Below are 115,343 nucleotides of genomic sequence, written 5' to 3' on the forward strand. Positions count from 1 at the left end.
GTGGATAATAGAGATCGAGCTGTAAGATGCGGTTTCCCACCTGTTTGTAGGTGAGCGTCCGCGGTGCAAGTTGTTTTTCAGTGAGTGGCAAGGCGGGTTCGGTCCATCGAAGCAATGCACCATAATTGTTCCAGATACTCGCTCCCGCTGCTGCCGTCGTCAATAACGCAGCTCCCCCCATTAGCCATGCAGTTTCACGTTTCACTTGATCACCTCCAAAAGACGTGCCAGTTTCTTCACTTTATTATCCTTCTACCCCGTTTTAAAAGAAGTCGAACGTCTCGGTATTCGTACTTGACGCTTCACCAGCGTTCCGCTATAGTGAGAAAGTCCAAATCGGAATAGTTACGTTTTAATAATGGAGGTATCATATAATGAAAAAAATCATTCCCGCTTTAACAGTCGCTTTCGCAAGTGCAAGTGTTCTCGCTGCTTGCGGTTCGAATACCGATTCATCGACTTCAGATAAAACCCAGACAGAAGTCTATGCATCAACGTTCGCGACGGCTGCTATTGCCCGCGAAATCGGAGGGGATCAAGTCAACGTCAAGATGATCGTCCCACCTGGAGCAGACCCCCACTCTTACGAGCCGACGTCAAAACAACTCACCGAGATTGCTAAGGGCGACTTGTTCCTCTTAACCGGTACGACGCTCGAGCCGTATTCGAAAAAAATCCAGGAGAGTCTAAAAGGCACGGATGTCCGCTTCGTCGAGACGAGTAAGGACGTCAACTTACTAGAATCGGATGCTACACTTCATGCACATGAAGAAGAGGAGCATAGTGAAGACGAACATGCCCACGAAGAAGAAGGGCACGATGATCATGCAACGGATGAACATGCGCATGAAGAAGAGGGTCATGACCATGGAAAATACGATCCACACGTCTGGCTCGATCCTGTCAACGCAAAAGCAATGGCACGCTCGATTACAACTGCTTTATCAAAAGAAGTACCAAAAGACAAAGCAACATTCGAGAAAAACTTAAAAGCGTTCGATCAGCAAGCTGATGAATTGGACGAACAATTTAAACAAGCCGTCGCTGATGGATCGAAAAAAGAACTTCTCGTTACGCATGCCGCTTATGGTTACCTCGCAGAACGATATGGTTTCACACAACTACCGATCGCGGGAATTTCTCCTTCCGATGAACCGTCACAAAAGCAACTGGCCGCTTTAGTGAAAGAAGCACGGATGCATGATTTGAAATACGTCGCGTTCGAAGAGACGGTCTCACCAAAGGTCGCACGTGTCATCCAAAAAGAAATCGGAGCTGAATCCGTGACGATTCATAATCTAGAGTCGGTCACGAAAGCGCAACAAAATAGCTCGTATTTCAAGTTGATGGAAGAAAACGTCCAGACGTTAAAACAAGCACTTCAGTAAAGTACAGTTGACACGCGTTACTCAATGCGGTACGGTAAGAAACGTGTTTTACAACAATTGAATGACTTCTTTTTATCGCGAGAAACGGAGGGACTGGCCCAATGATGTTTCGGCAGCGGACGATTTGATTCGTACTGTGCCAAATCCAGCAAGCGAAAGCTTGAGAGATAAGAAGAGCGTCTTTATTTCATAAAGACCTCCTTCTTTCTTGCGAAGGGGTCTTTTTTTGTATCTTTGAGAAACGAGGTGTCAACAATGAATGAAACAATCACGCCTAACAAATGGGCACTGCTTCCTCTGGTCGTATTCCTAGTCCTCTTCATCGGAGCCGGGATCTTCTATGACGACTTTTACAAATTTCCGATCCTTATCGCCGCATTGATCGCTTTGATTTTTGCTGCAATCACGACGAAAGGATCCATCAATCAAACGGTCGAACGAATTGCAACGGGTGCCGGAAATCCCGATATCATGATCATGGTCTTCATCTTCTTATTAGCCGGTACGTTTTCTGGAACGGCAGAAGCAATCGGTGCCATCGATGCAACCGTCAATGCTGCTTTGACGTTCCTACCTCCGTCATTACTGATGAGTGGTCTGTTCATCATCGCCGCCTTCATCTCGATGGCAATGGGAACATCGACTGGAACGATTGCTGCACTCGCGCCGATCGCCTTCGGTATTCATGAAGCGACAGGCATCAACGTTGCGATCGCAGCAGCGTCAGTCGTTGGTGGATCGATGTTCGGCGATAACCTGTCGTTCATCTCGGATACGACGATTGCTGCCGTCCGTACCCAAAAAACGAACATGCGCGATAAGTTCCGGACGAACTTCATGATCGTTCTCCCAGCTGCTATCTTGACGATCATCTTACTTGCGTTCGTTTCTGGCTCTGGCGATACGGTAACAGCCAAAGCATTCGAGTTCTACAAGCTGATTCCATATCTCGCTGTCATCGTCCTTGCGCTATTTGGTGTCAACGTCATCCTTGTCCTCGTCGGTGGTACATTGCTCACTGGTATCATCGGTATGATTGACGGTAGCTTCGGCTTAAGCGGTTTCGTCCTCTCGATGTCAAAAGGAATGATGGGCATGGCGGAGATTTCCATCTTGACACTCCTCATGGGTGGTCTCGTCAGCTTGATCACGTTCAACGGTGGAATTGTCTACTTGAAAGAGACGTTGACGCGCAAGATTTCTCAGCGTCGCGGTGCCGAATTCAGTATGGCAGCACTCGTCAGTGCAACGAATCTCGCAACGGCGAACAATACGATCTCGATTCTCGTCGCTGGACCACTGGCGGCTGAAATCGCTGATACGTACGAGATTGATCGTAAGAAATCAGCGAGTATTCTCGATATCTTCTCTTGTGGTATCCAAGGCATCATTCCGTATGGCGCGCAACTCTTGATTGCAGCAGAATTGACGAAAACGGCTTCACCGGAACTGATTCCGTATCTGTTCTATCCGTTCCTGCTCTTCGTCTGTGGATCGATTGCCATCTTCTTTGGATTGCCACGCATGAAGAAGACAGCGACGAAGCAAGAAAGAATTTCTTCGTAACCATAAAACAGGTCCAATCGCGTCGACGATTGGACCTGTTTTATTATTTTTTCTGCTTCGCTTGTCGTTCTAAGATTAAGTAAGCGATTGCCGGAAGCGGGAATTGAACGAGTCCAGCACCTCCCCAAACCCATGGATTACGTCCTGACTTTCGCGCACTAAGAAACAGACCCACTGCCTGCGTTACTAACAAGGCGCCAATGCTAAGCCAAGTACATTTGGATAGCTGTTTATTCTTTTGAGCCATCTTTTCTCCCCCTCTTTTAACACACGATTAAATCTCATGATTCTTTTCTATTTTACCTTATTTCATTCCTCCATGAGCATGGAAACGGACGTCTTCGTTCGTTCATGCTAAACTAAACGAGCAAATCTAAACTACGTTTTATGAGGAGGAGTAACACATGCAATACGCAAAACTTTCAAACGGTATTACGATTCCCCAAATCGGATTCGGCGTCTGGCAAGTAGACGAAGAAACAGAAGCACCAGCTGCTGTCGCTGAAGCATTACGTGTCGGTTATCGTCATATCGATACGGCTGCTGTCTACAAAAACGAGCGCGGGGTCGCAAAAGGAATCAAGGAAAGCGGCGTGAAACGTGAGGATCTCTTCTTAACGTCAAAAGTCTGGAACGATGATATTCGTGCCGGTCGGACGAAGGAAGCATTCGCAGAATCGCTCGAACGTCTCGAAACAGATTATCTTGACCTCTATCTCATCCACTGGCCGGTCGAAGGCTATATCGAAGCGTGGAAAGCAATGGTTGAACTGTATGAAGCAGGCAAGATCAAAGCGATCGGTGTCTCGAACTTCAAAGAACATCACCTCGATACATTGGCAGAAGAGGGCTTGATGGCACCAATGATCAACCAAGTCGAATTGCATCCACAATTACCACAACATGAACTGCATGAATACTTGCAAGATCACAACATCCAAGTCGAAGCATGGAGCCCACTCATGCAAGGGAAATTCCTCGAAATCAACGATTTCAAGGAAATCGCAGAGAAGCACGGCAAGACACCTTCACAAGTCGTCTTACGTTGGCATCTCGACAACGGCATCGTCGCTCTTCCAAAATCCGTTACACCAGAACGCATTGCGGAAAACTTCGACGTCTTTGATTTCCAACTCGATGCCGATGATCTTGAGAAAATTGACCGTCTGGCAACGGATGTCCGCCTCGGACCGGATCCGGACGAAATCGATTTTTAATCTGACGATTCACGTAAAAGATGAGGCTGACTCAAAAGTCCGTTTCCACAAAGAGAAGGGTGGCAGAACGATGATCTGCCGCCCTATCTCGTAACAAAAAGAATGACGCGTTTCTCGCAAATCCTATAGGAAAAAGCGCATCTTTGCGCTGTCAGAGACAAGCAAGACCCGTTTTCCTGCTTGAATCAAGCAGGAAAATTGGCTTGTGTCTCGCCTGAGGAAAGGGCGTGAAAAGACGCGTCATTCTTTTTTTGAGTCAGCCTCTTGATTCATCTGAACGACGAGAGACCCGTTTCCAGTCTACGACTTGGAAGCGGGTCTCTTTTTTTATGCTTGAAGCTGTTCAGACATAATAAATTAAAATCGTATCTTCCGCTTCTTCTGCTTTTTGAAAATAGGCACGTAAATCAGCAAACTGTTCCCAGATATCCTCGAATTCGCCCGGTGTTCCAGCTTCATCATGAATCGAAGCGAGTGCCCGTTGATCAAAATTCCGCATCACCTCAGCCGATATGATGAGGAGTGGCAAGGGAAGAATACCGACAATCGCCGCTTTTTCTTCGTTGACGATCAACTCTTCGCCAACGATCGCTCGTCCCAGGTTGTAATGTGTGTCTTGATCAATGTAGATATCGATTTGATTCATCAAATGATAGATGGCGTTCGTCTGTTCGAGAGCGAATAATTGTTCATGATCGGGTTGTGTCTCATGAATGAATAAAATCCAGTCCATGATGATGTGGGGATCGTTTCCGAACGACTCCCAGACCGCATCCGTGACGCGGACGAAATGTACGTTTTCCATTCTCCCCCTCCCTTCTGTACTCTGTATTCCCTTTTTAAATTCGTTCTATACAAAAAAAGAGCCAGATTTCTCTGACTCCCTTTCCTTAGATCGCTTTTTCATCTTCTTTTGATTCCTGCCATGCTTCAAGCGTATCTTTCCCCGGCAAGTTTGGAATCGAGTCCGCATAGAATCGCGGCTCTTTCCCTGCTTTTCGTTGTGTCATGTAATCATCTAGGGCAAGCTTCGCAATCTTTGCAAGACGGAAAATCGCATACAGATTGACAATCGCCATGAGTCCCATGAAGATGTCCGCTAACGCCCACACGAGACTAGCCGACTCGACAAGTGAACCGAAGACGATCATGACGAGGACGAGCACGCGGTATGCCATCATGACTTGTTTATTTTCACGGATGAAGTTGATGTTCGATTCACCGTAGTAGTAGTTTCCGACGACGGAACTAAACGCAAATAGGAAGATGGCGAGTGCCATGAATCCTGTCGCAAATGATCCAACTTGTGATGCAAGTGCGCCCTGTGCTAAATCAATACCAGCTAAGGCATCTCCATTCGCATCTTTTGTCGGAACCCCACTGACGAGAACGATCATCGCTGTCGCCGAACAGACCATCAATGTATCGACGAAGACCGCGAATGATTGAATCAAGCCTTGTTTGACCGGGTGAGAGACTTCCGCTGTTGCCGCTGCGTTAGGTGCTGAACCCATACCGGCTTCGTTCGAGAACAAACCGCGACGAATACCATTCAGAACGGCCGCCCCGATTGCTCCCCCTGCTAACGTCTTAAACTCGAATAATCCTTCTTGGAAAATCAATTTAAAGACACTTGGTAATACTTCAAGATTCGTCACCATGATATAGAGGGCGATTAAGATATAACCACCTGCCATGATCGGAACCATGAACGAAGCGACTGTCGCAATACTGCGGACACCGCCAAAAATGATCAGTGCCGTCAAGACGACCAATCCGACCGTAATCCACATCTTATCCACGCCATATTGACTTTGTAGAGAAAGCGAGATCGTATTCGATTGGACAGAGTTGAAGACAAAACCAAATGAGATCGTGATCAGAACACTAAAGACGATTCCTAACCAACGTTGTCCAAGCGCTTTTTCCATGTAATAGGCTGGACCACCACGCCATTCTTTTCCGTCACGTACCTTGTAAATCTGAGCAAGCGTACTTTCGACGAATGCTGACGCCGATCCAATCAAGGCAATTAACCACATCCAGAAGACTGCTCCCGGACCGCCGAGTGCGATTGCAGCCGCTACACCCGCGATGTTTCCGGTACCGACACGTGCTGCCGTACTGATCGCGAATGCTTGAAACGGGGAGACACCGTCTTTTCCATCATCTGTCCCTTGGAACAATAAGCGAATCATCTCCGGAATCATCCGGAATTGAACGAATCGCATCCGAAATGTAAAATAAATGCCTAACACGACGAGTAACGTGATCAATACATTTGTCCATAACAAATCACTGACTCTATTCACTAACGTCATTAATTCCTTTTCCATCAAATCTCCTCACTTCCATCCATCTTTTCTCTCTATTCGTATGTAAGTTTTTTTCACATGTGATTTATCATACGCAATTTTTTTTGAAAAATCAAACTCATCTATACCTCAGATCATAAAAAACGTGTCAAACCTCACATCAGATGTCAGGTTTGACACGTTCACATAAACAGTTTTTAGATTAGATGAACAGATTCAGATTGGCACCGTCCGTTGCACCAAGATAACTCGCGACACCACCGTAATCAATGCCGTCGAGGAGTTCTTCCTTCTTGATGCCCATGATATCCATCGACATCGTGCAGGCGATCATCCGAACACCGGCTGCTTGCGCTTTTGCCATCATCGTCTCGAGTGCATCGACTTGTTTATCCTTCATGACTTTTTTCATCATTTTTTGACCGGCGCCTGCCATGTTCATGTTCGAGAGCGGTAACTCCCCGGCATGCTTCGGCATCATCATGCCCATCATCCGTTCAATGCCGGCTTTCTCGACTGCCGGTGCGTCTGGTTTTCGAATGATATTCAAGCCCCAGAACGTAAAGAACATCGTCACTTGTTTCCCCATCGCTTGTGCACCTTGTGCGATGACGAAAGAAGCGAGTGCTTTATCGAGATCACCACTGAAGACAACCATCGTCGCATCATCTGCTGGATTGACTTGAACTGGTGCTGGAGCTGGTGTCTCTCCTTGCCCTTTTTCAAGCATAACCTCGACGACACCTTGATTCATCTCCGCTGAATGAACTGTGTGACCTAGTTTTTTCGCCCATGCTTGAACGTCTGGTAAGAATCCTGGGTCCGACGCCTTGACGAAAATTTGCTCGCCGTCCGTCATCTGATCAATTTTTGTTTTCAGCTCTAAGATTGGACCTGGGCACTGTAAGCCGCACGTATCGAGCAGCGTCACTTGTTCTGGTGCAGTCTTCGTTGTTGGCTCACGTTTCGTTACCGTCACAGCAGTCTCCTCCTTCGCTTGGCTTCGTGCTTCTTGATCACGACGCACGACCGACCATGTTTTGTAGCCGCCGCTTAAGTTTTTCACATCATAACCGTGTTGTTGCAACAATTGACTCGCAACATATCCACGTAATCCGACTTGGCATGTCACATAGATCGTTTGATCCTTCGGCAGATCAGTCAACTTCTCACGTAACGTCGGTAACGAGATATTAACCGATCCCGGAATCGCGCCTAACTCGTTTTCCGATGGTTCACGGACATCGATTAATAAGCCACCGTTGGCGACGATCGCATCGATTTCGTGCCAATGAACGTTCGCACTGTCACCAAGCACGATGTTCGACGCAATATATCCTGCCATGTTGACCGGATCTTTTGCTGAACTATATGGCGGTGCATATGATAGTTCAAGATCTGGTAGATCAAGCACTGTCAATCCACCTTTAATCGCTGTCGCGAGGACATCGATTCGTTTCTCGACACCTGTCATGCCGATTGCCTGCGCTCCGTAGATCGTTCCTTCGATTGGATCAAACAGTAGCTTCATCGAAATCGGACTCGCCCCTGGGTAATATCCCGCATGCGATCCCGGGTGGAGATGCACGGCTTCATAACGAAGACCGAGCTGACGCAACCGTTTTTCATTGTTACCGGTCGAAGCGACCGTCAAATCAAAGACTTTTGCTACCGCTGTTCCGAGTGTGCCGCTGTACCGAACGTCGCGTCCAGCGATGATGTCAGCAACGAGACGTCCTTGACGGTTTGCCGGCCACGCGAGTGGAACGTGTGTCGCTTCCTTCGTGATATAATCTTTAACTTCAATCGCGTCACCAATCGCAAAGATCGATGGATCGGATGTCCGCAGTTGATCGTCGACTTGAATCGTCTGTTTGATGCCAAGTGTTAAACCAGCATCTGCTGCGAGCGTACTCTCCGGTGCAACACCAATTGATAAGATATTCATCTCGGTTTCGATCACGCGTCCGCTTGTCAGGACGACGCGGCGACCTGCTTCTTCAAAACGAGCGACGCCATCTTCTAGAATCAACTCGACGCCTTTCGCACGCAGATGTTCATGAACGATTGCTGCCATTTCCGGGTCGACCGGAGCCATGACTTGATCCGCCATCTCAACGAGGGTGACGTGCGCCCCACGTTCGACGAGGTTTTCTGCCATTTCGAGACCGATGAATCCTCCACCGATGACGACCGCCCGCTCTGGACGAGTCGTATCGACGTATTCCCGCATCCGGTCCGTATCTGGGATGTTCCGTAACGTAAAGACGTTTGTTGCGTCATCGAGTCCTGGAATGTTTGGACGAATCGGTTTTGCACCTGGAGAAAGAATCAGATGATCGTACGATTCATCGTATTCTTCACCCGTTTCAACATTGCGGATCGTGACCGTCTTCGCTTCACGGTTAATCCGAATCGCTTCCGACAAATTGCGGACATCTAAATTAAACCGTGCATGCATGCCTTCTGGCGTTTGGACGAGTAATTTATTGCGATCTTTGATGACATCTCCGATATAGTAAGGCAGTCCACAGTTCGCGAACGAAATCTCTTTTCCCCGTTCAAGCAAAATGATTTCTGCCGTTTCGTCAATCCGACGCAGTCGCGCTGCTGCCGTGGCGCCGCCTGCGACGCCGCCTACGATGATCGTTTTCATCTGATGATTCCTCCTTGAATTTCTATCTGTCACCTAATATACCCTGTTAGGTATGTCATTTCAAGTCAATTGCTCGTAGATTCACAAACAAGACATATCTCTGCTCTTTTGTATTTTCTTCCTATCTTAACGGACATTAGTTGCAATTCCTTCTGAAATGCTTGAAACTGAATTTATAGTATATAAAGGGGGATTTTGCAATGGACCAGGAACGTAACTCGAACGAATCAAACGAGAACAATAAAGTGACACCGATTCACCAAGATCGTCAACCCGAAACAAACGAACAAGGAATCGCGCCACAACAGCAACAACACTTGGAAGCTTTCCAAGCTTTCCTCGTGGAAAAAGGCATTCCAATGGAAGCACGTGAGAATGAGACACACGTCTTCTTCATGACACAAGAAAAAACACCTGCAGGAGCAGAACCGATGATGATGATCGTCTTCAGTAAGACGACGACAGATGTCGAATTGTTCGCTCGTACGGTGACACACGTACCAGACGGTGTCGAGGATCTACCGATTCTGAACGCCATCAATGACTTCAACCAAGAATTCAAATACTTCCGCGTCGTTCTCGACAGCGACCGTGATGTCACGATCGCATCAACGATCGATCTTGATCACGGCTTCAATCCGGCTGCGATCTTCGGACATTCTGTCATGATGTTCCAAGCATCAGACGAAGTCTACACGTATTTGACAAAACTGTACGAACAGTTCTAATTTCTCATTTTAAAACGGCTTTGGAGCCCTGCTCCAAAGCCGTTTTTTTCTTTAAAGTTCAATTGACAATGAGAATTATTCTCGCTATAGTTAGATTTGTGAAAACGACTACATGACGGAAAACGTCTTATTAATTCTTCTGGGGGAATCACGATTATGAAAAAACGTTTAAAAGTAGCTTCTATCTTCATGGTAGCCGGTATATTGGCTGCCTGCGGTTCGAATGAAACGGATACGACTGCACCGAAAAAAGAGAAAACGGAACAGTCGACAGAAACAAAATCAGCAGATGCGGGGATCGCTGCAACGACACTGACAGATGAATTGACGATCTTCAGCTCAATCAAAACAGAACTCGACAAAGCAAAAGAAGGACAAGCGATCGATTGGAAGATGGTCAAGACAAGTTATGAATCGAAACTAAAAGGTGGTGTCGAGACGACAGCACCAGAGATCGAACAAGTCATCCAGTCTTCTTTAGCAGGTGTGGAAGCGAAGGATCTCGATGAGAACATCGCTCGTCAACTCGTGGATAAAGGTCTACAATCGTATTTCTATAAATTACAAAAAGCAACGCAAGCAAAAGCTGAAGAAGCACTCGTCGCTGGTAAACCGGAAGCTGCAACGGAAGCACTCAAGGATGTTGAAGCGATGGCGAAGACCGTCTTCATTCCGACAGCTGAAAAACGGGACGCGAGCTACGGCTTTAAAAACGAAGACGCCATCGCTCAAGCGATCACATCAGGTCTTGCAGCTCAGCAAGAAGCCATCGACGCGAAAGAACTCGGTGACTTCAATGTTGCGAAACAAGTGACGGATAAATCGATTTATCGTTCCTTCTATTTAGCTGCACTCGGTTATGCACAAAAAATCGAGGATGGCGTCAAAGCTGGTACGGACGAAAAAGAATTACAAATGGAACAAGCAGAAGGATATGGCTTCCTCCTCGCGATCGAAGAATCGTTAGCAGGTGGAGACGAAGAGGCTGTCAAAACACTGAAAGAGCGCTATGATTTCTCAAAAACAAAGCCAGCTGATGTCTCTTACAAAGAAATCGAAGGATTGTTCGCAAAAGCGTTGACGGAAAAAGTCGACGGGTATCATGAAGAGGCACAAGAAGCAATTGAGAAGAAAGACGTCGATACAGCACGTGCAGAAGCAATGGAAGCGAATATGTTCGTCGTTGCGATGAAACCGACGCTTGAGAATCGTCTCGGCAAGGACAAAGCAGCACAAGTCGCAAAAGACGCAAACGAATGGTTCGCCCTCGTCGAAAAAGGTGACGTCAAGGCTGAAACGACAGGTGAACGGATTACAGACGCACTCGAACCACTTAACTAAGAATGAAATGGAAACGGAGGGATAAGATGAATATCGGAATCACAGGAGGTGCCGGCTTCATTGGCGCCGCCCTCGCCCTCCGGCTTCAACAGCACCATACCGTTCATGTACTCGATGCCTTTACGGACTATTACGATGTTCGGTTGAAAGAGGAACGCGCAAAGGCATTAAGAAGTGCTGGTGTCACTGTCACGACGGGTGATGTTCATCACGATCTCGACGCCTGGATGGAGACATCGTTCGACGCTGTCTTCCATCTCGCGGCCCTACCTGGTGTTCCCCGTTCGCTCGAAGAACCGCATCACTATATTCGTGAGGACATCGATATGACGGTGACCTTGTTAGAAGCCGCAAAAAGACATGGCATGCCGCATGTCTTTTTCGCGTCTTCGTCTTCCGTTTACGGGGAGCAGACTGGTCCGCTGAAAGAAAATCAGGCAACGGGACACGTCGCCAGTCCTTATGCGGCAGCCAAGTATAGTGCCGAAAGCTTTTGTCATGCTTATGCTCATTTATATGATGTAAACGTGACGCTGTTTCGCTTCTTTACGGTCTATGGTCCTTCGGGTCGTCCTGATATGGCGCTGTTTCGATTCATCGAACAGGCATTACGCGGAGAGGCACTCACCGTCTTCGGTGATCCGATCCGTGACTTCACGTATATCGATGACATCACTCGCGGAATGGAACAGGCGTTGCTGGCTCGTGCAGTCGGGACGTATAACCTCGGCGCGAATCAGCCGGTCTCCGTCCGCACGCTAGCTGAACGGATCGGTCAACGGTTTGATGTGCCCGTGCAGACTCAAACTGCACGACGTGGGGACGTGACGATGACATGGAGTGATACGACGGCTGCAAAAGAAGCATTCGGTTACCAACCGTCAATCGAGATCGATGTTGGACTGGAGCAGGTGATCGCGTGGCATCAAAACCGCTGATTCGAACGTTTCTGTATCTGACGCTTACCGGGCTTGTCATCTTTTTACTGCTCCGTTTTTTCTTGGAGTTACCGGTCTCGTATCGGTACATTGAAGCTTTATTCAAGAGTCCCTGGACGATCCTTGCGACCTTGACGTATGCGATCGCCTTTTATTTACGCGCGGTCGCCTGGCGCCGCGCCGACTCAAAACGTGCACCGACTGCTGTATACCTGTCGAGCCTGTATCTCGGACTGACGATCAATCATCTCTCACCGGTCAAACTGGGAGAGATGATCCGACTCGTGACGGCGAGAGCCGTCGGAAGTCCATGGAAACAGACGAGCGCGATCTTCGTCTTACAACGAAGTATTGACTTGATCGTTCTGTGTACCTTCATTCTGATCGGTTGGTTGTTTCACCCAATCGTCTTGCTCGTCGCGCTCCTTGCGACCGCGTTATTGCTCGTGTTACGCCGACATGTCCCGCATCTCCCATCGCTCGTTCTGTTCGGAACGCTCGCTTGGGCAGTCGAGGCACTCGCCGTCTTCCTCCTCTTGCACGGAGCAGGTATCGATGTGTCCTTCCCGACGACATTGATCGCGATGAGTGCCGGTGTCCTGTCCGGTGTGATTCAATTCACGCCGGGCGGACTCGGTACGTACGAACTCGCGATGGGTACAGTGTTACGGCAAGCCGGTGTTGCTCATGCGTACGACGTTGCCTTGATGACGCACTTCTTTAAATATGCCTTTGCTTTTCTTATCCCGCTGTACGTTCTCATTCGGCATCCAGCTACGCTTCGGTTGTTGGTTCGTCAGCTAAAATACACTGATTGGAAAGGAGGAAGACGATGAAAAGTGCTTCTCGCTTTGAAAAAGTCGCAGCACGCGCCTGGAACTTACTCAATGAAGGAAAACCCTTCACACCCATTTTTACGATCGGCGTCTTCTTGACGTACGCCTTATGGACGCAGATGCCACTCGCAGAAGCTGGTCTTGGTTTCATCGTGACGCTTCCTTTATTCATCTTGCTTTGGCGTTATGATTTTCCGTTATTTTTACGAAATTACCTTTGGATCCCGGTCATCGTTTGGCTGTTCCTTCACGGGACGAATGCAGATTATTTACCTTTGTTCGCCTATGGCGCAGGTCTCTATTTCTTCTTTACGATTTTTTTCTGGGGGACGATCTATTATCATCTCCGGATTGGAACGCGCTGGACGAACTTCACGCGCTTTTGGAAACTCGTTCTGAAGAATAGTGATTCGACAAGTGGTAACGCGCAGGAGCAACTGCCTAAGGTTGCCTTGTTGCTCATGTACTGGTGGACGGCAAGTGACGCGTCGCCACTCGACATGACGTTCATCTGGTTCCCAATTGGTCTCTTCGTCTTTGCATGGATCCTGCATCACTACCTGTTCGACTGGAAACCGAAGTTGCCTGAGGCAATGACGGTAGATGCCGATCTTCCGACTTCAGAAAAAGTCTATGTCCTGATTGTCGACGGGATGCGTAAAGATCGCTACATGGCAGCAAACACGCCGTTCCTCGAACGATTGCGTCAGGAAGGAACGGAATATACGAATATGGAGACGGTTTACCCTGCCCGGACCGTCGTCTGCTTCAGTTCGATGTTCACCGGTGCTCGTCCGGAAGATCATGGCATTCATTCGAACATGGTCTGGAATACGACCGGCGTTAAAACGGATACCGTCTTCGATCGCCTCCGTGCCGTCGATAAATCCGGTAAGATTCTTGGTATCGCCCACCTCGTCGATGCGTTCGGTTCAACCGACGTGCGGACCGTCACAGCAGTCATGCATAACGATGTCGCGGATCGAAATATCGTAGAACGTGCCAAACAAATCGTCCATGAAGAGGATCCGGATCTGCTCGCGATTCAGTTGATCGGAACGGATCAAACGGGACACAGTCGAGGCACTCTCTATTCCGAGTATGTCGAAAAAATCGAGGAAGCGGATGCGCTCCTTTCCGAGTTTTGTGAGGAGCTCGATCGCCTTGGTAAACTCGAGGATGCGACACTCATCGTCATGGCGGATCACGGTCAAGCGGACGGAATCGGTGGACACGGTCACCTGGATGAAGGCGAACGGTTCGTTCCGTTCTGGATGTATGGTAAGAACGTTCATGCTGGTCTGAAAGTGGATACGCACCGCCATATCTTGTCACTCGGACCAACGATCACCAAAGTCCTAGGGGCAGACATTCCGCACGATAGCCGTGGTGTGCTATTGACAGAAGCCTTCAAGGAGGCGAAGTCTAAATGAAGATCATCGTCTTTTTACCAGCCCACAATGAGGAAGTGTCGCTCCCGCTCGTCTTAAAACGAATTCCGGACATGATTGACGGCATTCCAGTCGAGACCCTCGTCATCGACGACGGCTCAGTGGATGCGACGAGTACGATTGCGCGTCAACACGGCGCACATGTCTATCGGTTCGAGCAGAATCAAGGACTCGGCGCTGCAGTCCGGGAAGGACTCCGCCAGTCCTACGAGCTCGGCGCTGATGTTGCTGTCATGATTGATGCGGATAACGAATATCCGGCCGATCAAATTCCGGATATCGTCCGACCGATCTTACACGATCAGGCCGACTACGTATTCGGTTCCCGCTTCCTCGGTACCGTCGACGGGATGCGGCTCTATCGCTATATCGGCAATCATCTCTTCACGTGGTTGCAATGCCTTTTATTGAAACGTAAAATCCATGATGGTCAAAGCGGGATGCGTGCTTTTTCACGCGCAACGTGTCACCATGCTGAGATCATTCACGATTATAACTATGCCCAAGTATTGACCCTCAATCTCGTCCGAAAAGGCTTCCGCCTTCACGAAGTTCCGATTCGTTATCGGGTCCGGGAAGCAGGAAAGTCCTTTATCCGTCTGAATTATGTCCAACGTGTCCTCCCAGCGATTTACCGGGAGTGGCGACGACCGATCACACAGCTTAGCGTTGAAGAACGCATGGAACGAAAGGAGCACCTCGGATGAAACGCCTTCTTTTGCTACCGCTCCTCCTGCTCTCACTGTTCGTGAGCACTTCCACGGTTTCCGCTTATAGTTACGGAGACCCAGGAAAGGAAGCTTTTGCGGAAGCGTATAAACAATTTGAAGAACAACTTAATGCCAAGGATTACGCGCTTGCGAAAGAGACGCTTGCCGCCTATGATAAAGAATTCAAACTGTATTTCCCTGAAGCGAAAGCGAAGATCGATACGGCGCTTGAACAAGAAGATGCCGAGGCTGCTAAACAAGCGTACCGCGTCGCTCTCCGTCAAAATATCGAACGTCGCCTGCACTTTGCTGAAGAGCAGTTCGAGGACTTCGGTCAAGCGAAACTCTTACTCGCGAAAGCCCGCGGGACATACGATGTGCTTGCACCTTACGTCAAGGAAAGCAAGGATGCACAAACATCCGATGACGTGTATACTGCATTTGATGAATCCTTAAAGGCACTCGGAAACCCTGGTCTGTTTGGGGTCGGGAAAAAAGCGAGTGATGAAGAATCCTTCAAAGAAAACATTACGATGATCGAAGATACGTTGACTCCCCTTTTCGTCCTGCCGGGTGAAGAAAAAACAGGAGTCTTCACGGAAGAAGACTCCTTCCTCGGTCAGACGTTCGGAACGGACGCGATTTGGAAATTGATTGCGCTCGGACTCGTCATCGTCCTCATCGTCATCGTCGTCATTGGTCAATGGAAGAAGAAACGCCGCTCATAAGGAGGAAGACAGATGGATTTTCAAGCGTTTTTGATTACGCTTCGGGAGTGTCTCGAGGCTGTTCTCATCGTTGGGTTGATCTTAGGTTATCTCGATCGATTGAACGCTCCACAATATAAAAAGTGGGTCTACGCAGGTGTCGGGTTGGCACTTCTCGCTAGCCTTGGTGTCGCGTTCCTGTTCCAAGTCGTCTTTACGAGTTTTGCGAGCTTCGGAAGCGATACGTATCTCCGTCTCGGCATCATGATGGTCTCCGTCTTGCTCTTGACACACATGGTCCTCTGGATGGGAAAGGAAGCGAAAGAGAATCAAAAAGCCTCGCAAGCGAAGGTCGCCGCTGCCGTCTCGACGGGTAGTGCCATCACGATGATCATCCACTCCTTCCTCGTCATCGTTCGAGAAGGAATTGAGACCGTCTTCTTCTTCGCTGCCATCTCAGGTGGGGAAATCGAAAAAGTACTGACGAGTTACGGTGCGGTTTCCGGTCTGTTACTCGCCTTGATTTTCGGATACTTATTCGTTTCCGGCTCTATGAAGATTCCCGTCAAACGCTTCTTCCAAGTGACGGGTGTACTCATTCTATTCATCGCAGCCGGCATGCTCGTCCAAACGATTGGACGCTTCCAAGATCTTGGTTTGCTCGGTAGTCTCTTGATGAATGCTGACGGCACACCAGCTGCTGTATATAACATCGTTGGCTTCATGCCGGAGCACTACATCGATCAGGTGCAATACTTGCGTGATACAGGAAATTCGACATTGATCAGTGGACAGATCGGAACGTTCATGGCCGCGATGTTCGGATACAGTCATAACCCATCGCTCGAACAAGTCGTCGCTTGGTGGGGCTACTTCGCCTTTGCCGGTTGGATGTTGCTCCGTCAAAACAAACCATCGAAGTCATCAAAGTCCTTACAGGAGGTTTCTTGACCGTCCGAAGCGATCGTTCACGTCCGCGTGGACGATCGCTTTTTTGGATCACGCTTCTATTCATCGGTGGCTGGATTGGTTTACGGATCATTTACGTCAGTCCCTTCATCGCGAGCTACGATATTGCGAACTTCACGCTCGCTGTGACCGATTATGATTTGGCTGATTTACGTCCGCACTTTCCGGGTTATCCCTTTTTCATCTTATTTGCCAACCTGTTTCTGCCACTGATGATACCTGTCAAAGCGCTTGGACTCGTCTCCACACTAGGACTGGCAAGTGCGCTCTTGCCACTTTACTCGCTCTTTCGCCGTCATGCCTATGATACGACTCGGCTGATCGCTGCCTTTACCGTTCTCTCCACTGCCTCACTCGTGACGTTCGCTGCGACAGGGATGTCGGATGGGCTCGCCCTCGGACTACTCGTCTGGTATGGCTGGAGCATCGAACGCGCACGGCATCAGATTCGTCGCTGGCTCCCATATCTTCTGTTTGGTTTACTGATGGCGACTCGACTGTCCTATGCGCCGTTTGGTTTCATGTTGCTTGTCCTGCTGTGGCAGGTACGAAAGGATTACTGGCAACTCTTATCCGAGTGCGCCCTTCTTGTTCTGGCACAGCTTGCTTGGTTGCTCCCGGTCGCTTTTTCTGTCGGTGGACCCTATTCGTTTCTTCAATTATCACTCCGCTTCGTCAGCGGTCATTTTTCCGATTGGGGTGGTTCTGCTCAGACCGATGATGCTTCCATCGTTCAACGATTTGTTCAGACGCTTCAGCAACTCTTCTGGCATGGGATCGGTTATGGCACGTGGATCGGATTAGTGTCTGGACTGCTACTATTCTTACGCAGACGTTGGACGGTCGATGTCGCTTGGGGAGCGACGGCTGGACTCTATTTCGTCTGGATCTGGCTCGGACAAAATATCGATAAACCCCGTCATGTCTTACCGCTTGTCCTATTGCTACTCATCTGGTTGATCCGTCAACTTCCGTTGCGGATGTATCTGCCGTTTTTAGTCATTCAGTTGACGATCGGTAGCCTCGCGTTGAACGAGCAAGCAACGCGTCCTCCGGCAACGATTGAACTAGCGCGTTACGTAGCGACTCTTCCAATCGGCGCGACAGTCTTTACCGACGAGGAAGCTCGCCAATTCCAGTCCGAACGACCGAATGCCGCGATCGTTCCGATCGGATCGATCAGTAAATGGAACGCAGAACCAAAATCCGACCAGAGTTACGTGACCGGTCGATTGCTCGAGCGTCTTCACGCTCAAGGCGTACGACCAAACGTCAAACAAGTCGTCCGCTTCACGAGTGATGCCCGCTACGAACCAGAAGACGCGCAAGCGATGCTGTATCAATTAACGCCTTGATGGCACAACTGCATGCATACGAAAAACCATGCGATTCCCGAATGACACCGTGGAAATCGACATGGTTTTTTTCATTGCTGCGTATCGTAACGACGTTCCATATAATCAAAGGTACCGCCGCTGATTTCAATCGTCCGAATCGGTTCGAAGCCGAGACGACGATACAGGCGCTGTGCCCCGGCATTCGTTTGATCAGCGTTTAAGGTGAACGCTTGTAGTCCTCGTTTCTCGCCCTCTTCCGCTGCTGCCTGAAGCAGTTCCGTACCAATCCCTTTTCCGCCATGACGCGCGTTAACCGATAAAGTATCCAGGTAATAGACCGGACCTTCCGTCTCGACGTCGATCCGGACGTCTTGACCCGTCCAGCGCTTCAGTTGGTCTTTGATCGGTTCGTCGAGTTGTTCCGCATCCGTCCCAGCATATGCAATGACGATACCTGCTACTTCACCCTCGATGATTTTCACGAGGATGTTTTCATGACTCAATCGGTTTCCTGTTTCAGCGACAAAGTACGCGAGTCTCTCTAGAACTTCCTCCCGCTTTGTCGTTCCCGTCAGTGTCTCAGCAATCTCATGAATCGCTTGCTCAATCAAGGGGGCAATCTGTTGCGCTTCAGAAGCATGTGCTTGTCGAATCATCTCATCCTTCTCCTTTCGTTTTTTCTAATCCATGAACCTGAAAAATCGGACTCGACGATGTCGAATCCGATACATGATTTTTTTAGACATTCATCTGTCTCACTGCGTGACTTTTTGTACGACAGGTGCCGGTACGATGACAGGCTCCCGTGTCATGACAGCCACGACACGTCCAGCGATCGCTACAGCCAGTAACGTATATAACGTTAAGCTGAGCGGCAGATAGACGAGTGAGATGATTAACACGATGGCATCGAGTCCGAACAAGATCGTTCCGATCGATAGACCTGTCAGTTTACTGAGTCCCATCGATAGCAAATCGTCTCCACCTGTTGCCGCTCCACTTTTCAAAACAAGTCCGAGACCATATCCGGTCACGATTCCGCTAGCGATCGCTGCGATGAGCGTCGCTGGCCAAGCCTGTTCTGGAAAGTGGAACAAATCGAGTCGGTGCCACATCTCATAAAAGACTGATAATGCACCTGCTGAGAGTAACGCTTCGCTGACGAAACGTTTCCCTTTGAAGTACAAGGCACCGATGAAAAATGGAATATCGAGCGCGATCATTGAGATCGAAGGATTGATATCAAAAAAGTATCGACCGAGCAACGATAATCCGATGAAGCCGCCTTCTGCTAATCCGAACTGTTCATTCAATGTGTAGTAACCGAACGCCATGATCAGCGTACCGGTTAAGATGGTTGCGATTCGTTTCATGTTTTATTGTCCTCTCCCGTTTACATCGTGGGAGAGGTTTTATACGTCCCGTTTGGGTATTCATCTATTTTCGCTCTCCCTGATTTTTATAAGCCATTACCGTCTTGTTCGTTTTGACCGGTACTGCTAAAAATCAGGTAAGCTGAATAGATGATTGGTCCTCTCGGTATCCATCGGTTTCCACCCCTTCATTAAAAATCTACTTTCATTATAACCCGAATTTCAGTAACTAAAACAGTTTTACGCATTCTTCACATAATCCAAACACTTTTGCTCACTCATTCACAATTTAGACAAGAATATGCTCAACATTGAACAAACTACTTGAAAACGATCTTGTGAAGGATTACACTAAGTATATCAAATGAATGTGATATTTATCACAAACAAAACACAAAGGAGACTTTACCCATGAAAGTAGCAGTCATCGGATGTACACACGCAGGAACAGCAGCAGTCAAAGAACTCGCTTCACAACAAGACGTCGAGATCACCGTTTATGAGCGGAATGACAATGTATCGTTTCTCTCTTGTGGAATCGCGCTTCACGTCGGTGGTGTCGTTAAACATGCGGAATCACTTTTCTACTCATCACCAAGTGAACTCGCTGAACTCGGCGCTGAGATGCGTCTGAAACATGATGTGCTTGAAATCGATAGTGAACGCCAAACGATCGTTGCGAAAAACCTCATGACTGGTGAAGTCGTTCACGATACGTACGATAAACTCATCATGACGACAGGATCATGGCCAATCATTCCGATGCTTCCTGGCATTGAGTTGAATCAAATCGAGCTCTGTAAAAACTATCACCATGCTCAAACAATCATTGAAAAAGCGACAGAAGCACAACGGATCACAGTCGTTGGTGCAGGGTATATCGGTGCTGAACTCGTCGAAGCGTTTGAAGCATACGGAAAAGACGTCACGTTCATTGATAGTGCGGATCGCATTCTCAACAAATACCTCGACCGCTCATTCACTGACGTCATCGAACGTGAATTGACAGACCGTGGCATTCGTCTCGAACTCGGGCAAACCGTCCAAAGCTTCAAAGGGGAAAACGGTGCTGTGACACACGTCGTCACAGACAAAGGAACGTTCGAAACGGATCTCGTCATTCTCTGTGTCGGCTTCCGCCCAAGTACGGAACTCTTAAAAGGACAGGTCGACATGCTACCGAACGGTGCCATCATCGTTGACGATTATATGCGAACAAGCAACCCGAACATCTTTGCTGCTGGTGACAGCTGTGCCGTCTATTACAATCCAGCTCGGACACATGCCTATATTCCACTCGCAACGAATGCTGTTCGGATGGGAACATTGATCGGTAAAAACTTACGCGCACCAAAGATTCGTTACCAAGGAACACAAGGCACATCTGGTCTTCGCCTATATGATTTGAACATCGCGTCGACTGGTTTGACAGAAGAAGCGGCACCCTTGTTCGGACTTGAAGTGAGTAGCACGACAGTCACAGATGCGTATCGCCCAGAGTTCATGCCAACAGCAGAAGACGTCCAATTGAAGCTCGTCTTCGAGACAGCAACCCATCGTGTCGTCGGTGCACAAATCATCTCAAAAGTGGATTTGACACAGGCGATGAACACACTGTCAGTCGCGATTCAAAATGATATGACACTTGAAGAGCTCGCTTTCGTCGACTTCTTCTTCCAACCGCACTACAACAAACCGTGGAGCTTGCTGAATCAAGTAGCTCTGCAAGCGATGAATGAGCGTCAATCCGCTCGTGTCTAAGCGCATTACACGATCAATCAAACGAGGCTGACTCAAAAAAATGACGCTTCTTTTCACGCCCTTTCCTCAGGCGAGACACAAGCCAGTTTTCCTGCTTCATTTAAGCAGGAAAGCGGGTCTTGTTTGTCTCTGACAGCGCAAATGCGCTTTTTCCTGTAGGAGTTGCGTGAAACGCATCATTCTTTTTGTTACGAGATCAGGGTGGCAGATCATTATTCTGCCACCCTGATCTTTGTGGAAACTGATTTTTGAGTCAGTCCCTTTTTAGACTGAAGACACAGTGCAATTTTTCTCTAACGAGAAAGGTTGTGTTTTTTGTTCGTCTCGGATCGTTTTCTACAAAAGAATACATCATGCATGTTCACCATTTGAATGCATAATCAATAACTGAACGTTACAATCACCTCTTCATTTTTCCGTTTCAGCCTGATAAAGACGCTGCCAATCCTGATACGGCATCGTGCCATTCACTGTTTCCATGTCAAAGCGTAACGGTGCAATCAATTCGAGTGAATTTCCATCTGGATCCTCGAAGTAGATCGCCGCGTGCGCATGTGGATGGTTATCGAGAACAAGCGGTTGATCGGCTGCCGCTACACTAAAGGCGGATCGGACTTCAATCCCTCTCTCCTTTAACCAGTCCTGTGCTTTATCGATATTTTCTTGCTCCATCCGAAACGCCACATGTCGAATCGATGGATGATACGGTAACTCGGCTTGACCGGCTTTCCATAGTCCTAACCAACTCTTACCGTGCTCGATCCAAAAGAAAGCGACGCGTTCATTTTGGAACGCACATGCAAGTCCTAATTTTTCGTAAAAGACAATCGATCGTTCAAGTTCTTTGACCGGTAAATGAGCTTCATACAATCCAGTAATCATCTTCTTCACACTCCTCTTTTTCTAGTGTAAACCATCAATTTCCAAATTTACTATCATCAGAAACGTTTAATCCGACCTGTTGAGGGAACATACACCCTATACCAAAACCAACTTTCAGGAGGAATGTTTACATGGCTGCATCGAAAAATCCTTTAACCCAATACTTCAATGACGATTTCCCAAAACAATATCAGGACGCACCAGCGGTTCAAGCAAAAATGGAACCTGTTCCCGATTGTGGCGAAGAGAGTTATAAAGGCTCTGGCAAATTGATCGGCAAAAAAGCACTGATTACGGGTGGCGACTCCGGCATCGGCCGAGCAGCAGCTATCGCTTACGCTCGTGAAGGAGCTGACATCGTGCTCAACTACTTACCGGAAGAACAACAGGATGCGGAAGAGGTTAAAGCACTCGTTGAAGCAGCGGGACAAAAAGCATATCTTTTACCTGGTGATTTAAGTGATGAAGCGTTCTGTGGACAACTCATCAAAGAAGCACACGAATCGCTCGGTGGACTCGACATTTTGGCACTTGTCGCAGGTAAACAACAAGCTGTCGAAGATATTCTCGACCTGTCAACGGAGCAATTACGTAAGACATACGAAATCAATGTCTTCTCCCTCTTCTGGGTCGTCAAAGCAGCCTTGCCACTCTTAAAAGAAGGGGCTTCGATCATCACGACGACATCCGTTCAAGGATACAACCCAAGCGCGAACCTCTTGGATTATGCATCGACGAAGTTTGCCATCAACGGGTTCACGCGTGGACTCGCTAAACAAGTCGCGCCAAAAGGAATCCGTGTCAACTCCGTCGCACCTGGTCCGATTTGGACACCGCTTCAGATTTCAGGTGGTCAGCCAAGCGAGAACATTCCAGAGTTCGGGCAGGAAACACCGCTGAAACGCAGTGGTCAACCGGTCGAACTATCAGATGTCTATGTCTTCCTCGCTTCAGACGCTGCAAGCTATGTCACGGCGCAAATCTATGGTGTCACAGGCGGAATCGAATTAGCATAAGGATTGAATCTCGACAGGATAGTTTCGGCTATCCTGTTTTCGCGTGTCTTAACGGGATATCAGTTGCATCACGAGGCACCATTTAGTCTAATGAAAGTATTAACGATGAAGGAGTGAATCAGATGACTGAAAAAGAAAAGATGATTCAAGGGGAACTCTACTTAGCACAAGATCCGGAACTCGTAGCTGACCGTATCCGGGCACAATCGCTCTGTTATGAGTTCAATCAATTGAGTGTTCATGATGGGACTAAACGGAAGGCACTTCTTCAACAATTATTCCAGACGGAGAAAGCCGACTTTTACATTGAACCGACCTTTAAATGTGACTATGGCTACAACATTACGTTAGGGGCTCGCTTTTATGCCAACTACGACTGTGTCTTGCTCGATATTTGTCCGATCACGATTGGTGACAACTGCATGCTTGCTCCAGGAGTACATATCTATACTGCGACCCATCCACTCGATCCTGTCGAGCGCAACAGCGGTTATGAATTCGGGAAACCGGTCGTCGTCGGGAATAACGTCTGGATCGGTGGACGCGCGGTCATCAATCCCGGTGTGACGATCGGAGATAATGCTGTCATCGCCTCAGGTAGTGTCGTCGTTAAGGATGTACCGGCAAACAGCGTCGTCGGTGGAAATCCGGCTCGAGTCATCAAGACGATCTAATTCTCATCAAATTCTAATCTGTTCCTCAGCTTCCTTTCACATGGTCTGGTTATTCTATGTATAAGAACAACAGCCACTACTAAAGGAGGACATCATCATGACTGAAAAACGAACAGATAAAGGGAATAAACGTTTCAAAAAAGGAATCGCTACACTTGCCGTAACAGGTACAGTCTTAACAGGAGCCGGAGCGTTTCTCCTCTTCACAGGTCCAGGACACTCTCTCGTCAACTCGACGGTCACCACTTCACAGCAGGCAGAGCAAAAAGTCGAAGCTGCTTCGCGCCAAGTCGAACAAAAGCTTCCTGCTTCGATGCGTGACGATCAAGAAATCGAAGGCACATTACAAAAACTATCGGATCGTTCAATGACAATCGACGTCAACGGTGACACTCAGACGTATGACTTTGCTTCGTCAGTCGAACGCGAAGCCGTGCAAGAAGGCGATTGGGTAAAAATCGATCTGAATGCGAATCAGCAAATCACGGAACTGGAGCGAGAAGATCAAGATGATCGGAATGACCGAGAGGACGATGGCAATCGCTCAGATGATTCATCGGATGATGCGAATGAACGATACGGCATCCTTCGTGCCCTATCACAAAGTGAATTGACACTCGAACAAGATGGACAAGAGACGGTCTACGCGATTGCGGATCGTGCGGAACGTGATGCTGCGAAATCTGGAGATATCGTAAAAATCGAATTGAATGCAGACGGTCAAGTCCGTGAGCTTGATCGGGAAGACGACGACGAGGACCGTAATGCTACACGTGACGAAGACCGTGACGATGCACGGGAGCAAGAAGTCCGCGGTACGCTCGCTAAAATAACGAATCAAGAGATCATCATCGAACAGAATGGTACGCAAAAATCGTACTCTCGTGCATCAAACATGGAACAAGATGATGACGTCCGCGTCGGTGGTTCCGTCAAACTTGAGTTGAACGCGTCAGACGAAGTAACAGAAATCGATGAATGATCATTAAAGGAGGATGTTTATGCCAACCACCATCTTAATCGTTGAGGACGATGCGAAAATCGCACGCCTCCTTGAACTCGAACTCCAATATGCCGGGTACGCGACACGTGTCGCCTCTAACGGAAAAGATGGTCTCGCTGCCGCTGAGCATTCGGTTGATCTCGTCTTACTCGACGTGATGATGCCGGAGCTGAGCGGCTTCGAGGTGTTGCGCAGGCTCCGTGGAAAAGGCATTCATGTCCCTGTCATTATGCTAACAGCACGTGGGGAAGTTTACGATAAGGTCGCAGGACTTGATCTTGGTGCGAATGATTATGTGACGAAACCGTTCGAGATGGAGGAACTCCTTGCCCGGATCCGGGCGTTACTCCGCACTCCCGCTTCAACGAATAACGCATCGCGCACGTTACAGTTCGCTGATCTTGTACTCGACCTTGATCGACACGAAGCATTTCGCGATGAATTGCGACTCGATTTGACACCACGTGAGTTCGAACTCCTGACGTATTTACTCGAAAACAAGGAACATGTCCTGACACGCGAACAAATCCTAAATCGCGTCTGGGGGTACGATTACTTCGGCGAGACGAATATCGTCGACGTCTACATCCGTTATCTTCGGAAAAAAGTCGATGCCCACCCTCCTGCTTTGATCCAGACCGTTCGTGGGGTGGGGTATGTGCTACGGGAGGCGACGCCATGAAGCTTCGAACGAAACTCGCTTTATCCGTCACCGCCTTTACGACACTTTTATTGCTGCTTTCGTTCATCGTCGTGACCTTCTTCGTCCGCAATCATTTGATTGAATCCCGTTATACGCAGCTTGAACAGGCAGAGGAATTGATGGAGGATGATTCATCTGTCCGGGCATTGTTGACGCTTCATGAGGATTCCGTCGTCTTATCGAACGAAGATGGACGATGGGTCATTTCAAATGATGAAGATGACGACTCGTCTACCGTTAACGGAGACGTACAAGCAAGTGACCTACCCGGTATCCCGCGTTCGAACGAACCTTTCAAATCTGGTGATTGGTTCGGTATCGTCTATCAGGATCAAGCCTATTTGTTCGAAGATGAAAGCGTCGATGATACGGTCTCGACACTCGTCTTGACCTTCACCATCGTGTTGGTCGTTGGAATAGTCATCGCGTTCATCAGTAGCTTCTGGATTGCGTATCAGACGCTCCGCCCGCTCAGGCAACTGAATGATACGATGCAACGGATCTCGTCTTCTGGAACGCTTGAGACCGTGCAGACCGAACGTGATGATGAGATCGGTCGCCTCGGTCGCGTCTTCAATCAGATGATTGGGCGTGTCGATCAGACAATGGAACAACAACGGCAGTTCGTTGCCGATGTCTCGCATGAGATGAAGACACCGCTGACCGTCATCGAAGGGTATGCGCAATTATTGAAGCGATGGGGCAAAACGAAGCCGGACGTCCTCGATGAATCGATTGAAAATATCTTACAGGAGACGTATGCGATGCGGACGACCTTGATCGAGCCCATGCTCGAACTGTCTCGTCTCGGTTATGAAGAAACGTCTGTCGAAGAGATCGATTTAGCCGAGCTTGGGAGCGAACTCGCTGATCGGATGTATCACGCGACAGGGACGATCATCCCTGTTGATGCCTCTGGAACGATCCGGGTGAATCGCGAAGCGGTGCTACGCATCTTGACGATTTATATCGATAATGCCCTGAAATATGCCACTTCTCCTGAATTGCATCTGCGCAAGGAGCGACTCGCTGTTCTTGATCGAGGAACATCTCTAACGGACGAAGAACGTGCTCGGTTATTTGACCGGTTTTACCGACTTGATGCAGCACGCGATCGTTCAGGAAGTGGACTCGGATTATCGATTGCTGCAGCTCTAGCGACGACGCACCATTTTCAGGTCGGTAGTGAAGCCCGTCAACCAGATGGCAGTTGTTTCTATCTGATTCCCGAGCAGTCTAAATGAAACTTTTTCTACATTTGTGTCGTACACTTAAGGAAGAACGTCACATGATGAAAGAAGGAATTTCACGATGGCTAAAAAACGTTGGGGTGGACTTGCTGTTGCCGGCGCCTTTCTCTTAACGAAAGGAAAGGTCATCCTTGCCTTATTGAAATTTTCGAAGTTTGGAGGCACTCTGATTTCGTTCGGAGTTTCGCTTCTCTTTTACGCTCAAGTATTCGGTGTCTGGTTCGGGGTCGGATTACTTTATCTCCTATTCATTCATGAGATGGGACATCTACTCGCTGCGAAACGACTCGGTTTTAAAACGGGTCCCGCGATTTTCGTACCGTTCATGGGAGCCGTCATCGGGATCAAAGATACGTTCCGGACTCCAAAACAAGAAGCGATTCTTGCGTACGGTGGACCACTTGCGGGTCTCGTGTCCCTGATTCCGCTTGCAATTGGATATGCTGTGACCGGAAATGACTTCTGGCTCGTCATCTTCCATCTCGGAGCCTTGTTGAATCTCTTCAATCTACTCCCTGTCAGTCCGCTTGACGGTGGACGGATTCTTGCGGGACTTCCGATCATCGTTTGGGTCGCTGGTCTTGCTGCCTTGATTGCTTACGGCATCACGAATTTCAGCTTGATTCTGCTCTTGATTGCTTTCTTCGGCGGCAGTGCTGTCTGGAAACGGTATAAATTCGCGAAACAGTATGAGGCGAACCGATCGACCTTGATGTTATACCGTGCTGCACGCGAACGCGTCTTACGCGCAAAGGCGGAGCAGGAACGCGTAAACGCTGAAGTCGCTCTTGCACCGGAAGTGGAGGAAGAACAAACGGTCGAAAGTACGTACGATCCGATTGCTTGGTCGCTTCGTCTCGATTTACAAGATTTGCGACAAGCGAGTCCGGAAGAGGCACGTCAGGAAGCGGACGATCTGTTACGGTATCAATATGATGCTGCGAACGACTACGATGCGTTGTTGCGACGAATCGATCAGCGGATCGAACCGCTCCGACTCGCTGAAGAGTCGGTCCAGTATCACCAGATGCCGAAAAAACAACAAACGATCACGCTCCTTGCTTACTTGGCGCTCGGTGCCATTTTATTCATTGCTTTCGAGTACTCGAAAGGTTATCTCCCTACACCATCTTGAATCTAGTTCCATCGGATGCGCTTCATAGCGCATCCTTTTTTCATGGAGCAAACACATTGACTAGAGTGATTTCTTGCATCTCATCAAAGAAGCGACTACTCTGAGTAAAACCCTACTTACCACTTGTCTAAAAAAGGAGGCTCTCCTTCCATGAATAAAAACACTGCCCGTTTGGGTGAAGCACCTGTCAACCAGCTCTTACTTAGTCTCTCTTTACCGGCAATGGTCGGGATGCTCGTCACGGCACTCTATAATATCGTCGATACGATTTTCGTCGCTCAAGGCATCGGTACGGCTGCCGTTGCCGCTGTCGGAATCGCTTTCCCCGTCCAGCTCGTGTTGATGGCAATCGCCAACTCGATTGGGATCGGGGGGGCTGCGATTGCGTCACAACGGCTTGGTCAAAAACAGACGGATGGTGCCAGTCGTGCTTATGCGAACGTCTTGATAGCAGTTTTCTTCATCAGTATGCTCGCCATCATCAGTGCTTTCATCTTCGTCGAACCGTTACTTCGTCTCTTTGGAGCGACAGATGAAATCATGCCGTATAGCATCGATTTCTTACGCGTCCTCTTGATCGGATCTCCTTTCTTCATGTTGACGATGGCGTCGAGTGCCATGTTACGCGCAGAAGGACGCGCGAACTATCAGATGCGCGTCATGCTGACGACGGTTGCGATCAACATCGTCTTGACCCCGCTGTTCATCTTTGGTCTTGATTGGGGCATCCAAGGTGCTGCACTCGGGACAGTCGTTGCGCAAATCGTCGGTGCTGCACTTGTTTTCCGATTCTTCTTTACGAAACGTCGGCAAACGGGGTTAACACTCGATCGACATGCTTTCAAACCCGATTTCCGTTTAACGTTTCGGATGATGCAAATCGGATCATCGTCTTTCATCATGCAAGTCTCCCAATCGATTTTGTTCATCACCGTCAACCACATGCTCGTCCGGTACGGGGGTACGACAGAACTAGCGACGTTTGCGGTCATCAATAAGTTTATGGCGCTTGTCGGTATGCCGATCATGGGGATCGTACAAGGGATGCAACCGATCGTTGGGTATAATTTCGGTTCTCGGCAATTTAGCCGGATGTCGCTTGCCATCAAACTCGCAATCCGTTACGGCTTATCGTTATCAATCAGCTTGTGGTTACTGATTCAACTGTTCCCCCGTTTTTGGGTCGGCTTGTTCACGGAAGAAGCAACACTGCTGCAGGAAGGCTCGAGTGCGATGCGCATCTTATTCGCTCTATCGTTCGTCTACGGGATTCAAATGATTGTCAACGGGATGTATCAATCGCTCGCCAAAGCAAAAGTCGCTTTATTCTTGTCCTTGTCACGCCAAACTTTATACACGATTCCACTCGTCCTAATCTTACCCCTGTTCTTCGGTGTCAATGGTGTCTGGTTCGCTTTCCCGATTGCTGATGCGATGGCTGTTTTAACGGCCCTTGTCTTCGCCTATAAAGATCGCGTTCTGTTATTTAAACCAGAGGAATACGTCGCAGAGGAACAAAAAGTCGCCACCGCGAAGTGACTGGAAGAGATATCAGATCATCTGCCTTGCAGATGGTCTTTTTTGATGGACTTCTATAATACGAACATGTATTCTGTTACTAGTGAATAACAGAAAGGAGTCTGCAGCATGTATACATTAGCGATTGACTTTGAAACGGCAAATCGGAATAGCCGAAGCATTTGTGCGTTTGGTTGGTCCGTTCTCTCTAACGGTCGCGTCATGGAGAGTAAACAGGTCTTAATCAATCCAGAAGAAAACTTCGACGCCGGAAACATCCGGGTTCATGGAATTCGTCCGAGTGATGTCTTCGATGCACCGACGTTACCTGAAGCGATGGAAGCACATGGCTTATACGATTTAATCGCAGGTGCTCAACTGGTCGTCGCCCACAATGCATCATTTGATATGGGGGCGCTCCAAAAAGCGATTCAAAAATACGATATGTACCAGATGCCCGCTTTTACGTACGGGTGCACGGTCAAATTATCCCGCAAACTGTATCCGTGGTTGCCAAACCATCGATTGAATACGATGGCAGAATTCCTCAACGTCTCTTTCCAGCACCATGATGCGAAAGAGGATGCCTACGTCTGTGCCTTGCTCTTAAACGATATGTTGGAACGAACGAATCTACAGGATCCGGTCACCTTGCATACGTTTTGTGGCGTTCGGATGGGACAGGTTGCCTATTAATAAACAAAAAAATTGTAGACAACAGGGCTGACTCCAAAAATGACGCATCTTTTTTTATACCGAAGGATCAGAGAAGCGTTTTGTTCACTCGACATCGCTTCCTAGGGAAAAACAAGCAAGAGCGACCCTGCAGCGAAGCGGCACGATGCTTGTCCCAGGAAAACGATGCGAGACGAACAAAAAAGCGCAATCCTTCTCGTTAGAGAAAAATTGCACTTTACCTTCAATCTCAAAGCACTCTAGACACGAAATCTAGAGTGCTTTTTGATGCTATTCTATTATTTGCTTGTTTGTTTGATCGGGAACCAGCCTGGACGACTTGTGATGCCTGCCCATAATGCATCTGGAACGACGAGTTCTGCTTGTGCTTCTGGATCAAGTTCTGTCCGGATTGACGCAAGATCACCCGCTTCGACTTTTTCAACCCACTTCGGTTCCATGATCAGTTCACGACCGAGAGCGACCATTGGAACGACAGCCAAACCTTGTTCGACTTCGTCCGCTGTGTGCAGCGATCCGACACCGATGACAGGTACTTGTTCGCCAACACGTTCTTGGACGAGCGTGATTGGTGATGTCGTTGCATTTTCGTCACGAATTGAACCTGCGAAGAAGTCCATCACGGAAACGTGCAAGTAATCGAGGTCTTTTTTCGCCAGCTCATCGACGAGGCGCATCGTATCATCGAGTGTGATTCCTGGATTTTCGATCTCTTCTGGAGAGAAACGGTATCCGACGATGAACGAAGTATCCTGTTTCGCGACGGCTTCGACTGCATCTACGACTGCTAATGGGAAGGCGAGACGTTTTTCTAAACTGCCGCCCCATTTATCTTCACGACGGTTTGAGTGTGGTGAGAAGAATTGTTGGATCAAGTACGTGTTCGCACCATGAATCTCAACACCGTCAAATCCAGCTTCCATCGCACGACGTGTCGCCTGACCGAATGCTTCAATGATTGCTTCAACTTCTTCCGCCTCTAGCGCACGAGGTGTCATTGCCCCTTCACGTACGGGTGCGACAGCACTTGCACTGACTGTTTGCCCACCGACGAGTTCTGGTGGTGCCATACGACCAGCGTGGAAGATTTGTAAGATCGCTTTTGCGCCTTTATCTTGAATCGTTTTTGCGAGTCGCTTCAGACTTGGAACGAGATCGTCACGATGCGCACCGAACTCATTCGGGAATCCTTGACCGTCTGCCGTGACGTTCGCACATGCTGTAATGACCGCACTGACGCCACCTGAACGTTCTGCATAGTACGCGAGTTCCGCATCCGATACTTCGCCGTTCTCTTGTGCCGCATAGTTCGTCATCGGTGCCATCAAGACGCGGTTTTTCAGCGTCACACCGTTTGGTAATGTAAATGGTTCAAACATTGCTTGAGTTGCCATGAGTGAAGTGCCTCCTCTAATTTCTTGAATTGAATATCGACAGTATACGCTCGTCTTCCTCTGAATAGCTACTGATGTGCTTACGCGATGTGTCACTTGCGGATCGCTTTACGACGACCACCCGGCCACCACCAGTTCCAGTGACCAAATAGTTTCATCAGTGCGGGGACGAGTAACATCCGGACGATCGTAGCATCAATAAATATCGCAAGCGCGATACCGACGCCAAGTTGTTTAATTGGACTGACGCCCGTGAAGGCAAACGCTCCAGTGACGACGATCATGATTAAGGCAGCAGACGTAATGATCTTACTCGTCTTCGCAAGCCCCATCTCGGTCGCGTAATCGTTATCGCCTGTCTCGTCATAATACTCTTCCATTCGCGAGACGAGGAACACTTCATAATCCATCGATAAACCAAAGACGAGTGAGAAGATGAAGACCGGTGTCAGAATGCCGATCGTCTCCTGCGGAAGAACTGCGCCGGACTCGAACAAGATGACGAGTAATCCGAATGTCGCCCCTAGACTGAGCAAATTCATCAGAATCGCCTTGATCGGAATCAAGATGGACCGGAACGCAATCAGCAGGATGATGAACGTTGCCAAAACGACGACACCGACTGCTAGTGGGAGTTTCGATTCAATGGCATCATAAATTTCCTGATTGAAGGCTGCCGGTCCCCCGACAAGATAACCGTCCGCTTGCATCTTTCGCACCCAGTCTTGCGAAGCAGCATCCCCGGGATCTCCTTTCAAGTTAACATCAATTCGTGCTTGGTCGTTCTCTGATAGAAATGCCGTCAAAGCTTCGCGCCCGGCCGGAACAGCGACTAACTGCTCGAGCGGCACTTGTTGCTGTTCGGCAATCGTTGCGGCGGATACGACGGAACGTACATCGGGATCCGACTCGAGTCGAATCGTCACGTCTTCGATTTTTTCTCGTCCCACCTCTGAGGAAGCATCAGCAGATAAGATGAGGACGGCGTCCGTTCCATCGTTTCCGAATGTTTTTTCCCACGACTCAAAAGCGAGACGCGACGGATACGATTCCGGTAAAGCAGTCGCTTGCGGAATGTTCAACGTCAAGTCACGTAACGGCAATAAACAAGGTAACAACAGCAATAAGGACAAAATCGTGACTGCGACCGGGCGCTTCATGACGAAACGAGCGAGGCGACGCCAACGATCTTCACTACGACCTGCTCGTTGCCGGAAGAGTCGTCCTTTTTCTAATACCTTCCCGAAGACGATCAATAGTGCTGGTAGTAACGTTAATGCACTGACGACTGCCCCGAGGACCGAAACGAGCGTCCCGATCGCGACAGCGCGGAAGACATCCACATCAATCAGTAATAGCCCGGCAAGTCCGACGAATACACAGATTCCGGAAAATAAAATCGAACGCCCTGCCGTCTCGACCGAACGGATCGCCGCCTTCCGAATATCTTGTCCGTCCTGCCGTTCTTCTCGGAAACGATTGACATATAACAGCGAAAAATCAATTCCGAGCGCCAGCGAAATCATCGCGACCGCATTCAAGACGAAGATTGATAACTCTTGTTGCCCGGCGACGAAATAAAGAACACCGGCACCAAAGACAAAAGTAACGAGTCCCATGATCAACGGTAGGATGGCGGCAACCGGAGTACCGAAAACGAGTAGCAAGACGATCAACGCTGCTGGAATTCCAATCAACTCAGCTCGGATGAGATCATTTTTCGACGCTGTATTCAAATCATCGACGACGACTGGTTCACCCGTTAGTCGAATCGTTCCGGTATCATCCAGTTGACGTGTGACCGCAGCTGCCCATTTCGCATCAAGTGTCGGTACCCCGACCGTCACGTATCCCTTATCGTCCCGAATCGCTCGCGGATTTTCAACAGGACCAGTGACGTTCCCGACACCTTTAATATCACGGAAGCGCTCGACATGTTCCACCATCGTTTGTTGTAGATTCTCTTGGTTTTCAAATAGAACGATGATCGTATGCGGATCCTGACCGAAGTCTTGATCGAGTACTGTCTCGACGCGTTGAAAATCACCGTCACGCGTAAATCCGTTTCCTTCTAGCCGATCGGGTAGTTGATAAGCGAAATATCCAAGCACGACGAGCAGGATCGCCCAAACAATCAACACTCCTCGAAAATACGTACTCATCAGATGACCAAGCCGTTGCATGATGCGTCCCCTTTCTGTATAAACGTACAAAAAACATCCTTCTTGCTGAAAAGCGAAAAGGATGTTTCATTACGTCTTTTGAAAAATTTGAACCCATGTGTTGCCGAATGTCGCCGATGTCGATACGATCGCAAGACGTCGCGCCTCTTCATCGAGTAACACACTTTTGAGTAAAACGGAGGAATGACATCCCTCGAACTTATATTTCAGCTGACTCTTCTCATACAAGTAAAAACGAGATGAATCGGTGATCGAAAACAATTGGTGCCGGTGATCAACGAGCGAATACTCCGCGTAATCCGAAAAAGGAATGATCGATTCCTGATTCGTCGCAGCGTCCCAAATCACATACCGTTCTTTTAGATCATCATAAGAAATGATCGTCGTAGGTGCGATGAATCGTTCGAACGTCAAACGTGTATCATATCCTCGCTCCACTAAGCGTCCGAACAGTGGCGCCTCTTCATAATTTGAGTACCGCCAGTCCCCTGTTTGAACGTTCACACAGACGACGTCTGTTTCTGCCGTGTACAGGAAGATCTCATCATCTTGCCACAAGAATAAATTACTGAACCATGCCTCGGAAAAAGCAGCGGGTCGCTTGATATAATCTAAATGCCCTTGCTCTAAATCTAGTAAACCAAAATAAGCTGACTCTTCAAATACGATGAACAATCGTCCACCGCCTGGCTCAATGTACCAGGAGAATGGAACATACGCACATGCTGTTTCCCATAGTGGTCTTAAATCCGCATCACATTTCATAAATCCGTGGCGATCTCGAAAAAGAAGCAAATCCTCCCCGATTCGATCAAACAGTGAGACGGATTCATGGAGTAACAGCTCTGCAGCAGGTTTATACATATGCATCACTTCCTACTTCATACGGTATCAACCTTCTCAGTTTCTCGCTACTATTGATGCGCTCGGCTTGCACCTCCTGTTATACTAACTTCATGGAAAAAGGAGGACGAACACGATGAAACCTTTACAATTATCAGCAGAGACGGCTGTCGAACTCGCAAAACGTCTGAACGTACCACTTGAACAACTGATGCATATGCCGCGCCATATCTTGATTCAAAAGCTCGTCGAACTCGAGCAGGAACAAGCGAAAACAGAATCGGATTCGTCTAGCGAATCGGAATCTTGAGTAAAAAGCCTCTTTTCCAATGACGGAAGGAGGCTTTAATCTTCGTTTAAGATTGTGGATGATAGTCGGATTTACCGTAACGGAAGACATTGATGATTGCTTTTCCGTCACTCGGATAACCGTTCGGATGATCGATCGGGAAGAGGGAGAAAAAGACGAAATAAAATGAGAAATACGCAAATTGGTACGTAAAAATCGACGCCTCGAACACGCCGGCATAAATAAGACCATTTACGACTAAGATACTCACCAAGTTCGCGATCGATCCACCAGCATAGACCATGATATTAGCAAACTTCGTTTCATGACGTAGCGCCTCATATTGACACCAGCCATCCCAAAAATAGATACGATTTAAACGAATCGGTCCGACACGGAGTAACGATTTTCCAGAACCGATATTGATCTCCATGTTTCCACCGAACAATCGGGCAAAAAAGTAATGCCCCATCTCATGAATCAATGTCACGATAGGCAACAATAAAAAGAACGACAAAAAGAATTTCCATAAATCCTCGAAACCAAACATACGCCGTACATCCTTTCATAAAAACAACATCCCATATACTACTTAAGAGGTTTTTTCCCGAAAGGTGACGCTTCAAACAAGGTTTCGATGAATTCAAGCAAGTCAATTTCATGACAGGCTGACATCGGACTGTCATCCACGTAAAAAAGGACGAAGCCATCTTGCGCTCCGTCCTTCTTGATTTAATCGGTTTTCTTACGACGTTTGTTCGCTGCGTACAACAATCCGATGATCGTCAAGGCTGCACCACCTGCCACCGCATACTTCTTGTAGTCCGCTTTTCGTTCGGCGATGACCGTCGTCGTCAATGCTGGAACGACCAACTGTTTCTCTTCATGCAGTCGTGGTGCGTGCAACTTAACGGCACCCGACTCCACTAACACCTCGAATTCACCGTTTGGCAATTCAATCGTGATATCCTCTTCCGTCGCATTATGATAGACACGCTGCCGTTCGACGTATCCTTCATAGGTTCTCTTCAGTTCAAAGGCAATGACACCTTCCCCTTCTTCGAGGAAACGAAGATGCTTCTTGATCATCGCTGCGTTTGCGAGACGGAACATCGGATACTGACGACGGAGGGCAATCAATCCTTTGACGTACTCGACTGCCGGACGCTCTGTTTCCGCCCGTTCATAGTCAAGACGATTGACGACCTCTCCGGCATTGAAGCTGTCACGAATTCCGTCCTTCGTCCGGAAGAACTCTTGTCCGGCATGGAGGAACGGAATCCCTTGTCCCGTCAAGATGATGGCATTCGCGAGCATTTGCCGTTTCCGACGAATCGCTTCCGTATCGTCTGAACGAGATACCGCTAATTTATCCCAAATCGTCAAATCATCATGCGCTTCGACATACGAGACGACCTGATTCGGTTCATCGGCAAATCCTTGCGAAGAGACGTTGCCGGCGATTCCCCGTTTGACTTCACTCGTCCGGTCGAATGCGCCACTGATGAAACCGCGGTCTTCCGGCGTTTGGACGTCGCCTTTGACCCCGTCCCGTAAACCGTTATTGAAATGAGCGATTCCTGGCATCTTCGGTGCGTTGAAATAGTTCGCTTTTTCTTCCGGATCAAGTGGCGTATCGAGATCCCAGCCTTCACCGATGATCAGAATCGATGGATCGATCCGATCAAGTGCATGACGTACCTGATTCATCGTCTCGACATCATGCAGTCCCATCAAATCGAATCGGAAACCATCCAGATGGTACTCTTTCGCCCAGTACGTCACACAATCGAGAATGAACTTCCGCATCATCAGACGTTCAGATGCGGTATCATTCCCACAGAAACTACCGTTTGACAAGCTACCATCCGCCTCTTGACGATAGAAGTAGCCAGGAACGAATTGACCGAGCGGAACCGTTGCTGCATCATACGTATGATTGAAGACGACGTCCATGATGACACGAATCCCGCGGTCATGTAACGCTTGTACCAATTGTTTTAATTCAAGGATTCGCGTTCGTGGATCATCCGGATTCGATGAGTACGAACCTTCCGGCGCAAAGTAGTTCACCGGATCATACCCCCAGTTATAGTTATCCGGGTCGTTCGGCGCTGTCTCATTGACTGAGCCAAAATCATAGATTGGCAGTAACTGGACATGTGTCACACCGAGATCCGCTAAATAATCCAGTCCTGTCAATCCGCCATTTGGTGTCCGAGTCCCTGCTTCCGTCAGTCCAGCGAACGTCCCACGTGCGACGACACCACTAGCCGGATGACTCGTTGCATCACGTACGTGTAGTTCATAAACAACTGCGTCTTGCGAAGAATGGAACAGTGGGCGTTCTTCGATCCATCGTTCTGGTGTCACACTTGTCGGGTCGATCAACGCACCGCGTTTTCCATTCGTTCCGACGGCTTTCGCATACGGATCGACCGCCTCGACTTTTTGTCCGTTGATGCTCGCTTGAAACGTATAGAAATAACCTTCATATGCCGCTCGATCGAGTTCAACGACGTACGTTCCCCGTTCGCCTGCCATCATCTCGACCTCTTCGACTTTTCGTGCGCGTAGTGTCTTGTAGAGACGAATCACGACACGTTCTGCCGTCGGCGCCCACAAGCGCACGCGAATCGCTGTCTCTGAGAAGGTCGCTCCTAAATCATTTCCACTATAGGCAAATCGCTCATCCAGTTCTTGCGGTGTGAGCGTCAACATGTCTGCTGTTTGTTTCAAAGCTAAGCACCCCTTTCATTTCATGGTTTTTATTATAACAAAATTTCAAAGCAGTGGACGCTTCCGGTATTCCTCTCTAAAATAGAGAGTGGAATGAAAGGGGAGATTAACATGGCAGCAAAAGATAATTCATTTGATATCGTGTCACAAATCAACATCGAGGAAGTCAAGAATGCAGTTCAGATCGCACTAAAAGAAATCACGAACCGCTTCGACTTCAAAGGTTCAAAGAGCGACATGAAGCTCGAAAAAGAGGATTTGATTCTAATCTCAGATGACGATTTCAAACTCGATCAAGTCAAAGATGTCTTAACAGCAAAATTGATCAAGCGCGAAGTCCCGACAAAAAACCTGCAGTACGAAAAAGTCGAACAGGCTGCTGGCAATACGGTTCGCCAACGCGTCATCCTTAAGAGCGGGATTGATCGTGACGATGCGAAAAAGATCAACAATGCCGTCAAGGAATCGAAATTAAAAGTGAAGACACAGATCCAAGATGATCAAATCCGCGTCACAGGTAAATCACGTGACGACTTGCAACAAGTCATGCAAATCGTTCGTGAGCTTCCGTTATCGGTCGACGTTCAATTCATTAACTTCCGTTAATCTACTCGCGTCAAATCGGCTGAACGTTCTTGTTCAGTCCATCAAACAAAAAAAGGAGGTGCTTTCTGGATCGTATCCAAGAAGCACCTCCCTTCATTTATAGTGTTGCTTATTGCGCTGTGTAACCACCATCGAGAACGACAGCTTGACCCGTGACACCTGCTGCTTTGTCACTTGCAAGGAAAATAGCGTAATCCGCGATTTCTTTGACTTGGAGTAACCGTTGTTGCGGGACAAGTGGGTAGATGACTTCTTCTAATACACGTTCGAGTGGTACATTCCGTGTTTCAGCGAGCGAAGACAATTGGTTTTGGACGAGTGGTGTATCGACATATCCTGGGCAAATCGCGTTGACCGTGATACCTGAAGTTGCTCCTTCTAATGCTGCGACTTTCGTTAAACCGATGACGCCGTGTTTCGCACTGTTATAAGCAGCTTTCCCTGCAAAACCAATCAATCCGTTGATCGATGACATGTTCAAGATTCGTCCAGAGCCTTGTTTTTTCATGATCGGGAAGACATATTTCGTATAAAGGAATGGTGCACGAAGCATGATGCTTTGAAGCAAGTCGAATTTCTCAGTCGAGAACTCTTCGATTGGTGAGACGTGTTGCATACCCGCATTGTTGATGACGATATCAATCGTTCCGTAGTGTGCGACAGTCTGTTCGATACTTGATTTGATTGCCTCTTCATTCGTCACGTCACCTGCGACGGCAAACGCATCGAAGCCTTTTTCACGAAGTGTTTCAGCAGAGCGTTTTGCAGCTTCTTCCTGAAGATCGACGATGACGACCTTCGCACCTTCTTGAGCGAATTCTTCAGCGATCTCAAGACCGATTCCGCTTGCTGCTCCTGTAATTAACGCGACTTTTCCTTCGAGTTGTTTCATCATGATGGATTCCTTCTTTCTTTATCTTTACGTGTTCGGTCTCTTTACTGTACGCTGATTGAAAGAATAATAAAAATGAATACTTGTTATGACATCTATAACTCAAAAGAATAGGAGAATACTGATGGATTTCCGCCAACTGGAATACTTTACGGAAGTGGCACGCTTCAAAAGCTTCACTCGTGCCGCTGAACATCTCCACGTCACGCAACCGACGCTCAGTAAAATGGTCCGTCACTTAGAAGAAGAACTTGAGATGGAATTGTTCGACCGGAGCAAACGACAAATCGTCCTGACGGATGCCGGCGAGACCTTATTGATTGAAGGTGAAAAGATTCTGCGACAGTTATCTGATCTGCCTTCTCATCTCTATGATGTCATGCATCTGACGAAGGGAACGATTCGTCTCGGCGTACCCCCACTAATTGGTTCGCTGTTTTTCCCGGGTCTACTGCGTCGCTTCGAAGAGATGTATCCGATGATTCAAATCGAATTAATCGAAGCCGGTGGACATGCGTTAGAAAAAGCGGTCGTCGCCGGTGAAGTCGATTTGATCGCAACGGTGCTTCCTTCGGATGAGCATTTAACGACACACCCCTTCATTGAAGAAGAACTCCATTTATTCTTACCGAGTGATCATCCACTCGCTGATCGGTCGATGATTGCGTTAGAAGAAGTTTCCGACATGCCGTTCGTCTTGTTCAACGAAACGTTCTCGCTACACGATGTTGTCTTGAACGCCTGCCAAGATGCCGGATTTACGCCTAACGTGTCTCGGGTGAGCTCGCAGTGGGACTTCTTATGTTTACTTGTCGCAGAAGGAAATACCGTGACCGTCCTTCCGCGTTCGATCGCGGATCGCTTTTCGATTCGTGGCGTCAAAACGATCCCACTTGAAACACGAGTCCCGTGGCACTTAGGAATCGCCGTTCCAACCGGTCGCTACCAATCGTACGTGACGCGGAAATGGATTCAATTCGTCAGCGATATGTATTCCAAATAAGCATACCTTTCATAAAAACCATGTATTTGTAGAATGGAAATTCTTCCTTTACGATGAGAACATCGTTAAAAAAGAAAGGAAGTCCTTTACCATGGCAACTCATTTTGAATCACGTCACGAAACAGGCGTTAAAAAACTCAGCGAATTCACAGACGCAAACGCTGCACAATCTACGCATGACAAAATCTCTGAATCCCTGAAAGATATCGCTCCAGCAGTCGGTGAGTGGATCACGGATTTCGCATACGGTGAAGTTTACAGCCGCGATGGTCTCGTCAACCGTGACCGCGCAATCGTTACGATTGCTTCTCTCGTCACACAAGGTACAGAACCACAGCTTGCTCTCCACATCAATACTGGATTGACAGCTGGTTTAACAGGAAACGAAATCGTCGAAGCTATCATGCATCTTGTTCCTTACACTGGATTCCCACGTGTCTTGAACGCACTTGAAGTCGCAAAAGTTGTCTTTGCAGAACGTGGCGTCACAGTCGAAACAGAATAAGATCCGTACGACTTAATTGAAAAAAGATGGGCATGACGCATTTTCGGGTATCTCCTTAACAAAGGAGTGGTCGATCATGCGTTATGCCCTTTTTGCGGATCTTCACAGCTCATTAGCCGACACAGCGGCTGTCCTAGCTGACATACGGCGGCTCGCTCCCGATGCGCATTTGTTTTGTCTCGGTGATGTTCATGAATGCCATGTCGGTAAAAAGCGAGCGAAGCGCTATTCTTTCGAATCGCTCTCCCTCGTCGTGACGCTCGATGATGATTTTTTAAAGCTGATTGATTTTAAGACGTTACTTGGTAATCAAGAAGAACGCATCCTGTCGCTCGTTCCACCACATCTATCTCCTGTCATCGATGCATTACGCGATTGCCCTCGAAAACAACGGATCGAAGGGGCGTTATTGATTCATGGAGATCAACTCAGTTGGTCGCGGGATTTTCTACCCGACCTGTCACAACAACGCGAACCGTTACTCTTTTTTGGTCATAGTCATATCAGAGGTTTGTTTCGAAATGGCATCGCCAAACCGAGCCCACTAGGTCAAACTTTATCCATCAAAGGAGGACGGTATGCCGTCAATCTAGGTCCCGTCATGTTCGAACGAGAATGGTGTCTTTACGATTCAGAGCAACAAACGATTGTGTTCTATCAGGCGAAGTAAGAAGATACGACAAAAGCCGTCGGGCACAGGGCTCGACGGCTTTTGTTCGTGTATCTTATTGATCAGAGATAACGGACAAGCGATGCCTTGACGACATCTACTTGTGTGAAGTTCGTCTCTTCCGCGAATGTTTCGATGACTTGACGGACATCCCCTTGACGACGTACGAAGCTCGTCGGGACTGGTGTCGTACCGACAAGTTGCTCATGCAGACTCGTCAATCGATGATCATCGATGATCGTCGTCATCAAATCAAGGAATAGCAGAACATGCAGACGGTTCAAATAATCCCATGGTTTGTCTTCCGAACGGAATTCATTACGAGCGAGCCATTTTTTCAATCCGATCGCATCGATTTGACTCAACGTCTCTGTCGTACGTGCTGACTTCCAAAGCGTCAACAGTTCACCCAGTTTTTTCCGTGTCTGTTTCTTACGCATGAAGAATTCAAAATTGTCTTTCGTCCGTAATGCGTCTCCTTCAATCGGAGCAATCAAATCGGCTTCCGGCGCCGTCACGAAATCGTGAACGAAATCGACAGACTCTCCCGGTAACCAAGCAGCGACTTTCCCGTGAAAATCAGCCATAAAGGCGACCGTTTCTGCCAAAGGCTCCTGCTTCATCTGTGAAGCAGCTTGCTGTAATCGTTCTTTCGTCTCAGTCTTCATAATCTACCTCTTCTTATTCGTGGATTGGTCTTACATTTCTTCTGGAGCGCCGACACCAAGCAAACGAAGACCCTCTGTCAAGACGATCGTGACCGACTTGACGAGTGCAAGACGCGATTGTTTTGCTGCGTCATCTTCGAGAACACGGACGTGTCCGTAGTATTTATTGAAGCTTTGTGCAAGATCTAAGACGTAACGGCTGATGATTGACGGCTCACGACGTGTGAACGCGCGATCAATGACCGTCGAGAATTGGTTCAGCATCGAGACGACACCCCATGCATGATCATCGGCACTACCAGCGAATGGTGTGCCATCATAGCCACCTTTACGGAGCAACGAGTGCGCACGGGCATTCGTGTACTGGACATACGGTCCTGTTTCACCTTCGAATTTCAACATCTGCTCAAGGTCGAACTCGATGTTATTCATCCGCTCGTTCTTCAAGTCGTGGAAGATGACGGCGCCGACACCGACTTGACGAGCCGTTGCTTCGGCATTCGCTAAGTTCGGATTTTTTTCCGCGATGTTTTGCTTCGCGACGTCGATCGCTTCTTGTAGTACTTCTTCAAGTAAGACGATCCGACCTTTACGCGTCGACATTTTCTTTCCGTCCTTCATGATCAGACCGAACGGCACATGGTGCATTCCGTCGACGTTCTCAAATCCAAGTTTCTTCAAGACTGCGAACAATTGCTTGAAGTGAAGCGCTTGTTCCCCACCGACGACGTAGAACGCTTGCTCAAAGCGGTACGTTTCGAGACGATAGACAGCAGCTGCTAAGTCACGTGTCGCATAAAGCGTTGCGCCATCTTTCTTTTTAATCAAGGCAGGTGGCATACCTTCTGCTTCGAGGTCGACGACCATTGCCCCTTCTGATTCGACGAGGAGATCTTTTTCTTCGAGCAAATCGATGACGTGTTGCATCTTATCGTTGTAGAAGGCTTCTCCGTTCAAACTATCGAATTTAACACCGAGCATCTCATAGACACGGTTGAACTCAACGAGTGAGACTTCACGGAACCACGTCCAAAGCGTCGTCGCCTGCTCATCACCTTGTTCGAGTTTTTTGAACCAGAGACGTCCTTCGTCCTCAAGTGCCGGATTTGTTTCCGCTTCTTCGTGGAACCGGACGTATAATTTCAACAATTCCTTGATTGGTTCTGCACGGACCGCTTCTTCCTCACCCCACATCGTGTAAGCCACCATCAATTTCCCGAACTGTGTTCCCCAGTCCCCTAAGTGATTGACACCGACGACGTCGTACCCTTTTTTACGTGAGATTTGGTTGAGCGCGTTCCCGATGACCGTCGAACGCAAGTGCCCCATCGAGAATGGTTTCGCGATGTTTGGTGATGAAAAATCAGTGACGATCGTTTTTCCATTCGCTTCACTTGATCCGAACGCCTCTTGCTCCGTCAGGACTTGGTTGACGATTTCTTGCGAGACGACTTCCCGGTTCAAGAAGACGTTGATGTAAGGACCAACAGCTTGAACGTTCGAGAACAACGGCGCGTCAATTTTTTCTGCGAGCTCCGAAGCAATCATGTTCGGTGCTTTACGGAATGCTTTCGCGAGCATGAAACATGGGAATGCCAGATCTCCATGATCTTCATGTTTCGGTTGCTCGATCAGTTGTTCGATTTGTTCAACCGATAAGGCACCTTCCATGACGTGATGTAATACTTCTGCATACTGCGCTTTATAACTCATCTTTATTTCCTCCTGATTCACTGATTTTTTGGCAATAAAAAACGCCCCTTGCGCCACGCGCAAAGAGACGGAATGACCGCGGTACCACTCTTCTTGGTGTCACTCGACACCCACCTTGTTCGGGGATAACGGGGTTCCCCCGGCTACGCCTTTTCCATCAGGAATCGGGCAGCGTCTCAGAAGTGCGTTTCACGACCGGTTCGTCCTCAGGCTTCCACCATTCCCTGATTCGCTAGTTGACGAATATCAACCGTTACTCTCTTCATCATCGACTGTATTCGATATCTTTCACATTATACGCAATTCTTTCTTTTCTCTCAACCTTATTTTTTTGGTAAATGGCTTATCAAAATTTCCACAATTCGGGTATAGGAATAAAAGATACTTCTCAGGGGGAGGGATGTTTCATGCGCTACTACCAACATGTAGCCCGGACGAGCTGGATCGTCTTCGGTCTCGTCGCCTTGACATTATTAGTGATCGGCATCGTTCATCCACCAACCTTCCATCCTTCCGTCTCCATCGTCAACACTCTTTATTTATTCGGACTTGTGCTCCTGTTTCAGTTCGATAATGTCCGTCGTGGTGGCATTTACTATACATTCCAAGAAGGCATCATCTTATTTTTATTCCTCAATTACGGTTTAACGTACGCCTTGATTTTAAGCCAAGTCGGTATTCTCGTCTTTCAATTCTTGTCTCATCGAAAAGCGATTCGTTGGAAACGTTTCGTTTATCTCTACCCGATCAACGCCTTGTTCGATTTAATCTACATCTCGCTTCCGGTCTTTGCGTATTATGCGCTCAGCGGACCAATCGGCTCAAACTTTACGTATACGAAAGCCTTGATTCCTTTCATCGGCTTTTTGATCACCGTCTTCCTTGTCTCTTACTTCCAATGTCTATTCGTCAATCGCTTCCTCTACTTGAAATACGATTGGCAACGTCTCGTAAAGCTTCAGTCCCTCGTCTACGGAATCAGCATGTTAAGTGCTCTACTTGGAATCTGGTTCTACGATGAAAGTCCGCTCGTCGCGGCTACAGTTTCCGCTTTGATTCTCTTTTTGTTCAAACGTCTGTTGCAAGAGCGTGGTGACTCCCTTGAAGCAAACGATAATGCCAAGCGATTTGATGATGCGAAGGAACACTTGTTGATTTCCCGCTTCGAGCGCGAGACGATCGATTCGTTGCTCCTCGATTTACCGCATCTATTGCCGTTTTCTGAAGGTTGGATCTCAATTCAACAACAGCGGAAACAAGTCATCTATAACATCCGGACGAAACAACCGATTGACGTGTTACCACTGTTTCATTCCTTGTCAGCCGACGATTTGCATACCCCGATCATCTATGGGCTGCGTTGCGACTGGGGAAACGATATTCAGATCGGATTGCCTGTCGATCGTCACTCGATGCTAGCGATTCCTTCGATTACGAGCGGCGAGGTCGATGTTTCGATCATCCTATTCCATCAAGTCGCAGACGCCTATGATGCGACAAATGCCGACGAATTATCTCGTTTGCTCCGTATCTTTTGTCGCGTCTTAGAACGCTCACGTGAAACGGTCCAACTCTATACGGAAAGTCGGACCGATGCCTTGACCGAATTACCGAATAGTCGGGCTTTTTATGAACACGGTCGGCAGGAATTTGCCGCTGACTGCTATCCGCTCTCCGTGATCCTGTTCGATATCGATCATTTCAAACGTGTCAATGATACGTACGGTCATAAAGTAGGCGATCTCGTCCTTCGTGAACTCGGTCGACGTATCCAGGCGATCCAATTACAATATGATGATGTCTTTGCTGCTCGTTATGGCGGGGAGGAATTCGTACTTCTGTTGCGAAATGGTAGTCAAGAGGCTGCTATCCAGATTGCCGAGACGGTCCGCCATGCGGTCATGGATCGTCCCTTCCTCGTCGATGGTCACCGACTGTCCTTAACCGTCAGCCTCGGAATTGATACAGTGGAGGAAAGATATCAACGGACGTTCGAAGAATCACTCCGTCAAGCCGACCATGCACTCTATGTCGGCGGAAAACACAATGGACGCAATTGTACCGCGCATTATGCAAATCTTTGAAAGGTCGTGACTCTATTGTCGATTACGGAAATTGAAATGACGCTACCGACATCACAAACTCACCGGACGATTCGGATTCATCGGCCACCCCATTTAGATCCTTCTGAAGCGTTACCAGTGATTTATATGCACGATGGACAAAACGCCTTCAGTGGAGAAACCGCCTCGTTCGGAAAAGGCTGGGAGATTCATCTTGCGCTACAACAGACACAGATTCCGGCAATGGTCGTCGCGATCGACAGTCCAGAAGACGGCATGGACCGTTATGACGACTACGCTCCTTGGAGTGATGAAGCTTTATTGATGCGGACTGCTTATCCTTCGCACCGGAAATCAATCGGCGGAAACGGTAAGGTCTACATGGACTGGATCATCCGCGAGTTAAAACCATACATTGATGCCAACTACGCGACACGCCCTGACGATACGACGATGATCGGCAGCTCGATGGGTGGCGTCATCTCGCTCTATGGATTATTCGCGTATCCGGAAGTCATCACGCGCGTCGCTGCCCTGTCGACGGCCGGATGGGCAAACTTCTCCTCACTCCTTGAATTCATCGAGCGTAGTCCGTCTCTGTCTGCTGCCCATCGCTGTTATATGGATGTCGGGACAAAAGAAGTGAGTGGCCCGATGACGGAGACAGATTATTTACACACAAATGATGTCTTAGCGCGAGCGGTCGAACAGAAACTTACTCAAAGTCGCTATACGATCATTCCGGAAGCAATCCATCATGAAACGGCCTGGGCCGAGCGTTTACCGGATATTTTACGTTACTTGTTTCCTTCCTCGTGAATACACAAAAAGCCGGGCGATTTCTACTAAAGAAATCTTCCGGCTTTTTACGCGTGCCTTATACTAATTCTTCTTGTTGCTCTTTTTCATAACGGTTGCGCGGATGCTCCCGGCATTCATCGGAACACGAACGCATGACTTTTGGTTCGCATTCTTCACAGCAGAAGTGCTGTCGATTACATTCCGGGTTTGCACAATTAACGTAGCGCGTCTCCGGTTTTCCACAGTAGTAACATTCTGAGACGACAGAAGGATTGACGGCATTGACAGGAACTTGTACACGCTCATCAAAGACGTATAGTTCGCCTTCCCAGTCTTCTCCTTGCGTCTGTTCATCTTTTCCGTACATGACGACTCCGCCTTTTAGGTGGAAGATATCATCACTCTGTTGCCGTTTACGGAAGTACGCCGTGAATTTTTCACAACGAACACCACCCGTACAGTATGTGAGAACCTTTTTTCCTTCAAACAAATGCTCGTTCTCGTCAAGCCACTCCGGGAATTCCCGTGAAGCCTCGACATCGACTTTTACAGCATTCTTGAAGTGTCCGAGGTCGTATTCATAGTTGTTGCGTACATCGAGAATGACGACATCATCTTGTTTCATCATTTCTTTCCACTCTGCTGGTTCAAGATACGCAGCGTGTTCTTCTGGTACGTTGAATTCATCCTCAAAACGCCATGTGACGAGTTCTTTTTTGTAACGGACGAACGTCTTTTTGAAGGCGTGCTCTTCGACTTCATCGATTTTGAATTCGATGTCAGCGAATCGTGGATCCGCCGTCAAGTCCTTCATGTATTGTTCCGTTTGTTCGACCGTTCCAGAGAGTGTGCCGTTGATTCCTTCTGGTGCGATCAAAATCCGACCTTTAATACCGAGCTCTTTACAGTAAGCAAGATGCTCTTTCGTTAGCTGTTCCGCATTTTCGATCGGAACATACTTATAAAATAATAGTACGCGATAAGGTTTCATATTCCTCATTAGCCCCCATGTCAGTTTTTTGCAGTAAAACGAACGTTGGCAAACGAAGCGTCTAGCTATTGACTAGCTGGGAACGCCTGCAAAACGCACCCATTTAAGTATAATACCAACTCCCTTTCGAATGTACAATCTACAATTCCTGAATCCCTTTCAAGGAATTTCATTCCCTTTCTGAATCAGAAAGAGGTAAAATAAAACACAGTAGTACATCTCGCAAGGAGGATTCCGAATGCTCCATACACTTCGTGACTGGATCGAGCAGATGATTTTCTTTCTCCAAGACTTACCTGGAGGAGCTGCCACCGGTTTGATTGCCCCGTTTCTTGAGTCTCTATTTCCTTTCCTGCCACTCGTCCTGATCATTTCCGCGAATGCGGCAACCTATGGTTTTGGTATGGGTGTTCTCGTATCATGGGTCGGGAGCATGCTTGGATCACTCGTCGTCTTCGCTTGCATTCGATATCTATTTCGTCGTCCGGTTACGCGTTGGCTTGAAAAACACCATGCCGCACAACAGTGGATCGAACGTGTTCGTCACATGAGTCCCATCTCACTCGGATTCTTTTTTTCACTTCCGTTCATGCCTGCGTTCATCATCACGTCCATTTCCGCCATGATTCAACTATCGCTGCGGACGTATTTGATCGCTGCTGGTGCCGGTCGTCTGATCGTCGTCATCATCTTCTCGCTAATCGGAAAGGAATGGTCCACGTTCCTTGAACGTCCGATGCGTCTTGTCCTTCTATTTTTGATTTTACTCGCCATCTGGGGAGTCAGTCGCGGTACGGAAGAATGGCTGAAGCGTCGTGCGCTCTCAAAACGTGCGGATCATTTACGGGAAATCGAAGATAAGATCGAACGTCCATCTGAAAAATGACTCAAGCCTGTCTATGATTCCATAGGCAGGCTTTTTAAGTTGTTCTCATTTTCCGGGTACTAGGTCTTTTGAATCATTTTCCGATATAATTAATATATAAAAATAACGTTCAAACAATGTTCAATATTGCAAACGCTTACATTAAATTGGTATGACCAATATTAATATAATAATGAGCTTTTCTTCTTAAAAATTAGGATAGCTTTTCCAGAAACGACATCCTTATAATGAATTTACATTCATTCCTTAAAGGAGGCGTCCTCATGCATCAAGTGTCCGAAGTTCAAAAAAATGAAGCGACTCAATCCGCTCCAGCAATCGTCGAGAGCGCTACTTTTCAACAATTGATGCGTCAAAAGAATGGCTTCATTCTTCCAGCCATCAGTTTCTGTCTTATTTTTTATTTTACGCTTCCGATTTTAACAAGCTACTTCACGATTTTAAATCAGCCGGTGTTCGGTGATATTACAGGTGCTTGGATCTTCGCTTTTGCTCAGTTCATCATGACGTGGACGTTCTGCATGATGTACAGCAAAAAAGCACGTGCCTTTGATCGACTCGTCGAACAGATCAAGGAGGAGTCGAAATGAATTATACTGCCGTTGCCTTATTTGCGGCGATCGTCGGTTTGACGCTCGTCATTACATACTTTGCTGCTCGTAAAACAAAAACTGCTAACGACTTTTATACAGCGGATGGTGGACTCACTGGTGCACAAAACGGGATGGCGATTGCCGGCGACTATATGTCTGCTGCCTCGTTCCTCGGAATTGCTGGAATGATCGCTTTAGCCGGATTCGACGGATTCTTCTACTCGATCGGCTTCCTCGTTGCCTATCTGGTTGTCTTGTACCTCGTTGCCGAACCACTTCGGAACCTTGGGAAGTACACGATGGCGGATATGATTGCCGCTCGTTTCAATGCTTCAAAAGTTCGAGGAGTCGCTGCCATGAACTCAATCGCGATCTCGATTTTCTATATGATTGCGCAACTCGTTGGTGCGGGTGCCTTGATTGAACTGTTATTAGGAATTCCTTACACGACAAGTGTCATCATCGTCGGTATCTTGATGACAGTCTACGTTGTCTTCGGTGGTATGACGGCGACCTCATGGGTCCAAATCATCAAAGCGATTCTCTTGATGGCAGGAACAGCTGTCATTTCGTTCATGGTATTCGCCAATTTCGATTTTTCGATCTTCAAGATGTTTTCAGAAGTCAAACAAGCGACACCGCTCGGTGATTCATTCTTGAATCCCGGAAACAAGTTCAAATTACCGCTCGATACGATTTCATTGAATCTCGCACTCGTTCTCGGAACGGCTGGATTACCACATATCTTGATTCGTTTCTTTACTGTTAAGGATGCTCCGACTGCTCGTAAATCCGTCGTATATGCGACGTGGATCATCGGTGCCTTTTATATCTTGACGATCTTCCTCGGCTTTGGTGCCGCTGCTTTCGTCGGTTCTGAAGATATCATTGCTGCCAATGCTGCTGGTAACATGGCGGCACCACTTCTTGCCCAAGCACTCGGTGGCGATTTACTCTTCGCGTTCGTCGCTGCAGTCGCCTTTGCGACGATCCTCGCCGTTGTTGCGGGACTCGTCTTATCCGCAGCATCCGCCTTTGCCCATGACTTCTATAGTCATATTCTTCGCAAAGGACAAGCAACGGAAAAAGAACAGATGACGGCAGCACGACTCGCTTCCATCGCCGTCGCCTTGATTTCGATGGTACTGGCATTGTTCGCGCAAACGATGAACGTCGCGTTCCTCGTTTCGCTTGCCTTTGCTGTCGCGGCAAGTGCCAACTTGCCAGTTATTCTCTTGACGATCTTCTGGCGCCGTTTCAATACTGGCGGAGCTGTCACAGGTATGGTCGTCGGGTTATTCTCTTCACTGATTCTCGTCGCACTCAGTCCAAACCTTTGGGCAGTCGACGGTTCAGCCTTGTTCGTCGGGGAAGCCCTCTTCCCGCTGACGAATCCAGGAATCGTCTCCATCCCGCTTGGCTTCCTCGGAGCCATCGTCGGAACATTGTTGACGAAATCGAACGAAGTTGCCGGTAACTTCGAACGTATCGTAGTCAAGGCCAATACCGGTATCGATGCAGCCGCAGAAGTCGCCGCGTCAAAAGAATAAGTTCCCCTTAACGGCTCCTTCAACCCCCTTGAAGGAGCCGTCCCCTTTACATTCTTCTCATTCATTGCCATACTAAGTGAAGAATAGAGAAGAAAAGGAAAGGAAGACTGTACATGGATCTCGCTTTTTATTATTTCTTAATCCTCGGATTTTTCATTGGAATCATCTCCGGCTTTTTCGGAATCGGTGGCGGTATCATCTTGACGCCCCTACTACTCATTTTAGGATATGCTCCAAGCGTTGCGATCGCGACCAGTCTCATGTTGACTCTCGGATCAACGGTTTCAGGTACGCTCTCTCACTTACGCCTTAAAAATGTCGTCTGGCGCGATAGCCTTGTCGTCGGTGGTGTCGGAATCATCGGTTCGACGATCGCGACACCACTTGTCCTTCGTTTAGAGGAAGTCAACGGTGCTCATCTCGTCATCTCGATCGTTTATATCGGACTCCTACTCTACTTCGCGAATAAGTTCTTACGTTCGAAAGCAACGACCGGAGAACAGACAGGTTGGAAAAATCGATATCTTGCCCTTGCCTTTACTGGTCTGTTCGCTGGATTCATCTCTTCGCTTCTCGGTGTCAGCGGTGGATTCATCATCACACCGTTACTCGTCGGGATTGTTGGCTATGAGTTGAAACGTGCGGTTGGAACGAGTATTGCCTCCGCGTTACTGATCGTCCTATCGGGACTCGTCAACTATACGGTCGCGAGCACGAATATCGATATCCTCGTCGGGATCATGCTGATTGTCGGCGCCTTGCTCGGAGCACCGATTGGCGCGAAGCAGTTGACGCATTTCGAAAGTCCGTTCGTCAAAAAGTACCTTGGTATCTTCTATTTGACAGTTGCGGTCAGTGTCCTACTCGAAGTCATCGGCTGGAACGTCGCTTCACTTTCCGTTCTCGTTGCGCTTAGTTTGATTTTCTTACTGACACTCCTCGTCTACAGCCGTCGTCGAACGAATGGATGAATCGTCTCATCAGAAAAGCGGTGATGCCCCTATCAGGCATCACCGCTTTTTTCCGTTAAGCCACTCGTTTGTGACCGGCTCGTTCATAGTCTCTCGTTTGTTCAATGACTAAGTGCGACAAGAACAACATTCCAACCAAGTTCGGAATCATCATTAATCCATTGGCAATATCCGCGACCAGCCACAACGGTTCTAATTGTGCGACCGCACCATAACAGGCTGCGAGCGCAAAGAACACGCGGTATCCTTCGTTGAAGCGTGTCGTACCGCTCAAGTACTCCAAGCACTTCTCTCCATAGACATACCAACCGATGATCGTTGAATAACCGAAGAAGAAGACGGAAAAAGCGACCGTCCATTCTCCAAATGATCCTAGAACACTCGCAAAGGCGGTTGCTGTCAGTGCTGCCCCGGAAAGATTCGCATCATGCATCATACCTGAATGTAGCCCGCCTGACGGATCCCAAAAACCTGTCGTCAGAAGGACGAGTGCCGTCATCGTACAAACGATCAAGGTCACGATGAAGGTACTCGTCATCGAAATCAACCCTTGTTCGACCGGACGCTCACTTTTCGCAGATCCAGCAATCAAGGCTGCCGTCCCAAGTCCTGCTTCGTTCGTGAAAATCCCCCGTGCTACACCGACTTGCATCGCCATCATGATCGATACACCGGTGAAGGCTCCCGCTGGCGCAAGCGGCTGGAAGGCGTACTCAAAGATTAAACCAAAGGCTGGTAGAATCTGATCTGCCTTCAATACTAAAAGGACACAAGCGGCACCGATATAGAGTAAGCTCATGATCGGAACGAAGATCGTCGAGATTGCACTGACGCGTTCGAGCCCACCACGAATCGATACATAGACCGCAATCGCGAGTAGAATGCCGAACACTAGCAACGGCACACGGAACGATTGCTCAAGCACCGTTGCCATCGCATTCGCTTGCACCGTATTCCCAACACCAAATGATGCGATCAAACCAAATACCGCAAACAGGATGGCGAGTAGTTTAAATTTAGGTCCTAGTCCCTTCTCGATATAATACATCGGTCCACTGACGGCTTCGCCGCGTTCGTTTCGACTTCTAAAGAGAATGGCAAGAAGGCTTTCTGCATATTTCGTCGCCATTCCGATTAAACCGATGACCCACATCCAAAAGACTGCGCCCGGTCCGCCCATCGTCAAGGCGACAGCAATCCCTGCGATGTTGCCATTTCCGATCGTCGCCGCGAGGGATGTCATCAACATCTGAAAGCTACTGATTTCACCTTCACCTTGCCCTGATTTTTGAACAGATAACTGAAACGCTTGTTTTAAACGTCGAAACTGAAGACCACGTAATCGGATCGTAAAGTATACTCCTGTTCCTACCAACAACATCATACTCGGAATCCCCCAGACCCAAGCCGATATCAGACGTAATACTTCCATGCCATTTCATCCTCTCTCTCTTTTCCGAGGCTTACCGTAGCATGTAGTTGTGTTTTCTTACAATACAAAAGAATACTTTTTGTGATTTTACACAATAGAAGATATACTAAAACTATCGAGCGAAAGAGAAAGAAGGGAAATCCCATGTTAGAAGCTTCATATCATTCTTTAGACGACTTAGCGGAAGCGATCGGTATTGCCTTGAATGCCCCGATTACGATTGAAGATCGCAATCACCGCCTTCTTGCGTATAGTACGCATACGGCTGATACAGACCCTGCCCGTGTCGCAACGATCATTGGTCGCCGGGTACCGGAATCGGTCATCGACCAACTCTGGAAAGATGAAGTCATCCAGAGCCTTGCTACACAAGATGATCCACTCATTATTTCTGCACGCACGGGTGTCGGACTGAATGACCGTGTCGCTATTGCAATCAAGCAAGATTCAGAAATTCTCGGCTATATTTGGTCGATTGCCCGAAGCACGCCGTTTACTCCTTCGGAACTAGCGGACTTAAAGAAAGGAGCTCTACTTGCTCAACGTCAGTTACTGGCGATCGACATGCAGAAAAAACGGAAGGAAGAGCAGACGGAACAGTTTTTCTTCGAGTTATTACATGAAGAACTATCCGAGTCAGAAATCTTGAAGATGTTCTCTAAGCTCCATGTCGCACCACCTGGCATCAGTCGTTTGACGGTCATTCGGTTTTCAGAGGCAATTACACCGCGTCTCGCCGATCGCCTGCGCTATTTATTGACGATCCAGCAGACGGTTCGTCCGTTACTTTATGCGTATGATGAGACGGATTTCATCTTGTGGATCAGCACAAACGATCGCGATGCAGAACAAGAGCGTCTGCAGTTCGATGCCTTCATCCAGTCGTTCCGACAACTACTCGCAGAGCGATTTGATTATACGGACTTCGTCGCAGCAAGTAGTGAAGTCTTCACGGGCGTCCAAGCGATTCCCGAGCGCTATGAAGAAGCGGGCATCGTCTTGCGTTTGAAAGATGCCTTTCCATTTGAGCTGAAGAACGTGACCCGTTACGAACGTCTCGGCCTATTCCAACTCTTACCGATTTTCTCGGAGCGTCTGCGACGGCGGACGGTTCGCTTGGAAGAAATCGAACGGTTGCGTGCTTACGATGTGAAACATGCTTCCTCCTTATGTGAGACGCTAGAATGGTTCCTTCATTATGATGGGAACGTCAAACAAGTCGCCTCTCATCTCCATGTCCATCCGAATACGATCCTCTATCGGATGCGACGGATCGAGGAGGAAGCGGGCATTCGAATGGAATCTTTACCTGAACGCTCCTTACTTTATTTGTACCTAAAAGCAGACCGATACCCTTTGTGATTTTCCACAAAGGATATCGGTTATTTTTGAAAACGCCGATAAAGTAGAACGCTTTCATTTCTCGTATACTGAAGAAGAAGAGAAATTGATTTGTTTATTTGCGAAAGGGGATCGCGTTCACATGATCATTGGAGTATTAAAGGAAATCAAAAACAACGAAAACCGTGTTGCATTAACACCTGCCGGGGTAGCAGCGTTACATGCACAAGGACATCGTGTCATCATTGAATCAATGGCAGGTATGGGGAGTGGCTTCACGAACGAAGAGTACGTCAAAGCTGGTGCTGAAATCATCGCGACTGCTGCTGAAGTCTGGGCAACAGCCGAACTTGCTTTAAAAGTTAAAGAGCCGATCGCTTCAGAGTACCAATACTTCCGTCCGGATCTGACATTATTCACGTATCTTCACCTAGCGGCTGAGCCAGAACTGACACGTGCACTTGTTGATTCGAACATCACAGCAATCGCTTATGAGACGGTTGAAAAGAACCGTACACTTCCATTGTTAACACCAATGAGTGAAGTCGCAGGACGTATGGCATCACAAATCGGTGCACAGTTCTTGGAAAAACCACACGGTGGTATGGGCATCCTGCTTGCAGGTGTTCCTGGGGTTCGTCGTGGAAAAGTCACAGTCATCGGCGGCGGTGTCGTCGGAACGAATGCTGCGAAACTCGCGGTTGGTCTTGGTGCGGATGTCACGATCATCGATGTCAGCCCAGAACGCCTTCGTCAGCTCGATGATATCTTCGGTAACTCGATCAACACATTGATCTCCAACCCGTACACGATTGCTGAAGCGGTCGCTGAGAGTGATCTCGTCATCGGTGCCGTCTTGATTCCAGGTGCAAAAGCACCGAAACTCGTCACTGCCGATATGGTCAAACGCATGAAGCCGGGCGCTGTCATCGTTGACGTTGCCATCGACCAAGGTGGTATCTTCGAGACGGTCGACCGTATCTCGACGCATGATGACCCAACATATGAAAAATTCGGTGTCGTTCATTACGCAGTCGCGAACATGCCAGGTGCTGTTCCACGTACGTCTACACTAGCATTGACGAACGCAACGCTTCCGTATGTCCTTGAGCTCGCGAACAAAGGCACACACCGTGCGCTTGCTGAAAACGATGCTCTTGAAAAAGGATTGAATGTCGCACAAGGATTCGTCACGTACGAAGCGGTCGCACGCGATCTCGGATACACGTACAAATCCGTTGAAGATGTGCTTCACCTACACGCATGATCTTGAAAGTAGAAATAGTCGATGATTCCTTTTTGAGGAACCATCGACTATTTTTTATTGCTTCTTGAGGCAACACTCCGCTTGTCATATGATGAGAAACGAAGACTTATGATTTTGAACTAGTAGAGGGGATCTCATTACATGACACAAACCATAACCGCCCATTCTCATGAACTTCAGAGCCACGTCGCTGAAGTCGCGTTACTCGAAACACTGACATCCGATACAGAAGAGAGCGTACGTATTGCCGCAACTGAGCGCTTACGTGTTCTTGTCCCATCTCATCCATTGCTCAACATTGCTACAGCTCATTCCCTTTATTTCAAGAACGAACACACTCAAGCGCGCCGGCTGATCGAAGAGACACATCAGCAACTCGGTGAGCATGTGCACGGATACATCCTCCTCGGTATCATCAGTGAAGATGAAGGATATATGCACGAAGCAGAACAGTTTTTCCTTTCAGCCATCACACGGTTCCCTGAAGAGCCAGCAGGACATCGTTTCCTTGCCGTCCATTACAATCATCGTCAATTTTATGGGGAGTCAGCTATTCATGCGTTTACATATTTAAAGAAGGTTGGCGCATCTGGAATCGATACGCTGATGGCCATTGATTCCATCCAACAATTAAACGGTCATTCGATTGACATGTTGGAAGCACTCTATGCATTAATCCTTGGCGTATCTCATCTCGACAAAACCACCGTCTTTCATGCGACAGCTTCTGTCAATCAAAGTATTCAATATGAGAAGCTGCATGCTACATTGCGCGAAGACAGCGACGAGACCCTCTACGCTAAACTCGACGAATGCCTTTCCAACATGCTCGAGCATGGCTTGTTCGCAGCTGTTTATGACGATTCCGAAGAAAAGATCTATCGCCATGTCTTTCAGGATATGTGTCGGGATATGACCATCCGTCATGCAGGTTGGCGTGCGTATCCGGACTATATTCGATTACGCTTTCTCTATTTCAAACAATTGTTGTTACGCGACTGAACGTCAAAAAGCAAACGCGACGAGTGCCGCGATCGTCCATGGTAAGATCAAGTTGTCGAGATCGCGATATGAAATGGCTTCGATCAAGGCTGCGATATTCGCAAGCAAGAAGCCATAACTGACAGCGAGCCAAACCGGTTGTCCATAAAACAAGAACGTCACGGTCAACACGAGGAATGACGCCAAAAATAGGGCGATACTTCCTTCAAAGGATCGTTTCGTCTCACCACGGACGTAAAACGTCTTTCCGTAGCGTTTTCCGACGAGAGCCGCGAGACCGTCACCCCAAGCAAGCACCATGCTTCCCGCAATGAGCGCCATCGGCTGTCGCTCGAAGAAGAACAGGACAAGTCCCGCTAGAGCGAGTGGATAATAGACCGTTCCGTAAGAAGGACGATCGACGTCGTGCATCTGACCGATTCCTTTTCGTAGTGTCACTAGATTCACGACAGCAAAGAATAACAACGGTACGATCGCAACGTACCAGTGATCCAGCCAGAGCACCGCAAGAAATACCCAGTGACCGACAGCAATATGAATCCATTTTCGAACCGTCTCGGGAGAAAAGCCGAAACGGCGTCCAATGACTTCCAGGATGACGAGAACTAGCCCGACGATTCCAATCGTGCCAAGAGCAGCTATCCATTCCATCGTCATTCCCCCTTTCTTTCCTATTATTGTACGTTGTTTCAGTTGCCATTTGCCCTATTGAACCTTCATTTGATAACATAAGGTCAAATGACGTCCTAGAGAGGAAGTTTTGGAAATGTATGATGCTCAAGCAGTCCAAACATTATCAAGTTGTCTGCAACGCCTAAATGAAGGAAAAGGAATCGAACCCCTCGTCGCAACGGAAGGCACAGAATTGCCGAAGGTCATCAATCGCTTGAAGCAATTCGATCCATTAAAAAATGGTCTATCCATCAATGAAATCGTTCATTTGGCAAATGCCCTGATCGGCGAACATATGTCAGCGACGACGATCCAGAACTGGACGAAACGTGAAGTCCGGGACATCATCGGCGTACCGCATCGCGGAAAGAAGTACTCGATCAATCAGGCTTCGATCATCTATTTACTGGATGATTTAAAACACCTCTTCTCGTTAGAAGAAACACGGGAACTGCTGACGATCGTCTTCAAGAATCCGAATATTGATGAGGATGATTTAATCAGTCCGCTTAATTTTTATCTCGTCTATACGCAACACGCGGAGACAAGTGGTCCGATCGAATTGACGGAGAAGCGTCTCAGACGCTCGCTCGAGCGTATTAACGCTTACCGCCCTGAAACTGTCCACGTTCTCCAACTGTGTCTCTATGCCCGTCGTGTATCGCATTTAACACACGAAGCGAAACAACGCCTCCATCATGTTCTGCAAACGACATGATGAAAAAAAGATGCCATCCATGTCATGGAAGGCATCTTTTTTTATTTAGACGGCTGTCAGTGATTTATAGTGGACGTTGTTCGTCAGACTTTTCAAGACAGAGAGTAGTTCGTACATCGAGAGTTTGTCCGCATCCTTGACGAGACGGTACTCATCACCGTCTTGCAACAATTCAGCAACGACTTCTCCAGCTGCACTCCGTACGGAGAATTTTCCTTTTGTCAGGTCGAAGGAAATCGTGAATGTACCACGCTCATACACGTTGTACTCACATTTCTTCGAGAAGAGCGAAAACTTCTCACGCATTTGACCTACCTCTTGTCCATCATGGTTCATCACGACCCACTTCTTACATGTCGGAATGAACTTACCAAACGCTACCCCTCTACCTTCACCATTCATTACTTGAACACGACCATTCTCGTCGTGTTGAACCGCACCAATCATTTGGTGCGCTTCATCATAAATCGCGGCATGACCTTGCGAAAAAACGCAACCCTGCACATAGACAACTTTGCGCAACAGAAATTCTCCTCTCACTGCTAAAACGTGCTGGTTTTTCGTCCCCAGTTTATTTAGACATCCTGTATAGTTTAACTTTCTTTATCTGTATGATATTTCGTTAACGAAAATGATTATTGCACCGTTTCTCCAAATTGACAACCCCCTTTTGTCGACAATCATTCGACATGTTCAATGCAGGTTCATCTCCTTTGCAAATGCGAGCAATTCTTCCCGATCAATGAGGCGAACCTGATTTGGTTCCGCTAGCTGATACGCAGCTTCCGTAAAGGTCGAATTCGTAACGACCCACCCCTCGTCCATCCCGTAGAATGGAACCGAGGCAGCGACCTGTTGAACCGCTTCGAGCCCTACAGCCGCACTATATCGCTTTGCCTGGATGGCAATCTTATACCCTCGTTCATCCTCTATCAACAAATCTGCTCCGAAGTCGCGTGAAGCAGGTGTCAACTCGACCCGATATCCTGCTGTTTCAAATAAATCGGCAAGCCATTCTTCAAATTCTCGTCCTTCCATTCGATCGAGTCGTTTCTCAAGCGACGGCGTTAAAATGGACAAAAGAAGAAAAAGGATACACCCTACTATACTGATGATTAAGATTAAAGGTTCCCAAGAACTCGAAAAAAAATAAGTTCCGAAAATTCCTATCATTGCAAACAAAGCTGCTAGTAACAATCGTTTTCGTTTTAATCGTTTCATCGTGCTTTTCCCCTCTACTTCGTCGTGACCTTTTTTTCACTATACTAAAATTCTTCGTCGGTTGCTTCCTTCAACAGGAAACACGACTCGTCTTGCAGAAGTAAACTAACGAGGAAAGACTGTCTTAAAATCCATGGTCGAAGACCAGTCAGGAGGTAGCTCATGGCAGAACATTCATCTCCTTCATCGCTACGAATCATTCACGCGACGTTACGTGCTATGAAAGACCCTGTTCTTCTTATCGATGCAAATGGAAGGATTCAATTTCATAATGACGCGTTTCAACACCAGTTCATGAACACTCCAAATATCGAAACCGTTCAGGAGCTGTTTCCCATCACGGATGATTTCTTTCCATTACAGAAGGAAGCCGTCATTTCAACGACACATCAATTAACAGTCACAGCGATTGAAGCGACGGACTATTTTCTTGTCCATGTCGCTCCCCTGAAAATCGAGGACTTATTCAATTCAACACTAGATACTGCTCTATTCATCACCGACTCGGAGTTTCGGATTCAAACTTGTAACGAAGTGGCAAGCACCTTATTCCGTTTCGAGCATGCCGAAGACATCATTGGTCTCCAAGCGACGATTCTACATGATGCGAAGGAAATCGCTACCCGCCGTCAACATCTCGAACAATTGAACTTAAAAGACTTATCGGACGCGCAACTGTTTTTACTGCATGGACGGGAAGCCGAAAATGAATGGACCTATCATCGTTTGGATGGCTCAACGTTCCATGGACGCCTTTATATGACACGGTTGCCAAACGATACGTACTTCCTGCTCATTCAGGACATCACACCGCAAAAACAAATCGAATGGCATCTGACGAAAAGCGAACGCCGCTTCCGACTCTTCTCGGAATCCGTCGTTGAAGCCGTTATCTTTCATGACCACGGCATCATCATCGATGCCAATCGCGCAGCAGAAGTCATTTTCCGGACGAAACTCGAGAAAATGAAAGGCAAGACGACGCTTGAATTGATTCATCCGGATCATCACGCGCGTGTCTTACAACGCATCGAGGAGCATCGAGAAGAACCATACGAAGTCCTCGGTCAACGTGCCGACGGAACTTCTGTCGAAATCGAAGTGTTTCCGCGTGAAATCATCTACAACAACATCCGGATGCGTGTCGCCGTCGTTCGTGATATCACAGAACGAAAAAAGATTGAGAAAATGCTTGAACGCGAAAAAAATGCCATCATGCGTCAGCGTGATATCACACAATCGATTCTTCAGGCATCCAATGAAGGGTTCCTACTGACAGAAGAGGATGGGAGTTTCATCTTCATGAACGTCAAAGCACGCAAATTACTCGATGTCCCAGGCATTGCACCAAGTAAGATTCAAGAACGAATCAGTCTGATTCCGAATCTCGATTTGAACACTCGATTCGAGATGCTCCGACAAGTAGAAGAATTACTCGCCGGAAAACATTCTGAACTATCGTTTCGTTTCACGTTACAGCGACCAAATGAGTCCAGTCCACTTTATTTCGAATTTTATGCGACTGCGATCAAAAAGGAGAAGAGCCGCATTTCTCGTCATGGCTTCCTATTTGTTTTCCGTGATCGGACAGAGGAAGCAAAGATGGATCAAGTAAAGGACGAACTCGTCAGTACAGTATCGCATGAGTTGCGTACGCCGCTGTCCTCCATTCTTGGCTATATGGAATTACTACGATATAAAAAACAATCGGCTGATCGAATCGAACGGTATGTTGAGATCGTCCACGAAGAGACGAAACGATTGACGACGCTATTAAATGAGTTTTTAGACATTCAACGTCTAGAAGGTGGAAAACAGGAGTATACCTTCACGTCGTTCTCGTTACGCGATCTTCTTGCATCAACCGTCGATGCCTATGGCGAAACCGTCGAAACGCATCGGATTGATCTAGAACTGCCAGAGGATCCTGTTCTGATTTTTGCGGACGAGCACAAAATCAAGCAGGTGATCTTGAACTTGCTTTCGAACGCCATTAAGTATTCTCCACAGGCGGATCATATTCGAGTCATTCTTTCAGCCAATCCGGAACAAGCAACGTTCTCTGTGACGGATCACGGGCTCGGTATTCCACAAAATGCTTTTGAAAAGCTCTTTACGAAATTTTACCGGGTCGATAACTCAGACATCCGGAAAATCGGCGGAACCGGTCTCGGACTTGCCATCTGTAAGGAAATCATCGAATCGCACGGAGGTGCGATTTCCGTTGAATCAGAAATCAATGATGGTTCGACTTTCACCGTTGTACTCGAACGTGATCCAAGAAAGGAATGGAATTGATGCGGACCTACTTTATGACGGGTTTCCCCGGTTTTTTAGCGACCAAACTGATCGAACAACTGGCACGTGTTCCGGACCAAATCGCTTGTTTTCATTTGCTTCATTTACCGTCAGAGCGAAACGCAGCTGTTAAGCGACGCCAGGATCTTCTAGAACGTACATCCTTACGATCGGAGCAACTTGTATTGCACGAAGGCGATATCACGGTCGAACAGCTTGCTTTATCATCAGAGGCGCGGATGATGTTGCAACAAGACGTCACACACATCTTTCATCTCGCGGCGCTATATGATTTAGCAACAGCATATGAACCCGCCTTTCGAATCAATGTAATCGGTACCGCGAACGTGACACAGTTTGCTCATACGTGTCGGACCTTAGAGCGCTACATTTACTTCAGTACAGCGTATGTCTCGGGTCTTCGTTCCGGAATGGTTCTAGAAGATGAGTTACAAGCAAGTGCCTTTAAAAATGCTTATGAAGAAACGAAATATTTAGCAGAATTGCGTTTCCGTAAAGAAATCGGAACGATCCCCTATACGATCATCCGTCCTGGAATCGTCGTCGGACATTCCGAAACGGGCGAAACACCGAAGTGGGATGGCGTGTATTTCGTTTTAAACGCGATGCGTCTCCTGCAATCTTTTGCTCCTCTCCCGTATCCCGGTCGAGCAAACGCACTCGTCAATCTCGTGCCCTATGATTACGTCATTGAAGCGACCGCTTATCTCAGTCATGCACCGGTCGGAAGAAATAAGACCTATCATCTGACCGATCCATTCCCACATGGTGCGCGCGCGATTTTTGAGATGTTACACGTCGCCTATTATGGACGTTATCCGCGCGGAATCGTTCCGTTTCGACTCGTTAGCACGGCATTGACTCCAGCTGTCGCGAAACGACTTCAGATGCAACGGCAGACACTTGACTACTTCATTCATCCCGTTCAATATGACACGACACATGCCTTACGTGATTTACGGGACACTGGTATTATTTGTCCAGACCTTGCAGAAACGATGCCTCGACTCGTCCAGTATTACCAAACACACGTAACACACTAAAAAAGTCCAATCGTTCTTCCACAAGGGAAGTCGATTGGACTTTTTGAATCGGTTACCCGATCAACATATTTTCTTTTGGATAACGAATCGTCCGGTCTCGTTGCGTCGCGAACGTGAACAGAATCGTCAAGGAGCCGACACGTCCGAGTAGCATCATGAACATGATCAAAAACTTACCAAAGCTATTGAGCTCAGCTGTTACGTTCAAAGAAAGACCAACTGTTCCAAATGCCGAAACGGTCTCAAAGAATAGACCAATAAAGGAAATATTCGGTTGGGTCAATGCCAGGAACGTCGTGATCAAAGCGATGAACAATAAACTGAAGACAGCAATCGCATATGCCTTTTGAATCGCTTGCGTCTGAACAGTCCGTCGCATCAGAACCGTTTCACGCTGTCCGCGTATATACGTCCAGACATTCTTCAAGATGACCGCTGCCGTCGTGACCTTGATCCCGGAACCTGTTGATGCGGAACCTGCCCCGATGTACATCAAAACCATCATCAAACCGATCGAGAGCGGCACCATCGTCGTTAAATCGATCGTCTGGAAACCAGCCGTTCGTGTCGTGACGACTTGGAAGAACACGATATGAAGTGCACTGAAGAACGATTCATCTTTTAATGAACCCAAGTTCGAAACCCACTCGTAGAGCATCATTGCTAAAACACCTAGTCCATTGATGACGAGTAGTGATAGCACCATCAATTTAGAATGGAGCGAAATTTTCTTGAAGTTTCGTTTACCAGCGATATCCGCGATGACCGTAAAACCAAGACCACCAATCATCAAGAGAGCTGCAATCGTCAGAATGAATGTCGTATCTTGTTGGAAACCGATTAGATTATCACCCCATAGTGCGAATCCTGCATTGTTGAAGGCAGATACGGCGTGGAACAAACCGTAATAGAGTGCTTTTCCGAAGCTGTATTTGTATTGAATGAACAAATCAAGCGCAATCAAAAACATGCCGACGATCTCAACGAGGACCGTCGTGACGATGATATTACGAACGAGACGAATCGTTCCGCCCGGACTATCGAGATTAAACATCTCTTGGATAATGATCCGCTGACGAATCCCGATTTTTCGTCCCGTGACGCTGAGTAAGACGAGCGCGATCGTCATGAATCCAAGTCCACCGACCTGAATTAAGAGCATCATGATGATTTGACCGAGTAAATTATAGGATTCGGCAATATTAATCGGTGACAGTCCTGTGACGGTTCCTGCCGATGTCGCAACGAATAGGCAATCGATGAATGATACATCTTGCCCCTCTTGCTGCGAGATCGGAAGCCACAATAAAAAACCACCCAGTAAAATCGTCAATGTAAAGCCAGTTGCGATAAAACGTGCCGGTTTATCGAACAGCTGATGATACATCAATTCACCTAAACGCCCGAAGCGTGCGAGTCGTGAACGTCTTTTATGCGAGAACATCTTACTCCCCCTAGATTGTTTTCAGACAGAATTGTCTTTATCATACTCCCTCGAATTAAGAAGTTCTATCGAAATATGCAATCGACTAAACGTTTTCGTATTTTTTTGGTAAACTAGATAAAAGTGGACGTGTAATCATTAAAGGAGGTTGAGGGAAACAGTGGACCCTAAGACGGCTGATCATTCGATTGAGGATGTCTGGCGAAGGCTGGAACGACAATCACAATGGATGCCTGCGCAATTGTATTATCAATTCGAGGAACTCTTATCATTACATTTGGAGCAACCGATTCTAAATGAATTGTATCAAGTGTTAAAAAAATACGACGTACTGACCGATATAGAGCGTGACGAACGAAACGAAAGCATTCAAATGCTAATCGACGAAAACGGCGCTTGATTCTCGGTTTTTGGATTTCCGAGCAGAAGAAGTGTCTTCTGCTCTTTTATTTTTCGTTCCTACACGGATTACATACAGAAAGGTGGCACACATCAATCATGGATATCGTGTCGATCATCGGGATCATTCTTGGTCTCATCACACTAGTCGGAGGTATGATCTTAAAAGGTGCGCCTCCCGTTGCTTTGCTTAACCCAGCAGCCCTCGTCATCATCTTCGTCGGGACAGCAGCTGCCATCATGATTTCCTTCCCGAAGGAACGATTGAAAGTCTTACCTGCCTTGTTTAAAGTCATCTTATTCGAACAAAAGCTGATGACAAAACAAGTGTTGCTCGGACAATTTTTGACACTCTCGACACAAGCACGTAAAGAAGGTCTGTTATCTCTCGAGTCAGCACTTGAAGAAGTCGATAATGCCTTCATGAAGCGTGGCGTCATGATGGTCATCGATGGACAACCATCCGAATATGTCGAGGACGTCATGACACGTGATCTCGAAAACATGACGGAACGCCATCATGCAAATGCGAACATTTTCACGCAAGCCGGTACTTACGCACCAACGCTCGGGGTTCTCGGTGCCGTTGTCGGTCTCGTTGCCGCCTTATCCGATTTATCGGATATCGAAAAATTAGGTCACGCCATTTCAGGTGCCTTCATCGCAACACTATTCGGGATTTTCACCGGATACGTCCTGTGGTTCCCGTTCGCAACGAAGCTGAAGCAAAAATCAGCAAGCGAAATTCAGTTGTACGAGATGATGATTGAAGGAATTCTATCGATTCAAAACGGTGAATCACCAAAAAACTTAGAAGATAAGCTACTTGTGTACTTGACACCGAAGGAGCGTGCGAACTATGAAGCGGAAAAAGAAGCCGCATGATGAACATATCTCCGAAGGCTGGTTAATTCCGTACGCCGACTTATTGACCTTGCTTTTGGCCCTCTTCATCGTTCTGTTTGCTTCGAGTAATGTCGATGCTGTGAAACTAAAAGCAATGTCCCAGTCGTTTAGCTCCGTCTTCAACGGTGGCTCAGGGATGATCACGAACAGTTCGCTCTCCACTCAAGAAGAAGAGGATTCAAAAAAACTCGATGCCCGGACGAAGGCACAAAGCTATGAAATCGCAGAACTCGAAAAAATCAAAGAAGAAGCCAATCAATACATCAAAAATGAAAAACTTGAAAAAGACATCAAGGTTGAAATCACGAATGAAGGACTCGTCTTTACGATTCGCGACCGCGCACTGTTCTCACCAGCTCAAGCAGAAGTAAGAGGACGCTCGCTTCAAATCGCAGAGGGGATGAGCGCACTGCTCGTCAAGGCAGGACAACGTCAGATTCAAGTCTCTGGCCATACAGACAACATTCCAATCAATACAGCACAGTATCCATCAAACTGGGAACTGAGTGCTGATCGGGCGATCAGTTTCATGCGCGCTTTACAACGGAACCCAAAGCTTGAACCAAAACGCTTCACCGTCAGCGGTTACGGTGAATTTCAACCAATCGCGTCCAATCAAACAGAATCAGGTCGCAGTCAGAATCGACGCGTCGAAGTGTTAATTCGACCATTGATCGACTTAAAAGCCAATGTACTCGACGAGACAAAAGTCGAATCCTGAACGTAAAAAAGCTCCTTCGTGGTTGCCACGAAGGAGCTTTTTTTAATAATACGGACGAATCATGATGTAGACGATGACACCGGTCAAACTGACATATAACCAAAGTGGCATCGTAAAGCGTGTCCATTTTTTATGCTTCTCGAAATTTTGATTCACGGCGTGCGCGAGTGACATCAAGACGAGTGGAACGATGACTGCAGCTAGAATAATGTGCGTAATCAAGATGAAGAAATAGATCGGACGAACAAATCCTTCGCCCCCGAATTTCGTCGATTCACTGACGGCATGATATGTGACGTACGAAATCAAGAACAGTGTCGTCGTCGTCATCGCACCACCAATAAAGCGACGATGGTTCACCCGGTTGCCACGACGAATGGAAATCCAAGCGCCGAGCAACAGCATGAAGGTAAAACTATTGAAGATGGCATTCAAAAAAGGAAGCAACGTCCAATCGAATCCTGAATCGACTTGTACAGGTGGCGCAAAGAATAAGAGCGCCACGAGCAAGTTGATGACAAGCGTCAGCAGGATGACGAGCGGAACGAAATTCCGTTTAGTAGCAGGTTGTTGCATGAATCATTCTCCTTGTTTCCAGTCGAAATAACGTTTCAACCATTTTGGGATCGGACCAGCGAATAGACGTTCACGCCAGTAGACATCAGCAGCTCGCTGAACCGCAGCACCACGGATCGGATATGGATGGACGACACGCGACAATTGACCGACCTTATCTTTACGTGCCATCGCATAGACGACTTCTTGCATCCACTCACCCGCTTGTTCTCCGATTGCATGTGCTCCAATCAGTTTTCCACGCTTATCCGCGATGAGCTTGACGCGCCCTTCCGTCTGACCATTGATGACGAAACGATCGACTTCATCGAGACCGGTCTGATAGACCTTGATTTCCCCATGTTTCTTACGTGCCTCGTCTTCCGTCAATCCGAGATGGAACAATTCAGGCGTCGTGAATGTGACCCACGGAACCGCTCGATAATCCGGCTTCGTCCGTAGACCGAATAAAGCATTCGTGACGACCGTTTTTCCTTCAAGCCCTGCGACGTGCGTAAACGGAAGTGAGTTGATCGTATCTCCGACCGCAAAGATGTGTCGCTGACTTGTTCGAAGTGAACCATCGACTTGGACGAATCCTTTTTCGACGTGTACACCGGCTCGATCGAGACGTAGTGCTTCGATGCGTGGCTTACGACCGACCGCGACAAGCACGGCATCCGTTTCGATGACACGTGATTCGCCGTTCGCTTCGACCGTCACTTCGATGCCCCCCGCCGACTTGCGGACGTGCGTGACCTTCGTATCGAGATGTAATGTCAATTCTTGTTCGAGCTGACGTTGAATGACTTCGACCATGTCGCGATCTTCTTTTCCGAGTAACGTCTTCATACCCTCGATGACCGTGACTTCTGTTCCGAGATGCGCGTAAGCTTGCGACAGCTCAAGACCGATCGCACCACCACCGATGACGAGCAGACGCTCCGGACGCTCCGTCAATTCGAAGATCGTCTCGTTCGTTAAATAATCAATCGTATCGAGTCCATCAATCGGTGGAATGATGGGTTGAGATCCCGTGGAGATCGCAAACTTCTCACCTACGACAAGTTGTCCCGCCACTTCCACTTCATGGGCACTGAGGAATGTCGCTTCTCCGATATAGACATCGACACCAAGGTCTTCGAACCGTTTCGTTCCATCGTGTGATTGAATGATGTTACGTGCCCGATCGACGCTTGCTTTCGTTTTGGAATAGACCGCGTCCCCGTTCAGTGTCACGTTGTACTTTTCAGCCGTCCGCTTCATGACATGAACATCGTGCGCCGCTTCGATCAAAGCCTTTGAAGGAACGCAACCGTAGTGAAGACAATCTCCACCTAGATGCGTATGGCGTTCGATCAGGGCGACGTGTGCGCCAAGACTTGCTGCACCAGCAGCAATCGTCATTCCGGCTGCACCACCACCGATGACGACTAATTGATAGTTCTTCATCGTGATCCCTCCTCGTAGCGACGTGTGATATCTTCCATTCGTTTACGGTTGACGCCCCAGTCGGAGTACCCGACACGTGATGCCGAACGGAAATGAATCACCTGTGCAGCTTCATCGAAGTAAAATTCGACGTCATCCTTGAAGCGAAAGACTTTACTCGTGAAGATGGCGTGGATGTATGTCCCTTCCTCCTTGACGACTTTGACGCGGTCGAGGCTTTGTAGGATACGTAGTAATTGAAACTTCGAATCTGCAAGCGTTCCTTTGAACGGGAGCGGACGCATTTTCATATCCTGTAGATCGGTTTGAGTAGATACCGCGTTCGGTTTTCCGGAGAGCGGTTGAAGCGTACCATTTGAAACACCAAGTGCCATGACTGATTCCTCCGTTTCCTATCATCTGATCCATTTCGTACTATAATCCACTTAACTTTACCAGTTTCTGTTTCACTCTGCCCGTCTCAGTGTTTACGCTTTCGTGACAGGTAGCAGAATCGTCGCGATGACGCCGCCTTCCGGCTGATTATCAATGAATAGCTTGCCTTCATGTGCTTCGACGAGTTCTCGGCAAATCGATAGTCCGAGCCCTGTTCCGCCCTTTCCTTTTTGCACTTGATAGAACTTTTCTGTGACGTGACGTAAGTGCTCTTTCGGAATGCCAGGTCCTTCATCACTGAAGGAGAGGAACAACACACGCTCTGAACGAACGAGTCGAATGGTGATCGTGCCACCGACTGGAGAAAAGCGGATCGCATTATCAAGCAGGTTCAAGAAGACTTGTTTCAATCGATTTTCGTCGTATAGACCGACGACTTGCGCCGGTAACTTCTGTACGATCTGGACATTTTTTTCTTCCAGCTTTTGACGAAGTTGCGCCGTTACGGTCTCGATGATTTCCGTCAAGTTGACTTCCTGACGGTATAAGACGAGGCGGCTCGTCTCGAGTTTCGAGAAATCGAGTAACTGCTCAACGAGCGAAATCAAACGCTCCGTCTCCGAATGAATGATGCCCATCCCAAGCGACGCCTCTTCCGGCAACTGATCCTGTTCGACGAGTAACGTTTCACTCCAGCCTTTGATCGATGTCAGCGGTGTCCGTAATTCATGGGAAATACCAGAAATGAATTCATCTTTCAATGTTTCCTGCTGTTTGATCTGTTGCCCCATATAATTGATCGTCCGCGCTAGTTCTCCAAGCTCGAACGAGTATTCCTCGTTCACCTTGACGTCGTAATGCTGTTTCGCGATTTGGTCCGATGCACCGATGACTTCTTGAATCGGTCGGACGATTGACGAGACGAGACGTGAGGAATAGATGAAGGCAAGTCCCCAAATAACTGTACCCAGGAGGACGATCGCTAAACAAATTTCGATCACACGTCGATCGATTCGCTCAAGCGACGTCGTATAACGAAGCGCTCCCGTCGTCTGACCGAACGATACGACAGGTTCTGTTACTTCCAGTAAATGTTCTCCCGTCGCTTCATCGTCATATCGTTTCGTGACGGTCTGTCCCGCCCTTACTTGATTGACCGCTGCTCGCGTCAACTTACGTTCCGAGATGAATCCGGTCGAAGAGTAACGCGGAATCCCTGTCGCATCCAACACTTCGATCTCAGCGTCCGGATAAGCGTAAGAATCGAGTACATCATGAATCGTCGCTTCTGAATCGGCGTAATCATAAGCGAGGCCGCTATTCGCAAATAAGACAGCACTCGCATTCGCATGACGTTTTAAGACATCTGTCGCCGTCACGTAGTAATAGTTATAGGTCACGAACGAAAGGATTCCGATGACGAGTAAGACTGTCACCGTGATGATCGTCATGAACCGCATCAATATCTGGCGCTTCATTCTTCGTTACGCCACTTGTATCCATGTCCCCACAATGTCTCGATGAACTTCGGTTCCGCTGGATTCTCTTCGATTTTTTGACGAAGACGGCGAATGTTGACATCGACCGTCTTCCGATCACCAAAGTAATTCTCACCCCATACCGCATCGAGTAATTCATCTCGCGACATGACTTGATCTTCGTTTTTGATGAAGTGGCAAAGTAAATCGTATTCAGTTGGTGTCACTTCGACATCGACACCTTCTTTTTGGACGCGCTTCGCCCCTAAATCAATCCGAAACGGTCCAGAGATGAGTTCACGCGGCTGTTTTCTGCGGCGTAATGTCTCTACCCGTCGCAGGAGCGACTGGATGCGCGCAAGAAGCTCTGCTGGACTGAACGGCTTCGCGATGTAATCGTCCGCGCCTACGCTTAGTCCCATGACTTTATCCTCTTCTCGTGTCCGTGCCGTCAGCATGATGATCCCGACGACCTCATCCTTTGCCCGCGCCTGTTCACAGACGGCAAAACCGTCGACTTCCGGCATCATGATATCGAGTAACAGAATATCGAAGGTTTGTTGATCAAACTGCGCAAGCGCTTCTTTCCCATTTTCCGCCTCGATGACATCATAGCCTGCTCGTTTCAAATTAATGACGATGAAACTGCGAATCGCATGTTCATCTTCGGCTACTAGTATTTTGGTCATTCTTTTCTCCCCCTGATTCTTTATTCCACGAGTGTGACACGATTGACGAACACTTCATAATCCTTCGTCGCATCAATCACATAGACATAATCGATACCTTCTTTGATTTTTCGTTTTTGATCACTCGCAATGTATTGATTCTTCGGAATGACCTCTAATTCGAAATCAATCTGCTTCGTTTCTCGATTGATGAACCGAACACGATTTTCGCGTTTTTCGATCGTTTCACGCGTCGCCCAGTTGGCAGGGAACCGCATGACGAAATTGTATTCTTGATCGATGTACTGCTCTTCTCGCAGTTCGAACCCACTCTCGAGAAATGGTGGATTATCTGATCCATTCCATGTGTAGTATGCCGTGATGCGTGGTTTCGGTTCACCCTCACGCCCTTTACTGCCTTCTGGCGTATATTGATGACCAAACTCGACGATTCCGTCTTGATCGACATCTTTCGGGAAGGTATACATCGGTTCGACGATCTCATCGATCTGACCGAAACGAACCTGTTCCAACGTATCGTTCGCTAAGCGGAATAATGCGATGTGCATTTTCGCATCTCGTGTATACGATACGATCAAGCCTTTATTTCGAGCGGCATTGATCGTATCGACTTCAAATAAATCATGTTCTGCGAATAAATCGCCATCCTGCGTTGAAAGTGTCGTCTCTTGGTGCTCTTTCGACAGGATGTCTTTATAATAGATCAAACGAGACGGACTGCCCTTTTGCAGAAGCACCATATCCCGCTCTCTATCTTGATTCAAATCAGCTACCGACAGACGATCATACCGATCGACTGTCGTGACGTCTCGTTGCTTCGATAGTAACTGCTCAATGATGTATAACGTATTTTCACCATAACTGGTAATACCGATGACCAGGTGGTTTTGTTTATGTCGTGCGTCAGTTATGACTTCGAGTCGATCGATGGCTCGACCGTCAGCTACCGTCTGTCGCGCCACGAGTCGCCATTTTTCGCCTTGTCGTTCATGGACGAGAAGATGAATCGTGAAGCGCCCGTCCTGCTCGCTACGGTAGAAGGTGATCGCTTCATCTTTACCATTTCGATCTAAGTCGACGAGTTCGTATAGGCGGGATACCGCTTGATTTCGTGGTGCCACGACCTCTGCCTGTTTCGGCAAATCGCGGTCAATCCGTTCTTTCAACGACTGCTCCCATGCCGGAAGGGACGGATGTTCGAGTAAAGAGGCGGGATGCGGAAACATCGTACTGCATCCTGCTAATAATAGACTTGATATGATCATGAAGAGATATTTCATAAAGTTGGAATCCTTTCCGTACGGGCTCTGTTTCCACTTTATCATACTCTCTTCGAGGAGAGTATATTGTCGAACGGGGGACAAGTTGTTACGATATACAGATAATTGAAAGGGGTTTGAATGTATGACGTATAAAATGATTGTTCTCGATTTAGATGATACCTTGTTGACAAGTGACCATACGATTTCACCACGTACGAAAGAAGCTTTACTCGCTGCGCAGCGTCGCGGGAAGAAAGTCGTGCTCGCTAGCGGTCGTCCGACATTTGCCATGCTCGACCTCGCAAAAGAACTGGAACTCGCCCGCTACGGCAGTTACATCCTAAGCTTCAATGGCGCTTCAATCATTGATTGTAAAACGAACGAATCGCTCTTCCTCAGCACGCTTTCCCCGGAGACGGTCCACCGCCTTGACGATTTGAGTAAACGGGAGGGTGTCTACATCCACACGTATGTCGGCCATGAGATCCTGACAGAGGAACCGAATGAATATACGACGCTCGAAGGACAACTGACAGGCATGGAGGTCATTCCTGTCGCTGATTTTAAAGCTGCGATTCAAACACCTGTCGTCAAGTGTTTAATGATGGCAGAAGAGACGCACCTCGCGCGCGTCGAACAGACGCTTCAACAGGAACTTGCGGGTGAACTCGCGGTGGCTCGCTCGAAGCCATTTTTCCTTGAATTCACAGAAGATGGTGTCACAAAAGGTACAAGCCTTGCCTTACTGTCTGAAAAACTGGGAATTGCTCAAGAAGAAGTCATTGCTTGTGGAGACGGCAACAACGATCTATCGATGATCGAATGGGCAGGTCTTGGTGTCGCGATGGCGAATGCAGCCGATACCGTCAAAGAAAAAGCACAGTATATGACCGCTTCGAACGATGAAGATGGTGTTGCTCTCGTCGTCGAAAAGTTCATGATGGATGAGGAGCCGGCTATCTCAAGCCGCTAAGTAACTCAAAAAAAGAATGACGCGTCTTTTCACGCCCTTTCCTCAGGCGAGACACAAGCCAATTTTCCTGCTTCATTCAAGCAGGAAAACGGGTCTTGTTAGTCTCTGACAGCGCAAAATTGCGCTTTTTCCTGTAGGAGTTGCGTGTGACGCGTCTTTTTTTATACCTGGAAGAAGGATCTAGGAAGCGTTTCGTTCACTCGACATCGCTTCCTAGGGAAAAACAAGCAAGAGCGACCCTGCAGCGAAGCGAAGCGGCGCGAAGCGGCGCGAAGCGGCGCGATGCTTGTCCCTGGAAAACGATTCGAGACGAACAAAAAAGCGCAATCCTTCTCGTTAAGAGAAAAACTGCGCTTTGTCTTCAGTCTCAGGCTGACTTTTTAGTCAGCCTTTTTTGATTTACGACAAACACCAGTCGATCGGCTCTCTTCCCTGCTCTTTCAGCCAAGCATTCGTTTGCGAATACGGCTTACTACCGAAAAATCCACGACTTGCGGATAAAGGACTCGGATGGACGGCTTCAAGAACAAGATGACGATCCGTATCGATCAGCGCTTTTTTACTCTTCGCATGATTTCCCCAGAGGATGAATACGATCGGTTGTGTCTGTGTTCCTAATACTTCGATGACCCGATCCGTAAACGGCGCCCAGCCTTTTTTAGCATGGGATCCCGCTTTCCCCTCCTCAACCGTAAGCGACGTATTGAGTAAGAATACTCCTTGTCGTGACCATGCTTCGAGATTTCCGGAGGTCGGAGCCGGACAACCGATATCCGTGACGAGTTCCTTATACATGTTTCGAAGGGACGGAGGAATCGGCACTCCGTCATGCACGGAAAAGCTGAGTCCATTCGCCTGACGTGGACCATGGTAGGGATCTTGCCCTAAGATGACGCACCGGACATCTTCCGGTGCGACTGCATCGAACGCATGAAAAATCCGCTCTTTCGGAGGGTAGACGGTCGTCGTTTGATAGGCTTCCTTCAAAAAAGCCCACAGTTCTTGAAAATAGGGTTTTTCCTTTTCTTCTTTTAACACGGTTTGCCAAGATGGATGCACGTGAATCCGCTCCTTTTTCAGTCTCAAGTCGCTGTTCGTCCGTCTTGATTCTGCTATGATGGATGATGAGGTGGAAAATTATGATTCAGACAAAACAATTATTCGGACTACCATTCGTCGATGCGACACCTTCGCAATGGTATACCCATATTAAAACAATCTTACACGACCGCGGAAAAGCCTTTCTTGTCACGGCGAACCCAGAGCTCGTGTTGCGTGCATTGCGCGAACCTTCTTACGATGCCATCTTACGACGGGCAACGTTCATCACACCAGACGGAATCGGTGTGACGGCTGCCAGTAAACGGATGGGAGCACCGCTCACTGCGACATTGCCGGGAATCGAGACCGCACGTGAACTATTGCGGACGGCAGACGCACTCGAGAAGCGCGTCTTTTTACTCGGTGGACGCCCGGAAGTCATGAAATCGTTGATCCGTCAGTTATCGATTCGTTTTCCGAATATCCACTTCGTTGGAACATTTCATGGTTTTGGAAAGACAGAAGAAGCAACGCAAGCAATTACAGAAGCAGACGCTGATCTTGTTCTCGTCGCACTCGGTGCGCCAAAACAGGAAGAATGGATTGCTTCCATCTATGATCAAGTCGATCACGGCATCTTCATCGGTGTTGGTGGTGCGTTCGACGTCTGGTCCGGACACAGTAAGCGCGCGCCCAAATTATTCCGCCGCTTCAAGCTAGAGTGGCTCTATCGTATCTCGACGCATCCTCGTGGATTCGAGAAACTCAAGGACTTGTTACTTTTCCTGACGCTTGTGCTTCGTAAAAAATCAACGCTCTCTTGAGCGCACACAAAAAGGGCTGACTTAAAAAATAACGCGTCCTTTCACGCCCTTTCCTCAGGCGAGACACAAGCCAGTTTTTCCGCTTCATTCAAGCAGGAAAACGGGTCTTGTTTGTCTCGACAGCGCAAAATGGCGCTTTTTTCTGTAGGAGCAGCACGATGCTTGTCCCAGGAAAACGATGCGAGATGAACAAAAAAGCGCAATCTTTCTCGTTAAGAGAAAAATTACGCTTTGTCTTCAGTCTCAAGGCTCCCGACACGGCGGGAGCCTTTTTGACGCTTATCTTATGCGTTGACAGTCGAGAATGAACGACCGAGTTCTTTTGCTTTAGCGATTGCTGCTTCTTTGATCTCTTCTGCTTTTTCTGGGTTCATTGCCATACCTTCGATGAAGAGTGCATCGTAGTCTGTTACACCAGTGAAAGCAAGTGCTTGACGGAGGTAGTCATCACCGAAGTTGAGACCAGATCCTGTGTAGACGCCACCTGTTGCTTGGATGTGGAGTGCTTTTTTGCCTTCCATCAAGCCTTTTGGACCTTCTGCAGTGTAAGCGAATGTTTTACCTGCAAGAAGAACGCTGTCGATGTACATTTTGAGACGTGCTGGGAAAGAGAAGTTCCACATTGGTGTGACGAAGACATACTCATCTGCTTCCATGTATTGCTCGAGATGTTTTGTCATCGTACCGACTTTTGCGATCTCCACTTCTGTTAACTCTTCGCCTGTTGCGAATTTGCCCCATGCGCTAAGAACATCTGTATCGATTTCTTGGACTGTTTCGTTATATAGATCAAGAACTTCTACTTCAGCTGAAGGATTCGCCGCTTTGTAGCTTTCGAGGAATGCTTCACCGACTTGAAGGCTGAAAGAGTGTTCTGTAGCTTTCGGGTTAACAGTTACATAAAGTAATTTAGTCATTATTATTTCTCCCTTTTATTTAAAGTAAATTCTGTAACTAAACATATCAACCACCTTTTCGTTTGTCAATCAGTTTGACTTCCAAATGAATAAAAAAAGCTCAAGTCCGTGACCTGAGCTTTTTTGATCTTATGAGTGCTAATTCTTACACATTTTCGAGCGGCGTATAATGTTCGGCTCGTAAACCGATTCGTTTCAACTGATCAATCAACTGTTCCTTTTCAGAAACCGACAAATCCTTAAATAAGTCTGCTAAAAAGGCTTCATGTTTCGGGAATGTCTCTTCCATTAATTCGCGTCCAGCTTCCGTTAATGTTCCAAACGTGACACGACGATCCGTCGCACATGATTTTCGCGCGATCAACCCACGCTTTTCAAGTTTATCCACGACATACGTCACACTTCCGCTCGTTAATAGAATCTTATCGCCAATTTGTTGTAGAGGCGTGTCCCCTTTGTGGTACAGCAATTCCAGAACTCCGAATTCCGATAAATTCAACTGATGTGTTTTGATGTCTGCCTTCACTTGCTCCGTCACCGCATGCATCGTCCGAGATAGAACAACGAGCATTTTTAATGCCAGCTTCGAGTCTGTCGATTCCATTTTACGTTCGCCCCTCTTTGTGTTGTATCGTCACAATCATAGACTTCTTTGTCTAACTGGTCAATTCTTGCTGAATTTTTCCAATCGATCCACTGCGTAAAAATAGTTCTTGCCGTGAAACGCGTTTCATAGCCTATCGTCTTGATATACACTAAAAAGGAGGTAATCATCATGTCGATTCATACACGGTTAACACAACTGTTTAAACGAAATGTTGCTTTTGAGTGGGCCATCGAACAATTGCATACACCAGCAGGCTATTATTTGTGTCAGCACACGTTGGTCGATCAATACCCTGATTTGTCTCCTCAAGAAAAAATACGACTGCTTTCAAAGATCAATGAATTGGCTGAGCAGACAGCTCCATTCTCGGCTCCCGTCTCCCGACAGGATTGGCGCCGACTTGAACGACGATTATCTCGTAAGATGTAATCCAGGAGGGATGCGCGATGACGAACATCCGAGACTTGGCACGTGAAGCCAACGTGTCCGTTACGACAGTCTCACGTGTACTAAATGATCATCCTTACGTTGCGAACGAGAAGCGACAAGCTGTTCGAGAAGCTATCGAAAAACTCGGATATATCCGTAATCAGACTGCCGTCCATCTATCGACGGGTATGACAAAAACGGTCGGAGTCATGCTTCCGTTCGTTGATCATCCATATCACGCTGCCATTCTTCAAGGCATCGCGCAAGCCGCCTTTGACGCGAGCTATCGGTTCTTGACGTGGCAAACGAATTATGTGGAAACGCATGAACAACTGGCACTGGATGCGCTGGCGCAACAGGAAATCGACGCACTCATCGTCGTGTCGCACAGTCTTCCCTTATCAGCGATTTTATCGTATGAACAATATGGCCCGATCGTCTTTTGTGAACATCATGAAGATGTCGCTGCCGTCTATATCGATCACTATACGGCCTTTCAACAAGGACTTGCACATCTACGACAACAGGGACATACGAGCATCGGCATCTGTCTCGGACGACCGGACAGTACGAATAGCTTGGCGCGTAAACATGCGTATCAAGAGGTCGTACGTGACGAATTCGTCTATGAACAGACCTTGACGATTGAAGACGGTGCGACCGTCGCAAGACGCTGGATGCAACAAAAACAACGACCGACCGCTATCTTGACCGCAAGTGATCACGTGGCAGCGGGTCTCATCTTGGAACTCCGAAAACAAGGCTATCAGGTTCCTGGAGACCTGTCTGTCATTGGTTTTGATGGAAGTGAACTCGCTGAAGTCTTAGCGATGACGACGATCGCGATCCCTTATGCCACGATCGGGCGACATGCTTTTCAATTAACCGTCCGCGAAGATCTCGTTTCTCGTCCACAAATCGAAGTACCCTCGACGTTCATTGCTGGAACGACCGTTCTTCCTCATACCTGAATCCATATAAAAAAGCGACGAGTTCATCGATTTGAATTCGTCGCTTCATTTCGTTTAAAGAGTTCCTGCCGCTACATACCGTGATCCCCAGTAACCGCCACGGAACGATTCTTTGACGACTCTTCCATAATACGAGTTCGCATTGATCATCGTACCGCCATCGACAGCGATTCCAACGTGTTGAATCCCACTTCCATGTGTAAAGAAGACGAGATCCCCAGCGCCAGGTGCCGTACGTTTTGTTGCTGAGTATTGAGCCGCTGCCGTACGTGGGAGTGATTTTCCTAGTGCTTGATAAACGTAACGTGTAAATCCAGAGCAATCAAAGCTAACAGGACCTGTCGCACCAAAAACATAAGGACGTCCTTTGAGACCTTCTGCTACCGAAACGATCGTTGATCCTGTTTTACTAAGACCTTTCGTCGCTTTAGCGTTATATGCTTTCGTATATGTAGAGGCGATGTATGCTGATTTCCCTTGATGACGAATTTGATACCATTCTTTGACCTGACCTACGACGGTTACAGCTTGTCCAAGTTTCAATTGCCCGACTCGTTTACTTGATACAGCAGCTTTTGCACGAATATTCAGCACATCCACTGACACCACTACTTTTTTACTTGTTGCAGCTTGCGTTGATGCTGGGACGAGTGTCCAACTACTGATGAGTAACGTTAAGGTTAACAAAACACGAGTGACAGCTTTCATCGATTCATTCTCCTCTTATGTATGAATGTATTGTACGTCTGAATTGTCAGATAATTTCTGTACTTATCCTATCATGTTCCAGATTTTCATCATATTACAGTTCTTTAACGCGGACTATTTTTCGTAATACTTTTGTAACAAAATAAAAAAACAGGTTGTAGAACGGCTTAGGATAGCCATTTCTACATACCTGTCAGTTTGAGTCACTTAATCGTTTTTTCAAGAATCAATTGACTTCTTTTTACGGAAACGTGCTAAGAATTCATAGACGATCGGTACGATAAGGAGTGTCAACAACGTCGAACTTGTCAGTCCACCGATGACCGTCACACCTAACCCTTTTGAAATCAATGCGCCACCTTCGAGTCCAAGCGCAAGTGGTGCAAGTGCACCAATCGTCGCAAGTGCTGTCATCAAGATTGGACGTAAACGTGTACCTGCTGCATCGAGTAGTGCTTCACGCGTCGATAAACCTTCCGCTTCTTTATGAATGACACGGTCGATCAAGACGATCGCATTCGTCACGACGATTCCGATCAACATCAAAGCACCAATCAAGGATGATACAGAAATCGTCTCTCCTGTAATCAACAGGGCAACCAGTCCACCGATGATTGCGAATGGAAGTGAGAACAAGATGACGAGTGGTGTCAATGCTCCTCCAAACGTAATGACGAGGACAAGATAGACGATCGCTACAGCTGCTGCCATTGCTAGACCAAGTTGTGTGAACGACTCTTGGATCTGCTCTGTGACTCCGCCTTGCTCATACGAGACGCCTGTCGGACGATCAATGTTTTTAACGGACTTTTCAATCGCTTGAGAAGCCTCTGTTGCTTTATCCGTTTTTAGTTCTGCTGTAACGGTAGCGACGAGTTTTCCATCACGTTCGTTGAGCGAATCAGGAGTCGTCCCTTTCTTCACTTCAACGAAATCGGACAGTTTGCGAACGCCAAGCGGTGTCACGACATCCGTCTCTTCCAAATCTTGAACGGAATCGTATGTCGTCTGTTCGTTTGGAACGATGACATCGAGTTCCTTCCCATCTACCTTAATAGTAGAAAGTGGTTTTTCTTCTCCTTGGACATTGGCAATGCCTTGCGCAAGTTGTGCTGTTGAAACGCCGAATTCAGCCGCTTTTTGCTGATCGACTTCGAACGTATATTGCGTATACGCTTCTTTTAAATCTGTCGTTACTTTTCGAACATACTTCGATTCACCTTCGATCGCATCAACGAATTTCGGTGTTACTGCTTCTAAATCTTCAATATTATTCGCAAAGATCGAGTACGAGACGCCTGACGAAGCTGCGCCACCACTGAAGTCTTGCTCTTTCCATTCTCCTGTCGGAATGTCAGCATTCAGCTGTTTGATGGCTGTCTGTTTAACATCTGCGAAATCTTCTGTGTCTGGATCGTATTGGACGATAAAGACCCCTTGCTTTGTATTCCCTGGATTCAATGGATTTTCTCCACCGACGGTAAACTGAAGATTATCGATATTTTTTTGTTTGTTGAAATAATCTTCTGCTTGATCAGCTGCTTTTAACGAATCATCCAGCGTTTGACCTGGTTTTGGATTGTACGTGACGTAGAGTGTCTTTTCTCCTTCTTGATTCAAGAAGTTGACGCCAATCGTTGGTACGAGAGCAAAACTACCGATCAACAGCAAGACTGATAGACCAAAGACGATGAGTTTATGGTTGAGAGACCAATTCAGCATACGGCGATATCCGTTCGCCAACTTTCCGCCCTCTTCTTTTTCCGGTTTTGGTGCTTTACCACGCTTAAAGAGCGAATCGGCGAACATCGGAACGACCGTAACCGCAACGATCAAGGACGCGAACAGTGCAAAGACGACTGTCAAAGCGAATGGTAAGAAGAGCTCACCAACGAATCCCGTAACGAATCCGAGTGGTAAGAAGACCGCGATCGTAACGACTGTCGACGAAGCGATTGGAATGAAGACCTCTCGTGTTGCACTGATGATCAATTCTTTTCCTTTTAACTTTTCCGTCGGATCCGTCAAACGACGATAAATATTTTCGATGACGACGATGGAATCATCAACGACTCGACCAATCGCGACCGTCATGGCTCCGAGTGTCATGATGTTCAAGGAAATATCCATCTGCTTCAAGACAAGAATTGCCATCAGAAGGGATAACGGAATCGAAATAACAGCAATGATCGTTGATTTAATGTTTCGTAAGAACAGCAAGATGATGACGATCGCAAATAACGCACCAATCAATGCTTTACTGATCATCGTCGAAACAGATTCCTCAATTGGTTTTCCTTGATCCAGTGTCACAGATGCCTTGACCGAACCGTTTTCTTTTTCAAAGTCTTTGATCGTCTGCTTGACTGCATTGACGACATCGACCGTGTTCGCATCTTGCGACTTCGTTACTTGAACACCAATCGATCGTTCACCATTCGAACGCGAGATCGATTCCTCGATCCCTTTATCCTCGATCGTCGCAACTTGCGACAACGTGACAGTTGGTACTTGCGTTGGCGCCGTCTGTGTTGCCTGACCGGACGTTGCGCCTGTCGCTGGTGTCGTTTGGGATGCCGCAGGGGCTGACGATGGAGCTTGTCCTGCTTCAGGAGTATTCGATACTGGCGGTGTATAGGGAAGACGAAGATCTTTTAATTCCTTGACCGTCGTTGCTTTTCCATCTAATACGATCGCTTGTTCCTTATCTCCTAACTCGTACAAGCCAAGCGCTAAACGGGAATCATTAGCTTGAATCAATTGTTTCGCATTCTCTTCGGTTAGACCGTAACGTTCGAGTTTTTTCTCATCGAAGCGAATTTCGATTCGGCGAATCTCTTGACCCGCGACTTGAACCGTCTGCGCCCCTTCGATTCCTTCAAGCTTTGGTTGAAGTTCGTTTTCAACGAGTTTCGTCAACTCAGACAAGGAACGCTCCTTATCCGAAACGGCAAAACCGATGACTGGGAATGCATCAAAGGAAATCCGTGATACTTGTGGTTCCTGAACACCTTCCGGTAATTCGACGTTTGAAAGAGCTTCTTTTACTTTTTGCTCTGCTTCTTCCATATCCGTACTAAAGTTGTAGTCGATTTGTAGGTTCGATGCATTTTGGAAAGACGTCGAACGTACTGTATCGACTCCCGGTAAATTTTCGACCTTACTTTCAAGTTCTCGACTGACTTCATCTAGCACCTGTTCTGGTGTAGCACCTGGATAAATCGTCGTCACCGACACGGTCGGCGTCGTGATGTCTGGCAATGTCTCGAGCTTCATCGATGTTCCCGCATAAATACCGGCAACCGTGATGATGATCGTCATGAGCCAGAGGGCAAACTTATTGTTCACCGAAAACTGGATGATCTTTTTCATCGTATGGTTCTCCCTCACTCTTCAATTTGTTTATCTAGTCGTCGTGCACGTTCTATTAATTGCTGAATTAATCGTTGTCGCACATCTGGAGACGGTGCGCCGAACTGAAAATGCTCCGACAATTTCAAACCGTCTAATGTAAAGCGAATCGATAACACTTCAACCGGATCCATCTGTTCTGTCAGTTGGCGGAAGAACTGCTCCGCTTGTCGCTTTCGTTCCTCGACGAACGTCGCATGATCCTTTAACAAGGACAACAAGTAAAGAAGCGCATCCATGTCGAGATGGAACTCCTCTTGTTGCTGGATTTGCAACGTCACGAACGCTTCCATCGGTCCCATCGTCAACTGATGCTGTTCATATAGTTCAAATTGTCGTGCTTCTTGCGCCTCGATGACCCCCATTAATAAAGCTTCCTTCGAAGCGAAATGATACAATAGTCCACCTTTTGAGACATTTGCTTGTTTCGCTACTTCTTCAAGCGTCAATTGGGTGAATCCTTGTTGCAAAATAATCGTCGTCGTTGCTTCAAGAATCCGACGACGAGTCTCTTGCGCTTTTGCACTGGCCAATAGTCTCCCCCTTCCCTCACATTTACTGTACCGTCTGGACGGTTTCTTTTTACAGTGTACGAATTCTTATTTCAAGATGCAATCGCTTTGTTTATGTTTCACGTGAAACTTTCGTGAACGTAAAAAAAGACTGACTCAAATGTCAGTCTCTACAAAGATAAGGACGTGAAAAGACGCGTCATTCTTTTTGAGTCAGCCTCTTTTGAATCCATTATTCGTCTGCTTCGCGTGCACTCTCTCGTAGTGCCGCTTGCATCGTATCGAATAAGTGACGCTCTCGTAGCACTTGGACCCCACGATCCGTCGGTCCACCAGGTGCCGCAACATCAGCAATCAGACGATCCGTACTTGCGTCGGAGCGCATGAGAATTTCAGCCGAACCTTTCATCGCTTGAGCAACGATTCGACGTGCATTTTCTTCTTCAAAACCAGCATCCGTCAAAACCGGCACCATGCCAGCTACGATTTCATAGAAGAAAGCAGGACTACATCCAGCTGCCGCCATGAATGCAGGCATCGTCGATTCATTTGCTTCCGCAATTTCTCCGACACGTCCAAATAATGCCTCGACTACACTTCGGATCTCTTCATTCACGCGTGAGCCGAACCATAGTCCAGTCATTCCTAAACGGTGTGCGACTGGAGTATTCGGCATGGCAGCGACTGTCGGACGTTTTGCCAACTGTTCGATTTCATGCGGTGTAATGTGTGCAGCAATCGAAACAATCGTCTGATTCGTCCATTGTTGATTCGCTACATAGTCGAGTACACCATCGGGTTGCATGCCCAGCATGACGATATCGTATAAGGAGACGTCCTCCTGCTCGACCGTTTGAACACCGTGTCGCGCTGCGACTTCTGTCAAGCGTATCCCGCCACTCCGATTCGTCATCGTGATATCTTCTCGTGCAAATCCAGAAGCGACCCATCCTTGAACGAGTGCCTCACTCATCGCACCGGCTCCTACTATTAATAGTTTCATCATCTATCCTTCCTTTCCCTCAAAAAAAGACCAGTCATGAACTGGTCTTGTGCGGGTCCATTATACACGAACGGCTAAATCTTCGACAGCAACGACTCGAAGTCCCTTATCGTCAAGTTTCTTGACGATTTTTTTCTTCGTCTTCTCGTCACAATCCGTCGGTAATGTAATCAATACACGACGCATGACGCTACTCTTCGCATCGAGTGTCATCAGACTCGCGACCGTTGAATATTTGTTGACGATCTTCGAGATTTTCTCAAGTGCCCCTTTTTGTTCACTTAGGGCTACCGTCAAGACGTAACTTCCAGAATCACGGTTCCACGCTTCTTCAAGCATTCCAAGCATTTTTCCGTGAGGTAGAATACCGAAGAAATGACCATCGTCATTTAAGACCGCGATATACGGTAATTCCTTGATCGAGAAGAAGACTTCAAAGAAATTACTTCCTGTATAGATGTATTTGGATGTATTCTTAATCAGCGACATGACGTTGTCGTCTAAGCTGCCACCATTCATCCCATGCCGGTAGATGTGCATCTTATAGATGTTGCCCTTGAAGTCCTGTCCTGATTGGTCAAGGACCGGGACACAGCGGTATCCGGTTTTTTCAAGTGTGTCGAGTGCTTCACGAATCGTCGCTGTCTCGGAAATCGTGACACATTGATGCTTCGGAATACATAAACTTTGTACGAGCATAATAAAATCCTCCTCTTTTACCTGATTACGCAGACTTAATCATATCATTCGATTTTCATGCGCCATATCCTCTTTTCCCACTTCTGATGCGCTTTTATTCTTACAATCACAAGACAATCTCTTGCAATTACAACGTAATCCAACTCATTTCAATCAAGTACACTTCACTTTTACCATTGTCAGACAATTTATTAAATCTACAATCACCTTCATATTAAGATTTATTAAGATTTCGTAAAGACGCTTCATAAATGTATTCTTTTACAATACCGTCTGCTACAATCGAACTCGTGAAGTTACTTCACTATTCTATTCTTGTTCTTAATATGGAGGCAGAAGAAATGTTTAGTAAAAAACAAGATCCATTCGCAGTGAAATTATCCGAAATCGCAGGACACTTAAAAACGACTTCGCAATTCTTCGTTGACTTTAAAATCAACGGCATCGCGGATGTAAAAGAATTTGCACATAAAGTAAAAGACTTCGAAACAGCTGGGGACGATTTGATGCACCAGTTGATCATCGACTTGAACAATGCGTTCATCACGCCGATCGACCGTGAAGACTTACTCGCACTTGCTAACGCACTTGATGACGTCTTAGACGGTTTTGAAGAATGTTCAGCGATCTTCGAAATCTACAATATCGTTCAAGCAGACGAGCACATGATCAAGTTCGTCGATGAAATCAACATCGCTGTCACAGAACTCGCGATGTCAATGGATCTTCTTGTTGCACGTAAATTGCAACCGATGCGTGAACACGTCATCAAAATCAAAGAACAAGAGACGATTTGTGACAACCTACGCCGTAAATCGATCAAAGCATTGTTCGCAACAGAAACAGATCCAATTAAAATCATCCAATATAAAGAAATCTATGAATCGCTCGAATCAATCGCGGACTACTGCCAAGATGCAGCTAACGTCATTGAAACGATCATCATGAAAAACGCTTAAGTGAGGAGCTAACGAGATGGATAGCCTGTTTATCATCACCGCCATAATCGTGATTCTCGCACTTAGCTTCGACTTCATCAACGGTTTCCACGATACAGCGAACTCGATCGCGACTTCGGTGTCGACTCGTGCTTTGAAACCACGTCATGCCATCATCTTGGCTGCATCGATGAACTTCCTAGGTGCAATCACGTTCACTGGAGTCGCAAAAACGATCTCTGGTGACATCGTTGACCCGTCAACACTTGAACATGGTAGCTACGTCGTCATCGCTGCCTTGATTTCAGCCATTGCCTGGAACCTTTTGACTTGGTACTTCGGTATTCCGTCAAGTTCTTCGCATACACTGATCGGTTCGATTGCTGGTGCTGCTGTTGCCTCTGTTGGATTCGGAGGAATCGAAGCAAAAGGCTTCTTGAAAATCGTTCAAGCCTTGCTCATTTCACCAGTACTCGCATTCACACTTGGTTTCATCGTTTATGCAATCTTTAAAGTCATCTTCAAAAAAGGAAACTTGGCGAAGACGAATCGTCGCTTCCGTCATGTTCAAATTGCAACCGCTGCTTTGCAGTCGTATACACACGGTACGAACGACGCACAAAAAGCGATGGGGATCATCACGCTTGCTTTGATCTCATCTGGTTATCAAACAGATCACGAAGTTGCAACTTGGGTTAAACTCTCGTGTGCGATCGCGATGGGTCTCGGAACATCTGTCGGTGGATGGCGGATCATCAAGACCGTTGGTGGTCAAATTATGAAAATCCGTCCAGTCAACGGGGTTGCAGCTGACTTAACATCAGCAGCAATCATCTTTGGAGCGACAGCGATTCATCTTCCGGTTTCGACGACACACGTCATCTCTTCTGCCATCTTGGGTGTAGGTACATCACACCGTAAGAAAGGTGTAAAGTGGGGAACAGCACAACGCATGCTCATTACATGGGTCATCACATTGCCGATTTCGATGGCTTTCGCTGCCTTGATCTACTATATTCTAGACTTCTTATTCATTAAATAAGTACTTGCCCCGCCTACTCAAAAGAGGTGGGGTTTTGTGTACGTCAGAAGCGTCGATAGTTGTTGTTTTTCCCATAATTCGCTATGATGAAGAACAAGAAGGATTGTCTATTTCTTTAGGAGGAATGCCCCATGACAAAACGTAAAGCCTTAACGATTGCTGGTTCCGACACGAGCGGTGGAGCTGGTATTCAAGCTGATTTGAAAACATTCCAAGAACTTGGTGTCTATGGAATGAATGCTTTGACGGTCATCGTCGCCCAAGACCCTGATCACTCTTGGCACCATGCGGTTTACCCAATCGACACAGAACTCGTCCGGACACAAATCCACACGGTCCTTGGAGGTATTGGTGTTGATGCGATGAAGACGGGTATGCTCCCGACTGTCGAAATCATTGAAGCCGTTGCTGAGAAAATTAAATCATCCGGCGTTCAAAACGTCGTGATCGATCCTGTCATGGTCTGTAAAGGCGAAGACGAAGTGCTGAACCCTGATACAGCAAACGCACTTCGTGATGTCTTGACACCACTTGCGACGGTCGTCACACCGAACGTCTTCGAAGCCGGACAACTGTCGGGTCTTGGTAAAACACCAGCAACGATCGACGAGATGAAACTTGCAGCAGCGCGGATTCATGAAAAAGGTGCGCAATACGTTCTTGTCAAAGGTGGCAGCAAGATTGATCATCCACAAGCAGTTGACGTGCTTTATGACGGAAAAGAGTTTATCCTGATTGAGGACGAACGAATCGAGACACCGTACACGCACGGTGCTGGCTGCACGTACTCTGCAGCAATCACGGCCGAACTCGCAAAAGGTGCATCGGTAGAAGCTGCTGTCCGTACAGCAAAATCTTTCATCACTTCCGCGATTCGTCATTCATTCCGTTTGAATGAATACGTCGGACCAACTGATCACGCTGCACATCGTACAGTCCAGTCTTGATCCGCTTAAGAAGTCCGCGATATCCGCGGACTTCTTTCTGTATAGGAGAGGAGAAAAGTTTATGCAAGCCATTGATTTACAAGAAATACAGCGTTATATCGACGAACATGCGAATACATCGTTATATGTACACGTCGAGACGACGAACGGTGCCTACGCGACGCACCAAGATCCAACTTTCCATAGCGCAGGGATGTTTTTCCGTAATGCGGAAATCACTTACGAACGTGGTCTGATCACAGGAAACGGACCTTACCGGATTGGTTTGAAACTTGCACACGGCTGGTTATACGGTGAAGGATTGACTGACTTCGAATTTGCTGGGGATCAATTGTTGATTGCCGGTCACGATATCGAAGGACGTCTTGCGATTGCTTTTGAACTTAGCCCGACACCATTCGCTCAAGGTGCAGAGGAGGTAGACGCATGACACACGAAGATCATTTACTCGTCGTCTTCCCTCACCCGGATGACGAAGCCTTCAGTTCTGCCGGTACGATCATCGAACACGCTGAAAACCGTGGTCCTGTCACGTACGCTTGTCTGACACTTGGTGAGATGGGACGTAACATGGGACGTCCTGTCTTTACGAACCGGGAACAGCTCGCAACGATTCGTAAACGCGAGTTGATTGATGCTGCTGCAAAAATGAAGATTTCGGATCTCCAAATGTGGGGACTTCGTGATAAGACCGTTGAATTCGAGGATGAAGCAGCACTTGCTGACCGTATTCTTGCCTTGATTCAACAGACACGACCAACTCGTTTGATTTCGTTCTATCCGGGTTACGCGGTCCATCCCGATCATGAAGCGACAGCTCGTGCCGTCGTTCGTGCCCTCCGGATGATGGATCCAGCTGATCGCCCAGAGTTTCTTGCGGTCGCTTTCGCGAACAATACGAAAGAAGAGCTCGGGGAAGGAACGTTCATTCATGATGTCAGTGCCTATACGGATCAAAAGATCAAAGCACTCGAAGCGCATGCTTCACAAACAGGTGGTCTGATGAAAGTCATCTCGGAAGATTCGAACATTCGAGATCTACTCGTCAAAGAACGCTACTATCACTATCCACTTTAATCTTCTTGCAAGAGATGCGTACCGTCCGATCGACGATACGCATCTCTTTTTTTGTCTTCATCAGAAAACGTCGACTTTTTCAATGGCTTCTGCTAGTGTGAATAGTTGAGACTATGTCTCCGGAGTTCGTAACCTCCTCCGTTACAAAAACTAGGAATGGAAGTGTACATTATGAAAAACGAACGTGCTCTTGTCGTCTTTAGTGGCGGCCAAGACTCAACGACTTGTTTGTTTCAGGCATTGAAACAATACGAAGAAGTCGAAGTCGTGACGTTTAATTACGGACAACGTCATGCACAAGAACTCGAAGTCGCACGCGACATCGCCTCTGAGCTCGGTGTCAAACACCATGAGCTTGATCTCTCTCTTCTCAGTCAACTGACGAGTAACGCCTTGACTGACCACAGCCAAACCATCACGACGAATGAAGATGGTCTTCCTTCTACTTTCGTAGATGGACGAAATCACCTGTTTCTCTCGTTCGCAGCCGTCCTTGCGAAAGGACGCGGAATCCGTCATATCGTCACTGGCGTATGTGAAACGGACTTTTCCGGTTACCCTGACTGCCGTGATGCCTTCATCAAGTCACTCAACGTGACATTGAACCTTGCGATGGACTATCCATTCGTACTTCACACGCCACTCATGTGGCTCGACAAAAAAGAGACGTGGGCGCTTGCCGATTCGCTCGGTGCGTTTGATTTCGTTCGAAATCGCACGTTGACGTGTTACAACGGCGTCATTGGAGATGGTTGTGGCGAATGCCCGGCCTGTGAATTACGGAAAAATGGCTTAGATGCATACATCAAGGAGGTTCAACACACATGACATTCAATTACGAAGCACCTGAAACGGTCGAGCGCCCGACTGGCGACTCGCTTATCTATACGAAATCCCGCGTTATGATCGTAAAAAAATTAACGTTCGACGCAGCACACCACCTATATGATTATGATGGAAAATGCCGTGCCCTTCACGGTCATACGTACCATGTCGATATGGGAATCAGTGGTTTTCTGGATCACCGCGGTATGACACTCGATTTTGGTGATCTCAAAAAAATCTTCAAAACACATCTCGAACCACTATTGGATCACCGCTACCTGAATGAATCGTTACCATACATGAATACGACAGCTGAAAACATGGCAGCCTGGATTTTCGAGACGCTCGGACAACACCTTCCGGATGAGCGTGGACTTCGTGTCGAATTCGTTAAGCTCTATGAGACACCGACTGCTTTTGCTGAAGTCCGTCGTGAGTGGATGAACGAAGCATGAGTGCCTTAACAAAAACACCAAAAATTCCGGTTCTCGAGATTTTCGGACCAACATTTCAAGGAGAAGGACGATCGATTGGTCAAAAGACGATGTTCGTCCGGACCGGTGGTTGCGATTACTCTTGTTCGTGGTGTGATTCCGCCTTCACATGGGATGGTTCTGAAAAACCCGAACTCTTGACGGCAGAGACGATCATAGAACGCCTTGATGCACTCGGCTCTTACGGACATGTCACGATTTCTGGTGGGAACCCGTTACTTCATGCATCAATCGGCACATTGGTTGCGGCATTAAAAGAACGAAATATCACGATGTCTGTCGAAACCCAAGGCTCCTACTGGCAAAATTGGTTGCTTGATATCGATGACGTCACACTTAGTCCTAAACCACCTTCAAGTGGGATGAAGATTGATTTCGATCGCTTGGATGTCTTTTTTAAACGTTTACCGGAACAACAGCGTGCTGTTAAAATCGTCATCTTTAATGAGGAAGACCTCGACTTCGCAGCGATGATTTCAGAACGATATGCGCTAAAGACACTTTATCTATCGCTCGGTAATCCTGATCCGCATGAAGAAGGAACGATCGCTCCACGCATGCTACACGATTTAAAAACACTTTGGGAACGCGTCGCCCGTGATGAACGCTTCAATCATGCGCGCGTCCTACCACAACTACACGCCCTCGTTTTCGCGAACGATCGTGGCGTCTAAGGAGAAATGATTCATGCGACCTGAAGACTTAAACGACTTATCGTTACTCGGCCAAAAAGCCGTACCGTATATTTTTGAATACCAACCAGAAGTTCTCGAAGCATTCCCGAACCGTCACCCGGAAAATGATTACTTCGTGAAATTCAATGCACCAGAGTTCACGAGTCTTTGTCCGATCACGAATCAACCGGACTTCGCGACGATTTACATCTCGTACATCCCAGACGAAAAACTCGTCGAATCAAAATCACTGAAGTTGTACTTATTCAGCTTCCGTAACCATGGTGATTTTCATGAGAACTGCATCAACGTCATCGGAAAAGATCTCGTGAAATTGATGGAACCTCGCTATCTTGAAGTATGGGGCAAATTCACGCCACGCGGTGGAATCTCAATTGATCCGTACTACAATTACGGGAAGCCTGGTACAAAATACGAACAAATGGCAGAGCATCGTTTATTCAATCACGATCTCTATCCTGAAACGATCGATAATCGTTAAGAAGACTAAAAGAGGGACAAGGGGAAACCCCTTTGAGACTGAAGACAAAGTGCAATTTTTCTCTAACGAGAAGGATTGCGCTTTTTTGTTCGTCTCGAATCGTTTTCCTGGGACAAGCATCGCGCCGCTTCACTTCGCTGCAGGGTCGCTCTTGCTTGTTTTTCCCAAGGAATCGATGCCGAGTGAACAAAGCGCTACTCTGATTGTTCTTTCGATATAAAAAAATGACGCGTTACACGCCACTCCTACAGGAAAAGCGCGATTTTGCGCTGTCAGAGACAAACAAGACCCGTTTTTCTGCTCGAATAGAGTGGGAAAACTGGCTTGTGTCTCGCCTGAGGAAAGGGCGTGAAAAGACGCGTCATTTTTTGAGTCAGCCCATTTGTCTACAATCTACAAGAAGAAATCCCCTTGTTCCTCTTTTTTGATGCTCATCAACTAGATGGAAGGTCGATCAAGGACGGGCTATCATGCTGACGGATGACCTCAGGTGGCCAGATATGCCGAATTAAGTGATCCGAAGGGACATGTAAAACACGGGCCAGTCGCTCAATCATTGAAAATGAGGGATGGGCAATGCTACTTTCAATACGCTGGATCATCTCAGGTGTCGTCTCAGTTAACGCTGCTAATGTATTTTGATCTAACTGATGACGTTCTCGTAATGTACGAATCCGCTGTCCGTACTGTCCGATCGGTTGAATCCCTTCTTTCATCCGCTTCAAACATCCTTTCTTCTTTTAAAACTAAACAACGTTCACTGTAGTCTTATTCCCACTTTTTTAAAATCTGAATACCTTTCCGAACTATCAATTTCTAATCAAAATAAAATCTCAAATATTTTTCTTGTAAAACACTAGCTTTTTAAAAAGTTATCGCTTACAATTCTATATGCAAACGGTTGCATTAATCGCTTACATTATTGCACTGTTCTTACACACATATTAGAGAAAAAGAGATACAAAAGGAGTGAATGATCTTGAAAAATGCTATTTCGTTCGATTTTTGGCAAAACTCGGTAAAGCCTTGATGGTCGTCATCGCGGTTATGCCTGCTGCAGGAATCATGATCTCGGTCGGGAAACTGATCGGCATGTATGGAGGCGATATCGCGTTAATGCAAACGATTGCTCGAATCGTTGAAGATTTAGGTTGGGCTATCATTACGAACCTTCATGTCTTATTCGCCGTCGCGATTGGTGGGTCATGGGCAAAAGAACGTGCTGGTGGTGCGTTCGCAGCGTTACTCGCCTTCATTTTGATCAACCGTGTCACAGGAGCTATCTTCGGTGTCAACGCTGACATGATCGCGGACCCAAAAGCAACGGTTGATTCATTGCTTGGTTCTGAGCTCATCGTAAAAGATTATTTCACTTCAGTTTTAGGGGCACCTGCTCTCAACATGGGAGTATTCGTCGGAATCATCTCTGGTTTCCTTGGTGCCGTTCTCTTTAATAAATTTTATAACTTCAGTAAATTGCCAGATGCGCTTGCATTCTTCAACGGAAAACGTTTTGTACCATTCGTCGTCATTGGTGGATCAGTCGTTGCAGCATTCGCCTTATCACTCGTTTGGCCGTTCGTTCAAGGCTTATTGAATGACTTCGGTCGCTGGATTGCCTCTTCACGTGATTCTGCACCGATCATTGCACCGTTCGTATACGGTACACTCGAGCGTCTATTACTTCCGTTCGGTCTTCATCACATGTTGACTGTCCCGATGAACTACACGGAACTCGGTGGAACGTACAAAATCCTGACAGGTGCTGCTCAAGGATCGACGGTTGCTGGTCAAGATCCGCTTTGGTTAGCTTGGATCACTGACCTCGTTAATTTAAAACAAGCCGGCAACACACAAGGATACAATAACTTGATCAACAGTGTCGTTCCTGCTCGTTTTAAAGAAGGACAAGTCGTCACATCACTTGCTTCATTGATCGGTATCGCTGTCGCAATGTACATGTCAGTTGATGAAGATAAGAAGAAAGCATACAAACCTGTCTTCTTATCTGCTGGACTTGCAGTTTTCTTGACAGGTGTCACGGAGCCAATCGAATTCATGTTCATGTTCATCGCTCCTGTTCTTTACGTCATCTATGCTGTGCTCACGGGTGTTGCTTTCGCACTAGCAGATGTCATGCATCTTCGGATTCACGCATTCGGTGCGATCGAACTCTTGACGCGGATTCCATTGATTGCAAAAGCTGGATTAATTGGTGATTTAATTCGTTTCATCGGTGTCTGTGTGTTCTTCTTCTTCTTGAACTTCTTCACGTTCCGTTTCGTCATCAAGAAGTTCAACTATGCGACACCAGGTCGTAACGGGAACTATCTTGACGATATCAACGTATCTACAACTGAAGCTTCAGGTGAGGCTGCTGCGACATCAGCTCCTGCCGACGGTTCGCAAGCTTCACAAATCATCGATTTGCTTGGTGGACAGCAAAACATCGAGGACGTCGATGCCTGCATGACGCGTCTTCGTGTCACTGTCAAAGATCCAGCGCTTGTTGCAAAAGAAGCAGACTGGAAAGCAAACGGTGCACTTGGTCTGATCCTTAAGAACAATGGCGTGCAAGCCATCTACGGTCCAAAAGCCGATATCTTAAAATCAGATATCCAAGACCGGATCGGCGCATAAACCTGCGAGATTAGGGAACTACCTAAAGGTGAAGCTCTTTTATAAGAGTTTCACCTTTCTTATTTGAAAAATCAGGAGGACCACTCATGCGTCTACTCACACTAAACTGTCATTCGTGGCAGGAAGAACAGCCACTCGAAAAATTAAACCAGATCGTTCAACAAATTCTCGCTCAAGATTATGATGTCGTCGCACTGCAAGAAGTGAGTCAATTGATGGATACACCCATCGTCTATGATGATGTGCGCAACGATAACTTTGCCTATTTAATCCAGCAAGCGTTAAAAGAACAAGGTCAAACCTACTCCCTCGTCTGGGATTTTGCTCATATCGGCTATGATAAGTATGAAGAAGGACTCGCTCTTTTGACGAAACACCCAATCTTAAAATCGGACAGTTATTATGTCAGCCGCAGTCAAGATACATTCGATTGGAAATCGCGAAAAATCGTCCGTGCGACGATCCAAGTCGACGGTACACCGATTACGTTCAATACATGCCATCTTGGCTGGTGGGCAGATGAAGTCGAACCGTTCCAGGAACAATTCAATCATTTGATGGCCCGGATGGATCCACTCGAATGGACATTCTTCCTCGGTGATTTCAACAACGATGCCTTAGAACGAAATACAGGTTATGACTATATGATGCAACGAGGATTACACGACGTCTTCCTGCTAGCTAAGGAAACGGTCGGAATTGAGACGATCAATGGCAACATCGATGGATGGGAAGACAATCAACAAGGATTGCGGATCGATCTCGTCTTATCGAATCGGAAAATTGACGTCGAACGTGTCGGGGTCGTATTCGATGGGATTCACGGTCCCGTCGTTTCCGATCACTACGGTGTTGAGGTCGATATTCAGATTCAAAAAAATGAACATTAAGTATTGACAACGCTTTCTTTTCTCCTTTAAGATGAAATCAAATCAATAGTGCGGATTGTGACAGTACGGCTGGCAAGACCGAAATGACACCTCGTTAGGAGAGGTGTTGTTCGGTCTTGCCTTTTTTTTGTCTCATTCAGCACGTTTCATGAAAAAGGAGGACTTTTCCGATGGATTATCAACAAACTGCTAAACGTGTGCTCGAACTCGTCGGTGGACGCGAGAACATCATCACTGCTGCTCATTGCGCGACGCGTTTACGTCTTGTCTTGCATGATGAATCAAAGGTCGATCAAGCAGCACTTGAAGACTTAGATGGTGTCAGCGGCGCCTTCTCAAGTTCTGGTCAATACCAAATCATCTTTGGAACCGGTACCGTCAACAAGGTATTTGCTGCGTTTGCACCACTTGCCGGTGTAAAGGTCGATGGAGAAGAACCACTCGACGTTAAAAAGGCTGCATCGCAAAAATTAAATCCGTTCGCCCGTCTTGCCCGCTCGCTCTCGAACGTCTTCGTTCCACTCATTCCGGCAATCGTCGCAGCCGGTCTCTTGATGGGATTACTCGGTATGATCAAGGCCTTCGGTTGGGTTGACGGTGATTCACCGATCGTCCAACTACTGGATATGTTCTCGTCTTCTGCCTTCATCATCCTACCGATCCTGATCGGTTTCTCGGCAGCCCGTGAATTCGGTGCGAACCCGTACCTCGGTGCCGTCATCGGGGGGATCATGACACACCCGTCCCTCTTAAACCCTTGGACGCTCGGTAATAGTGATCCGGAAGTCATGAATTTCCTCGGAATGAACATCGAGTTGATCGGTTATCAAGGAACGGTCTTCCCGGTTCTCTTAACCGTTTGGGTCATGGCAAAGATTGAACAACAAGTCCGGAAACGGACACCCGAAACGCTTGACTTACTCGTGACACCGTTCGTTACGGTTCTCGTCACTGGATTCCTGGCATTGATCGTCATTGGTCCGATCGGAACGTTACTCGGAAAAGGCATTTCATTCGTACTCGTCTTCTTCTATGAACAGTTCTCAGTCGTCGCCGGTCTTCTCTTCGGTGGACTTTATTCGACAATCGTCATCACAGGGATGCACCATAGTTTCCATGCTATTGAAGCAGGATTACTTGCAGATAAGAGTATCGGAAAGAACTTCCTCTTACCGATTTGGTCGATGGCGAATGTCGCTCAAGGTGGTGCCGGACTTGCCGTTTACTTCTTGACGAAGAACGTTAAACTCAAAGCACTCGCCCTACCGTCTGCGTTCTCAGCATTTCTCGGAATCACAGAACCCGTCATCTACGGTGTCAACTTACGTCTTGGAAAACCATTCATCGGTGGTGCCATTGGTGGTGCGATCGGTGGCGGTTATGTCGTCTTGACACAAGTCGCTGCGAACGCTTATGGATTAACTGGAATTCCGATGATTGCGATCGTCGCGCCACTCGGTGCGTCAAACTTGATCAACTATCTCGTCGGGTTCGCCATTGCAGTCGTCACTGCTTTCATCTCGACTGTCGTCTTGATGCGTCTCGATGCACGGAAACAAAAAGAAACGGACGTTGCTGCTTAATCCTTCATGCGACCAAACCGAGTCCTCGGGCTCGGTGGTCGCATTTGTCGGTTCGCAAAGCGCTGAAGTTCGCTTTATAATAAAAGAAAAGATCGGAAAGGAGGACGTCAGGCTGATTATTCATAAGATCCTCAATAACAACGCTGTTGTCGTCAAAGAAAATGGACAGGAACGCATCGTCATGGGACCAGGCATTGCTTTTGGAAAAAAGAAAAAAGATCCGATTCAAGCGACGAAGATCGAAAAAATGTTCATCCCTTCATTTGAAAATGCAGAACAGTTCAAAGAGATTCTGACAACGACACCACTTGAGATCATTGATTTATCGGAACGCATCATCTCACATGCAGAAGGCGAGCTCCAAACGCCGTTTCATGACTATATTCACGTCAGTCTGACGGACCACCTTGCTCATGCCGTACGATTAGCACGTGAACAACTCGTCGTGCATAATCGATTGGCAGAAGAGATTCGCCTTTTGTATGGACCGGAGTATGCGATTGGAGAATGGGCAGTTCTTGAGATCGAGCGTGCCTTACAGGTCACGCTACCGAAAGAAGAAGCTGCGAACATCGCGCTTCACTTATACAATGCACGCCAAACGCATCCGAATATGGCCACTGCGTTGCAGACGGTTACGTTACTCAATGAACTACGTGAACAGATCGAAGTCTTTTTTGGACAAACGATCGAGACCTCATCGATGACGTATTATCGTTTCTTTACGCACATGAAATTGGTCCTCGCCCGGATTGAACAAGGAGAAACCTTACACGACATGGATGATGTGATTTTATCTGCCGTCAAAACACGTTATGCTGAGGCTTATGCCTGTGCGAGTCAAATGGGCAATTGGTTGACTGTCGAACTCGATACACGTGTACCTGAATCAGAAATCGGCTATATGGCTTTACACATCGAACGGATTCGTCCGGATCTTGAAAGGAGTTCTACGTATGAAAATCTTTAGTTTAGGGGAAGCATTGATTGATTTGATTCCTCTTGATGCTGAAAACATGACGTTTCAAAAAAATCCTGGAGGTGCTCCTGCCAATGTCTCTGTCGGACTCGCTCGATTAGGCGCTGATAGTTATTTTCTTGGAGCTGTCGGTGATGATTCGATGGGACACTTCTTGAAAGATACGTTACATCATTATGGTGTTCGTACCGATCATCTCGTCCACGATTCGACGCAAAAAACAGGACTTGTGCTCGTTACGAACGGTCAGGATGGAGAGCGGTCGTTCGAGTTCATCAACGCGGAGCGCGCTGATATGCAATTCCACGAAACACATGTACCGGAGGATTTCACGTCCGTCGATTTATTACACATCGGTTCGATCTCTTTGATCACTGGAGAATCCGTCAACGCGACACGAAAAGCCATCGCACGTGCAAAAGCGCACCAAGTACCAGTCTCTTACGATCCGAACTTACGAGAGTCGTTATGGCCGAATCTTGACGAAGCACGGACGACGATCCGGTCTGTCCTACCGGATGCACAAATCGTCAAACTCGCTGAGGAAGAATTGACGTTTCTAACTGGACAAACGAATCTTGATGACGGGGCTGCTGAATTGTTAGCTGAATATCCGATTCGTCTTCTTGCCATCACGCGAGGAAGTGAAGGATCGATTCTCTATACGGATCGTGCGATGGCTGTCATCGATGCGATTACGGTCGACGCAATCGATACGACAGGAGCTGGAGATGCCTTCATGTCCGGTTTACTCTACCAGTGCGCGTTACGCGATTTTTCGTTTGATTGGTCTGAAAATGAACTTCGCGACATCGGTCGATTCGCAGCGATTTCAGGCGGACTTGCTGCTTCCGTCAAAGGAGCGATGGCTGCTTTGCCAACGCTCGACGAAGTCGCTCATCGCTTGAATTGAATCGATGACTCAGTAGAAATAAGGATGGAGAGATTCCGGACCCAGTGCCAGAATCTCTCCATCCTTTTCATTTGATTGATGAGTCGTTTATTCACTAGAGAATTGATTAAGGTGTATCGATAAATCGTTTGATTTCATCTAACGACTCGTCCTGTTGTTCTTTTGGCGTTAATGGGCTGCTGTTATCCCCTTTTTGTCGACCGTACATACCAAAGTTCGCATGGTTCCCTTGCTTGATTTCATGGAATACGGCATCTTTTCGAACGTCCTGTTTACTTTTTTCGATATCAGCGACTGGTAAGACACCATCTCGTCCACCATAAATCGTCAACGAGGGCACATCAATCGAATCAATCGGATAGGACGCGAGGAAAACGATTCCTTTAATTTTCGGATGTTGTTCGACGATCGTCGAAGCTGCGCTTCCACCGAGCGAATGACCGATCAGATACCACTTTTTGACCTGTGGATACTCCTCGATGACATCGAGTCCTTCGCTTGAGTCAAGCAACGCAATCCGAAACGGTAGCTTCGGGATGACGACGAAGTGCCCGTCTTTCGCTAGTTGCTTGCCGTAATAACTGTAGGCCGCTGCATCGACTTTTGCCCCTTGATAAAAGATGAATCCGACGTCACTCGTCTTTTTTCCAAATGTCACTTCACGTGGTGTAGCTGTCTCCACGTAAGATATCGCTTGGGGAGATGCATCATAATCGAACTGCGCCCAGATCATGAATGCAAATACGAGCAGTGCCAACAGCGCAGCAATCGTTCCAATGATTCTTATACTCCATTTTTTCATTTCATTCCCTCCCGTTACCGTTATACCTCATATTATGTGTTAAATCACATATGAAAACAAATATTAGAATTTTCAGTCATTGTAAGCATCCCTATCGCTTTTTCATGAATTGGTTTAAGATGAAACCAATATTGTTTTTTCGAAAGGAGATTCACGTTTTGCCGCGTACCCTTGTGTCTACGATTCAATGGTTTTTATTCATCATCTGTACTAACATTGCCCCGCCCCTTGCCATCGCAGCATCGTTTGAACTCTCGGGTGCCGAGACGCTTTCCTTCTTATCTCGTTGTCTATTCGTATTTGCCATCTTAAGTCTCTTTCAAGTCCTGCTCGGACACCGTCTACCGATCATGGAAGGTCCTGCTGGAATTTGGTGGGGTGTATTTGCCCTCTATTCATCGATTGGTGTCACATTGTACGGCAGTTATTCAAATACGTTACAGTCGCTTGGATTCTTACTCCTACTCAGCGGTATCATCTGTATCGTCTTGACGATGACGGGTGTATTACGGCGCTTAGTCCCTCTTTTTACACCGCAAGTCATCGGTGTCTACATGCTACTGCTGTCGGCACAACTGTCCGGATCCGTCATGAAAGGATTGCTCAATATCGAGGATGGACGAATTCAAGTATTACCTGCCGTCATCTCGATTCTGACGGTCTTGATCTCGCTTTATTTAGAACGAAGTGATCGCTTACGCCAGTACGCTTTATTAATCACGCTACTCGTCGGTTGGAGCATGTTTGCATTGATCGGTCGTGCCGAGATGCCAAGTTTCGATGGTCCACTGTTCACTTTACCGAGTTTATTGCCGTTCGGCGGTATTCATGTCGACTGGAGCTTATTACCGACAGCTCTCATCATCTCGTTGTTGTTAATGACGAACGTCTTAGCGAACATCAAGGTCATCGAACGGATCATCAGTGCCAAGCGTGGTGAAACCGTCAAAGGACAAGTCGGAACAGCTGGTATCACGGCTGGTATCGGACAACTCTTCGCTGGTCTGTTCGGTACGGTGGGTCCTGTCGCCATTTCCGGAACGGCTGGGTTCATTGCTTCAACAGATAACACGGACCGCAAAGCGTTCGTCTATGCGAATATCACCTGTCTCTTCCTCAGTATCGTGACACCATTCGTCGGATTGATCGCTAAAATCCCCGTCGCTGTCGGTTATGCGATGGTCGCACCGATCGTTGCCGGAATGGCAATCATCGGCGTCACGGAAGCAGCCCGCGACTTGAATCGTCAAACGGCGATGATCACGGTCGGTCTCCCGGTCCTTGTCGGCATCGGTGCGTTGTTACTACCAAAAGGAGCAACGGCCGATTTACCGCCACTCGTGACGACCCTGATGTCAAACGGTCTCGTCCTCGGAACATTGGTCGCCTTGCTCGCAGAAGGGTTACGCCATATCCGGACGAATGATTAATAAAAAGACGCTTTCTCGATCGAGAAAGCGTCTTTTTTCATGCATCAGCGAATACCGCGCATGTATTTTTGAAGTTTTGGTGCGAAAGCGAACAAAAGTAATCCGAAGATGACGGCAACGATACCCGTGATACCGAAGTACAAAATCTCCGTGTCATTCGTGTAGTATTTAACGATTTGTGCGTTGACCGCTTGACCCGTTGCGTTCGTCAAGAACCACAGACTCATCGTTTGCGCTGAGAAGGCAGCCGGCGCCAGTTTTGTTGTTGCCGATAGACCGACTGGTGACAAGAAGAGCTCACCGATTACGACGAGGAAGAAGCTCAGTGCAAGCCAGAGTGGACTAACTGACGTCTCCACACCGAACAGGATACCTGGTAGTGTCATGACGATGAACGAAAGTCCAGCGAACAGAAGACCAAACGAGAACTTTTGCATCGTCGTTGGTTGACGGTCACCGAGTTTGACCCAGAAGCTCGCAAACACAGGTGCTAGCACAATGATGAAGAGCGGATTCAACGATTGGAAGAATGCCGGTTGAATCTCGAATCCTAAGAATGAAAGGTTCGTCCGTTCACTTGCGAAGATTGAGAGGACGTATGAACCTTGTTCTTGGATTGCCCAGAAAATCGCTGCTGCGATGAACAACGGAATATACGCAATCAAACGTGAGCGCTCATCATCCGTGATCTTTGGACTACGAAGCATGACTGTGAAGTAAGCGATCGGAATCAAGATCCCGAGAATCGTGACCATTAAAGTAAAACGAGAAATCGTCAACAGTCCTGTCATCGATGCAACGACACCGAGTACAGCAATCACTACGACAACGATTGATGCGATCGTGATGAAACGTTTTTTCTCGTCCCCTTTTAATGGGTTCAAGACGTACGTACCCGCTTGACCAAGGTTTTTCTTTTTCGTCAAGACGAAGACGACAAGTCCTGCGAACATCCCGATGGCAGCGAGTGCGAAACCAGCGTGATATCCACCGCGGTCAGCCACTTCACCAACGACGAGTGGTGAGAGGAATGCACCAGCGTTGATCCCCATGTAGAAGATACTAAAACCAGCATCGCGGCGGTTATCCGTCTTGCTGTACAAATCACCGACGATATTCGATACGTTCGGTTTCAAGAAACCAGTACCGATAACGATAAGTCCCATCGAGATGAAGAGGGCTGTAATGCCTGCTGGTAAAGCAAGGACGATATGCCCTAGCATGATCAAGATACCACCATAGAAGACAGTCCGTGACGTACCGAGTAAACGGTCAGCTACCCATCCCCCAATGATCCCTGACATGTAGACGAGCGAACCATAAACGGCCATGATTGACGCAGCTGTCGTCTTATCGATACCTAGACCACCGTTGGCAACTGAATCGTACATGTAGAAGATAAGGATGGCACGCATGCCATAGTAGGAGAAACGCTCCCAAAACTCAGTGAAGAAGAGGGTGAACAACCCTTTCGGATTCCCGAAGAATCCTTTTTGCGGAACGGTCTTATAGACCTGATCGCGATCAAACTCTGCCATATGATCGGCTCCTTTCATCAATCCTAAATAAGTGCATAATCCATCATCTTTTCCCGCTTTCCCCAAACGATAAGCGTGACGAAACAGATAGGATACGAATACACTGTTTTGCCTGAATTGTCTCACTTCTTTTTTTATATATGAGACAGCACTTTACCATTCAACCGCAAATCATTTGATGAGTCAAATATTATTTACGTTACAAGAATAACAAAAAGAGCAGTCGACTACTCGACTGCTCAGGATTGCATCTGTTTCGATTCAATGATTGTAATTCCAGGCGGTGCATGTAACGTTTCACGGATCATCGCCGCAGCGACTTGACCAGCTTCGATCGGAGCAATGGCGCTCCGCTTCAACAAGGGGCGTAAAACCGTCGAAATTTTCGCAGCCGCTTGTTCGCCTAAGCGGAATTCATCTCGATCCCCTAGCAACAATGATGGTCTAAAAATCAATAACGCGTCATACCCCAGTACACGTAATCCGTTTTCCGTATCCCCTTTTACGCGATTGTAGAAGGTTTTCGCATTCGGATGGGCACCGAGCGCCGATATCAAGGCAAATCTTGTCGCCCCGAGGTCTAACAATTCACGACCAAGTTCAATCGGATAGGTGTAGTCAACCAAACGAAATGCCTCTTGCGATCCTGCTTGTTTGATCGTCGTGCCCAGTGCACAATAGACATGGTCGACGACAGGTAGTTCAATTTCTGTCACACGATCAAAATCAATCACCCATTCTTCCAATTTCGGATGAAAACGGCGCATCGGGCGGCGAACGAGAACATGTACCTCGCTATATGCATCTTCTGCCAACAAACGATCGACGAGTTCTTGTCCGACTAGACCAGATGCTCCTAAAATTGCTGCTCTCATACGTTTCTCCCTCCTTCATGCTGTCGACCAATGGGTACGAAATAGGAACGGTTTCCAGTGATCCGTTCTCCGGCACGTACACCGATCGCACTTGGTCTTCCTCCTAAAATAAAGACACCGTACATATACGCGACTTCTCCCTCTTCCTGAAGTGAGTACGTCGGTAGTTCTTGATACGCTTGATAAACAGCCGGTTGATCACGAAACGTATGCTGTTCGTTCTTTAACATGATATGTCCTTGTCCATCATGGACCGTCACGGTATCTCCCTCACGCCCGAAAATCGGTTTTTTAACGAATGATCGCTGGCTTGAAATGAATGGATCAGCGGATAAGTACGTCGGTAAAAAATAACGCGCAATCGTCATGTGGTCCGTTTCGCTCAAGTACGGATGATTGGCTTCATGCAACATCCAGATCAATGCAAGAACCGACTTGGCTTGCATTAAAAAGGCAGACGGCGGATTGATGATTTCGAGTCGCCCTGTCTCGACGAGTTGCAGGAGTAATTGTCCTAAATTTCTTCCGTCTTCATCCCGGTCAAGTAAGGCCATCTCGATCGGAAAGGTTTGACGATATAAGATATCGATTCTTTTACCATCCTCATCGTACAGACCTTCTTCCGGACGAATCTCTAATGCATGAAGTGGACAATAGGTCGCATCACTCCAAAACGACTGCAAATACTCAGCCGTCAATCGATCCTCGATGTGGTCACCATGTGAGGTGAAGACGACATGCGGATGCTGTTTCGTCCGATGTATCGCGGCTTCGATCGCACGACGGACAGTTGCCTTCAGCCATTTGTTTTCCCCATCGTTGACCCGTTCAAAACCTTGTTTTTCCGCTACGACATCATTGACTTCAAATACTTCTTTAATGAAAGTCGGCGTATCCGCGTTCCATTCCATGAGTGAGATACGATCTGCCGTCGCAATGAAATCAAAGCGTCCGATGACGGTCAACGGTCGCATCGTCTCGAGTCGTAAAAAAGCGAGACTCTCAGACGGGAAGCCAAGCTCGAGCAGCGCCTCATCATCCATCGATCGAAGAATCGGAAGCACTCTTTCGAATATCCGGTAAACTTCTTGCGCCGCATCATGCAGTTGATCGATTCGTTCGTCCGAGATGGGCATGATTTCCGTCACAGCGTACGGTTCCCCGTCTAGCACATCCCAAAAACGATCGATGTCTCCGTAAAAGGTTTGTCGTCTGTTCATCCGCCGAAAAAGCCGGAAGATGAGCCTGTTCCGAATCCCTTTGTCTTCGTGTTATAACTCTTTACTTCTTTTGATTTCGGCGTATACCCTTTTGTTCGCATCGCACTATGCATCAAGGCACGTGATGCGAAATAACTACCGCCCCAGTAATAGTATCCTGAATGGGTTGATGAACTATCATCACAGTACCAAACGCCTTCATCATTATCATACTCATAGTCATCACAATCCGGATCATCTGGTCGTTCCGCTCGTGCATCATCCGATCCACACCCACTTAGTGTCGTTCCGATCAACAGTGTTGCAGCTAGTGTCGCTTGTTTCATCCAATTCACCGTCTCAGTCCCCTTTCCTGTTACTCTCGTTATGGATAGTATACGCTTTTTTGGAGAGAAAAGTTTCTTTGTTCTGTCGGAACTTTTTTTCCTTCAATGTGGTAATAGTATCTATAGAACGAAAAGGAGGATTTACGCATGTCACTTGCCTACTACGTTGAAGAAAATGGTGAATTCCATCCGATCTATCAATATGATCGTTATGCGATCGAACCAGAAGAAATCATTGCCCACCAACTCTGCGAATTTCATATCATCGAAGGACATCAATACGAGCTTCGTTCCAATGAGATGGCAGGTGAATATGATCAATTGATCGTCGACCACATTAAAGCATCACCACGTGCGACAGAAGAACGCGTTTATCCACCGCATCAAATTCATATCGAGTTCAGACAGTATTTATCTGACAGCGCGCAACCGCTCTTAAAGACATCAACGGTTCCGAATCACGTCCAAGCGATGCGTTTTTTGATCAAGGACAAGATCGAAGTCGAAGGACACGGTGTGTTTGAGCGTGACAGCTGTGAAATCGATATCGACCGAAATTGTTACGTCGTCTATCTTGCTGATACACTTTGAGATGTAAAATCAGGTCTCTTCATTTCCAAGAGACGTTTTTTTTGGCATACTAGAAAGTAAGAACGAATCAATCGAGGTGAACGAACATGAGTGAACAACCAAAAAAACTATCATTGCAAGAGGCAATGATCGAACGCTTGAAAGCAAAAAAACAAGCGCAAACAAAACGTCCGACTGGCTTACAAGGAACACAAACGAAACAATTGACGAGCCAACAGACGAAAAAAGCCAACAACCAGAAAAAACGGACAGGCGTCTAAGTCACAGGAATTCATGAAATAAGGAGTAATTATGAGTATTTTAACGGTATCTAACTTAAGTCACGGATTCGGTGACCGCGCCATTTTCGAAAATGTCTCCTTCCGCCTGTTAAAAGGCGAGCACATCGGTCTCGTCGGTGCGAACGGTGAAGGAAAATCGACGTTCATGAACATCATTACGTCGCAATTTGAGCCGGATGAAGGAAAAGTCGAATGGGCGAAGCATGTACGCGTTGGTTATTTGGATCAGCACGCTGTCCTTGAAAAAGGATTAACCATCCGCGATGCACTTAAAGGTGCATTCCAGTACATGTTCGACATCGAACAGGAAATTAATGATTTGTACGGTAAAATGGGCGAAGTCGAGCCAGAAGAACTGGAAAAGATGCTCGAAGAAGTCGGCGTCTTGCAGGACATTCTGACGAATAACGACTTCTATACGATCGATGCAAAAGTCGAAGAAATCGCGCGCGGTCTTGGGCTCGATGAGATCGGACTCGACCGGGATGTACAAGAGCTCAGTGGTGGACAGCGGACGAAAATCCTGCTCGCCAAACTCCTTCTTGAAAAACCGGACATTCTCTTACTTGATGAGCCGACCAACTATCTCGATGTCCAGCATATCGAATGGTTGAAACGCTACTTGAATGAATATGAGAATGCGTTCATCTTGATTTCGCACGATATTCCATTCCTCAATAGCGTCATCAACTTGATTTATCATATGGAAAATCAAGAATTGAATCGTTATGTCGGTGATTACGACAACTTCGTTACGATCCATGAAGCGAAGAAAAAGCAACTCGAGTCCGCGTTCAAGCGTCAACAGCAGGAAATCTCTGAGTTGAAGGACTTCGTTGCCCGGAACAAGGCACGTGTCTCGACACGGAACATGGCGATGTCGCGTCAGAAGAAGCTCGATAAGATGGATGTCATCGAACTTGCGCAAGAGCGTCCAAAACCAGAGTTCCACTTCCTCCAAGCACGGACACCAAGTAAATTGATGTTCGAAGCAAAAGGTCTCGTCATCGGATACGATGAGCCACTTTCTCGCCCTCTTGATCTGACGATCGAACGTGGGCAGAAGATTGCGTTGCACGGTGCGAACGGAATCGGGAAATCGACGTTACTCAAGAGTTTGCTCGGTGAAATTCCAGCTGTCTCGGGTGTCGTTGAGCGAGGCGAGAACTTGCATATCGGGTACTTCGAACAAGAAGTTAAAGAGAAGAACTCGAATACGTGTATCGAAGAGATTTGGAATACGTTCCCGTCTCTGACACAACAACAAGTCCGTGCTATGCTCGCGAAGTGTGGTTTGATGACGAAACACATCGAATCGAAAATCGAAGTGCTCAGCGGTGGGGAAAAAGCGAAAGTCCGTCTTTGTAAATTGATGAATACGGAATCGAACATCCTCGTACTCGATGAGCCGACGAACCACTTGGACGTCGAAGCCAAAGAAGAATTAAAACGTGCGTTACAAGAGTACAAAGGAACAGTCCTGTTGATCTCACACGAACCAGAATTCTATGAAGCTGTTGCGACAGACTTATGGAACTGTGAATCATGGACGACAAAAGTATTCTAAGCCACGCCATACAAAAGATGGGATGCCCAGAAGGGTATCCCATCTTTTTAGTTCACACACTTAATCATTGCATGATCGTGCATCTTCACGCACACTAAGACTTAGAAAATGATTATGAAGGAGCGTGTTTTTTTGGAAACGATCACGAAAAAGGCAACACTATCCTATCTCCATGTTCCAAGCGGTGGTTCAGAACAATTGATTGCCCGTCTCTATTCACCTGAACATACAGCGGATGCTCCACTGATTGTCCTCTTCCACGGATTTCCCGGGAAACAGTTGAACATGGACTGGGCAGTTCAACTTCAAAGTGCAGGGTACCATGTACTCGTCACGTCGTATCGTGGAACGATCGGCAGTCCTGGAACCTTTCGATTCCAACATGTTTTGGAAGACGCGACCGCGACACTACAGCATGTCTGCTCAGAGCCTTTCACTGCCGAACATGGCATCAAGGCGGATCAGATTACCGTCGTTGGTCATAGCATGGGTGGCTTCGCCGGTCTGCATGCTTTTGCTGAGACACCAGCGGCTGCACATTATGTCGGAATCTCTCCGTTTAATTTTGGTCTCGTCGGTCAGCTCGTCCTCGAACATCCGGAATACGAAGCTGCGCTACACGGTGTACTCAAACGAGGAGCTGGTTTCCTGAATGGTGCCGTTGCTGACGCGTTACTCGATGAGTTGAAGCACCATCATACGACTTGGAACTTACTGACGCTAAAAGAACGTCTAGCCGATCGCTCGATGTTGCTTATGACGTCAGAACGGGACGAAACATCGATCAAAGCACTCCATCATGACTTATTGCTATCCGGCAGTCCGTTCGAGGAAGCGATTGTCGATAGTGATCACAACTATATCGAGAATCGGGACGCTGCCTTTAACGAATGGACGTCTTGGCTCGCCCGACAATAAAAAGAGCGCTCAGCGTACGACTGAGCGCTCTTTTGCTGAAGTTCGAGTCCGTTGCACAGGACGAATTCGCATCCGGTATAGGACGAGCGTAAACATCGTCAGTGTTGAGATAGCGTACCAAATCGTCGTGAACAGGGTTCCGGTATCCGTACCGATGAAAAGACCATGTGCCGTCATTAATAGCCAAGCAGGTAAGACAAGCCAGTGCGTCAATTTCCAAAGCGTCTTGCCTAGCGTCTCCTTTAAGAAATCTGATGTCACGAGAACGAATCCGAATAAGTAGAGACTAATCGTTCCTAGCGCATTCCAGAGTGGTTCATAAGAAGCTTGGCCTGGAATCAGGACTTCAAAGATCGTCAGTGGTGCGTATGAATCGACGATGATGAGCGTCGCATGAAGGACGATTGCGAGCAAACCTGCCCAGCCACTATATAAATGCACGTGATGCAGTCGTGCTTTTTGTTTTTTGAATGCCGGGTAGGAACCGAGCAATCCCGCTAAGACAGAAATCGTCATGAAGAAGTGCCCACTTAATCCACTCAACCGGATCATCGTCCATGTTGAGAACAACCATTTCATCCAGTCCATGTCTCACTCACTCCTTTCTGTTCACTTCGCCATTCCCCAGCAGTATCCAAAATCAATAATCGTCCTTTTGGAAACCAACGAAACAGCTTTTCTTGACGTTCTGTCTCTGTCATCTGAAAGGCAAGTTTCGTCATGACTTCCGCTTCATAGAGTTGTGGCGCAGATGCGGTTACTTGAAGAATCGGACTTTTCGTCGGACGTCCTGTTCGTCCATCCAACAAATGATGATGCGTCTGTCCGTCCGTCTTCCACGATCGATAGACACGGTTCGATGTCGCGACCGCGCCTTGTCGCAACTGCACATCAGCGACGCGTTGTTCGGTCTCGGGATGCGTGATCGTGATATTCCATGGTTCCTCATCGGACCAGACGATGACGTCGCCTCCCGCTTCAATCAATCCACGATTCCAGCTTTTTCGTAGTCGTTGCGCTGCAATCATCGCGGCAGCTCCTTTTCCGATGCCACCTAGGTCGATAAAACCGCCTCCGACTCGCGTCACGTCACATCCTTCAATGATGAATGGAGCGATTTCTGGTGGAGCAACCTCTTCATAAGCGAAAGCTTGTGTGAAGGGAAATGATTGCCGATAGCCATTGGCTTGTTGTTGTGCCAGCAGGAATGGGGAAAAATAACGTTCGGTCTGCTCGAAGTATCGTGTGGCACGTGCTAACAAACGTGCTAATGGTAAGGACACCGATAACGTGTCGCCGATCCGTAAACGATTCAATCGACTGACTTCACTTTGCTCATCAAAGCGTGACCACTGCCGATCCACATAATGAAAAAATCGGGCAAGTTCCTCCCACTCTGCCTCATCGATCGGTCGATCCGTCACAAACCGTACCTGATTATGCATCGCATACAATTGTCGCTCCATCTTCCTCCTCCTTACCTCGAATGACTGGACTGACCGTCACTCGATCCACCCGGTTGACTGAAGCCAGATGATTCATCACCTTGCCATTGATCGTCATCGTCTTCTTCGTAATATCCATCATCCCCTTCGTATTCGCCTTCATCATCGCTATATTGATTCCCTTGAGATGGTAATGTCGTATCGTTCGAATACGTATCGCCTGTCGAAACAGGTGTCGTCGAGGAATCGTTCGAACTGACACTCAACTGACCAATGGCGAGTCCGATGAAGACGGAACTACTAAGCCCGACAAGCCATTTCGCAAATGGTTTGGGTTTCATCTGTTTCCTCTCCCTTCTTGTTACGTTTACTGTATCGAAAAAAACTGACAACTAACTGACGGCAACTATGGGATAATGAGAAAAAAAGAGGAGCGATGTGCATGCGCGTTTTGGTAGCAGAAGATGATCAGCGTCTTGCGAAGATGTTACGCCTCCATTTGGAGCGGGCAGGATATCAGGTAGATGTTGCGCAGGATGGAGTGGAAGCGCTCCTCCAATGTCAGACGTATCGCTATGACTTACTCGTTCTCGATTGGATGATGCCTCGTAAGAGCGGAATCGAAGTCGCCGCTACCTTACGCCAAGAACAGTTCGAAGGCGGCATCTTGATGCTGACTGCTCGTGATACGGAAATCGATCTCGTTCATGGTCTCGATAGTGGAGCCGATGACTATCTCGTTAAACCGTTTCAATCGAATGAATTACTGGCACGACTGCGCGCGCTCAGTCGTCGTCAACAAAAGGCATTCGTGTCGACGGTCTCCTTCAACGGACTAGTACTCGATCTATCGTCACAAACAATTTCCTATGAACATCACCCGATTGATTTAACACGACGTGAATTTGAATTCCTTTCCTTACTGTTAAGACGACCTGAACAGGTCATGAGTCGTGAATTAATCATCGAAGTCGTGTGGGGGATCGGTGCGGATATTACGGATAACGCGCTCGATGCGCTCGTCCGACTCGTTCGGAAAAAATTAGATGCGGTCGGTGCTCCTAATTTGATCCGGACAGTTCGCGGGTTCGGTTATCGTTTAGGTGATCCGCATGCTTGAATCGATTCGAAAACGACTGACCTTGTTATTCAGTGGTTCGTTCTTTCTTGTACTAGTCCTCATCCTGATTGGTGTGTATGTCACGAACGCTCAATTGCTGAATCGAATGGAATTGAATCAATTGAAGGGCGTATCTGATCGAGATATCTTCGAACGGATCGAACACGGGGAAGATCAATTCTTCCGAAATCCGATCTACTTCCAGTTACTCGACGGTTCAGGAAACGAACGCTATGCAAGTTTGCCGCCTGGCGTCGAGATGAAAACACTGCGCCGTTTTTTAAGCTCGAATGATACGACGAAACAAGTGGAGTGGGATGATCGACATTTCTTGCTGTATCAACGAAGTACCGAAGAAGGACGACTACTGCTAATGAAGGACATCTCTCCGACCGAAGATACCTTGCAGCGATTGATTGCCGTTCTTGCGGGGATTGCCGTTCTCGCAACGATCGTTCTGACGCTAGTCGGATACATCCTTGCTGGTCGAGCCGTCATTCCGGTGCAACAAGCATTTGATCGCCAACGTCGTTTTACATCCGATGCTTCACATGAACTACGGACACCTCTGACAATCGTCTATAGCGGGATTGAATTGCTAGAAGCGGAATCACTTTCGAATGAAGGACGCACGATTCTAGAGGATATCAAAGCAGAAACGGCAGGGATGCAGTATTTAGTCTCTGATTTACTATTGCTTGCGCGAGAAGGACAACCTTCACCGAAACAGGAAGTTGACCTTAGTTCACTCGTTCAAAAGACCGTCGAACGTTTTCAGCATGCCTACTCGGATCGCGTCATTCACGCTTCGATTGCTTCTGACTTACGCATGAAAGGAGACGCCCATCAATTGAATCGCTTATTGACGGTCTTTCTTGAAAATGCTCTTGTCTACAGCGATGAAGCCATTAATGTCTCCCTCGAAGAAACTGCTACAGAACGCCAGTTGACGATACAGGACCGTGGAATCGGTATCGCTTCCGATCAACAAACTAAAATATTCGAGCGTTTTTACCGGGGTGACCATTCGCGTCACGGAACAGGAACCGGTCTTGGGCTATCGATTGCTCAATCCATTGTGGAGCAACATGGTGGAACGATTTCCATTGATTCCACATTAGGTGAAGGCACACGGTTCATCATTCATTTCCCAACTCTTTAAAACGGTGTCAGTTAACTGTCAGATAAGCAGGGTAAAGTGAAATTATGCTTTACCATACTTATCCAAGGAGGTCTTTGATATGTTAGGGAACGTACCGCTTCATCCACTTCTTGTTCATGCACCGATTGCACTTTTATTATTTGCGACGATCTTATTACTCGTCAGTCTGAAATGGACGCAATTCAAACTGTTTGCCCTTTTTACGTTAGTCGTCGGTCTGATTTCCGGAGTCGCTGCCTATTTGTCTGGAGACGGAGCAGAAGAGTATGCGGAAGCGAACTTAAGCAGTGTTACTCATGCTGCTATCGAAAATCATGAACATTTCGCGTTGTTCAGTCTTGTTGCCTTTGGTGTCTCGCTGTTATTTCTGTTATTGGGTTACCGCTCAAACAAAAAAATGTTTTTGTTACTTAGTTTCGTTGTTGCGATCGTCGGTAGCGGGTTGCTTGCTTATACCGGTCATCTCGGTGGTCAGATGGTCTACGCCAAATGATACAAGAGCCGGTCTATTTTCTCTTTTTATGAGAGAAGTAGACCGGCTCTTTTATCTTGTTTCTGTTTATTTACGATGTGCACGTCCCGGGCGACGGTTATTCGAACGACGCGTGTTTCCGCGTCCTTCTGTCGTCTTCCGTGATCCTTTGCTTTGGTCGTGCTGTGCGCGAATCGCTTCTTCAGATAATTCGACGACGATTGGCGTGACCGAGATGTTCAATTCCCGCTCCATATCACGGAACGTCCGACCATCTTTTGGTGTCACGATGGAAACAGCAATACCGTCGTTCCCGGCACGTCCCGTCCGACCGATTCGGTGAACGTAGCTTTCCGCATCGTCCGGTAAATCATAGTTGAAGACGTGTGTCACACCTGTCACATCGAGTCCACGCGAAGCAACATCTGTTGCGATCAGGAATTGTGTTTTTCCTTGATAGAACTTCGCCATCGCTTTTTCCCGTTTCCCTTGCGTTAGTCCACCATGCAATTCATCCGTCGGATACCCTTGCATCTGCATTTCTTCGTTCAATTTACTAACGCGACGTTGTGTACGGCAGAAAATGATTGCTGCGTACGGACGCATCTCATCAAGCATCGTCCGCAGTGTCGCTTGCTTGCGGCGATCCGTCGTCTCGACGACGAACTGTTCGATCGCTTCAACAGTGATGCTTTCCGCTTCCACCTGTACTTCGACTGGATTACGCAAATACGTTTTCGCCAGTTCCTCTACTTTCGGTGGCATCGTTGCAGATAACATGACGAATTGACGATCAACCGGTGCTGCTTCGATGATGTCTTCAATTTCTGGCAAGAAACCGATTTGCAGCATTTGGTCCGCCTCATCCAAGACAAGCGTCCGTAATTCACTTAAATCAAGTGTACCGCGACCGACGTGGTCAAGAATTCGTCCTGGTGTCCCAATGATGATTTGTGGCATCCGACCGAGACGTTGAATTTGTTTAAAGACGTCTTGTCCGCCATATACAGCAAGTGCACGGTACTGTTCCGTGTTCCGAATCAGTTTATGCGTCTCATCGGCAATTTGACGCGCAAGTTCGCGTGTCGGTGCGACGATCAATGCTTGTACCGTTTGTGATTCGACATCGATTTGCTCAAGGATTGGCAAGAGAAACGCTAATGTCTTCCCCGTTCCCGTTTGCGCCTGTCCAATCAAGTCGCGTCCGTCGAGCAATGACGGAATCGCTTGTTCTTGAATCGGTGTCGGCTCCTTGATGCCTTGTTTTTGTAATTTTTTTATCCACAGGTCGCTGATGTGTAATGTTTCAAATGTTGACATGATATATCCTCCTAAAAATTATCCACAGAAAAAAGCTGTGGATAACCTGCTTCGCATAGACAAAAACAGTTATCCACAGCCGTGCTCTATTCAGTATACACAATTTACGCGTTTGTTGCTTCCTGTTTTAGCTTCCAGTCGAGTACGAATGTACCAAACGGGATGAATGATGCGATGAACGCAATCCCCGCCTTGACGATTGACCAATCGTATTTGAATTTCACGACCGCGAGCCAGAGTGCATACATGACGAACAAGACGCCGTGAAGTGCACCCACGACCGAAACAGCTTGCGGAATATCCGCCATATACTTTAACGGCATCGCAATCAACAGTAAGACTAAAAACGAGATTCCTTCTAGTATCGCAATCATTCGGAATTGCCCAAGCGTAGTTCTTAACATCCCGTCACTCCTTTTTCTTAATTCCTGTTCTTAGTATACGGGATGGACGATCCTTCTGTGACCTGTGTCACAGGATTGTCAGATTTCGAGTGGACGTAACCGCGCTTCGATGGCAGCTCGCTTTGGTTCAAGAAACGGTGGTAAAGCAAGCGTCTCCCCTAACGTTTCAACGGACTCATCCGTCGCGAACCCCGGTGTATCCGTCGAGAGTTCGAATAAGATATGGTTCGGTTCCCGGAAGTAAAGAGCTTGGAAATAGTGACGATCGACTTTACCGGAGTTCGGTAAGTGATAGGCATTCAGGCGTTCGACCCACTTTTCATATTCATCACTGTTCGGCACTCGGAACGCGACGTGATGCACGCCACCACGACCAAGACGTTCTCGATCGAGATCTGGCCGTGTCTCGACATGAACCTCTGCTCCGATACCACCTTCTCCAGTTGCATAGACTTCAATCGGTTCAAAGTCACCTGCTAAAGATGGATAAGAACCTACTTTTCGGAATCCCATGACTTCCGTCAGAACACGAATCGTCAAAGTCGGATCGTTGACCGTTAATGTGACAGCTCCCAGTCCAACAATGGCATGCTCCGATGGAATCTCTTCTTGCGGCCATGGTACACCACCTGCGACACCTGCCTCACCATCTTCCGCGACGAGAATCAAGCGTGTTCCTTCCTGATCACGAAAGGCTAGTGTTTGGCGCCCTGCTCGCTCAACGATTTCATCGTGATCCACACCTTTCGCTTCAAAACGTCGTTTCCAAAAATGAAGTGCAGCCGTTGTTTTGACACGAAGCGATGTCGAAGAGATACTCGATGCCCCCGGTACACCCGTTCCAAGATGCGGAATATCAAAAAACGTCAAGTCCGTTCCTGGATTCCCTTCCGCATCTCCATAAAACAAATGATACGATGTCGTGTCATCTTGATTGACAGTCTTTTTGATCAGACGCATGCCAAGTATTTGTGTGTAGAATTGATAATTGCGTTCCGCCATGCCTGTTAAGATCGATACATGATGAATTCCGAGTAATTCCATCTTCCTCACTCCTTGTCAATGATTTGGTAATTGGAGTATATCTCATATTTATCTTGAATTCAAGATATTAGTCTAATAAAAAACCGCCCCTCCGAAAAGGGACGATTGAATAGTTGAAATTAAAGTTTTACGACGTTAGCAGCTTGTGCTCCACGTGCGCCTTCAGTGATTTCGAACTCAACTTCTTGACCTTCGTCAAGAGTTTTGAAGCCTTCACCAGTGATTGCTGAGAAATGTACGAATACGTCTTCTCCGCCTTCAACTTCGATGAAACCGAAACCTTTTTCTGCGTTAAACCATTTTACTTTACCTGTGTTCATGGGAACAACCTCCAAAAATAAATTACTTAATACATATGCTGGGCATATGAAAAGAATTCATTATTGTCCCGAAATACATGGAGCAACGAAAAGATTGTTCGTGACACGATGTGAATCCGTAATGACAATAACAATATTAAGCTAACGTAAGTATAGAATGGATGCGCTTTAAAAGTCAAGTTGTCAGACCAATGTTTTTTCCAATTGATTCCACTTCTTCTACATAACTAAAATAAAAAACAGGTTCAGCCGAAACTGAACCTGTTCTTCTGTTTTTAACGGTGGATCCAGACTGCCCCAGCAGAGTTGTCTTTCGCTTCACCGATGACTTGAATCTTCAGCCCGTTGTTCGGAAGCAATTTCCCTGCGTCCGGAATCAACTGGTTGATGTACGATTTCGAATCATCAAACTTCGTCACACCTGGGAGACCTTTGTAGTCATAGAGTCCACGTGATGGCGAATCGATGAGCCATGCAGGTGCTTTATCATAACTGAAAGCAGCATCTGCGATCTGGTAACGTGTGCTTCCTGTCGTAACTGGCTTACCGTTGAGTGTTCCAACGATTGCTTCAGGATGTGAGTCGACGACTCCGAGGAATCCTTCACCTGGGTGTACGCCAACCCAGTTATCGTTGAAGCTTGAATCGCCATACCAGACGACAAGACCTGTGTTGTACTTAACGCCTCGTGCATGCTCGAGTGCTTTATCCGAGCCTGCATAGTTACGCCATTCGAGGTAGTACGCGTTATCGGCATAAGAGAAACCGTCTGAAGCAACGAAACCATCTAGAGTGAACTTAGGAGTGCCCTCTGCATCATCTTCAAAGACGACTTTACCGTCAACTGTCAACTTCGCGTTATCAAGTGCAAATCCGTCTAGTGCAAGTCCACCATCTGTCACGTATTCAAATTTCAACGTGACTTTTTTACCCGCAAATTCGCTCAGGTCATATGATTTATCGACCCATGCTCCTTTTGTTGATTCAGCACGCTGATCACCGTCTGTATCTTGATCACCGATTGTATCGATGACTTTCGATTGCCCGTCAGCAGTAGCTGTGACTGTCAAGTAATCGTAATCG

At 47.4% G+C, this 115,343-nt stretch carries 115 protein-coding genes, 2 pseudogenes, 1 riboswitch and 1 other annotated feature (1 of these 119 running past the window's edge); of the genes and pseudogenes, 67 read left to right on the forward strand and 50 right to left on the reverse strand.

The features are described from left to right. Positions 1–205 (reverse strand): annotated as a pseudogene (locus AC3B4V_RS12410) (alpha/beta hydrolase); the annotation flags it as partial. Between the two features lie 169 nt (positions 206–374). Between AC3B4V_RS12410 and AC3B4V_RS12415 the strand changes: the two are divergent. After that, entirely contained in the window at positions 375–1,388 is a 1,014-nt protein-coding gene (locus tag AC3B4V_RS12415) for a metal ABC transporter solute-binding protein, Zn/Mn family (protein WP_488378614.1), read from the forward strand. Positions 1,389–1,457: 69 nt separating this feature from the next. Then, positions 1,458–1,562: riboswitch (SAM riboswitch) on the forward strand. Positions 1,563–1,643: 81 nt separating this feature from the next. Continuing rightward, entirely contained in the window at positions 1,644–2,954 is a 1,311-nt protein-coding gene (locus AC3B4V_RS12420; protein WP_488378615.1) for a Na+/H+ antiporter NhaC family protein, read from the forward strand. 43 nt (positions 2,955–2,997) lie between these two features. Here the strand turns inward: AC3B4V_RS12420 and AC3B4V_RS12425 are convergent, their stop codons facing one another. Next, positions 2,998–3,201 (reverse strand): hypothetical protein, encoded by a 204-nt coding sequence (locus AC3B4V_RS12425; RefSeq protein ID WP_195865969.1) that lies wholly within the window; start codon positions 3,199–3,201, stop codon positions 2,998–3,000. 157 nt (positions 3,202–3,358) lie between these two features. Here AC3B4V_RS12425 and AC3B4V_RS12430 point away from each other — a divergent pair, with 157 nt between their 5' ends. Next, positions 3,359–4,171: an aldo/keto reductase gene (locus AC3B4V_RS12430; RefSeq protein ID WP_050678472.1), complete on the forward strand. Its 813-nt coding sequence runs from the start codon at positions 3,359–3,361 to the stop codon at positions 4,169–4,171. Between the two features lie 343 nt (positions 4,172–4,514). Here AC3B4V_RS12430 and AC3B4V_RS12435 read toward each other — a convergent pair whose 3' ends face one another. From AC3B4V_RS12435 to AC3B4V_RS12445, 3 genes are all read right to left on the reverse strand, one after another. After that, positions 4,515–4,976: a hypothetical protein gene (locus AC3B4V_RS12435; protein WP_029342856.1), complete on the reverse strand. Its 462-nt coding sequence runs from the start codon at positions 4,974–4,976 to the stop codon at positions 4,515–4,517. 85 nt (positions 4,977–5,061) lie between these two features. Next, positions 5,062–6,507 carry an alanine/glycine:cation symporter family protein gene (locus tag AC3B4V_RS12440; RefSeq protein WP_488378616.1) on the reverse strand — a complete coding sequence of 482 codons (1,446 nt, stop codon included), beginning with the start codon at positions 6,505–6,507 and terminating at the stop codon, positions 5,062–5,064. Between the two features lie 181 nt (positions 6,508–6,688). After that, entirely contained in the window at positions 6,689–9,142 is a 2,454-nt protein-coding gene (locus tag AC3B4V_RS12445; RefSeq protein WP_488378617.1) for a CoA-disulfide reductase, read from the reverse strand. A gap of 200 nt (positions 9,143–9,342) precedes the next feature. Here AC3B4V_RS12445 and AC3B4V_RS12450 point away from each other — a divergent pair, with 200 nt between their 5' ends. The 9 genes from AC3B4V_RS12450 to AC3B4V_RS12490 all read left to right on the forward strand — a co-directional run bounded on the left by AC3B4V_RS12450 (position 9,343) and on the right by AC3B4V_RS12490 (position 18,177). Next, entirely contained in the window at positions 9,343–9,870 is a 528-nt protein-coding gene (locus tag AC3B4V_RS12450) for a type III secretion system chaperone family protein (protein ID WP_023469644.1), read from the forward strand. 156 nt (positions 9,871–10,026) lie between these two features. After that, positions 10,027–11,211 (forward strand): hypothetical protein, encoded by a 1,185-nt coding sequence (locus AC3B4V_RS12455; RefSeq protein ID WP_488378618.1) that lies wholly within the window; start codon positions 10,027–10,029, stop codon positions 11,209–11,211. 26 nt (positions 11,212–11,237) lie between these two features. Then, positions 11,238–12,149, forward strand: coding sequence for an NAD-dependent epimerase/dehydratase family protein (locus AC3B4V_RS12460; protein WP_488378619.1), 912 nt, complete (start codon positions 11,238–11,240; stop codon positions 12,147–12,149). Then, positions 12,131–12,985, forward strand: coding sequence for a lysylphosphatidylglycerol synthase transmembrane domain-containing protein (locus AC3B4V_RS12465; protein WP_326188625.1), 855 nt, complete (start codon positions 12,131–12,133; stop codon positions 12,983–12,985). The genes AC3B4V_RS12460 and AC3B4V_RS12465 overlap by 19 nt, the downstream gene beginning before the upstream one ends. Then, positions 12,982–14,418: an alkaline phosphatase family protein gene (locus AC3B4V_RS12470; protein ID WP_488378620.1), complete on the forward strand. Its 1,437-nt coding sequence runs from the start codon at positions 12,982–12,984 to the stop codon at positions 14,416–14,418. The genes AC3B4V_RS12465 and AC3B4V_RS12470 overlap by 4 nt, the downstream gene beginning before the upstream one ends. Continuing rightward, entirely contained in the window at positions 14,415–15,143 is a 729-nt protein-coding gene (locus AC3B4V_RS12475; RefSeq protein ID WP_488378621.1) for a glycosyltransferase family 2 protein, read from the forward strand. Before AC3B4V_RS12470 ends, AC3B4V_RS12475 begins: the two co-directional genes overlap by 4 nt. Then, entirely contained in the window at positions 15,140–15,874 is a 735-nt protein-coding gene (locus tag AC3B4V_RS12480; RefSeq protein WP_231884717.1) for a hypothetical protein, read from the forward strand. The genes AC3B4V_RS12475 and AC3B4V_RS12480 overlap by 4 nt, the downstream gene beginning before the upstream one ends. 12 nt (positions 15,875–15,886) lie before the next feature. Continuing rightward, positions 15,887–16,804, forward strand: a complete 918-nt coding sequence (locus AC3B4V_RS12485; protein WP_023469651.1) for an FTR1 family iron permease — start codon at positions 15,887–15,889, stop codon at positions 16,802–16,804. Continuing rightward, on the forward strand, positions 16,741–18,177 hold the full coding sequence (locus tag AC3B4V_RS12490; RefSeq protein WP_488378622.1) for a hypothetical protein: 1,437 nt from the start codon (positions 16,741–16,743) through the stop codon (positions 18,175–18,177). The genes AC3B4V_RS12485 and AC3B4V_RS12490 overlap by 64 nt, the downstream gene beginning before the upstream one ends. 71 nt (positions 18,178–18,248) lie before the next feature. Here the strand turns inward: AC3B4V_RS12490 and AC3B4V_RS12495 are convergent, their stop codons facing one another. Further along, positions 18,249–18,815 carry a GNAT family N-acetyltransferase gene (locus AC3B4V_RS12495; RefSeq protein WP_488378623.1) on the reverse strand — a complete coding sequence of 189 codons (567 nt, stop codon included), beginning with the start codon at positions 18,813–18,815 and terminating at the stop codon, positions 18,249–18,251. Between the two features lie 99 nt (positions 18,816–18,914). Next, entirely contained in the window at positions 18,915–19,532 is a 618-nt protein-coding gene (locus AC3B4V_RS12500; RefSeq protein WP_488378624.1) for a YitT family protein, read from the reverse strand. A 411-nt stretch (positions 19,533–19,943) separates the two neighbouring features. Here AC3B4V_RS12500 and AC3B4V_RS12505 point away from each other — a divergent pair, with 411 nt between their 5' ends. Next, positions 19,944–21,293, forward strand: a complete 1,350-nt coding sequence (locus AC3B4V_RS12505) for an FAD-dependent oxidoreductase (RefSeq protein ID WP_488378625.1) — start codon at positions 19,944–19,946, stop codon at positions 21,291–21,293. 408 nt (positions 21,294–21,701) lie between these two features. Here the strand turns inward: AC3B4V_RS12505 and AC3B4V_RS12510 are convergent, their stop codons facing one another. Further along, positions 21,702–22,175, reverse strand: a complete 474-nt coding sequence (locus tag AC3B4V_RS12510; protein ID WP_488378626.1) for a VOC family protein — start codon at positions 22,173–22,175, stop codon at positions 21,702–21,704. 131 nt (positions 22,176–22,306) lie between these two features. Between AC3B4V_RS12510 and AC3B4V_RS12515 the strand changes: the two genes are divergently transcribed. The 8 genes from AC3B4V_RS12515 to AC3B4V_RS12550 all read left to right on the forward strand — a co-directional run bounded on the left by AC3B4V_RS12515 (position 22,307) and on the right by AC3B4V_RS12550 (position 30,170). Beyond that, positions 22,307–23,191, forward strand: a complete 885-nt coding sequence (locus tag AC3B4V_RS12515) for an SDR family oxidoreductase (protein ID WP_488378627.1) — start codon at positions 22,307–22,309, stop codon at positions 23,189–23,191. A 122-nt stretch (positions 23,192–23,313) separates the two neighbouring features. Further along, positions 23,314–23,865 carry a maltose acetyltransferase domain-containing protein gene (locus AC3B4V_RS12520; RefSeq protein WP_488378628.1) on the forward strand — a complete coding sequence of 184 codons (552 nt, stop codon included), beginning with the start codon at positions 23,314–23,316 and terminating at the stop codon, positions 23,863–23,865. Between the two features lie 97 nt (positions 23,866–23,962). Next, the gene (locus AC3B4V_RS12525; RefSeq protein ID WP_488378629.1) at positions 23,963–24,847 is read left to right on the forward strand and encodes a hypothetical protein; all 885 of its coding nucleotides are present in this window, start codon (positions 23,963–23,965) and stop codon (positions 24,845–24,847) included. Between the two features lie 19 nt (positions 24,848–24,866). Continuing rightward, entirely contained in the window at positions 24,867–25,550 is a 684-nt protein-coding gene (locus tag AC3B4V_RS12530; RefSeq protein WP_058704419.1) for a response regulator transcription factor, read from the forward strand. Next, on the forward strand, positions 25,547–26,815 hold the full coding sequence (locus tag AC3B4V_RS12535) for a sensor histidine kinase (protein WP_488378630.1): 1,269 nt from the start codon (positions 25,547–25,549) through the stop codon (positions 26,813–26,815). The genes AC3B4V_RS12530 and AC3B4V_RS12535 overlap by 4 nt, the downstream gene beginning before the upstream one ends. Positions 26,816–26,882: 67 nt before the next feature. Further along, a complete protein-coding gene (locus tag AC3B4V_RS12540) occupies positions 26,883–27,956 on the forward strand; it encodes a site-2 protease family protein (RefSeq protein ID WP_133208400.1) in 1,074 nt (357 codons plus the stop codon). 150 nt (positions 27,957–28,106) lie between these two features. Then, positions 28,107–29,495 (forward strand): MATE family efflux transporter, encoded by a 1,389-nt coding sequence (locus AC3B4V_RS12545; protein WP_214858814.1) that lies wholly within the window; start codon positions 28,107–28,109, stop codon positions 29,493–29,495. 108 nt (positions 29,496–29,603) lie between these two features. Then, on the forward strand, positions 29,604–30,170 hold the full coding sequence (locus AC3B4V_RS12550; RefSeq protein WP_488378631.1) for a 3'-5' exonuclease: 567 nt from the start codon (positions 29,604–29,606) through the stop codon (positions 30,168–30,170). A gap of 278 nt (positions 30,171–30,448) precedes the next feature. Here the strand turns inward: AC3B4V_RS12550 and AC3B4V_RS12555 are convergent, their stop codons facing one another. The 3 genes from AC3B4V_RS12555 to AC3B4V_RS12565 all read right to left on the reverse strand — a co-directional run bounded on the left by AC3B4V_RS12555 (position 30,449) and on the right by AC3B4V_RS12565 (position 34,611). Next, entirely contained in the window at positions 30,449–31,564 is a 1,116-nt protein-coding gene (locus AC3B4V_RS12555; RefSeq protein WP_488378632.1) for an NADH-dependent flavin oxidoreductase, read from the reverse strand. Positions 31,565–31,656: 92 nt separating this feature from the next. After that, positions 31,657–33,747 (reverse strand): MMPL family transporter, encoded by a 2,091-nt coding sequence (locus tag AC3B4V_RS12560; protein ID WP_058265685.1) that lies wholly within the window; start codon positions 33,745–33,747, stop codon positions 31,657–31,659. Between the two features lie 69 nt (positions 33,748–33,816). Next, the gene (locus tag AC3B4V_RS12565; RefSeq protein ID WP_082663182.1) at positions 33,817–34,611 is read right to left on the reverse strand and encodes a hypothetical protein; all 795 of its coding nucleotides are present in this window, start codon (positions 34,609–34,611) and stop codon (positions 33,817–33,819) included. Between the two features lie 115 nt (positions 34,612–34,726). On the opposite strand from AC3B4V_RS12565, the gene AC3B4V_RS12570 reads away from it, so the two are divergent. Further along, positions 34,727–34,900, forward strand: coding sequence for a YycC family protein (locus AC3B4V_RS12570; protein WP_023469668.1), 174 nt, complete (start codon positions 34,727–34,729; stop codon positions 34,898–34,900). A 46-nt stretch (positions 34,901–34,946) separates the two neighbouring features. Here the strand turns inward: AC3B4V_RS12570 and AC3B4V_RS12575 are convergent, their stop codons facing one another. Both AC3B4V_RS12575 and pulA read right to left on the reverse strand, forming a co-directional pair. Next, a complete protein-coding gene (locus AC3B4V_RS12575; protein WP_023469669.1) occupies positions 34,947–35,429 on the reverse strand; it encodes a site-2 protease family protein in 483 nt (160 codons plus the stop codon). 182 nt (positions 35,430–35,611) lie between these two features. Further along, entirely contained in the window at positions 35,612–37,618 is a 2,007-nt protein-coding gene (pulA, locus tag AC3B4V_RS12580; protein ID WP_488378633.1) for a type I pullulanase, read from the reverse strand. 111 nt (positions 37,619–37,729) lie between these two features. Here pulA and AC3B4V_RS12585 point away from each other — a divergent pair, with 111 nt between their 5' ends. Beyond that, a complete protein-coding gene (locus AC3B4V_RS12585; RefSeq protein ID WP_023469671.1) occupies positions 37,730–38,224 on the forward strand; it encodes a YajQ family cyclic di-GMP-binding protein in 495 nt (164 codons plus the stop codon). A gap of 109 nt (positions 38,225–38,333) precedes the next feature. Here the strand turns inward: AC3B4V_RS12585 and AC3B4V_RS12590 are convergent, their stop codons facing one another. Beyond that, positions 38,334–39,119, reverse strand: a complete 786-nt coding sequence (locus tag AC3B4V_RS12590) for a 3-hydroxybutyrate dehydrogenase (protein WP_029342884.1) — start codon at positions 39,117–39,119, stop codon at positions 38,334–38,336. A 121-nt stretch (positions 39,120–39,240) separates the two neighbouring features. On the opposite strand from AC3B4V_RS12590, the gene AC3B4V_RS12595 reads away from it, so the two are divergent. The 3 genes from AC3B4V_RS12595 (at position 39,241) to AC3B4V_RS12605 (ending at position 41,294) form a co-directional block, all read left to right on the forward strand. Next, on the forward strand, positions 39,241–40,119 hold the full coding sequence (locus AC3B4V_RS12595) for a LysR family transcriptional regulator (RefSeq protein WP_035395614.1): 879 nt from the start codon (positions 39,241–39,243) through the stop codon (positions 40,117–40,119). Positions 40,120–40,210: 91 nt separating this feature from the next. Next, complete coding sequence (locus AC3B4V_RS12600) at positions 40,211–40,624, forward strand: carboxymuconolactone decarboxylase family protein (protein ID WP_023469674.1); 414 nt, start codon at positions 40,211–40,213, stop codon at positions 40,622–40,624. Between the two features lie 76 nt (positions 40,625–40,700). Next, complete coding sequence (locus AC3B4V_RS12605) at positions 40,701–41,294, forward strand: metallophosphoesterase family protein (protein WP_290719432.1); 594 nt, start codon at positions 40,701–40,703, stop codon at positions 41,292–41,294. A gap of 62 nt (positions 41,295–41,356) precedes the next feature. Here the strand turns inward: AC3B4V_RS12605 and AC3B4V_RS12610 are convergent, their stop codons facing one another. Continuing rightward, positions 41,357–41,962 carry a hypothetical protein gene (locus AC3B4V_RS12610; protein WP_050678446.1) on the reverse strand — a complete coding sequence of 202 codons (606 nt, stop codon included), beginning with the start codon at positions 41,960–41,962 and terminating at the stop codon, positions 41,357–41,359. A gap of 30 nt (positions 41,963–41,992) precedes the next feature. Beyond that, positions 41,993–43,675 (reverse strand): arginine--tRNA ligase, encoded by a 1,683-nt coding sequence (argS, locus tag AC3B4V_RS12615; protein WP_023469677.1) that lies wholly within the window; start codon positions 43,673–43,675, stop codon positions 41,993–41,995. Between the two features lie 60 nt (positions 43,676–43,735). Then, positions 43,736–43,953, reverse strand: a binding site (T-box leader). Between the two features lie 129 nt (positions 43,954–44,082). Here argS and AC3B4V_RS12620 point away from each other — a divergent pair. After that, positions 44,083–45,759: a GGDEF domain-containing protein gene (locus AC3B4V_RS12620; RefSeq protein WP_488378634.1), complete on the forward strand. Its 1,677-nt coding sequence runs from the start codon at positions 44,083–44,085 to the stop codon at positions 45,757–45,759. 15 nt (positions 45,760–45,774) lie between these two features. After that, a complete protein-coding gene (locus tag AC3B4V_RS12625; RefSeq protein ID WP_488378635.1) occupies positions 45,775–46,557 on the forward strand; it encodes an alpha/beta hydrolase in 783 nt (260 codons plus the stop codon). 58 nt (positions 46,558–46,615) lie between these two features. Here AC3B4V_RS12625 and trhO read toward each other — a convergent pair whose 3' ends face one another. Next, positions 46,616–47,530, reverse strand: coding sequence for an oxygen-dependent tRNA uridine(34) hydroxylase TrhO (gene trhO / locus AC3B4V_RS12630; protein ID WP_082663183.1), 915 nt, complete (start codon positions 47,528–47,530; stop codon positions 46,616–46,618). 238 nt (positions 47,531–47,768) lie between these two features. On the opposite strand from trhO, the gene AC3B4V_RS12635 reads away from it, so the two are divergent. The 4 genes from AC3B4V_RS12635 (at position 47,769) to AC3B4V_RS12650 (ending at position 51,530) form a co-directional block, all read left to right on the forward strand. Beyond that, entirely contained in the window at positions 47,769–48,416 is a 648-nt protein-coding gene (locus AC3B4V_RS12635) for a TVP38/TMEM64 family protein (RefSeq protein WP_023469681.1), read from the forward strand. A 263-nt stretch (positions 48,417–48,679) separates the two neighbouring features. Next, positions 48,680–49,006, forward strand: coding sequence for a DUF485 domain-containing protein (locus AC3B4V_RS12640; RefSeq protein ID WP_023469682.1), 327 nt, complete (start codon positions 48,680–48,682; stop codon positions 49,004–49,006). Further along, a complete protein-coding gene (locus AC3B4V_RS12645; protein WP_488378636.1) occupies positions 49,003–50,559 on the forward strand; it encodes a solute symporter family protein in 1,557 nt (518 codons plus the stop codon). Before AC3B4V_RS12640 ends, AC3B4V_RS12645 begins: the two co-directional genes overlap by 4 nt. Positions 50,560–50,672: 113 nt before the next feature. Further along, positions 50,673–51,530: a sulfite exporter TauE/SafE family protein gene (locus AC3B4V_RS12650; protein WP_488378637.1), complete on the forward strand. Its 858-nt coding sequence runs from the start codon at positions 50,673–50,675 to the stop codon at positions 51,528–51,530. A gap of 55 nt (positions 51,531–51,585) precedes the next feature. Here AC3B4V_RS12650 and AC3B4V_RS12655 read toward each other — a convergent pair whose 3' ends face one another. Beyond that, the gene (locus AC3B4V_RS12655; RefSeq protein WP_149428002.1) at positions 51,586–52,962 is read right to left on the reverse strand and encodes an alanine/glycine:cation symporter family protein; all 1,377 of its coding nucleotides are present in this window, start codon (positions 52,960–52,962) and stop codon (positions 51,586–51,588) included. A gap of 144 nt (positions 52,963–53,106) precedes the next feature. Here AC3B4V_RS12655 and AC3B4V_RS12660 point away from each other — a divergent pair, with 144 nt between their 5' ends. The 3 genes from AC3B4V_RS12660 (at position 53,107) to AC3B4V_RS12670 (ending at position 56,572) form a co-directional block, all read left to right on the forward strand. After that, positions 53,107–54,324, forward strand: coding sequence for a PucR family transcriptional regulator (locus tag AC3B4V_RS12660; protein ID WP_029342896.1), 1,218 nt, complete (start codon positions 53,107–53,109; stop codon positions 54,322–54,324). 121 nt (positions 54,325–54,445) lie between these two features. Further along, positions 54,446–55,570: an alanine dehydrogenase gene (gene ald, locus AC3B4V_RS12665; RefSeq protein WP_029342897.1), complete on the forward strand. Its 1,125-nt coding sequence runs from the start codon at positions 54,446–54,448 to the stop codon at positions 55,568–55,570. Between the two features lie 141 nt (positions 55,571–55,711). After that, positions 55,712–56,572 carry a tetratricopeptide repeat protein gene (locus tag AC3B4V_RS12670; protein ID WP_488378638.1) on the forward strand — a complete coding sequence of 287 codons (861 nt, stop codon included), beginning with the start codon at positions 55,712–55,714 and terminating at the stop codon, positions 56,570–56,572. A 3-nt stretch (positions 56,573–56,575) separates the two neighbouring features. Here the strand turns inward: AC3B4V_RS12670 and AC3B4V_RS12675 are convergent, their stop codons facing one another. After that, the gene (locus tag AC3B4V_RS12675; protein ID WP_488378639.1) at positions 56,576–57,223 is read right to left on the reverse strand and encodes a diacylglycerol/polyprenol kinase family protein; all 648 of its coding nucleotides are present in this window, start codon (positions 57,221–57,223) and stop codon (positions 56,576–56,578) included. A gap of 115 nt (positions 57,224–57,338) precedes the next feature. On the opposite strand from AC3B4V_RS12675, the gene AC3B4V_RS12680 reads away from it, so the two are divergent. After that, positions 57,339–57,962, forward strand: coding sequence for a DUF1836 domain-containing protein (locus AC3B4V_RS12680; protein WP_023469690.1), 624 nt, complete (start codon positions 57,339–57,341; stop codon positions 57,960–57,962). A gap of 45 nt (positions 57,963–58,007) precedes the next feature. On the opposite strand, the gene AC3B4V_RS12685 is transcribed toward AC3B4V_RS12680, so the two are convergent. Further along, positions 58,008–58,484 carry an LURP-one-related family protein gene (locus AC3B4V_RS12685; RefSeq protein ID WP_023469691.1) on the reverse strand — a complete coding sequence of 159 codons (477 nt, stop codon included), beginning with the start codon at positions 58,482–58,484 and terminating at the stop codon, positions 58,008–58,010. Between the two features lie 171 nt (positions 58,485–58,655). After that, a complete protein-coding gene (locus AC3B4V_RS12690; protein ID WP_230088865.1) occupies positions 58,656–59,042 on the reverse strand; it encodes a restriction endonuclease in 387 nt (128 codons plus the stop codon). A 303-nt stretch (positions 59,043–59,345) separates the two neighbouring features. Between AC3B4V_RS12690 and AC3B4V_RS12695 the strand changes: the two genes are divergently transcribed. Together AC3B4V_RS12695 and AC3B4V_RS12700 are read left to right on the forward strand one after the other, a co-directional pair. Continuing rightward, positions 59,346–61,481, forward strand: coding sequence for a PAS domain-containing sensor histidine kinase (locus AC3B4V_RS12695; RefSeq protein ID WP_488378640.1), 2,136 nt, complete (start codon positions 59,346–59,348; stop codon positions 61,479–61,481). A 14-nt stretch (positions 61,482–61,495) separates the two neighbouring features. Beyond that, positions 61,496–62,545 (forward strand): SDR family oxidoreductase, encoded by a 1,050-nt coding sequence (locus AC3B4V_RS12700; protein WP_488378641.1) that lies wholly within the window; start codon positions 61,496–61,498, stop codon positions 62,543–62,545. A 52-nt stretch (positions 62,546–62,597) separates the two neighbouring features. Here the strand turns inward: AC3B4V_RS12700 and AC3B4V_RS12705 are convergent, their stop codons facing one another. Next, positions 62,598–63,989 carry a TrkH family potassium uptake protein gene (locus AC3B4V_RS12705; RefSeq protein ID WP_035395598.1) on the reverse strand — a complete coding sequence of 464 codons (1,392 nt, stop codon included), beginning with the start codon at positions 63,987–63,989 and terminating at the stop codon, positions 62,598–62,600. Between the two features lie 160 nt (positions 63,990–64,149). Between AC3B4V_RS12705 and AC3B4V_RS12710 the strand changes: the two genes are divergently transcribed. From AC3B4V_RS12710 to motB, 3 genes are all read left to right on the forward strand, one after another. After that, the gene (locus tag AC3B4V_RS12710; protein ID WP_023469697.1) at positions 64,150–64,389 is read left to right on the forward strand and encodes a hypothetical protein; all 240 of its coding nucleotides are present in this window, start codon (positions 64,150–64,152) and stop codon (positions 64,387–64,389) included. A gap of 98 nt (positions 64,390–64,487) precedes the next feature. After that, the gene (gene motA / locus AC3B4V_RS12715; RefSeq protein WP_023469698.1) at positions 64,488–65,273 is read left to right on the forward strand and encodes a flagellar motor stator protein MotA; all 786 of its coding nucleotides are present in this window, start codon (positions 64,488–64,490) and stop codon (positions 65,271–65,273) included. Next, the gene (gene motB / locus AC3B4V_RS12720; protein ID WP_064300687.1) at positions 65,248–66,015 is read left to right on the forward strand and encodes a flagellar motor protein MotB; all 768 of its coding nucleotides are present in this window, start codon (positions 65,248–65,250) and stop codon (positions 66,013–66,015) included. Before motA ends, motB begins: the two co-directional genes overlap by 26 nt. A 42-nt stretch (positions 66,016–66,057) precedes the next feature. On the opposite strand, the gene AC3B4V_RS12725 is transcribed toward motB, so the two are convergent. The 6 genes from AC3B4V_RS12725 to AC3B4V_RS12750 form a co-directional block, all read right to left on the reverse strand. After that, positions 66,058–66,591, reverse strand: a complete 534-nt coding sequence (locus AC3B4V_RS12725; RefSeq protein WP_064300688.1) for a DUF420 domain-containing protein — start codon at positions 66,589–66,591, stop codon at positions 66,058–66,060. Positions 66,592–66,594: 3 nt separating this feature from the next. Then, complete coding sequence (locus AC3B4V_RS12730) at positions 66,595–68,022, reverse strand: dihydrolipoyl dehydrogenase family protein (protein WP_064300689.1); 1,428 nt, start codon at positions 68,020–68,022, stop codon at positions 66,595–66,597. Continuing rightward, positions 68,019–68,396, reverse strand: coding sequence for a DUF1499 domain-containing protein (locus AC3B4V_RS12735; protein WP_050678428.1), 378 nt, complete (start codon positions 68,394–68,396; stop codon positions 68,019–68,021). The genes AC3B4V_RS12730 and AC3B4V_RS12735 overlap by 4 nt, the downstream gene beginning before the upstream one ends. A gap of 93 nt (positions 68,397–68,489) precedes the next feature. Beyond that, positions 68,490–69,848 (reverse strand): sensor histidine kinase, encoded by a 1,359-nt coding sequence (locus tag AC3B4V_RS12740; RefSeq protein WP_251133726.1) that lies wholly within the window; start codon positions 69,846–69,848, stop codon positions 68,490–68,492. Positions 69,849–69,871: 23 nt separating this feature from the next. Further along, a complete protein-coding gene (locus tag AC3B4V_RS12745; protein ID WP_058704392.1) occupies positions 69,872–70,564 on the reverse strand; it encodes a response regulator transcription factor in 693 nt (230 codons plus the stop codon). 20 nt (positions 70,565–70,584) lie between these two features. Continuing rightward, positions 70,585–71,790, reverse strand: a complete 1,206-nt coding sequence (locus AC3B4V_RS12750) for a hypothetical protein (RefSeq protein WP_488378642.1) — start codon at positions 71,788–71,790, stop codon at positions 70,585–70,587. Positions 71,791–71,968: 178 nt separating this feature from the next. On the opposite strand from AC3B4V_RS12750, the gene AC3B4V_RS12755 reads away from it, so the two are divergent. Beyond that, entirely contained in the window at positions 71,969–72,799 is an 831-nt protein-coding gene (locus AC3B4V_RS12755; protein WP_214725120.1) for a Cof-type HAD-IIB family hydrolase, read from the forward strand. Between the two features lie 399 nt (positions 72,800–73,198). Here AC3B4V_RS12755 and ung read toward each other — a convergent pair whose 3' ends face one another. Beyond that, positions 73,199–73,858, reverse strand: a complete 660-nt coding sequence (ung, locus tag AC3B4V_RS12760; RefSeq protein WP_214729098.1) for a uracil-DNA glycosylase — start codon at positions 73,856–73,858, stop codon at positions 73,199–73,201. A gap of 80 nt (positions 73,859–73,938) precedes the next feature. Between ung and AC3B4V_RS12765 the strand changes: the two genes are divergently transcribed. Further along, positions 73,939–74,664: a WecB/TagA/CpsF family glycosyltransferase gene (locus tag AC3B4V_RS12765; protein WP_149428012.1), complete on the forward strand. Its 726-nt coding sequence runs from the start codon at positions 73,939–73,941 to the stop codon at positions 74,662–74,664. Positions 74,665–74,948: 284 nt separating this feature from the next. On the opposite strand, the gene AC3B4V_RS12770 is transcribed toward AC3B4V_RS12765, so the two are convergent. Continuing rightward, positions 74,949–75,581 carry an NAD(P)H-dependent oxidoreductase gene (locus tag AC3B4V_RS12770; RefSeq protein WP_023469709.1) on the reverse strand — a complete coding sequence of 211 codons (633 nt, stop codon included), beginning with the start codon at positions 75,579–75,581 and terminating at the stop codon, positions 74,949–74,951. Positions 75,582–75,726: 145 nt separating this feature from the next. Beyond that, a complete protein-coding gene (locus tag AC3B4V_RS12775; protein WP_029342913.1) occupies positions 75,727–76,185 on the reverse strand; it encodes a MarR family winged helix-turn-helix transcriptional regulator in 459 nt (152 codons plus the stop codon). Positions 76,186–76,356: 171 nt separating this feature from the next. Between AC3B4V_RS12775 and AC3B4V_RS12780 the strand changes: the two genes are divergently transcribed. Both AC3B4V_RS12780 and AC3B4V_RS12785 read left to right on the forward strand, forming a co-directional pair. Next, on the forward strand, positions 76,357–76,617 hold the full coding sequence (locus AC3B4V_RS12780) for a hypothetical protein (protein WP_023469711.1): 261 nt from the start codon (positions 76,357–76,359) through the stop codon (positions 76,615–76,617). Between the two features lie 17 nt (positions 76,618–76,634). Further along, the gene (locus AC3B4V_RS12785) at positions 76,635–77,588 is read left to right on the forward strand and encodes a LacI family DNA-binding transcriptional regulator (RefSeq protein WP_488378643.1); all 954 of its coding nucleotides are present in this window, start codon (positions 76,635–76,637) and stop codon (positions 77,586–77,588) included. Between the two features lie 54 nt (positions 77,589–77,642). Here the strand turns inward: AC3B4V_RS12785 and AC3B4V_RS12790 are convergent, their stop codons facing one another. The 5 genes from AC3B4V_RS12790 to cbpA form a co-directional block, all read right to left on the reverse strand. Beyond that, positions 77,643–78,296 carry a C40 family peptidase gene (locus AC3B4V_RS12790; protein WP_050678422.1) on the reverse strand — a complete coding sequence of 218 codons (654 nt, stop codon included), beginning with the start codon at positions 78,294–78,296 and terminating at the stop codon, positions 77,643–77,645. A 219-nt stretch (positions 78,297–78,515) separates the two neighbouring features. Continuing rightward, on the reverse strand, positions 78,516–81,668 hold the full coding sequence (locus AC3B4V_RS12795; RefSeq protein ID WP_488378644.1) for an efflux RND transporter permease subunit: 3,153 nt from the start codon (positions 81,666–81,668) through the stop codon (positions 78,516–78,518). A 14-nt stretch (positions 81,669–81,682) separates the two neighbouring features. Continuing rightward, positions 81,683–82,240 (reverse strand): TetR/AcrR family transcriptional regulator, encoded by a 558-nt coding sequence (locus tag AC3B4V_RS12800; RefSeq protein WP_087681646.1) that lies wholly within the window; start codon positions 82,238–82,240, stop codon positions 81,683–81,685. Between the two features lie 211 nt (positions 82,241–82,451). After that, complete coding sequence (locus tag AC3B4V_RS12805; protein WP_488378645.1) at positions 82,452–83,222, reverse strand: pyrroline-5-carboxylate reductase family protein; 771 nt, start codon at positions 83,220–83,222, stop codon at positions 82,452–82,454. Between the two features lie 60 nt (positions 83,223–83,282). Then, positions 83,283–83,921 carry a cyclic di-AMP binding protein CbpA gene (gene cbpA, locus AC3B4V_RS12810; RefSeq protein WP_023469717.1) on the reverse strand — a complete coding sequence of 213 codons (639 nt, stop codon included), beginning with the start codon at positions 83,919–83,921 and terminating at the stop codon, positions 83,283–83,285. Between the two features lie 341 nt (positions 83,922–84,262). Here cbpA and AC3B4V_RS12815 point away from each other — a divergent pair, with 341 nt between their 5' ends. The 9 genes from AC3B4V_RS12815 to queF all read left to right on the forward strand — a co-directional run bounded on the left by AC3B4V_RS12815 (position 84,263) and on the right by queF (position 90,420). Beyond that, a complete protein-coding gene (locus AC3B4V_RS12815; RefSeq protein WP_023469718.1) occupies positions 84,263–84,880 on the forward strand; it encodes a DUF47 domain-containing protein in 618 nt (205 codons plus the stop codon). A 16-nt stretch (positions 84,881–84,896) separates the two neighbouring features. Next, complete coding sequence (locus AC3B4V_RS12820) at positions 84,897–85,901, forward strand: inorganic phosphate transporter (protein ID WP_023469719.1); 1,005 nt, start codon at positions 84,897–84,899, stop codon at positions 85,899–85,901. Positions 85,902–86,032: 131 nt separating this feature from the next. Beyond that, positions 86,033–86,848, forward strand: coding sequence for a pyridoxine/pyridoxal/pyridoxamine kinase (gene pdxK, locus AC3B4V_RS12825; protein WP_023469720.1), 816 nt, complete (start codon positions 86,033–86,035; stop codon positions 86,846–86,848). A 61-nt stretch (positions 86,849–86,909) separates the two neighbouring features. Continuing rightward, complete coding sequence (locus tag AC3B4V_RS12830) at positions 86,910–87,278, forward strand: YojF family protein (protein ID WP_488378646.1); 369 nt, start codon at positions 86,910–86,912, stop codon at positions 87,276–87,278. Further along, positions 87,275–87,925 (forward strand): bacillithiol biosynthesis deacetylase BshB2, encoded by a 651-nt coding sequence (gene bshB2, locus AC3B4V_RS12835; protein ID WP_023469722.1) that lies wholly within the window; start codon positions 87,275–87,277, stop codon positions 87,923–87,925. The genes AC3B4V_RS12830 and bshB2 overlap by 4 nt, the downstream gene beginning before the upstream one ends. 171 nt (positions 87,926–88,096) lie before the next feature. Beyond that, positions 88,097–88,753: a 7-cyano-7-deazaguanine synthase QueC gene (queC, locus tag AC3B4V_RS12840; protein ID WP_023469723.1), complete on the forward strand. Its 657-nt coding sequence runs from the start codon at positions 88,097–88,099 to the stop codon at positions 88,751–88,753. Next, positions 88,750–89,205: a 6-carboxytetrahydropterin synthase QueD gene (gene queD, locus AC3B4V_RS12845; RefSeq protein ID WP_023469724.1), complete on the forward strand. Its 456-nt coding sequence runs from the start codon at positions 88,750–88,752 to the stop codon at positions 89,203–89,205. The genes queC and queD overlap by 4 nt, the downstream gene beginning before the upstream one ends. Next, positions 89,202–89,918, forward strand: coding sequence for a 7-carboxy-7-deazaguanine synthase QueE (queE, locus tag AC3B4V_RS12850; RefSeq protein WP_023469725.1), 717 nt, complete (start codon positions 89,202–89,204; stop codon positions 89,916–89,918). Before queD ends, queE begins: the two co-directional genes overlap by 4 nt. A gap of 13 nt (positions 89,919–89,931) precedes the next feature. Beyond that, complete coding sequence (gene queF, locus AC3B4V_RS12855; protein WP_023469726.1) at positions 89,932–90,420, forward strand: preQ(1) synthase; 489 nt, start codon at positions 89,932–89,934, stop codon at positions 90,418–90,420. 434 nt (positions 90,421–90,854) lie between these two features. On the opposite strand, the gene AC3B4V_RS12860 is transcribed toward queF, so the two are convergent. After that, positions 90,855–91,136: a helix-turn-helix domain-containing protein gene (locus AC3B4V_RS12860; protein ID WP_064300699.1), complete on the reverse strand. Its 282-nt coding sequence runs from the start codon at positions 91,134–91,136 to the stop codon at positions 90,855–90,857. Positions 91,137–91,399: 263 nt separating this feature from the next. Between AC3B4V_RS12860 and AC3B4V_RS12865 the strand changes: the two are divergent. The 5 genes and pseudogenes from AC3B4V_RS12865 to AC3B4V_RS12885 all read left to right on the forward strand — a co-directional run bounded on the left by AC3B4V_RS12865 (position 91,400) and on the right by AC3B4V_RS12885 (position 97,425). Further along, positions 91,400–93,060, forward strand: a pseudogene (locus AC3B4V_RS12865) (PTS transporter subunit IIBC). An 86-nt stretch (positions 93,061–93,146) separates the two neighbouring features. After that, positions 93,147–93,950, forward strand: a complete 804-nt coding sequence (locus AC3B4V_RS12870) for an endonuclease/exonuclease/phosphatase family protein (protein WP_023469729.1) — start codon at positions 93,147–93,149, stop codon at positions 93,948–93,950. A 170-nt stretch (positions 93,951–94,120) separates the two neighbouring features. Continuing rightward, positions 94,121–95,533: a sucrose-specific PTS transporter subunit IIBC gene (locus tag AC3B4V_RS12875; protein ID WP_373952530.1), complete on the forward strand. Its 1,413-nt coding sequence runs from the start codon at positions 94,121–94,123 to the stop codon at positions 95,531–95,533. A 127-nt stretch (positions 95,534–95,660) separates the two neighbouring features. Beyond that, a complete protein-coding gene (locus AC3B4V_RS12880) occupies positions 95,661–96,503 on the forward strand; it encodes a PRD domain-containing protein (protein WP_231681717.1) in 843 nt (280 codons plus the stop codon). Beyond that, positions 96,490–97,425, forward strand: coding sequence for a carbohydrate kinase family protein (locus AC3B4V_RS12885; protein ID WP_488378647.1), 936 nt, complete (start codon positions 96,490–96,492; stop codon positions 97,423–97,425). Before AC3B4V_RS12880 ends, AC3B4V_RS12885 begins: the two co-directional genes overlap by 14 nt. Before the next feature lie 106 nt (positions 97,426–97,531). On the opposite strand, the gene AC3B4V_RS12890 is transcribed toward AC3B4V_RS12885, so the two are convergent. After that, complete coding sequence (locus AC3B4V_RS12890; RefSeq protein ID WP_064300700.1) at positions 97,532–98,227, reverse strand: alpha/beta hydrolase; 696 nt, start codon at positions 98,225–98,227, stop codon at positions 97,532–97,534. Between the two features lie 173 nt (positions 98,228–98,400). Here AC3B4V_RS12890 and AC3B4V_RS12895 point away from each other — a divergent pair, with 173 nt between their 5' ends. Next, positions 98,401–99,657: a purine/pyrimidine permease gene (locus tag AC3B4V_RS12895; RefSeq protein ID WP_231681714.1), complete on the forward strand. Its 1,257-nt coding sequence runs from the start codon at positions 98,401–98,403 to the stop codon at positions 99,655–99,657. Between the two features lie 44 nt (positions 99,658–99,701). On the opposite strand, the gene AC3B4V_RS12900 is transcribed toward AC3B4V_RS12895, so the two are convergent. The 4 genes from AC3B4V_RS12900 to AC3B4V_RS12915 form a co-directional block, all read right to left on the reverse strand. After that, a complete protein-coding gene (locus AC3B4V_RS12900) occupies positions 99,702–101,195 on the reverse strand; it encodes a peptide MFS transporter (RefSeq protein WP_047390672.1) in 1,494 nt (497 codons plus the stop codon). A 239-nt stretch (positions 101,196–101,434) separates the two neighbouring features. After that, positions 101,435–102,070: a Rossmann-fold NAD(P)-binding domain-containing protein gene (locus AC3B4V_RS12905; protein ID WP_058704374.1), complete on the reverse strand. Its 636-nt coding sequence runs from the start codon at positions 102,068–102,070 to the stop codon at positions 101,435–101,437. Continuing rightward, a complete protein-coding gene (locus tag AC3B4V_RS12910; protein WP_488378648.1) occupies positions 102,067–103,290 on the reverse strand; it encodes a glutathionylspermidine synthase family protein in 1,224 nt (407 codons plus the stop codon). The genes AC3B4V_RS12905 and AC3B4V_RS12910 overlap by 4 nt, the downstream gene beginning before the upstream one ends. Next, positions 103,287–103,616: a hypothetical protein gene (locus tag AC3B4V_RS12915; protein ID WP_035395686.1), complete on the reverse strand. Its 330-nt coding sequence runs from the start codon at positions 103,614–103,616 to the stop codon at positions 103,287–103,289. The genes AC3B4V_RS12910 and AC3B4V_RS12915 overlap by 4 nt, the downstream gene beginning before the upstream one ends. A 147-nt stretch (positions 103,617–103,763) precedes the next feature. Between AC3B4V_RS12915 and AC3B4V_RS12920 the strand changes: the two genes are divergently transcribed. From AC3B4V_RS12920 to AC3B4V_RS12935, 4 genes are all read left to right on the forward strand, one after another. Beyond that, positions 103,764–104,207 carry a hypothetical protein gene (locus AC3B4V_RS12920; RefSeq protein WP_058704372.1) on the forward strand — a complete coding sequence of 148 codons (444 nt, stop codon included), beginning with the start codon at positions 103,764–103,766 and terminating at the stop codon, positions 104,205–104,207. 86 nt (positions 104,208–104,293) lie between these two features. Beyond that, entirely contained in the window at positions 104,294–104,467 is a 174-nt protein-coding gene (locus AC3B4V_RS12925; RefSeq protein ID WP_023469740.1) for a hypothetical protein, read from the forward strand. A 31-nt stretch (positions 104,468–104,498) separates the two neighbouring features. Then, positions 104,499–106,055: an ABC-F family ATP-binding cassette domain-containing protein gene (locus tag AC3B4V_RS12930; RefSeq protein ID WP_488378649.1), complete on the forward strand. Its 1,557-nt coding sequence runs from the start codon at positions 104,499–104,501 to the stop codon at positions 106,053–106,055. 132 nt (positions 106,056–106,187) lie between these two features. Next, entirely contained in the window at positions 106,188–106,973 is a 786-nt protein-coding gene (locus AC3B4V_RS12935) for an alpha/beta hydrolase family protein (RefSeq protein WP_488378650.1), read from the forward strand. A gap of 9 nt (positions 106,974–106,982) precedes the next feature. Here the strand turns inward: AC3B4V_RS12935 and AC3B4V_RS12940 are convergent, their stop codons facing one another. From AC3B4V_RS12940 to AC3B4V_RS12950, 3 genes are read right to left on the reverse strand one after another with little or no spacing between them, the layout of a single operon-like run. Beyond that, on the reverse strand, positions 106,983–107,561 hold the full coding sequence (locus tag AC3B4V_RS12940) for a ferric reductase-like transmembrane domain-containing protein (protein ID WP_064300704.1): 579 nt from the start codon (positions 107,559–107,561) through the stop codon (positions 106,983–106,985). Then, entirely contained in the window at positions 107,549–108,439 is an 891-nt protein-coding gene (locus AC3B4V_RS12945) for an FAD:protein FMN transferase (RefSeq protein WP_488378651.1), read from the reverse strand. Before AC3B4V_RS12945 ends, AC3B4V_RS12940 begins: the two co-directional genes overlap by 13 nt. 11 nt (positions 108,440–108,450) lie before the next feature. After that, the gene (locus AC3B4V_RS12950; RefSeq protein WP_058704368.1) at positions 108,451–108,759 is read right to left on the reverse strand and encodes a hypothetical protein; all 309 of its coding nucleotides are present in this window, start codon (positions 108,757–108,759) and stop codon (positions 108,451–108,453) included. A gap of 101 nt (positions 108,760–108,860) precedes the next feature. Between AC3B4V_RS12950 and AC3B4V_RS12955 the strand changes: the two genes are divergently transcribed. From AC3B4V_RS12955 to AC3B4V_RS12965, 3 genes are all read left to right on the forward strand, one after another. Next, complete coding sequence (locus AC3B4V_RS12955; protein ID WP_064300706.1) at positions 108,861–109,538, forward strand: response regulator transcription factor; 678 nt, start codon at positions 108,861–108,863, stop codon at positions 109,536–109,538. Further along, positions 109,531–110,700, forward strand: a complete 1,170-nt coding sequence (locus tag AC3B4V_RS12960) for a sensor histidine kinase (RefSeq protein ID WP_488378652.1) — start codon at positions 109,531–109,533, stop codon at positions 110,698–110,700. Before AC3B4V_RS12955 ends, AC3B4V_RS12960 begins: the two co-directional genes overlap by 8 nt. Positions 110,701–110,779: 79 nt before the next feature. After that, positions 110,780–111,193 (forward strand): DUF2231 domain-containing protein, encoded by a 414-nt coding sequence (locus tag AC3B4V_RS12965; protein ID WP_050677186.1) that lies wholly within the window; start codon positions 110,780–110,782, stop codon positions 111,191–111,193. 66 nt (positions 111,194–111,259) lie between these two features. Here the strand turns inward: AC3B4V_RS12965 and AC3B4V_RS12970 are convergent, their stop codons facing one another. From AC3B4V_RS12970 to AC3B4V_RS12990, 5 genes are all read right to left on the reverse strand, one after another. Continuing rightward, positions 111,260–112,492 (reverse strand): DEAD/DEAH box helicase, encoded by a 1,233-nt coding sequence (locus AC3B4V_RS12970; RefSeq protein ID WP_023469749.1) that lies wholly within the window; start codon positions 112,490–112,492, stop codon positions 111,260–111,262. A gap of 104 nt (positions 112,493–112,596) precedes the next feature. Beyond that, positions 112,597–112,896: a DUF3817 domain-containing protein gene (locus AC3B4V_RS12975; RefSeq protein ID WP_023469750.1), complete on the reverse strand. Its 300-nt coding sequence runs from the start codon at positions 112,894–112,896 to the stop codon at positions 112,597–112,599. 78 nt (positions 112,897–112,974) lie between these two features. Beyond that, the gene (locus AC3B4V_RS12980; protein ID WP_064300708.1) at positions 112,975–113,940 is read right to left on the reverse strand and encodes a ring-cleaving dioxygenase; all 966 of its coding nucleotides are present in this window, start codon (positions 113,938–113,940) and stop codon (positions 112,975–112,977) included. Positions 113,941–114,059: 119 nt separating this feature from the next. Beyond that, a complete protein-coding gene (locus tag AC3B4V_RS12985; RefSeq protein ID WP_023469752.1) occupies positions 114,060–114,260 on the reverse strand; it encodes a cold-shock protein in 201 nt (66 codons plus the stop codon). A 275-nt stretch (positions 114,261–114,535) separates the two neighbouring features. Continuing rightward, a protein-coding gene (locus tag AC3B4V_RS12990; protein ID WP_488378653.1) for an immune inhibitor A domain-containing protein crosses the window boundary here: on the reverse strand, positions 114,536–115,343 show its 3' end. The gene runs 1,583 nt beyond the window's last position; 808 of the gene's 2,391 nt are visible here — the last part of the coding sequence; its start codon lies off the right edge, out of view; the stop codon is at positions 114,536–114,538.

The sequence above is a fragment of the Exiguobacterium sp. E17S genome (assembly GCF_057772545.1).

Excerpts from the sequence above, each read along its gene's own strand:
- AC3B4V_RS12415 (WP_488378614.1), top strand. The coding sequence starts at position 375 with ATGAAAAAAATCATTCCCGCTTTAACAGTCGCTTTCGCAAGTGCAAGT.
- AC3B4V_RS12420 (WP_488378615.1), top strand. The coding sequence starts at position 1,644 with ATGAATGAAACAATCACGCCTAACAAATGGGCACTGCTTCCTCTGGTC.
- AC3B4V_RS12425 (WP_195865969.1), bottom strand. The coding sequence starts at position 3,201 with ATGGCTCAAAAGAATAAACAGCTATCCAAATGTACTTGGCTTAGCATT.
- AC3B4V_RS12430 (WP_050678472.1), top strand. The coding sequence starts at position 3,359 with ATGCAATACGCAAAACTTTCAAACGGTATTACGATTCCCCAAATCGGA.
- AC3B4V_RS12435 (WP_029342856.1), bottom strand. The coding sequence starts at position 4,976 with ATGGAAAACGTACATTTCGTCCGCGTCACGGATGCGGTCTGGGAGTCG.
- AC3B4V_RS12440 (WP_488378616.1), bottom strand. The coding sequence starts at position 6,507 with ATGGAAAAGGAATTAATGACGTTAGTGAATAGAGTCAGTGATTTGTTA.
- AC3B4V_RS12445 (WP_488378617.1), bottom strand. The coding sequence starts at position 9,142 with ATGAAAACGATCATCGTAGGCGGCGTCGCAGGCGGCGCCACGGCAGCA.
- AC3B4V_RS12450 (WP_023469644.1), top strand. The coding sequence starts at position 9,343 with ATGGACCAGGAACGTAACTCGAACGAATCAAACGAGAACAATAAAGTG.
- AC3B4V_RS12455 (WP_488378618.1), top strand. The coding sequence starts at position 10,027 with ATGAAAAAACGTTTAAAAGTAGCTTCTATCTTCATGGTAGCCGGTATA.
- AC3B4V_RS12460 (WP_488378619.1), top strand. The coding sequence starts at position 11,238 with ATGAATATCGGAATCACAGGAGGTGCCGGCTTCATTGGCGCCGCCCTC.
- AC3B4V_RS12470 (WP_488378620.1), top strand. The coding sequence starts at position 12,982 with ATGAAAAGTGCTTCTCGCTTTGAAAAAGTCGCAGCACGCGCCTGGAAC.
- AC3B4V_RS12475 (WP_488378621.1), top strand. The coding sequence starts at position 14,415 with ATGAAGATCATCGTCTTTTTACCAGCCCACAATGAGGAAGTGTCGCTC.
- AC3B4V_RS12480 (WP_231884717.1), top strand. The coding sequence starts at position 15,140 with ATGAAACGCCTTCTTTTGCTACCGCTCCTCCTGCTCTCACTGTTCGTG.
- AC3B4V_RS12485 (WP_023469651.1), top strand. The coding sequence starts at position 15,887 with ATGGATTTTCAAGCGTTTTTGATTACGCTTCGGGAGTGTCTCGAGGCT.
- AC3B4V_RS12495 (WP_488378623.1), bottom strand. The coding sequence starts at position 18,815 with ATGATTCGACAAGCACATGCTTCTGAAGCGCAACAGATTGCCCCCTTG.
- AC3B4V_RS12500 (WP_488378624.1), bottom strand. The coding sequence starts at position 19,532 with ATGAAACGAATCGCAACCATCTTAACCGGTACGCTGATCATGGCGTTC.
- AC3B4V_RS12505 (WP_488378625.1), top strand. The coding sequence starts at position 19,944 with ATGAAAGTAGCAGTCATCGGATGTACACACGCAGGAACAGCAGCAGTC.
- AC3B4V_RS12510 (WP_488378626.1), bottom strand. The coding sequence starts at position 22,175 with ATGATTACTGGATTGTATGAAGCTCATTTACCGGTCAAAGAACTTGAA.
- AC3B4V_RS12515 (WP_488378627.1), top strand. The coding sequence starts at position 22,307 with ATGGCTGCATCGAAAAATCCTTTAACCCAATACTTCAATGACGATTTC.
- AC3B4V_RS12520 (WP_488378628.1), top strand. The coding sequence starts at position 23,314 with ATGACTGAAAAAGAAAAGATGATTCAAGGGGAACTCTACTTAGCACAA.
- AC3B4V_RS12525 (WP_488378629.1), top strand. The coding sequence starts at position 23,963 with ATGACTGAAAAACGAACAGATAAAGGGAATAAACGTTTCAAAAAAGGA.
- AC3B4V_RS12530 (WP_058704419.1), top strand. The coding sequence starts at position 24,867 with ATGCCAACCACCATCTTAATCGTTGAGGACGATGCGAAAATCGCACGC.
- AC3B4V_RS12535 (WP_488378630.1), top strand. The coding sequence starts at position 25,547 with ATGAAGCTTCGAACGAAACTCGCTTTATCCGTCACCGCCTTTACGACA.
- AC3B4V_RS12540 (WP_133208400.1), top strand. The coding sequence starts at position 26,883 with ATGGCTAAAAAACGTTGGGGTGGACTTGCTGTTGCCGGCGCCTTTCTC.
- AC3B4V_RS12545 (WP_214858814.1), top strand. The coding sequence starts at position 28,107 with ATGAATAAAAACACTGCCCGTTTGGGTGAAGCACCTGTCAACCAGCTC.
- AC3B4V_RS12550 (WP_488378631.1), top strand. The coding sequence starts at position 29,604 with ATGTATACATTAGCGATTGACTTTGAAACGGCAAATCGGAATAGCCGA.
- AC3B4V_RS12555 (WP_488378632.1), bottom strand. The coding sequence starts at position 31,564 with ATGGCAACTCAAGCAATGTTTGAACCATTTACATTACCAAACGGTGTG.
- AC3B4V_RS12560 (WP_058265685.1), bottom strand. The coding sequence starts at position 33,747 with ATGCAACGGCTTGGTCATCTGATGAGTACGTATTTTCGAGGAGTGTTG.
- AC3B4V_RS12565 (WP_082663182.1), bottom strand. The coding sequence starts at position 34,611 with ATGTATAAACCTGCTGCAGAGCTGTTACTCCATGAATCCGTCTCACTG.
- AC3B4V_RS12570 (WP_023469668.1), top strand. The coding sequence starts at position 34,727 with ATGAAACCTTTACAATTATCAGCAGAGACGGCTGTCGAACTCGCAAAA.
- AC3B4V_RS12575 (WP_023469669.1), bottom strand. The coding sequence starts at position 35,429 with ATGTTTGGTTTCGAGGATTTATGGAAATTCTTTTTGTCGTTCTTTTTA.
- AC3B4V_RS12585 (WP_023469671.1), top strand. The coding sequence starts at position 37,730 with ATGGCAGCAAAAGATAATTCATTTGATATCGTGTCACAAATCAACATC.
- AC3B4V_RS12590 (WP_029342884.1), bottom strand. The coding sequence starts at position 39,119 with ATGATGAAACAACTCGAAGGAAAAGTCGCGTTAATTACAGGAGCAGCA.
- AC3B4V_RS12595 (WP_035395614.1), top strand. The coding sequence starts at position 39,241 with ATGGATTTCCGCCAACTGGAATACTTTACGGAAGTGGCACGCTTCAAA.
- AC3B4V_RS12600 (WP_023469674.1), top strand. The coding sequence starts at position 40,211 with ATGGCAACTCATTTTGAATCACGTCACGAAACAGGCGTTAAAAAACTC.
- AC3B4V_RS12605 (WP_290719432.1), top strand. The coding sequence starts at position 40,701 with ATGCGTTATGCCCTTTTTGCGGATCTTCACAGCTCATTAGCCGACACA.
- AC3B4V_RS12610 (WP_050678446.1), bottom strand. The coding sequence starts at position 41,962 with ATGAAGACTGAGACGAAAGAACGATTACAGCAAGCTGCTTCACAGATG.
- argS (WP_023469677.1), bottom strand. The coding sequence starts at position 43,675 with ATGAGTTATAAAGCGCAGTATGCAGAAGTATTACATCACGTCATGGAA.
- AC3B4V_RS12620 (WP_488378634.1), top strand. The coding sequence starts at position 44,083 with ATGCGCTACTACCAACATGTAGCCCGGACGAGCTGGATCGTCTTCGGT.
- trhO (WP_082663183.1), bottom strand. The coding sequence starts at position 47,530 with ATGAAACCTTATCGCGTACTATTATTTTATAAGTATGTTCCGATCGAA.
- AC3B4V_RS12635 (WP_023469681.1), top strand. The coding sequence starts at position 47,769 with ATGCTCCATACACTTCGTGACTGGATCGAGCAGATGATTTTCTTTCTC.
- AC3B4V_RS12640 (WP_023469682.1), top strand. The coding sequence starts at position 48,680 with ATGCATCAAGTGTCCGAAGTTCAAAAAAATGAAGCGACTCAATCCGCT.
- AC3B4V_RS12645 (WP_488378636.1), top strand. The coding sequence starts at position 49,003 with ATGAATTATACTGCCGTTGCCTTATTTGCGGCGATCGTCGGTTTGACG.
- AC3B4V_RS12650 (WP_488378637.1), top strand. The coding sequence starts at position 50,673 with ATGGATCTCGCTTTTTATTATTTCTTAATCCTCGGATTTTTCATTGGA.
- AC3B4V_RS12655 (WP_149428002.1), bottom strand. The coding sequence starts at position 52,962 with ATGGAAGTATTACGTCTGATATCGGCTTGGGTCTGGGGGATTCCGAGT.
- AC3B4V_RS12660 (WP_029342896.1), top strand. The coding sequence starts at position 53,107 with ATGTTAGAAGCTTCATATCATTCTTTAGACGACTTAGCGGAAGCGATC.
- ald (WP_029342897.1), top strand. The coding sequence starts at position 54,446 with ATGATCATTGGAGTATTAAAGGAAATCAAAAACAACGAAAACCGTGTT.
- AC3B4V_RS12670 (WP_488378638.1), top strand. The coding sequence starts at position 55,712 with ATGACACAAACCATAACCGCCCATTCTCATGAACTTCAGAGCCACGTC.
- AC3B4V_RS12675 (WP_488378639.1), bottom strand. The coding sequence starts at position 57,223 with ATGGAATGGATAGCTGCTCTTGGCACGATTGGAATCGTCGGGCTAGTT.
- AC3B4V_RS12680 (WP_023469690.1), top strand. The coding sequence starts at position 57,339 with ATGTATGATGCTCAAGCAGTCCAAACATTATCAAGTTGTCTGCAACGC.
- AC3B4V_RS12695 (WP_488378640.1), top strand. The coding sequence starts at position 59,346 with ATGGCAGAACATTCATCTCCTTCATCGCTACGAATCATTCACGCGACG.
- AC3B4V_RS12700 (WP_488378641.1), top strand. The coding sequence starts at position 61,496 with ATGACGGGTTTCCCCGGTTTTTTAGCGACCAAACTGATCGAACAACTG.
- AC3B4V_RS12705 (WP_035395598.1), bottom strand. The coding sequence starts at position 63,989 with ATGTTCTCGCATAAAAGACGTTCACGACTCGCACGCTTCGGGCGTTTA.
- motA (WP_023469698.1), top strand. The coding sequence starts at position 64,488 with ATGGATATCGTGTCGATCATCGGGATCATTCTTGGTCTCATCACACTA.
- motB (WP_064300687.1), top strand. The coding sequence starts at position 65,248 with ATGAAGCGGAAAAAGAAGCCGCATGATGAACATATCTCCGAAGGCTGG.
- AC3B4V_RS12725 (WP_064300688.1), bottom strand. The coding sequence starts at position 66,591 with ATGCAACAACCTGCTACTAAACGGAATTTCGTTCCGCTCGTCATCCTG.
- AC3B4V_RS12730 (WP_064300689.1), bottom strand. The coding sequence starts at position 68,022 with ATGAAGAACTATCAATTAGTCGTCATCGGTGGTGGTGCAGCCGGAATG.
- AC3B4V_RS12735 (WP_050678428.1), bottom strand. The coding sequence starts at position 68,396 with ATGGCACTTGGTGTTTCAAATGGTACGCTTCAACCGCTCTCCGGAAAA.
- AC3B4V_RS12740 (WP_251133726.1), bottom strand. The coding sequence starts at position 69,848 with ATGACGATCATCACGGTGACAGTCTTACTCGTCATCGGAATCCTTTCG.
- AC3B4V_RS12745 (WP_058704392.1), bottom strand. The coding sequence starts at position 70,564 with ATGACCAAAATACTAGTAGCCGAAGATGAACATGCGATTCGCAGTTTC.
- AC3B4V_RS12750 (WP_488378642.1), bottom strand. The coding sequence starts at position 71,790 with ATGTTTCCGCATCCCGCCTCTTTACTCGAACATCCGTCCCTTCCGGCA.
- AC3B4V_RS12755 (WP_214725120.1), top strand. The coding sequence starts at position 71,969 with ATGACGTATAAAATGATTGTTCTCGATTTAGATGATACCTTGTTGACA.
- AC3B4V_RS12765 (WP_149428012.1), top strand. The coding sequence starts at position 73,939 with ATGATTCAGACAAAACAATTATTCGGACTACCATTCGTCGATGCGACA.
- AC3B4V_RS12770 (WP_023469709.1), bottom strand. The coding sequence starts at position 75,581 with ATGACTAAATTACTTTATGTAACTGTTAACCCGAAAGCTACAGAACAC.
- AC3B4V_RS12775 (WP_029342913.1), bottom strand. The coding sequence starts at position 76,185 with ATGGAATCGACAGACTCGAAGCTGGCATTAAAAATGCTCGTTGTTCTA.
- AC3B4V_RS12780 (WP_023469711.1), top strand. The coding sequence starts at position 76,357 with ATGTCGATTCATACACGGTTAACACAACTGTTTAAACGAAATGTTGCT.
- AC3B4V_RS12785 (WP_488378643.1), top strand. The coding sequence starts at position 76,635 with ATGACGAACATCCGAGACTTGGCACGTGAAGCCAACGTGTCCGTTACG.
- AC3B4V_RS12790 (WP_050678422.1), bottom strand. The coding sequence starts at position 78,296 with ATGAAAGCTGTCACTCGTGTTTTGTTAACCTTAACGTTACTCATCAGT.
- AC3B4V_RS12795 (WP_488378644.1), bottom strand. The coding sequence starts at position 81,668 with ATGAAAAAGATCATCCAGTTTTCGGTGAACAATAAGTTTGCCCTCTGG.
- AC3B4V_RS12805 (WP_488378645.1), bottom strand. The coding sequence starts at position 83,222 with ATGAAACTATTAATAGTAGGAGCCGGTGCGATGAGTGAGGCACTCGTT.
- cbpA (WP_023469717.1), bottom strand. The coding sequence starts at position 83,921 with ATGCTCGTACAAAGTTTATGTATTCCGAAGCATCAATGTGTCACGATT.
- AC3B4V_RS12815 (WP_023469718.1), top strand. The coding sequence starts at position 84,263 with ATGTTTAGTAAAAAACAAGATCCATTCGCAGTGAAATTATCCGAAATC.
- AC3B4V_RS12820 (WP_023469719.1), top strand. The coding sequence starts at position 84,897 with ATGGATAGCCTGTTTATCATCACCGCCATAATCGTGATTCTCGCACTT.
- pdxK (WP_023469720.1), top strand. The coding sequence starts at position 86,033 with ATGACAAAACGTAAAGCCTTAACGATTGCTGGTTCCGACACGAGCGGT.
- AC3B4V_RS12830 (WP_488378646.1), top strand. The coding sequence starts at position 86,910 with ATGCAAGCCATTGATTTACAAGAAATACAGCGTTATATCGACGAACAT.
- bshB2 (WP_023469722.1), top strand. The coding sequence starts at position 87,275 with ATGACACACGAAGATCATTTACTCGTCGTCTTCCCTCACCCGGATGAC.
- queC (WP_023469723.1), top strand. The coding sequence starts at position 88,097 with ATGAAAAACGAACGTGCTCTTGTCGTCTTTAGTGGCGGCCAAGACTCA.
- queD (WP_023469724.1), top strand. The coding sequence starts at position 88,750 with ATGACATTCAATTACGAAGCACCTGAAACGGTCGAGCGCCCGACTGGC.
- queE (WP_023469725.1), top strand. The coding sequence starts at position 89,202 with ATGAGTGCCTTAACAAAAACACCAAAAATTCCGGTTCTCGAGATTTTC.
- queF (WP_023469726.1), top strand. The coding sequence starts at position 89,932 with ATGCGACCTGAAGACTTAAACGACTTATCGTTACTCGGCCAAAAAGCC.
- AC3B4V_RS12860 (WP_064300699.1), bottom strand. The coding sequence starts at position 91,136 with ATGAAAGAAGGGATTCAACCGATCGGACAGTACGGACAGCGGATTCGT.
- AC3B4V_RS12870 (WP_023469729.1), top strand. The coding sequence starts at position 93,147 with ATGCGTCTACTCACACTAAACTGTCATTCGTGGCAGGAAGAACAGCCA.
- AC3B4V_RS12875 (WP_373952530.1), top strand. The coding sequence starts at position 94,121 with ATGGATTATCAACAAACTGCTAAACGTGTGCTCGAACTCGTCGGTGGA.
- AC3B4V_RS12885 (WP_488378647.1), top strand. The coding sequence starts at position 96,490 with ATGAAAATCTTTAGTTTAGGGGAAGCATTGATTGATTTGATTCCTCTT.
- AC3B4V_RS12890 (WP_064300700.1), bottom strand. The coding sequence starts at position 98,227 with ATGAAAAAATGGAGTATAAGAATCATTGGAACGATTGCTGCGCTGTTG.
- AC3B4V_RS12900 (WP_047390672.1), bottom strand. The coding sequence starts at position 101,195 with ATGGCAGAGTTTGATCGCGATCAGGTCTATAAGACCGTTCCGCAAAAA.
- AC3B4V_RS12905 (WP_058704374.1), bottom strand. The coding sequence starts at position 102,070 with ATGAGAGCAGCAATTTTAGGAGCATCTGGTCTAGTCGGACAAGAACTC.
- AC3B4V_RS12910 (WP_488378648.1), bottom strand. The coding sequence starts at position 103,290 with ATGAACAGACGACAAACCTTTTACGGAGACATCGATCGTTTTTGGGAT.
- AC3B4V_RS12915 (WP_035395686.1), bottom strand. The coding sequence starts at position 103,616 with ATGAAACAAGCGACACTAGCTGCAACACTGTTGATCGGAACGACACTA.
- AC3B4V_RS12920 (WP_058704372.1), top strand. The coding sequence starts at position 103,764 with ATGTCACTTGCCTACTACGTTGAAGAAAATGGTGAATTCCATCCGATC.
- AC3B4V_RS12925 (WP_023469740.1), top strand. The coding sequence starts at position 104,294 with ATGAGTGAACAACCAAAAAAACTATCATTGCAAGAGGCAATGATCGAA.
- AC3B4V_RS12930 (WP_488378649.1), top strand. The coding sequence starts at position 104,499 with ATGAGTATTTTAACGGTATCTAACTTAAGTCACGGATTCGGTGACCGC.
- AC3B4V_RS12940 (WP_064300704.1), bottom strand. The coding sequence starts at position 107,561 with ATGGACTGGATGAAATGGTTGTTCTCAACATGGACGATGATCCGGTTG.
- AC3B4V_RS12945 (WP_488378651.1), bottom strand. The coding sequence starts at position 108,439 with ATGGAGCGACAATTGTATGCGATGCATAATCAGGTACGGTTTGTGACG.
- AC3B4V_RS12950 (WP_058704368.1), bottom strand. The coding sequence starts at position 108,759 with ATGAAACCCAAACCATTTGCGAAATGGCTTGTCGGGCTTAGTAGTTCC.
- AC3B4V_RS12955 (WP_064300706.1), top strand. The coding sequence starts at position 108,861 with ATGCGCGTTTTGGTAGCAGAAGATGATCAGCGTCTTGCGAAGATGTTA.
- AC3B4V_RS12960 (WP_488378652.1), top strand. The coding sequence starts at position 109,531 with ATGCTTGAATCGATTCGAAAACGACTGACCTTGTTATTCAGTGGTTCG.
- AC3B4V_RS12965 (WP_050677186.1), top strand. The coding sequence starts at position 110,780 with ATGTTAGGGAACGTACCGCTTCATCCACTTCTTGTTCATGCACCGATT.
- AC3B4V_RS12970 (WP_023469749.1), bottom strand. The coding sequence starts at position 112,492 with ATGTCAACATTTGAAACATTACACATCAGCGACCTGTGGATAAAAAAA.
- AC3B4V_RS12975 (WP_023469750.1), bottom strand. The coding sequence starts at position 112,896 with ATGTTAAGAACTACGCTTGGGCAATTCCGAATGATTGCGATACTAGAA.
- AC3B4V_RS12980 (WP_064300708.1), bottom strand. The coding sequence starts at position 113,940 with ATGGAATTACTCGGAATTCATCATGTATCGATCTTAACAGGCATGGCG.
- AC3B4V_RS12985 (WP_023469752.1), bottom strand. The coding sequence starts at position 114,260 with ATGAACACAGGTAAAGTAAAATGGTTTAACGCAGAAAAAGGTTTCGGT.